The sequence below is a fragment of the Amycolatopsis sp. M39 genome (genome assembly GCF_001651785.1).
GTDB classification, from domain to species: Bacteria; Actinomycetota; Actinomycetes; order Mycobacteriales; family Pseudonocardiaceae; genus Amycolatopsis; species Amycolatopsis rubida.
On sequence record NZ_LWSF01000016.1, the window covers coordinates 55507 to 167643 of the forward strand.

Sequence of the window (112137 nt, forward strand, 5' to 3'; positions counted from 1 at the left end):
GCTCGCGCACCGCACGGCGCTGGAGGTGCGCGGGTACCACGACCGGATCAAGGGCGTGGACGCGAAAGGCCGCCGGTACCACGCGCTCGACCCGGACACGTACTACTGGGCGCATTCGACGTTCTTCGTCAGCACCATCCTGATCGCCGGCAATTTCATGGGCGGCATCGGCGAAGAGGAGAAGCGCACGCTGTTCGACGAGCACGTGCGCTGGTGGCGGATGTACGACATGACGATGCGGCCGGTGCCGGAATCGTGGGAGGACTTCCAGCGGTACTGGAAGCACATGTGCGCCGAGGTGCTGGAGGACAACAAGGCCGCCCGCGACGTCCTCGACCTCCGCGGCATCGCGAAGCCGCCGTTCCTGCCGTGGCTGCCGGATCCATGGTGGAAACCGGTCGCGAAGATCATCGCGAAACAGTTCGTGTGGCTGACCGTCGGGATGTACGACCCGGAAGTGCGCGATCTCCTCGGCTACCGCTGGACCGCGCGGGACGCCCGCCGGCACCGCCGGGTGGGCAAGCTGGTCAACGCGGCGTTTTCGCTGCTTCCGCACGACCGCCGCTACCATCCGCGGGCACGGGCGGGCTGGCGGCGCGCCCGCGGCGAACTGGCCCCGGGGACGCCGCCGGTCGAAACCCCGCGCCGCAATCTTCCCCCGCTCGCCGAGCGCGGGAAACCGGAGCACTACTCGCCGGACGTGCCGTGAGGGGAGCCCTGAGGGAATCAGAGTCCCTCAGGGCTCCCCTCACGGACTTCGAGATCAGGAGGGCTTGATGAAGCTGGGCTTTCACCTCGGGTACTGGGGGAGCGGGCCGATCCCGGGCGCGCGGGAGAGCGTGCTCGAAGCCGAACGGCTCGGGTTCGACTCGGTGTGGTCGGCCGAGGCGTACGGGTCGGACGCGTTCACGCCGCTGGCCTGGGTCGGCTCCGCGACCAGCCGGATCAAGCTCGGCACCAACATCGTGCAGATGTCCGCGCGCACGCCGACCGCGACGGCGATGAGCGCACTGACCATGGACCACCTCTCCGGCGGCCGCTTCGTGCTCGGGCTGGGCGCGTCCGGGCCGCAGGTGGTGGAGGGCTGGTACGGCCAGCCGTATCCGAAGCCGCTGGCGCGCACGCGCGAGTACGTCGAGATCGTGCGCAAGGTGCTGGCCCGCGAGGAACCGGTGACCATCGACGGGCAGTTCTTCCAGCTGCCGCTCAAGGGCGGGACCGGCCTGGGCAAACCGTTGAAGCCGACGGTGCATCCGCTGCGCGCCGACCTGCCGATCTACCTCGCCGCCGAAGGCCCGAAGAACGTCGCGCTGGCCGCGGAAATCTGCGACGGCTGGCTGCCGCTGTTCTTCTCGCCCAAGTCCGACGGCTTCTACCGCGCAGCGCTGGAGGAGGGCTTCGCCCGCCCGGGCGCGCGCGGCAGCCTGGCCGATTTCGAGGTGGCCGCGTCGGTGCCGGTGATCGTGCACGACGACGTCGAGGAGGCGGCGAGCTTCATCAAGCCGGCGCTGGCGCTCTACATCGGCGGGATGGGCGCGAAGAGCGTGAACTTCCACCACGACGTGTTCGCCCGGCTCGGCTACGCGGACGTGGCGGACAAGGTGCAGGAGCTGTACCTGGCGGGACGGAAGGAAGAAGCGGTCAAGGCGATCCCGACTTCGCTGGTCGAGGACACTTCGCTGATCGGGCCCGCGGAGAAGATCCGGGAAGAGCTGGGTGCGTGGGAAGCGACAGTGGTGACGACACTGCTGCTGCGCGGGGACGCGGGGTCGTTGGCGAAGGCGGCGAAAGCGCTGTCCTGCTGAGGGAAGCTCGTGAGTGCGCATCCCGGTCAGAACCGCGACGGGCACTCACGAGCGGGTAGTCGGCCCGGTACGGCCAGTGCATCACGACGGTGGCACGATTCCTCCCGACCACTACCCGGAACCGGCGAAGATCCATTAGGCATGCGTTCGTCGTTCCGCCTTCGAGGAGGACCTTTGGCGTCGCTGTCCCGCCGCACGAGATTCCGCTACTCGCTCGGCTCCTTCGTCACCGGCGGGTTCGGCACCGTGCCGGGGCTGCTCCTGCTCCCGTACCTGACCGACACGATGGCGGTGCCCGCCGCGGCGGCCGGGATCATCGTGTTCGTGCCCAAGGCGTGGGACGTGGTCTTCAACCCGGTCGCCGGGCGGCTGTCGGACGCCGACCTCGCGCGCACCGGCAGCAGGCGGCGGTTCCTGCTGCGCGGCGGGATCGGCGTCGCGATCCTGTTCTTCGCCTTGTTCGCGCATCCCGGCTTCGGCGCGCCGCTGTGGGACGCGACGTACGTCGTGGTCATGTTCTTCCTGTGCGCCACCGCGTACGCGTTCTTCCAGGTGCCGTTCAACGCGCTCCCGGCCGAGCTGACCGATTCCGCCGAGGAACGCACGAAACTCACCAGCGTCCGGATCGGCGTGCTGGCGGTCGCGGTGCTGGTGTCCGGCGGCGGCGCCCCGGCGATCACCGACCTGCTGCCCGGCGTGCCGGGCTACCGGGTGATGGGCCTGGTGATGGCGGTGATCATCCTGGCCGCCACGCTCGGCGTCTACTTCGGCCTGAAGGGCGCGCCGGTCGGCTCGCTGCGGCCCAACACGGTGCGGCTCAAGGAATTGGCGCGCACCATCGCGCGGTGGCGTTCGTTCCGGTGGCTGCTGGGCGTCTACTTCATCCAGGCGCTCGGCATCGGCACCGTGCTGGCCGCGATCCCGTACTTCGCCCAGCACGTGCTCGGCGACCCGAGCTACCGCACCTACCTGTTCGTCGGGTTCGTCGGGCCCGCGCTCGTCACCATGCCGCTGTGGCCGCGGCTGGGCGCGAGCTGGGGCAAGCTCGCCGGGTTCCGGATCGCCACCACGTCGTTCTTCGTCGGCCTCGTCGCGATGTACTTCGCCGACCGGCTCCCGTTCGCCGCGACGCTGGTGTTCGTCGCGCTCGCCGGCGTCGGCTACGCGGGGATTTCGGTGTTCCCGCTGGCGATCCTGCCGGACCTGATCAGCGCCGAGGAGGAGCGGACCGGCGAGACCAGGGCGGGCGTCACGGCCGGTGTGTGGACCGCGTCCGAGACGCTCGGGCTCGCGCTCGGGCCGGGGCTGTTCGGGCTCGTGCTGCAGGGCGGGAGCTATGTGTCGAGCACCGGCACGAGCGCCGTCCCGCAGCCGCATTCGGCGATCACCGCCATCGTGATCGGCACGTCGGTCCTGCCCGCGGTGCTGATCGCGCTCGGCATCCCGCTGCTGCGCGGTTCGGTCCTGGAGAAGCAGGCGTGAACGACATCCTGGCGCGGCTGCGCGAACTCCGCTCCGGCGACCTGCCGACGCACGGCGGGCGCACGCTGGCCTACGTGTACGACAGCGGACTGTCCGAAGTGGACGAAATCGCCGCCGCCGCGCACGCGCTGGCCAGCTCCGCCAACGGCCTCGACCCGACCGCGTTCCCCAGCCTGCTGCGGATGGAGAACGACCTGGTCGCCCGCGCGGCCGGACTGCTCGGCGGCACGCCGGAGACGGTCGGCACGGTGACGTCCGGCGGCACCGAATCGTGTCTGCTGGCGGTCCTCGCCGCTCGTGACGCGCGGCCGGACCTCGCTGCGCCGTCGATCGTGCTCCCGGAAACCGCGCACGCCGCGTTCCACAAGGCCGCGCATCTGTTCGGCGTGCGGAAGATCGTGGTGCCGGTCGATCCGGACACCTTCCACGCGGACCCGGCGGCGATGACCGCGGCGATCGACGACTCCACCGTGCTCGTTGTGGCAAGCGCGCCGTCGTACGCGCACGGCGTCGTCGATCCGATCACGGAGATCGCCGCCGCCGCGTCGGCACGCGGGGTGCGCATGCACGTCGACGCGTGCATCGGCGGCTGGGTGCTGCCGTACTTCGCGAAGCTCGGCGCGGACTTGCCGCCGTTCGGCTTCAGCGTTCCCGGCGTCACCAGCATTTCGGTGGACCTGCACAAGTACGCCTACTGCGCCAAGGGCGTCTCGGTGCTGCTGCACGCCTCGGCGGAACTCCGGCGGACGCATTACTTCGCAAGCGCGGCCTGGCCCGGCTACACGATGCTCAACCCGACGCTGCAGAGCACCCGCTCCGGCGGTCCGCTCGCCGCCGCGTGGGCCGTCGTGCACCACCTCGGCGAGGACGGATACCTGACGCTGGCCTCGCGCGCGCGGGCGGCCGTGGAACGGATTCGCGTTGGCGTGGCTTCGATTCCGGGCCTGCGCGTGCTGGGCGATCCGGTGTCGACGCTGATCGCGTTCACCGGCTCGGACGGCTTCGACCTGTTCACCGTCGCCGACGAGATGAAGGGGCGCGGCTGGTATGTCCAGCCGCAGTTCGCGCACGGGACTTCTCCGCTGAATCTGCACCTCACCGTCACCGCCGCGAACCACGGCAGCGAGCCGGAATTCCTCGCCGATCTGGCGGCTTCGGTCGAGGCGGCGCGGGCGGAAGGCCCGGTGCGGGTCGATCCGGACGTCGTCGCTGCCCTCGACCCGGAAACGCTGACGTCCGAGCAGTTCGGCGGCTTGCTCGCCGCGGCGGGCCTGACCGGCGGCGACGGGCTGCCGGAGCGGATGGCGCCGATCAACGCGCTGCTGGCCGCCGCGCCGGAACCGTTGCGGGAGCGGCTGCTGGTGGAGTTTCTCGGCGCGTTGTACACACCGAGCGGTCCGTGAGGGGAACCCTGAAGGAATCAGATTTCCCCTCACGGACTTGTGGGTGCCCGAGCGCGACCGAAGACCGGGCAACCGCCGTGTTCCGCTCGCGCGGTCTTGCCGGGTACGCGGCCTGTGCGGTGCTGATGGCCAGCACCGGCTGGGTGCACTTCTACGCCACCACCTGGTACTCGACGCACCGGTCGGTGCGCTACCTCGGCAGCTTCGCGAGAGGCGTAGGCCCGTCCGAAGGCATCTCGCGGATCAACAACGACCCGGCCCAGCCCGGGTCGTTCGTCCGCGTCTGGTCCGGGATTCCGGACTGTGCCTCGGGATCCGCCCGCTTCGCCGGTTCCCCGGAGAAGTACCGTCCCGGCCGTCCGGTCGGCTTTGACGACTACCTCGACGGCGCGGGCTGTGCTGTCCGGCTGGTGGCGGGTCGGGCAGCGAGGTCTCACCGGGTGCGATCGAGTCGGTGTCGGCCATGGTGAACCCGTGGACGGTGTCCGGGTAGATCTCGGACGGGTAGCTGACTCCGGCGGCATCGAGGGCTTGGTTGAGTTCGCCGAGTGTTTCCGGCGTCAGGTCGGACGCGGCATGCCCGAAGTGTGCCTGCGCGGTGAGCCGCGAGAAACTCCCGGGTCCGGCCGCGCCCACCAGCGCGTGGAATCCGGCGACCGCCGCCACCTGATCCGGACGCGCCGCGGCGGTGCGGACCGCGAGAAGGCCGCCGATGCACTAGCCGGTCACCCCGACCGGTCCGGAGCTCACTTCGGGCCGGGCGGTGAGGAATTCGAGATAGGCGCTGGCATCACGCAGGACCAGCTCGGGGGTGTGCGCTTCGATCAACGGCAGCACCTGAGCGAAGACCCCGGCCCGCTCGTCTTCGCCGATGAATTCCGGAAGGTCGAGCACCGGGGCCGGGCCGTGCCGATAGAAACAGTGGGGCACGAGGACGTAGTAACCGTGCTGCGCGAGTTCGCTGGCCAGGCCCTGGAGCACCGGCCGGAGGCCGAAGCCGTCGGCGGTGGGGATCGGCAGAGTTGTGCCGGGCATGAATTCTCCTGTCGTCGTCGAGGTTGCTCTGGTCACGACGAAAGGAGGCGGGGCCCGCGCGGCGGTCAGAAGAGCACCGGGTAGCCGATCCGTGAGTGGCGAAATGCCGTCCCGGTAGTCATCGCTGCCCAATCTAGCCCATCGGGCGGGGGTTGGCCGACCCCGCGGCTTGACATCAAGTCCGCTTGATGTCGAACACTGGCGGTGATCGACACGAGCGCTGGAGGCGGGAATGAGCAAGGCGATGGGGTTCCGCGAGCTGGGCGGGCCGGAGGTGCTGCGGCTGGAGGAGGTCGCGGAACCGCGTCCCGGGCCGGGGGAGGTCCGGATCCGGACGAAGGCCGCGGGGGTGCAGGCGTTCGACGTCGCGGTGCTCGCCGGGCTCATCCCGGTGCCGGAACCGGGCGCGTTCACCGTGCCGGGCAACGAGTTCGCCGGGGTCGTCGACGAAGTCGGGGAAGGCGCCGAAGGGTTCGCGGCGGGCGACGAGGTGCTCGGCTTCGGCCGGCTGGGGGCGTATCAGGAACTGGTCGTCGCCGGAGCGGACCAGGTGGTGGCGAAGCCGCCGGAGATGCCGTGGGAGGTCGCGGGCGCGTTCACCGCGGCGGCGCAGACCGCGGAGATCGCGATCGAGCGGATCAACGTCGGCCCCGGCGACACGGTGCTGGTGCACGGCGCGGCTGGTTCCGTCGGAGCGATGGCGGTGCAGCTGTCCCGGTCGCGCGGCGCGAAGGTGCTCGGCGTCGCGCGTCCGGCGTGGCACGAGCAGGTGCGGGCACTCGGGGCGATTCCTCTTGCCTACAGCGAGGATTTCGTCGAACGGGTGGCTCCCCACGGCGTCACGGCGGCGATCGACGGGGTCGGCGGCGCCGCGCTGGAGTACACCTTGGACCTGATCGAGGACCGGTCCCGGATTCTCACCCTGGTCGAGCACGACCGCGCCGGCGAGCTGGGCATCCTGCTCACGGTGAACGACCGCTCCGCGGCCCGCCTCGGGCGGTTGGCGGGCCGTTACGCGAAAGGCGAGCTGACGCATCGCATCATGGCGACGTTCCCGCTCGCCGAAGCCGCCGAAGCGATGCGGACCTATCAGGCGGGGAACATCCACGGCAAGATCGTGCTCACGATGGATTGACCGGGTCCTGGTGGAAGTACCGCTTCCCCCGCGACGCGGACGCGGCCGCGGCGACCAGCGCCATCGCCGCGGCCGCGACGAACACGGTGACCAGTCCGTCGTGGAACGGACCGGAAATCAGCGTGGGGAAGAACTCCTTGCCGGTCAGCGCGGCGGAATCGGCGGAGGAGAGCCGGCCGAGCACCCCGGGGCCGACCAGGTGCGCCACCGGGTTGCTGCCCAGGAACGCGGCGAAGAGGGTGCTCACCGGCGGCAGCTGGGCGATGTTCGCGGCGACGTCCGCCGGGACGCCGTGCGCCCGCAGCCCGCCGGTGAGCGTCGCGGGCAGCGATCCGGCCAGCCCGGCGATCATCAGCGAGAAGAACACGCCGATGGACAGCGACGTCCCGGAATTCTGGAATGTCGAGCGCATGCCGGACGCGACGCCGCGCTGGTTGTCCGGCACGCTGCTCATGATCGCCGAGGTGTTCGGCGCGGAGAACATGCCCTGGCCGATGCCGCTCAGCACGAGCAGCAGCGCGAACGCCGGATAGCTGAAGTCCACCGGCAGCGCGAGCAAGCCGAGGAAGGATCCGGCGACCAGCACCAGCCCGCCGGTGGAGAACAGCCGCGCGCCGAACCGGTCGGAGAGGTATCCCGACACCGGGCCGGCGATCAGGAATCCGGCGGTGAGCGGCAGCAGGTAGATCCCGGCCCACAGCGGGGTCTGCTCGTAGTCGTAGCCGTGCAGTGGCAGCCAGATCCCCTGCAGCCAGATGATCAGCATGAACTGCATCCCGCCGCGCGCGATCGCGGTAAGCAGCGCGGCGAGGTTCCCGGCGGTGAACGCGCGGATGCGGAACAGCGACAGCTGGAACATCGGCGACGGCGCCCTGGTCTCGATCACGCAGAACCCCGCCAGCAGCGCGATCCCGGCACCGAGCCCGCCGAGCACCCACGGGTTGCCCCAGCCGGTCGCCGCGCCGCCGTAGGGCTGGATGCCGTAGGTGATCGAGGCGAGGATGACCGCGGTGCCGAGCGCGAAGGTGACATTGCCGCCCCAGTCGATCCGCGCGCGCTGCGGCTTGCTGATCTCGCGCAGGCTGCGGATCGACCAGACGGTGCCGAAAACGCCGAACGGCACGCTCACCCAGAACACCGCGCGCCAGTCGAGTTCGGCCAGCAGCCCGCCCGCGACGAGGCCGAGGAACTGCCCGGCCAGCGCGGTGATCTGGTTGACGCCCAAGGCCATTCCGCGCTGTTCGCGCGGGAAGGCGTCGGTGAGGATCGCCGCGGAGTTCGCGGTGAGCATCGCGCCGCCGACGGCCTGCACCACCCGCCAGCCGATCAGCCACAGCGCGCCGCCGCCCGCGTGGAACGGGTCGAACGACAGCGCCACCGAGGCGACGCTGAAGATCACGAACCCGACGTTGTACATCCGGACGCGGCCGAACATGTCGCCGAGCCGCCCGAGCGTCACCACCAGGACCGCGGACACCAGCAGGTAGCCGAGGATCATCCACAGCAGGTAGCCGATGTTGGCCGGGGCCAGCGGGTCGAGTCCGATGCCGCGGAAGATCGCCGGCAGCGAGATGATCACGATCGACCCGTCCAGCGCCGACATCAGCACGCCGAGCGTCGTGTTGGAGAGCGCGACCCATTTGTAGCGCCCGCCGCGGTGTGCCTGGGTGTCGATCGTCCGGTCCGCCACAATCGACAGCCTAGACTGATAAACCTAGCCTGTTCAACTCGTGCGAAACGGGTATCCGGGACGAATGTTCGGGATCCTGGTAGCGGCGGGCTCCTGGTTGCCGATTCCTGATTCCGCTTGGATGGAACGGAACGAAGGAGGATTCGGTGAAGGCTGCTGTGCTCAAGGAATTCGGGCGCCCGCTGTCGGTCGAGGACGTCGCGGAGCCGGTGCCGGGCACCGGGGAAGTGGTCGTGGACGTCGTCGCGGCGCCGGTGCTGCACTACACCGCCGAGGTGGTCAGCGGCGCCCGGCGGTACGCGCTGGAACTGCCCGCGATCCTGGGCGCCGGCGCGGTCGGCCGGGTGCGGTCGGCCGGGCCGGACGCGACGAAACTCCGGCCGGGCGATTGGGTCCGCTGCGACCCGGCCGTCCGCTCCCGCGACGACGCGGTGACGCCGGACGTCGTCCTACAAGGCCTGACCGCTCGCGGCGACGGAGGATTGGCGCTGCAGCGCCATTTCCGCAACGGCGGGTTCGCCGAGCGGACCATGGTCCCGACGGAGAACGCGGCCCCGCTGGGCGAGATCGGCGAGGCCGGCGCGGGCCGGTGGGCCGCGCTCGGGATCTGCCTGGTGCCCTACGGCGGCCTGCTCGACGGCGGATTGCAGCCGGGGGAGACGGTGCTGGTGAGCGGCGCGACCGGCACGTACGGCGGTGCGGCGGTGGCCGTGGCGATCGCGATGGGCGCGGGCCGGGTGATCGCGCCGGGCCGGAACCGGGCCGCGCTGGCCGATCTGGAGCAGCGCTTCGGCCATCGCGTGCGGACGGTCGTGTTGTGCGGCAACGAAGACGAGGACCGCGAGGCGATGCTCTCGGTGGCCGGCCCAGTGGACCTGGTGCTGGATCTGCTGCCGCCGTCCGCCCCGGCCGCCGCGGTGCGCGCGGCGGCGATGACGGTCCGGGAGTTCGGCCGCGTGGTGCTGATGGGCGGGGTCGGCGGCGAACTCGCGCTGCCGTACCCGTGGCTGATGCTCAACAGCGTGACGGTGCGGGGCCGGTGGATGTACCCGCGCGACGCGGTGCCGAAGCTGATCGCGCTGGCCCGGTGCGGACTGCTGGACCTGGCCCAGTTCGAGGTGGACGAGTTCGCGCTGTCCGCGGTCGGCGAGGCAGTGGAGCACGCGGCGGCGAAGAGCGGGCGGTTCCGGCTCACGGTGCTGCGGCCGTGAGCCGGAACCGTCCTTAGTGGACGTGCACCGGCTCCCACTCGGGGAACGGGTCGTCGGTGGCTCCGCTCTCGGCGAGGCAGGTCTCCAGTGCGTCGAGCAGAGCGGCGTGCTCGAGCCCGACGCCGATGAACACCAGTTCCTGCCGGGGTTCGTCCGCGACGCCCTGCGGTTCGAACCGTGCGACGCTGCCCGCCTGCGACCACAACCCCAGCGTGCCCGGCCGGCTGCTGAGGCTGAAGAACCCCTTCGACCGCAGCACCGTGCCGAACTCGCCGGAGTCCAGCCGCGAGGTCACGAAGTCCCACAACCGCACCGGGTCGAACGCGCGCGGGGAGCGGAACACCACGCTGGAAATGCCGTACTCCTCGGTCTCCGGCACGTGGTCGCCGTTCAGTTCCGCCACCCAGCCCGGCGCTTCCCGCGCGCGTTCGGCGTCATAGCGGCCGGTGCCGAAGACCCGCTCCAGCGGCACCCGGCCGAACTCGGCGGACACGACGTCGGCAGCCGGGTTGAGGCGGCGCAGCGAGGCGAGCAACCGGTCCTTCTCCGACGGTGTGACCAGGTCGACCTTGTTCAGCAGCAGCACATCGGCGAACTCGACCTGGTCCATCAGCAGGTCGCTGACCGTCCGCTCGTCGCCCTCGTACTGGTCCAGCCGACGCTCGGCCAGGCTGTCCCCGCGGGCCAGTTCGCGGGCGAAGTTCGCCGCGTCCACCACGGTGACCATCGTGTCCAGCCGCGCCGACGACAGCACCGGGGAGCCGTCGTCGGCGGGGAAGGAGAACGTCGCCGCGACCGGCATCGGCTCGGAGATCCCGCTCGACTCGATGAGCAGATGGCCGAACCGCCCGTCCTCGCACAGCCGGGCGACCTCGTCGAGCAGATCCTCGCGCAGGGTGCAGCAAATGCACCCGTTGGTCATCTCGACCAGCCGCTCCTCGGTCCGCGACACGCTGTCCCGCACGAGCGCGGCGTCGATGTTGACCTCGCTCATGTCGTTCACGATCACCGCGACGCGCAGGCCCTCGCGGTTGGCCAGGATCCGGTTGAGCAGCGTGGTTTTCCCGGCACCGAGGAATCCGGAAAGGACAGTGACCGGGACGCTCACCGCCCGAGCCGCTGGAAGTGCTGGATCAGCTTGCGCGGCACCAGTTTCCGCTCGCCGTCCACGACGATCGGCACCAGGTCCGGCGCCGCCGCCTTCCACTGCGAGCGCCGGGACCGGGTGTTGCTGCGGGACATCTTCCGCTTCGGGACGGCCATCAGCGCGCACCCCCGCCGCGGCGCTGCCCGTAACGGCGGTGGAACTTCTCGACCTGGCCCGCCGAGTCGAGGATCCGCTGGGTGCCGGTCCAGAACGGATGCGACCACGCGCTGATGTCCACCGCCACGAGCGGGTAGGTGTTCCCGTCGGACCATTCGATGGTCCGGTCGGAGGTGGCGGTGGAGCGGGTCAGGAACGCGTCGCCGGTCGACGAGTCCTTGAAGACCACCGGGTGGTAGTCGGGGTGGATGCCGGGTTTCACAGGGTTTCGTCCTTCTGGTTGGCGGCGTTCGCGTGCCGGTCGGGTTCTTCGGTTTCTTCGCAGGGGTCCTCGTGCCAGTCCCCGAAGGGGTCGGGGTATCCGCGCCAGGCGGCTTCGCCTTCGGCGAGTTCGGCGTCGGTGAGCAGGGCGGCTTGCAACGCGCTCTCGATCTCCGCGGGAGCGGCCTGATCGGTGACGATCACCAGCTCCTGCGCGCGGTCGCCGTGCACCGGGTCCCAGCGCAGCGAGGCGAGCGTGCGGCGTTCGGGGGAGACCTCGGCCCAGTCCGGTCCCTCCGGCGAGGCGAGCCACGGCCCGGCGTGCCCGATGCCGAGCCCGCCGCCCGCCGATTCGATCCAGAACGCGACGTCGGGCTGGCTGGCGACCCAGGCCCGGCCGCGGGTGCGGACCACGCCGTCGAGCAGCAGGTCGATCGCCTCGTGCAGCCGCTCCGGATGGAACGGGCGCTGCGCGGTGAACCGCAGCAGTTCGATGCCGCAGTCCGGGTGCAGCGGCGGCGCGCCGCGCAGCAACGCGCCGTGCAGGTCGGTGACCTCGCCGCGGCGGGCGTCGGCCGGGATCGCGGCGAACAGTCCGGCGGCGTCGGTGCGGGCGAGCTCGACCCGGGGAACGGACGGCGCGACCCGGTCCAGCACCGCGGAGGATCTGGCCGCGCACCAGGCGTCCGGTGCGGCTCCGGCGAGCACGAGCACGTCCGCCGATTCCGCCTGGGACAGTGCGACCTGCGCGAGCGTCCGCTCGTCCTCGGGGCTGCCCTGGAGGCCGCGCTCGGCGAGCAGGTCGTCGCCGGTGACGTCGGCGAGCCAGGTCGCGCAGTCCAGCACGGTGAACACCGCTTCGAGCTCGACGTCGTCGCTCACCGGGCGGTCGCCGACCAGGACGTTGCGGATCGCCCAGCTCACCGGCTCCGGCTCCATCGCTTCGTCCAGCCGCACCACGATGCGGTCGACCTGCGGCATCCGGGCCAGCCGGCGCAGCAGCGGCAGCAGATCCTCGCGCAGCGTGCAGTTGACGCAGCCGTGCGCGAGTTCGAGCGGGGTCAGCTCGTCGCGGCCGCGCAGGAGGATCCGGCGGCGGACGACGCCGGAGCCGATGTCGCGCAGGTCGTGGTGGACGACGGCGGTGCCGGGGCTCGCGCGGAGCAGAAGCGCGGCGAGAGCGCCGGTGCGGGCGATCCCGCTGCAGAGCACGAGCGGGACACGCGGACGTGGGGGCACTGGATCTCCAGACGACGGGGCGGGGTACGGTGACGAGCGTAGTTGAACATGAATGTCACTATCAACTTGGGAGGGTCCGTGTCAGCCGTGTGCCAGGTCACCGGCCGCAAGCCGGGCTACGGCAAGCAGGTCTCGCATTCGCATCGCCGCACTTCGCGGCGGTGGGAGCCGAACCTGCAGACGCGCCGCTACTACGTGCCGAGCCTCGGCCGCACCGTGCGGCTCAAGGTGTCGGCGAAGGGCATGAAGACGATCGGCAAACGCGGCATCGATGCCGTCGTCGCCGACCTCGTCGCGAAGGGAGCGAAGTTCTGAATGGCGAAAAGCACCGACATCCGGCCGGTCATCAAACTGCGGTCGACCGCGGGCACCGGCTACACGTATGTCACCAAGAAGAACCGCCGCAACAACCCGGACCGGATGGTGTTGCGCAAATACGACCCGGTGGCGCGCAAGCACGTCGAATTCAAGGAAGAACGCTAATGGCGAAAAAGTCGAAAATCGCGAAGAACGAGCAGCGGAAGGTGATCGCCGCGCGGTACGTGGAACGCCGGCGCGCGCTGAAGGCGCTGATCGCGTCGCCGTCCGCCTCTGCCGACGAGAAGGCCGACGCGGTCGTTGCGCTGCAACGGATGCCGCGCGACGCGAGCCGCACGCGGATCCGCAACCGCGACGCCGCCGACGGGCGTCCGCGCGGATACCTGCGGAAATTCGGGCTGTCCCGGGTGCGCATGCGGCAGATGGCGCACAACGGGGAACTGCCCGGCGTGTCGAAGTCGAGCTGGTGAGCACCGTGCGCAAACCAGACCGGACGCCGCGCCGCCGCCCGAACCCCTTCCACGCAGCCGGAATCACCCGGGTGGACTGGAAAGACGTCGATCTGCTGCGGAAATTCATTTCCGACCGGGGCAAGATCCGGGCCCGCCGGGTCACCGGACTGACGCCGCAGCAGCAGAAACAGGTGGCGACCGCGATCAAGAACGCGCGGGAGATGGCGCTGCTGCCGTACCCGACGGCGGCGCGGAGCTGAAAAACCGGATGCGGGCAGCGGGCCGGGCGCGCGACCATCACGGCACGAAACGGGCGTCGCACGAGGATGTCCCGACACCGGAAAGGTCCGCGTTGTGCACGCCCAGCTCACGGTCACCCCCGCCCAGCTGCCCGACATCCTGCTCACGACCGCCGTCGTCCGGCCGGTCTTCCTCTGGGGCGCGCCCGGAATCGGGAAGTCTTCGCTGGTCCGGGAATTCGCGGCGGCGCTCGGCCTCGAATGCGTCTCGCTGCTCGGCACGCAGCTCGCGCCCGAGGACCTGATCGGCGTCCCGCAGATCGTCGACGGCCGCAGCCGGTTCTGCCCGCCCGAGCAGATCGCGCGCGACGAGCCGTACTGCCTGTTCCTGGACGAGCTGAACGCCGCGTCGCCGGACGTGCAGAAGGCGTTCTATTCGCTGATCCTCGACCGGCGGATCGGCTCCTACGAGCTGCCGCCCGGTTCGGTGGTGATCGGCGCCGGCAACCGCGCCACCGACCAGGCGCTCGCCCGGCCGATGGCCTCGGCGCTGGTGAACCGGCTGGTCCACCTTCACCTGCGCGCGTCGGCGGGCGACTGGCTCGCCTGGGCGGCGGGCAACGGCATCCATCCGGCAGTGGTCGAATACCTGACCCAGCGCCCGGACCACCTGTGGAGCCAGCCGCCGAAGACCGAGGAGCCCTTCTCCACGCCGAGGTCCTGGCACATGCTGTCCGACCTGCTGCATTCGGCAGGCGATGCGCTCGACGACGAGACCGCCGGGCTGCTCGCGTACGCCACGCTCACCCGGCAGCACGCAGGCGCGTTTCGGTCCTATCTCAAGGTCGCGCGGCACGCCTACGACCTGGAAGCCATCCTCAAGGGCGACGCGCGCTGGCCCGCCGAGGCGGGCGAGCGCGACCTGCTCTACTTCCTCGCCGAGACCTTCCGCGTCCGGCTCTCCCGCGACCTGCCCGCGGACAAGCGGCACGCGTCGGCGGCGGTGCGGCAGTTCGCGTTCCGGGCGAAGAGCCTGCTGGTCGAACTGGCGGAGATCTCGCTGGAGATGGCGCAGCTGGTGATCGCGGACGACGAGGCGGGCAACCCGCGCCTGCCGGCGTGGTTCCTGGTCGAAGCCGCGCGCGACCTGCCTCGGCTGGTGGCGGCCCGGGCATGAGCACCGTCCGCTCCGACGCTCGCCTCCGCGAACGCCGGAACAAGGCGATCGACGCGGGCTGGGCGCTGGTCCGCGCGAACACCGTCCTGAAGCGGCTCGCGGAGGGCGCGAGCCTGGACCGCGTCAGCCTGACCGGCGCCGCGGCTTGGGCAGTCGTCGCCGACCGCGGCCTGATCACCGCGAACCGCTCCCGCGACGCCGAACCGGCCGAGTGGGCATGGGTGTTCGCGCATCTGCTGCTGCACCTCGGCCTCGGCCATCTGGACGAGGGACAGCTCGCCGAGGCGGACGCGATCACTGCCGACCGCGACGTCGACGCGAGCTACGGCGCGGCATGTTGCGTCGCGGTGCACCGGTTCGCGGAGGCAGTGCGGGTCGGGACGCCGCTCACGCTGCTGCCCGAACTTCCCGGCACGGACGAGCTTTCCCTTGCCCGCGCTTGGCGCGACACCGGTGTTCCGGAGGTCTTCCGTTCGCTCGGCACCGGCGGCGACCGGCCGTGTCTCGCGCTCACGGAGCCGCCGAGCCGCTGGCACGCCCAGTACTACGGGAAGTCCGCGCCGTGGACCGAGCGGTTCGCGCACGGCCTGATCGCTTCGGCCACCGAGGCGATGGAGCAGGCCGCCGGCGCGCGCGGCCAGACCCGGCACCGGCGGAGGCTGGGGGAGTGGGACCGCGCGCTGGGCTGGTTCGCGTCGTCGTTCCCGCTGCTGGGCGCGGTGGCCGCCGGGTTCACGCTGATCGCCGATCCGGAGGTGGTCCGCGCCTGGGACATCTCGGTCGCGGCGGTCGACGCCGAACACGGCGAGATCTACGTCAACCCGCATGCCGCGCTGACCGCCGAGGAATGGCGGTTCGTGTTCGCCCACGAGATGCTGCACGCCGCGCTCCGGCACGACCGCCGTGCGCTCGGCCGCGATCCGTATCTGTGGAACGTCGCGTGCGACTACGTGGTCAACGGCTGGCTGGTCGCCCTCGGCGTCGGCGAATTGCCCGGCGACGGGCTGCACGATCCGCAGCTGGCCGGGCTGTCCGCGGAATCGGTGTACGACACGCTGACCACCGATCTGCGCCGCGCCCGCAAACTGCGCACGCTGGGTGGCCGTGAGGCGGGCGACGTCCTCGGCGACTGGCTGTCCGAGCCGGACGCCGCCGCCCGCCGTTCCTCGCGCCGGGCCGAACCCAAGCCGCTGCCGTGGCGCGACGGCGACCGGACCGGCGGCGTCGACCTGGACGAGTTCTATCGCCGCGCGCTCAGCCAGGGGCTCGTTTATCACCAGGCGCAGGGCCGCGGCCTGCTGCCGCTCGGGCTGGAACAGGAGATCCGCGCGCTGGACCACCCGCCGCTGCCGTGGGACGCGCAGCTGGCGCAGTGGTTCGACGAGCACGTCCGGGCCGAGCGGCCGGTGCGCAGCTACGCGCGGGCGTCGCGCCGTCAGCCGGCGACGCCGGACATCCCGCGTCCGGGCCTGGTCCGTCCGGAGCGGATCGACCGCCGCGCGACCTTCGGCGTCGTGCTGGACACCTCCGGGTCGATGAACGCGGAACTGCTGGGCAAGGCGCTCGGCGCGATCGCGTCGTACGCGCGGGCCCGCGACGTCCCGGCCGCCCGGGTGGTGTTCTGCGACGCGGCCGCCTACGACGCCGGATACCTCGCCGTGGAAGACATCGCGGGCCGGGTAAAGGTCCGCGGCCGCGGCGGCACCCGGCTGCAGCCCGGGGTCGAGCTGCTGCGCCGCGCCCCGGATTTCCCGGCGGACGGGCCGGTGCTGATCATCACTGACGCGCAGTGCGATCACGTGCGGCCGTCGCGGGAGCACGCTTTTCTGGTTCCGCGTGGCGCTCGGCTGCCGTTCGTGCCGCGCGGTCCGGTTTTCCGGGTCGAGTGAGGACCGGATTGACGCGCGAAGCCGCACCCGGTGCTAGTGGAGTTTCCAAGTCACCGCATGCGTTTTGCAGCCGGTGGGGTCCGCGCTTCCGACGAGGTAGCCGCTGTCGGCGATCCACTCCGCCTTGCTGTGACTGCCGCCGGGAAGGATCCCGAACCGCGCGATGTCCTCGTTCTCGTACCAGACAGTCGCGCGTTTCTGCGAAGCCCCCACCGCGTTGCCGTTCGAGCCGACCCCCGCGATGTCCCCGTCGACGAGGCAGATGGTGCCGTCCGGGTCCCAAAGCACCGAATCACAGATACCCGCTGCCGGTCGCGTAGCCGGTGGGGCCGGCCTGATTGAGCCAGCTCGGATGCGGGCTCGGCCAGTCCAGCCGGTGCAGCACGCCGTTCCGGTCCCAGGTCGTCGGTGCGGAGGAGCCGTGCTCGCCGCCGGTCAGGTGCCCGCCGATCGTCCCGTCCCGGTCCATGACGTTGTTCGCGCTGGCCCACGCGGTCGGTGATCGGCCCGCCGTTGACCCACCGCGCCGAGTGGGCCTTCGCCGGGTTCGTGTCCAGGCCGGAGATGCCGGCGCCGTCGGCGAGATGCCGGTCGCGATGCACCACGTGTCGCCGGGGAGCGTGCCGAGGTGGGCGACCTGGCCGTCCGGGTCCCAGCGGAAGGGGTGCTCCAGGTTGTCCGGCGTCAGCCATTCGCCGACGACGACGCCGGTGTCGCGCGCCGGGACGGCGACGGTCGGCGTCAGCATGTAACCCGCGGCGACGCCGTGGCTGTTGACGGCGCGCGTCTGCCCCTGTGTCGCGCCCGGCGTGGGCGGGCTAGCACGAGCAGAGCCTCGGCCACCGCACCCGCGCGTCTTCGTCTGGCCGCACGATTCCTTGTCATCATGACTCCCCACGTGATCCGGTATGCGCCCAGCAGTCGCTTCCGGACGCGGCGGCGGATTTGGGTGCGGACAGCCGACGCATTTTCCCGTGTCGTTAGCCCCAGCGGCCTCAGCCGCACTCCGGCGTGGCATGACCCGCGCTCGCCGCGACGAGAAGACGGTGCGCCGCCCGTATCTCCGCCTTCCTCCCCTCCGCCGCCCTCGACGGAGGCGCTGCGCGCCGCTGTTAGATTCGGCGCATGGACGACCCGCACTACCTTTCCGGCCTCGACCTGACCGGCCGCCGCGTCGTGGTGTTCGGCGGCGGTTCCGTCGCCCAGCGCCGGCTTCCGCGGCTGATCAGCGCGGGCGCCCGCGTCGAGCTGGTGTCGCCNGTGTCGCCGCACACGACGCCGTCGGTGCAGGGGATGGCGGACGCGGGCGAGCTGGTGTGGCACCAGCGCCGCTACGCCGAGGGCGACCTGCGCGCGGCTTGGTATGCGCTGGCCTGCACGAACGACCCGGCGACCAACGCCGAGATCTGCGCGGAGGCGGAGCGGGAACGCGTCTTCTGCGTCCGCGCCGACGAGGGCGAGTCCGGTTCGGCGGTGACCCCCGCGACCGGACGGCACGGCGGCCTCCTGTTCGGCGTCCTGTCCGGCGGCGAGCCGCTCCGCTCGGCCGCGGTCCGCGATGCGATGCTGGACGGCCTGCACGCGGGCACGATCGAGGACGGCCGCCGGCCGCATCCGGAAGGCACGCTGCCCGGCGTCGCGCTGGTCGGCGGCGGGCCCGGCGACCCGGACCTGATCACCGTCCGCGCCCGGCGGCTGCTCTCGCGCGCCGACGTCGTGGTCGTCGACCGGCTCGGCCCGCGCGACCTGCTGGACGAATTGGCGCCGGAGGTCGAGGTCGTCGACGCGGCGAAGATCCCGTACGGCCGCGCGGCGAGCCAGGACGTGATCAACCGGACGCTTGTCGAAAAGGCCAAGGAGGGCAAGTTCGTCGTCCGGCTCAAGGGCGGCGACCCGTACCTGTTCGGCCGCGGATTCGAAGAGGTCCAGGCGTGTGCCGAGGCCGGCGTGCCGGTGACCATGGTCCCGGGCATCACCTCGGCGTTCGCGGTGCCCGCGGCGGCCGACGTCCCGGTGACGCACCGCGGGGTCGCGCACGAGGTGGTCGTCGTGTCCGGGCACGTCGCGCCGGGGGACGAGCGGTCGCTGGTGGACTGGTCGCTGCTGGCCCGGATGCGCGGGACGATCGTGCTGATGATGGGCGTCGAGCGGCTGCCGAAGTTCGCCGCCGCCCTGCTCGAAGGCGGCCGCCCCGGCGACACGCCGGTCGCCGTGGTCGAGGACGGGACGATGCGGACCCAGCGGGTGCTGCGGTCGACGCTCGCCTCGGTGGCCGAGGAAGCGGCGGCCGCGGGAGTCCGCCCGCCCGCGGTGATCGTGTTCGGCCCGGTGGCCGGACTGGACCGGAATCAGGCCGGATAACGCAGACAGCGGGCCGTCCGCGGGCGAAGATGTCCGGTATGACCCTGCCTGCCCTGCCTGAAGAGTCCTTCCGGCGCGTGCTCTGCGTCGTCGCGCACCCGGACGACATGGAGTACGGCACGTCCGCCGCCGTCGCGCGCTGGACCGCGCGCGGCATCGAGGTCGCCTACCTCCTGCTCACCCGCGGCGAGGCGGGCATGCCGAACCCGCCCGAGGAGACGGCCCGCCTGCGCGTCGCCGAACAGCGCAACGCCTGCGCGGCCGTCGGCGTCGAGCGCCTCGCCGTCCTCGAACATCCGGACGGCGTGCTCGTCTACGGCCTCGACCTGCGCCGGGACATCGCCCGCGAGATCCGCCGGTGCAAGCCCGACGTCGTGCTCGGCTGCGGATTCGACGTCGAAACGCCCTACGGCTTCGACCAGGCCGACCACCGTGCCGCCGGACTCGCGACCCTCGACGCGATCCGCGACGCGGGCAACCGGTGGGTCTTCCCGGAGCAGATCGACGACGAGGGCCTCGCCCCGCATTCGGCGCGCTGGTACCTCGTCCCCGGACTCCCCGGTTCCGGGGCGACCCACGGCGTCGACGTCACCGGAGAACCGCTGCAGCGCGGTGTCGCGTCCCTGGAGGCGCACGCGGCGTACCTGGCCGCGCTCCCGGACCACCCCGCGCCCGCGGACTTCATCCCGCAGTTCACGGCGATGAGCGGCAAGGCCATGGGCGTGGAGCACGCCGTCCTGTTCCGCGCGCACGACCTCCAGGCACCGCCGGAGTCCCCCGGCCTCGACGAGGATTGACCCGTGCCGGGGGTTCGTGAGGGGAACCCTGACGGAATCAGAGTTCCCCTCACGAACCTCGCTGAGCCGCTCAGGACCGAACTCGCCGATGGCGTGCACGGCAGGGGGCACGCCGCTGCGGACGACCTTCGCGCCCCGCCCGACGTGCCGTGAAGGACCTCGGGAGCCGGGCTCAGGCGGGGTAGCGGCGAAAGGCGAAGTCCCGGATCGCCGCGCTCAACCGCTTCGGGTCGAACCGCAGCTCGACCGGGCTCCGGGCCTGGACGAACTCGGCGTCCGGCAGGTCCTCGGCCAGACTGCCCGCGTCGCCGAAGGGGTGGATCGGGTCGCCCTCGTGCCCGATCACCAGCGTCGGCGTGGTGATCGTGCCCCGGATCGACTTCGGCGGCGCGACGCGGCCGAACAGCACGCCGTGCAGCAACGCGGCCATCGGCGCCGGTTCCTGGCTCAGCGTGTCCGTGATGACGTCCACCCATTGGTTCCCGTGCGGCACCAGGTGCGCGGCCCACGCCACCCCGCGCACTGTCGCGGGCAGGAAGCGCGCGGCGAACAACAGGGGTGCGAAGGTCAGCAGCCCGGCGATGATCGCGTTGTCCAGCACCGGCATTTCGACCACCAGCCCGCGCACCCGCGACGGCGCGGCGACGGCCACCTCCAGCGCCACGTTCGCGCCCAGCGAGGTGCCGCCGACCACCGCGTCCTCGATCTCCAGGTGGTCGAGCAGCGCGACGGCCTGTTCGCCGAACGCGGGCATCGAATAGCGCCACGACTGTGTCGGCCGGTCCGAATCGCCGTGGCCGAGCAGGTCGAGGGTCACCACGCGGAACCCCGCGCGGGCGAGCCGCCTGGCCAGCGGCGCGTGCATCCTGCGGGTGAACATGATCCCGTGCATCAGCACCACGACGCGGTCGCCGCTGCCGTATTCGGTGTAGCACAGGCGCTGGCCCTCGTGCCGGAACGAGCCGGACAGCTCGATCGGCCTTGCCTTGCGGGCCGCCGCGGGTTCCGCCGGCGGCGCGTCGGCGACGGGCACGGGTGCCGGATCCATACGGGCGCCTCCCTCTCCACCTCGGGTCTCCAGGAAAGCATCCCGCAGCCGGGTTGGCACAGTGTCAACTCCGATGGGCTGGGCTGGCGGGGATGCGTCAAGATGACCGTATGACCGAACCAGCAGCCGCCCTGCCCGAACTCGCCTCGCTCCGCGTCGACCTCGACGGACCGGTCGCCGAGGTCACCCTGCTCGGCCCGGGCAAGGGCAACGCGATGGGCCCGGACTTCTGGCGCGAGCTGCCGCTGGTGTTCGCCGCCCTCGACGCCGACCCGCGCGTGCGCGCCGTGGTCCTCGCCGGAAGCGGCAAGCACTTCTCCTACGGCCTCGACCTGCCCGCGATGATGGGCAGCTGGGCCCCGCTGCTGGCGGGCGACGCGCTGGCCGGGCCGCGCACCGAGTTCCACCGCGAGGTCCAGCGGCTGCAGCAGGCGGTCAGCTCGATCGCCGAATGCCGCAAGCCGGTGGTCGCCGCCGTGTCCGGCTGGTGCATCGGCGGCGGCGTGGACGTCATCACCGCCGCCGACATCCGCCTCGCCAGCGAGGACGCCAAGTTCAGCGTCCGCGAGGTGAAGGTCGCGATCGTCGCCGACATCGGCAGCCTCCAGCGGCTCGCGCCGATCGTCGGCGAGGGCCATGTCCGCGAGCTGGCCCTGACCGGCAAGGACGTCGACGCCGCGCGGGCGGAGAAGATCGGCCTGGTCAACGACGTGTACCCGGACCAGGAGACGCTGCTGGCCAAGGCCCGCGAGCTGGCCGCGGAGATCGCCGCGAACCCGCCGCTGGTCGTCCAGGGCACCAAGCAGGTGCTGTCGGCGAACACCGAACGCCAGGTCGCCGAGGGCCTGCGCTACGTCGCCGCGTGGAACTCCGCGTTCCTGCCGAGCAAGGACCTCCAGGAAGCCGTCCAGGCCTTCCTGGAGCGACGAGCGCCGGAGTTCACGGGCGAGTAGAACAGGCACGGGAAAGCGAGCACGAGGAGTACGACGTGAGCAACGGCGCTGAGGTCACCGGCTACCAGGCATTCCGCGCGGCGCGGGACTATCTGCAGGCCCACCGCGAGGACTACGACACTGCCTATCGCGAGTTCGCGTGGCCGCGGCTGGACGAGTTCAACTGGGCGCTGGACTGGTTCGACGCCGTCGCGGCGGACCCGGCGAACGCGCAGCGGTACGCGCTGTGGATCGTGGAAGAGGACGGCACCGAGAACCGCTGGACGTTCCCGGAGATGTCCGCCCGGTCCAACCAGGTCGCGAACTGGCTGCGCGGCCTCGGCGTCTCGCGCGGCGACCGGGTGATCGTCATGCTCGGCAACCAGGGCGAGCTGTGGGAGACCATCCTCGCGGCGATCAAGCTCGGCGCGGTCGTGATCCCGGCGTCCACGTTGCTCGGCCCGGTCGATCTCGTGGACCGGGTGGAGCGCGGCAACGCGAAACACGTGATCGTGCGCGACGTCGACGCGGAGAAGTTCGCCGACGTCGCGGGCGACTACACGCGCATCGCGGTCGGCGAGCCGGTTTCCGGATGGCACGCCTTCGAAACCGCGTACGCGTCCTCCGCCGAATTCACCCCGGACGGGGTCACCCGCGCCGAGGATCCGCTGCTGCTGTACTTCACCTCGGGCACCACCGCGAAGCCGAAACTCGTGCAGCACACGCACGTTTCGTACCCGGTCGGCCATCTGTCCACAATGTACTGGATCGGGCTGGAACCGGGCGACGTCCACCTCAACATCTCGTCGCCGGGCTGGGCCAAGCACGCGTGGAGCAATTTCTTCGCGCCGTGGAACGCCGAAGCGACCGTGTTCCTCTACAACTACGCGCGGTTCGACGCGGCCGCCCTGATGGCGCAGATGGACCGCTGCGCGGTCACCAGCTTCTGCGCGCCGCCGACGGTGTGGCGGATGCTGATCCAGGCCGACCTCAGCGCGCTGCGGACGCCGCCGAAGAAGGTCGTCGGCGCGGGGGAGCCGCTCAACCCCGAGGTGATCGAGCAGGTCGAGAAGGCGTGGGGCGTCACCATCCGGGACGGCTTCGGGCAGACCGAAACCAGCGTCCAGGTCGCGAACACGCCGGGCCAGGACGTCGTGGCCGGTTCGATGGGCCGCCCGCTGCCCGGATTCGCGGTCGCGCTGGTCGACCCGGTCACCGGCGAGCGCGCGGCCGAGGGCGAGATCTGCCTCGACCTCGCGCACCGGCCGGTCGGCCTGATGGCGGGCTACACCGACGACGACGAACGCACCTCGGCCGCGTTCGCGAACGGCTACTACCACACCGGAGACGTCGGCTCGGTCGACGAACGCGGCTACATCACCTACGTCGGCCGCACCGACGACGTCTTCAAGGCCTCGGACTACCGGATGTCGCCGTTCGAACTGGAGAGCGTNGGTGGTGCCCGCGCCGGACCCGATCCGGCTGGCCGTGCCCAAGGCCTACGTCGTGCTCGCCGCCGGACGCGAGCCGAACGCCGAGACCGCGCGGGAGATCCTGGCGTACGCGCGGGAGCACCTCGCCCCGTACAAGCGGATCCGGCGGCTGGAGTTCGGCGACCTGCCGAAGACCATCTCGGGCAAGATCCGCCGGGTCGAACTGCGCGGCCGGGAGGGCGGCGAGCGGCCGGAGGGCGAGTTCCGCGAGGACGACTTCCCGGCTCTCAAGTCTTGAGAGCCGGCGGTGGTCCCGGTCTCATTCGGCCGGGATCACCGCCGCCAGCACGGTCTGCTCGCCCTTGCTGCACGTGGTGCCGCCCTGCGCGGCGGGCGGGCCGGAAACGCACAGCCAGCCGTCGACGGTCGCGTTGACCGGGTTGTTCGAGCCCGCCGCCTGGCGGCCGTTGATCGCCTGGTGGAACTTCTTGACGAGCGCCATCGCGTCGGCGCACGGAGTGGCTTTGTTGTCGTAGACGTACAGTGTCGTCCCGCTCGCCGCGGTGACTGTGCCGCAGGTGCCCGGAGTGGCCGGCGGCGCCTGTTTCGACGGTTTCGGCGCGGCCGCGGTGCTGCGGGGTGCGGCGGGCGGGCTGCTCGCGCCCGCGGTCTGCGGAAGCGGCGGGGGAGCGTGGCTGCTCGGCGCTGCCGAGGCGATCGCGGAGGGCGCCGACGACGCGGCCGCCGGTGACGCTTGATCCCCCGAACAGGCGGTGAGCGCGGGCAAAACCACCACAGCCGCGCACAGCGGCCCGTACACGGTTTTCGACGGGAGCACCGCGATCCTTTCTCCGGGGTCGCGCCCATTCTGGCCCCTCGCGCCCCCGCTGAGCGGCACCGACACACCGGAGCGGCCTCGTTTCAGTCTACTGTGGACGGTTGTTTTCGGTTTCCGGACTGGGAAATCCGCATCGCCGGGACCCATCGTTCGGAGGAATCCGGCCCGGGGCGGTTAACGCTCGGCGGTTCCGCGCCGACGTAAAGGGCAGGCGCCCCGCGCGTTCCAGGTCCCCGAAGCCCGACGCCAGAGAGCACGAGTCACCGAGAGCATGAGCACCGAAACCGTCCCCGCAGCCGAGACCGACGCCCCGACCGACCCGCCGACCGAACCCTGCAGCGTGGTGTGGTGCGGCGGCCGCCCCTACGTCCTCGAAGCCGGAGCCGTGCGCCCGCGCTGGGTGGGCACCGACGGCCGCGGCCGTCCCGAAACGCTGAGCACCGCGCAGCTGCGGCGCCGCGGCTGGAGCCACCGCCGCGCGGCCGGCAGGCGGCGCTCTCGCTGAGACTTCCGCCGGACTGCGGCCGGAGCCGGGGAGGGGTTCCGGCCGCCGTCCGCCGGATCCGCCGTTTTTCCTGGTGCTGCACCGGTTCACCTGCTGTACCGGCTTGCCCGCCGTGGCGGTTCGTTCGTGGCGCTGGCTTGCGCGCCGTGCCGGTTCGCTCGCGGCACCGGTTCACCTTCGGCACCGGTTCACCTCGGCACCGACGGAATCGTTCCAGGCCGAGCCGGACGGACCCCGCCGCGCCGGTTCGCCGAAGTCTTCCTCGCGGCACAGCGAGCAACCCGATGGCGTCAGCCATCCCGTGCGCGGAGGTTCCCCCCACTGCCGGCGGACCTCCGCGGGAGGAAGCCGGGCGGCCCGCCGGTGTTCCGCGGCGAACTCGCCGCGCACCGCGCCGCCGAGAAAACCCCGATGTGGCGTTCAGCGCCCGCCGGACCCGCCTCCCGCGCCCGAACCCCGCCTCAGCACAACCGCGGCCCCGCCTTTCACCCCGCCACGACAACCCTCACGATCCCGTCCGCTCTAGGCTGACCAAGTGACCACGGTCCCCGACGAGCCCAAGACCGAGCCCTCCCTGTGGCGGCAGGCGCTCACCGTCCCCAACCTGCTGTCGCTGCTGCGCCTGGCGGGCGTCCCGGTGTTCCTGTGGCTGCTGCTCGGCCCGAAGGAGGACGGCTGGGCGCTCGCCCTGCTGATCTTCTCCGCGCTCACCGACTGGCTCGACGGCAAGCTCGCCCGCTGGCTCGACCAGATGTCGCGGCTCGGGCAGCTGCTCGACCCCGCCGCGGACCGGCTCTACATCCTCGCCACGCTCGTCGCGTTCCTGATCCGCGACATCATCCCGTGGTGGGTCGTCGTGCCGCTGGTGCTGCGCGAGCTGGTGCTCGGGGTGTGCGTGATGCTGCTGCGCCGCGGCGGGTTCGCGCCGCCCGAGGTGACCTACATCGGCAAGGGCGCGACCTTCGTCCTCATGTACGCCTTCCCGTTCCTGCTGCTCACGCAGGGCGGCTCGGACGTCGCCGCGGTCGCGCGGCCGATCGCCTACGCGTTCATGGTGTGGGGCGGCGTCCTCTACCTCTGGTCCGGCGTGCTCTACGTCGTGCAGGCGGCTCGCGCGCTGCGCACCCGGTGAGGGAAGATTGCCGGCAGGAAAGCCGGCACCAGGAAGGGGAGCGGCGTTGACCACTCCGGAAGAACTGCGCTACACCGAGGAGCACGAGTGGGTCGCGGCCCGCGAGGGTTCGCTCGTGCGGGTGGGCATCACCGAATACGCCCAGGACCAGCTCGGCGACGTCGTGTTCGTCGACCTGCCCGAGGTCGGCAAGCAGGTCGGGGCGGGCGACGCGTTCGGCGAGGTCGAGTCCACGAAGAGCGTCTCGGAGCTGTTCGCGCCGGTCGACGGCGAGATCGTCGCGGTCAACTCCGCGGTCGCCGATTCGCCGGAGCTCGTCAACTCCGACCCCTACGGCGAGGGCTGGCTCGTGGAGATCCGGCTCGACGACCCGGCCGGTCTCGAGGCGCTGCTCGAGGCCGAGGCGTACCAGGCGCTCATCAAGGGCTGAGCCGTTCGGCCGGGCGCCGGAGCCGCAAGGGGAGCCCGAGGGTTCCGGGCCGGTCGGGCACGGTACGTTGACAGCTGCACGTTCTTGGTCGACGACAACACTTCATGCGTAGAGGAGAGCTCAGGTGAGCACGAACGACGGGCCCGGCGTTCCCCCGGAGCAGTCTCCGGAGCGGACCTCTGTCTTCCGGGCCGATTTCCTGGCCGACATGGAAGGCCAGCAGGAGTCCGCGCCGGCCGCCGAGGCACCGGTGCAGGGCGTCGACGCCCTGCCGCCGGGTTCCGCCCTCCTGGTCGTGAAGCGCGGGCCCAACGCGGGCTCCCGCTTCCTGCTCGACCGCGACACCACCAGCGCGGGACGGCACCCCGACAGCGACATCTTCCTCGACGACGTCACGGTTTCCCGCCGCCACGCGGAATTCCGGCGCGAGGGCGGGGAGTTCGTCGTGATCGACGTCGGCAGCCTGAACGGCACCTACGTCAACCGCGAGCCGGTCGACCAGGCCGTCCTCGCCGGCGGCGACGAGGTGCAGATCGGCAAGTTCCGCCTGGTCTTCCTGACCGGCCCGGGGCACGGGGGCCAGGGAGCGCAGTGACGGCGGCCGGGCAGCCCGGTCGTCAGGAGGCCCGGCGGGACGGGTTGAGCATCGGGGCGGTGCTCGCGCAGCTGCGCGGGGACTTCCCCGATGTCACGATTTCCAAGATCCGTTTCCTTGAGGCGGAAGGCCTGGTCCGCCCGGGCCGCACGCCCTCGGGGTACCGGCAGTTCTCGCCGGCGGACGTGGAACGCCTGCGGTACGTGCTGTCCGCGCAGCGCGACCACTACCTCCCGCTCAAGGTCATCAAGGAGCAGCTCGACGCGACAGGCGCGGGCGTGCAACCGCCCGCGCCGGTCCCGTCGGCTCCCCAGCTGCCGCGGCGGCTCGTGCCGCTCGGCGACGGGAGCGATCCGGCGGGACTGCCCGCGGCGGCGGACTTCGAGACCGGGCCGGACACCCGGCTCACCCAGGAAGACCTGCTGGAACAGGCGGGCATCGACGACGCGATGCTCGCCGAGCTGTGCCAGTACGGCCTGCTGCGTCCCGGCGCGGCGGGTTTTTTCGGCCCGGAGTCGGTGCTGATCGCCCGCACCGTCAAAGCGATGACCGAGTTCGGGCTCGAACCGCGGCACCTGCGCGCGTTCCGCGCCGCGGCCGACCGCGAGGTCGGCCTGCTGGAGCAGATCGTGACCCCGGCGTACCGGCATCGCGACGCGGACGCGAAGGCGCGCGCCGACGAGGTCGTGCGCGAGCTGGCCGCGCTGTCGGTCACGCTGCACACGCTGCTCGTCAAAGCCGGCATCCGCGGCGTGGCCGGCGACTGACCCGTATGCCCGAGACGCGTTTTCGGCCACTTGTCAATGACTGAACCTCAGCGCCGGGATGCCGTACCGTGAGAGACGGTTCGCGAGACCACGAACCGAGAATGTCCGCTGCGAGCGAGCACAGCGCCCGGATGACGGGTAGCGTCGGAGACAACGGTCGTCAGCCGTCGCCAGCGCTGCGGCCCGTGTGCACGAGAGGGAGGCGAAGCCCGATGAGCGAGATGCGCGTCGTCGGCGTGCGGGTCGAACTGCCCGCGAATCAGCCGATCTTGTTGCTGCGGGAGACCGAGGGCGAGCGGTACCTGCCGATCTGGATCGGCTCGGTCGAAGCCACCGCGATCGCCCTGGAACAGCAAGGCGTGCGGCCCGCGCGGCCGCTCACCCACGATCTGCTTAAAGAGGTCATCGGCGCGCTCGGCCGCGAGCTTGAGCAGGTCGTGATCACCGACCTCAAAGAAGGCACGTTCTTCGCCGAGCTGGTCTTCGACGGCGACATCCGGGTGTCGGCCCGCCCGAGCGACTCGGTCGCGCTGGCGCTGCGGATCGGGGTCCCGATCCACGCGGTCGACGCGGTGCTCGAGGAAGCCGGGCTGATCATCCCGGACGAGCAGGAGGACGAGGTCGAGAAGTTCCGCGAGTTCCTCGACTCCGTGTCCCCGGAAGACTTCCGCGGCGCCGACACCTGATCGCCGCTGCCCGGCGGTTTCCCGCCGGGCACGAGCTCACCGCGCGGTGGCGCGGGCGAACAGGTCGGCCAGCTCCCGGCCGTAGCGATCGAGGTCCACCGCCGGATCGGCGGCGTAGGCGGCCGCGACCCCGTCGATGGCCTGCGCGATGGACAGCGCCACGATCTCCGGCGAGATGTCGCCGAACGCCCCTTCTGTGCGGCCCTGTTCCAGTTGCCGCCGCAGCGCGCCGGTGCGCAGCTGCCCGACCATGACGCCGGTCATCGCCCAGCCGTCGCGGTCGTCGGCGTGCGCGGCCATCTCGACCAGCACCCGCTCGCATTGCGGGTAGTCGCGCAGGAACGCGACCGAAGTTTCGATGTACGCGCGCAGGTTCCCCGCCCGGTCCGCCGGGTCGACGCCCTCGCTGCGCCGGCGCAGGTATTCCGATTTGGTCTCGGACACCGTGCTCAGCACCGCCTGCATGAGGCCGGCCTTGGTGGTGAAGTGGTACGAGATCAGCCGCGTGCTGCTGAGCCCGGCCCGTTCCTTGATGCGCGCGAAGGTGGTGCGCGCGTACCCGTGGTCGGCGATCGTGGCGATGGTCGCGCCGATGATCTGCGCCCGGGTGGTGGCCTCGGTGACGCTGAGGCCCAGTTCGGCTTGCGTGTCGATGTTTACTTGCATGAGTAATAAGTTACTCGGCTGAGTAAAAACTGTCCATCCCGTGCGGCGAACGGGCCAAAGCCTCGACACGGGCTTGAGGTCCGCCGCGCGTCGCGTTGACCGGCTCGCGGCGCAGCCTTACCGTCAAAGGCGGTAAATCGCCATGATGTGATTCGCCGACCCGGCGCGCTCGTGGCAGTTTTCCCCGGCCGATCCCGATCCTGGGCTCGACCGGCCTGTCGAACGCCCCGCCGCGAGGCCGGGCGAGGGGAGGCTTGCGGTGGTCGAGGCTGGTCGTCCGGAGATACCTGCCGGACCTGTCGCCGACGGCGAGCAGGGCGAGCTGTTCCCCGACGCCTCGCTGCCCGACGAGCTGGTCGGCTACCGCGGTCCCGCGGCCTGCCAGATCGCCGGGATCACCTACCGCCAGCTGGACTACTGGGCGCGCACGAAGCTGATCGCGCCCAGCATCCGGACGGCGCACGGTTCGGGGTCGCAGCGGCTGTACTCGTTCAAGGACATCCTGGTCCTCAAGGTGGTGAAACGCCTGCTGGACACCGGGGTCTCGCTGCAGAACATCCGCGTCGCGGTGGACCACCTGCGCGTGCGCGGGGTGCGCGACCTGGCGAAGGTCACGCTGTTCTCCGACGGCACCACGGTGTACGAATGCACGTCGCCGGAGGAGATCGTGGATCTGCTCCAGGGCGGCCAGGGCGTCTTCGGCATCGCGGTCAGCGGGGCGATGCAGGAGATCAGCGGCACGATCCACGAGTTCCCGGCCGAGCGTGCCGACGGCGGACTGGTCGAGGCCGTCGTGCCGGACGAGTTGACCCAGCGCCGCAACGCCCGCCGCACGGGCTGATCTTCTTCCGCGCTAGACTGGGCGCGCGATCGACGAACCCGCGCGGGAGAGACCGGACCGGCATCCCCGGTCCGGCGCCGAAGGAGCAAGTCCTCCCCGGAACCTCTCAGGCACCCTGGACCGCGCGGACGAGACGCCTCTGGAAAGCGCATCGGCAGGAGACCACCAGCCGGTGCCGCCGACGGTGCAAACCCGGGTATCCACGCGGGTGAAACTCTCAGGCGCCCCGCGGGGTACGGACAGAGTGGGGAGGGCCACGCCCGCTGTGCGGCGTGGCTTCGCCGGGTGAGGTTCAGACCTCCCGGGTGGTCTGAACCTCGCGAGTGTGGTCAAGACCACATCCCCGGCGTCTCCGGTCGGTCAGCCCGGAATCTTGTCCAGGAAGCCGTGCACCTTGGCGATCCGGCCGCCGGCGATTTCCACGACGTCGAACCCGATCGCGATCGGCTCGGGGTTGCCCGGAGCCGACAGGTGCCACTGGAACCGTGCGAGATCGTGGTGCGCGTCCGGCTCCGCGGGCAGGCTGAAGACCAGCCCGGCGAACTGCGCCTGCGCGCCGCCGATGAACCCGTCGATCTCGTCCTGGCCGGCGACCGCGCCGAGCGGGTCGGTGTAGGCCGCGCCCGGCGCGAAGACCTCCGAGACGAGCTGGCGGCGCCGCTGCGGGTCGGTCTCGTTCCACACGTCGAGGTAACGGCGGGCGAGGTCGGCGGCGGTCGGTGCGGTGGTGGTCATGTCGGGGTTCTCCTTGTGTCGTCCCGTTTTCGGTAGCGCCAAGCCTGGCCGAGGTTTGGCGGCCGGTCGATTACGCGGGAGGTAATCGGTCCGCTGTGCTAAACCAGGGCATGGACCGCGGCCGGACGGCGATGGAGCGGCAACCCGAGAAATTCCGCGAGATCGTGACGCGCCACGACCTAGTGCCGGAAGTGCTGGCGCGGGCGGCGGAGCTGGCTCTTCCCAGTTGGTACCTGACCGCGGGCCGCTGGTGCCAGACCGTGCGGAACGTGGTGACCGGACGCCCGCCCGCCGAGGGCAGCAAGGACTACGACCTGTTCTCCTTCGATGACTCGGATCTCAGCTGGGACGCGGAGAACGCGGTCATCGAGGAGGGCGCCCGGAGGTTCGCGGATCTCCCCGCGTCGGTGGAAATCCGCAACGATGCGCGGGTGCACCTCTGGTACGAGGATCGCTTCGGCGTGCTGTGCGCGCCGTACTCGTCCACCGAGGCGGCCATCGACTCACGACGCCTTGCCTGGGGATCCGGCTGGCCGGCGGAGGGGAGTGGCAGGTCTACGCGCCGCACGGGTTCGCGGACATGTTCTCCCTCGTCGTCCGGCCCCGTCCCGGCCACGCGCCGCAGAGCAGTTACGAGGCGAAAGCCCGGCGCTGACAAGAACAACGGCCGGAGTTGACCGTCCTGCCCTGGCCCAGCTGACGGGTGTCTCGGCGGAAGCTTCCGGGGCGGGCATGCGCGGCGACCGTGGCTGTGGCGCAACGGTTTGGCGCGGCCGCTTCGCCGAGAAAGGCCGGTGCTGGCCGAACCTCTCGGGCGCGAACCGTGCGGAGTCACGTTCTGGCGCCGAAAAACTCCCGGCAGAAAGTGCGGAACGTTTCGGCCCGCCGGGTCAACCGGGCGCCTTCCGCGCGAGCCAGCACCACCGGCGTCGTCGGGACTCGCTCGCGCAGCGGCCGCACGGCGAACGGCGTGCCCTCGACGGAAAGCTCCAACGACGGCCGCTGAACGGAGAGCGTGTAGCCCAGCCCCCGGGCGACCAACGCGCGCGCCAGTTCGAAGCTCGTCGTGCGGTGCGCGACCGGCATCGGCAGGCCGACAGCGGCGAAGACGTCCCGGAAGTAGCGCTCCGACGGCGGTACGTCCAGCAGGACGAACGGCTCATCGGCCAAGGCGCGCAACGAAACCGTCTTGCGGCGGGCGAGGGGGTGCGCCAAGGGGAGGAGGACGCTCGGCGGCTGGTCGTACAGCTGGTCCGCCGCGATCCCGGGCACCAGGTCTTGCCGGTACAGCACAGCCAGGTCGCAGCGGCCCTCCAGCACGAGGTGCTGCAGGTCGGGCAGCGTGCCTTCGACGAAGGAGACGTCGACTTCCGGGTGCTGGGTGCGGAAGGTCGCCAACGCGGCCGGTACGTGGAGCGGCGCGAGGGGTGTGTAACAGCCGAAGTTCAGGCGTCCGGCCAGGTCTTGGCCGTAGTCGCGGGCAGTGGCGCCGAGTTCGGCGACCGAGGTGAGCACCGCGCGGGCCTCGCCGGCGACCTGGCGGCCGGCGTCGGTCAGCGCGGTCGCGCGGCCGGGGCCGCGGAGGACGAGCTGCACGCCCAAAGTCCGTTCCAGCGAAGCGATCGCCAGCGACACCGCCGACTGCGACACGTGGCAGCTGTCCGCGGCCGCGGTGAGGCCGCCGGTGTCGGCGACCGCGACCAGATACTCGAGCTGGCGCAACGAGGGAGACATCAGTGCAGCTTATGTCGTTCACGAGAAATGTGAACTGGACCGATGACCGCCGGCGCGGCAGGGTCGGGGCATGAGCAGGCACCAGCACCCGTTCGTCCCCTACGCGCCGCCGCGGCTGTCCCCGGAGGAGGGCCTCGCCCGCGGGCAGGAGCTGTACCGGCTGCTCGACCGGCGCCGGTCGGTCCGCTGGTTCTCGCCGGACCCGGTGCCGCTCGAAGCGATCGAGACCGCGGTGCGGATCGCGAACACCGCGCCGAGCGGGGCGCACCACCAGCCGTGGACGTTCGTCGCGACCGGCGACCCGGACCTCAAGCGGGCGGTGCGCGAGGCGGCCGAGGCCGAGGAGCGGAAGTTCTACCGCGAACGCGACGCGCCGGACTGGCACGCGGCGCTCGCCCGGCTCGAAACCGACGAGCACAAGGAGTTCCTCGAAATCGCGCCGTGGCTGGTGGTCGCGTTCGCGCAGAAGAGCACGCCGCTGCCGGACGGTTCGCTGCGGAAGAACTACTACGTCAACGAGAGCGTCGGCATCGCGTGCGGCATGTTCATCACCGCGCTGCACACGATGGGCCTGGCGACGCTCACCCACACGCCGAACCCGATGGGCTTCCTCAGCGAGGTCTTCGAGCGCCCGGTCACCGAACGGCCCTACATCCTGTTCCCGGTCGGCTATCCCGCTCCGGACTGCGAGGCGCCGGACCTCGACCGCAAACCGCTCGCCGAGGCGCTGGTGGTGCACGCGCCGTTACCCCGGGGATAATGGTCTCCCGGCCGGCGACGCCGTAGCGTCGGACGCGTGACGACCACGGTGAAGGCCCCGATCGGCGAACTGCTCCGGGAATGGCGCGACCGCCGCCGCCTCAGTCAGCTCGCCCTCGCGATCTCGGCGGACATCTCGACGCGCCACCTGAGCTTCGTCGAGACCGGCCGGTCCAGGCCGAGCCGGGACATGGTGCTGCGGCTGGGCGAGCACCTCGACCTCCCGCTGCGCGAACGCAACCGCCTGCTGCTCGCCGCGGGCTACGCGCCCGCCTACGGCGAGTCCGACATCGGAGCGCCGGAAATGACCGTGATCCGCGAGGCGGTCCGGCGGTTGCTCGCCGGGCACGACCCGTACCCGGCGGCGGTGGTCGACCGCGGCTGGAACCTCGTCGACGCCAACCTCAGCCTCGGCGTGCTCACCGAGGGCATCGCGCCCTCGCTGCTGGCCGGCCCGGTGAACGTGCTGCGCGCGACGCTGCACCCGGACGGCATGGCGCCGCGGGTGCTGAACCTGGGGGAGTGGCGCGCGCATCTGCTGGGCCGGCTGCGCCGCCAGGTCGAGCAGACCGCCGACGCCGGGCTCGCCGAACTGCTGGAGGAGCTGCGCGGGTATCCGTGCGACGACGAGGTCCCCGAGCTGGAGATCCCCGGCCCAGGTGACATTTTCGTGCCGTTGCGTTACCGGCACGAGGATCTGGAGCTGACCTTCTTCAGCACGGTCGCGACCTTCGGGACGCCGCTGGACGTGACGGTCGCCGAGCTGGTGATCGAGTCGTTCTATCCGGCCGATCCGGCGACGGCGGCGTTCCTGCGCGAGCGCGTGACCGGCTGAGCGCCGCTACGATCGGGGCCATGCGGGCGTTCGTGGTGACCGGACCGGGGGAGGCCGGGCCTGCCGAGGTGCCGGAGCCGGCCGCCGGGGTCGGCGAGGTCGTCGTCGACGTGGAGCGCGCCGGGGTGTGCGGCACCGACGTCGAGTTCTTCACCGGCGAGATGCAGTACCTCGCCGACGGGCACGCCCGCTACCCGATGCGGCTCGGCCACGAATGGTGCGGGACGGTGTCCGAGGTCGGCCGGGGCGTGCATCCGGCGTGGGTCGGCCGCCGCGTCACCGGGGACACGATGCTCGGGTGCGGGGACTGCCGGCGGTGCCGGGGCGGGTGCCAGCACGTCTGCGCGGACCGGCAGGAGGTCGGCATCCGCGGCGGCCGGGCCGGAGCGCTCGCCGAACGCCTCGCCGTGCCGGTGCGCTCGCTGCACGAACTGCCCGACACCGTGGATCCCGTCGCCGGCGCGCTGGTCGAACCGGGCGGCAACGCCTGCCGGGCGGCGCGGGCGGCCGCGGGCGAACGGGTGCTGGTTCTCGGCCCGGGGACGATCGGATTGCTCACCGCGCTGTTCCTCAAGGCCGCGGGCAGCGAGGTCCATCTGGTGGGCGCGACGCCGTGGTCGGCGGAATTCGCGCGCGGCTTGGGTTTTTCCGCCGGGACGAACGTTCCGGAACCGCCCTTCGACGCGGTGGTCGACGCGACCGGCGATCCCTCGGCTCCCGCCCTCGCGGCCGAGGTGGTCGAACCGGCGGGACGGATCGTCTGCATCGGACTGTCCGGGCGGCCGAGCCTGCTGGACACGCGGATGCTGGCGGTGAAGGACGTCACCGCGATCGGCGTGCTGAGCGGCTCGCCGGGCTTGGCGCGGGCGATCGACGCGTACGCGTCCGGCGAGGTGGACCCGCGGCCGTTGGTGGCAGGGACGGTCGGGCTGGGCGGGGTCGCGGCGGTGCTCGGCGGGGAGCGGCCGCCGGGAGGGCCGAAGATCCACGTCGACCCGCGACGGTGACCAGGTTGCTCGGCGCGCGCGAAAACGAGAGGGTCGGGACATGAGCGCCGACCTGACTTTCCGCCAGCCGCACGAAAACGACCACGCGCGCGTCCTTGCCGCGCTGGGACCGTGGTGGGGCGGGTTGAAGGGCGAAGCCGGCGCGAAGGAGCGGGCGTTGCTCGTGCCACGCCTGTACTTCCAGCACTTCACCACAACGAGCCGCCTGGCGGAGCGTCCGGACGGGACGCTGGCAGCCTTTCTGATCGGCTTCGTCTCGCAGACCGACCCCGACACCGCCTACATCCACTTCGTCGGTGTCGACCCGGAGCTGCACGGCCAGGGAATCGGCCGTTCGCTGTACGAGTGGTTTTTCGGGCAGGTGCGGGGATCGGGGGTGCGCAGGGTGAAGTGCATCACGAGCCCGCAGAACACCGCTTCGCGCGCGTACCACGCCCGGCTCGGGTTCGAGGTGTCCGACGTGCTTCCCGACTATGACGGGCCGGGCTTGGACCGGGTCGCGTTCAGCCGCGGCATCGCCGCCTGACTCCCGGCAGAACGCGGATCCGGCTTGAGCCAGGGGAGGTCTGGCGGTCGCTGGTCCTGCTCGGATGTGTGCCCGGACTTGTCGCGCTCGAATCCGCCCGGGGGATGGGACATCGGGTCCCGCGCCGCGGCGACCTGGACGGTGATCGGGCGGTACAGCGTGAAAACAACGCTCACCCGCGGCCGCCGGACCGTCACGACCCGGCGGATCTTGGTCGGAAGGGGCCTGGGGGCGGCCGGTCCGGCGCAGTGTTCGCCTTGCAGATCTCGTGAAGCCTTCCCTCACCGGTGACCGGGAGAAACGCGAACTCGCCTCGCACCGCGCCAGCGGGGCACCGATCGCCCGCTGGCGCGGTGCGTGGGCGAAGAAGCATCGAGTCGGCCGATGAGGCGCAGTAGCGCAGAACAGACCGCCGGCCGCGGTTTACCCGGCCAGTCGGTTGAGCGCGTCCGCGAGCTGCCGTTCGGTGTCGTTGCCCAGCTTCTCGAACACCACTTTGCCCAGCGGGGCGGCTAGTTTGGCCAAGCCGTTGAACTGCAGCTCGTTGGTGTAGGTGACGCGCGATCCGGTGCCGCTCGCCGCGACCTCGATCGTTTCGGTGGAGGTCGCGGTGTCGTTGCGCCCGACCAGCACGACGCGATCGGCGTCGAAGCGTTCGAGCGTGTACGTCAGCTCCGTGGTGATTCCCGCGATCTTCGAGGTGTTGTGCCACGACGAGCCGACGCGGACCGGCCCGTCGTCGTCGCGGACGCAGCGTTCCGTTCCGGGATCCCACTCTTCGGCGTTGCCGAAGTCGGCCAGATAGGCGAGAACCGCGTCCGGGCCCGGGTTCACGGCGAAGGTGCGCGAGACCGTGGTCACGGGGGCGCTCAGCGGGCTTCGATGACGGTCTGGAACTGTTCGGCGGCCCGCTCGACCTTCTTCTGCGGATCGGCCAGCAGCGACGCGACCGCCTCGCCGAGTTTGCCCGCCGGGGGCTCGTATTCGAGGGAGATCTCCACGCCGGTGCGGCCGTGGCCCTTGTCGTCGAACCGGACGACCCCGGAGTTGCGCACGTCCGGATCGGCGTCGTCCACCGTGGTCCAGGCGATCTTGCGCGGCGGGGCGTCCTCGACGATCCGGGCCTGCCATTCCACTGTGGACCCCGCCGGCCCGTCGACCTTCCACCGGGTGCGCGTTCCGTCGCCGTCCAGGGCTTCGACCGACTGGACGTCGGAGAACAGTTCCGGCAGCCGGGTCAGCGGACGCCACCAGTCGTAGCACGCCTGCGCGGGAGCGTTGACCTCGACGTAATGCGCTGCAGCAGCCATGGGTGCCTTTCCTCGGAGTTCAGCGAAATCTTGCCGAACCCTGCGGCTACCCGGCCGGTCGGCGGCGCAAACCGCGCGCGGCTACGAGATTCCCTTGCGGGGAACCGGAACGAGATTGGCGCCGGCGCGGACGTCGAGGGTCCGGTCGAGGCCGAGCAGCCGGAGGGGACGCAACACGGCGCGTTGGTGTGCCAGCACCGCGAAAGGCACCTCCGCGAAGTGCGCCTCGTGTTCGGCGGCCAGCAGAACGGACAGTCCCCGGCAACTGCAGAACGTCACCGCTCTCAAATCGGCGACCACTCCACCGGGTGAGTGCGCGATCGCCGCGACAGTGTGCTCGAAAAACGTTTCAGCGACTGAAGAATCGAGGTCTCCGGACACCGCGACGACCGTGATGTCGTCGGCGGTGCTGACGGTGATGTCCGCGAGAGGCGCCGCGCAGGCGGGCAGCCTGGCAGGGCGAACGGGGTGCGTCATCGGGGCCTCCTGCGGACCGGCGGAGGCGGACCGGCGCTGGACTGCCTCGCTGTGCTGGGCGGGCGGCTCCTGGCTGAACCGATGCTGCCACGGTAACTCCGCCGCGGAATTCCGACAACCAGGCGCCGCGCGAACGGGGAGATCCCGTTGCGCCGGGCCCGCTCGCGGCCCGTTCGGGAGTGCCGGGCGGATGCCTCCCCGCGCGCACCCGCGCCGCTCCGGCGGCGAGCGTTGCCGGTCCGGGCGGAGGAGGGCGGAGAAATCGACGCCGGCCAGGCGTTTGCCCAGGTTCGCCGAGTCCCGCGGCGTGGTCCGCGGGATGTTCTCGCCCTCGATGTTCATAGCCGGCGCATCGAGTTCCCGGGACTGGCTCAGCGGCGAGTACGACGTGATCCTGTCACCCGACCAGGTGCGCCGGGCCCACGAGCGGCCCGATTCGGTACGCGGGCGAAGAAAGGCGGTGCTCGGCCTCGCCTGAGCGGTGACGGAAGAATTCGTTGTGCGGGCCGAGCTGGGCGCGGACGCCGATCGGGTGCCGCTGGCCGAGGCAGGCCGCGATCCGGGCCGGATCATCCCGGGCGCGTTCGCCGGCGGGCATCCGGACCGGCACGGGCGGGGTGGTCGGGGAGCCGGTCGCTGGCGGAGTACCCGGCGTGCGCGCAGCACGAGGCGTTGGGCAATCTGGCGTCCGGGGGCCGCTGGACGACCGTCCTGTGCCCGTGCGCCGCCGAGGCGCTGGGAGCGACCGAGCTGGCCGACGCGGTGTTCGGCGGCGGCAACCGCGAACTGCCGCCACCGCCCGGCTCCCGGTCCTTCGCCGCCGAACCCGACCTCGTGGACCTCCGCGTGGTGACCGCCGAGGCCCGGGTCGAGGGCGCGGTGTCGGAGCTGGCGGTCGAGAGCGCGGAGCACGGCAGCGGATCCGCGGTCCGGCGTCCGGGACGAGGGCGGCTGGCGGATCCGCCGGCCGGTCGCGCCCCGGCTTCCCGGCCCAGGGCCGCGGTCGCGGACTGCTGCTGGTGAACCGTCTCGCGGACCTGGTGCGGATGTGTGCGGACCCGGCCGGGGCGGCGGTGGCGGCCCGGTTCGCCGCCGGGTGAAGGCGTCCGGCACGCGCGGCTTAGGCTGACGGGCGAGGACAAGCCATCCGTCTGGCAGGAGAGTGCGAGCGTGACCGCGGCAGCTGGCGACATCGAGAAGGCGGCCGGGGTGCTGCGCGCCGGGGGCTTGGTGGCCTTCCCGACCGAGACGGTCTACGGCCTGGGCGCCGACGCCTCGGATCCGGCCGCGGTTTCCCGCATCTACCAGGCGAAGGGCCGCCCGCCCACGCACCCGCTGATCGTGCACCTCGCCGGTGCCGGGCACCTGGACGGCTGGGTCGGGAAGGTGCCCGGGCCCGCGCGGCTGCTGGCCGAGCGGTTCTGGCCGGGCCCGCTCACCTTGGTGCTGCGGCGCGGCCCGCGGGTGTCGTCGGCGGCGACCGGCGGACTGGAGACGGTGGGGGTGCGCGTGCCGGACCATCCGGTGGCGCTGGCGCTGCTGTCGGCGTTCGGCGGCGGCGCGGCGGCTCCGTCGGCCAACCGGTTCGGCTCGGTCAGCCCGACCACCGCCGAGCACGTCCGCGCGGAGCTGGGCGATGCCGTCGATTTCGTGCTGGACGGCGGTCCCTGCCAGGTCGGTGTCGAGTCCACCATCGTCGACGCCACCAGCGACACGCTCAGCGTGCTGCGGCCCGGCGGCGTGCCCCGGGAGGACCTGGAGGCCGTGCTCGGGAGTTCTCTCCAGGTGCCGTCGGTGAGCCCGATCCGGGTTCCGGGCCACCATCCGTCGCACTACGCGCCGCGGGCTCGGGTCGTTCTCGTCGAGCCCGGCCGGGTGGTCGCCGAAGCGCGCCGCGCGCGGGACCTCGGGCACCAGGTGGGTGTCTTCCTGCCGCCGTCCCAGGACGTCGCGGCGCCGGAGGCGCACGCTGTGGTGGCGGTTCCGGCTTCGACGGCCGAGTACGCGCGCGGTCTTTACGGCTTTCTGCGCGAGCTGGACCGGGCGGGATGCGACTTGATCGTCGCGTCGCTTCCGGAGGAGAAGGGGCTGGGTCTCGCGATCGCGAACCGCCTTCGCCGCGCCGCGGGGCCGCGCAGGTAGTCCACAGTAGACAGTTCGGCCACGTCTCGCACCGCCGGTTCCGGCGTGCCCTGCTCCGGCGGAAGGTCGTGCCGGGTAGGCTTTTTTCTCGGTGCGTTAAGCAGGCAGCGTCCACAACCCGCTGGCTGAGGCGCGCCCTGCGCCCGGTCCGGCCCGCTCCTAGGAGTGCGTGTGGCGACCGCCGAGTGCCGAGCATCCCGTCCAGCGCGCAGACGCGCAGCCGAGCCCCACCCGGGCGTCTTCGCGCGAAGCGTGGTCGTGCGGCTGCCGTGACGGACCTGAAGATCACCCCTCGGCAGTTCGGCGATGCTGTGGTGCTGACCTTGCCGGACCGGCTCGCGACGACGCACTCGGCCGAAATCGTCGAGGCCCTGCACGCGGCGGGCCGCGCTGTCGCACCGGGCACGCGCATAGTGGTCGACCTCCGGGGCGTCAGCCCGGTGAGCGCGCCGCTCGCCCGTGCACTGGTCTCGTTCGCCCGCGAGCGCGACTGCGTGCTGGTGCCGGACCAGGCCACGACGGCGGTGCTGGACAGCGCGGATCCTGGCGCGGCCGTCCGGCGGGCCGCGTCGCCCGCGGAGGCGCTGGCCGGATCCGGGGGCGTCCGGCAGTCGTTCGCGGCGAGCGGCGCGGTGCGGTCGCTCGCCTTCGACAGCGACGATCTGACCCGGACCGAGGCGTTCCTGAGCAGCGCGTACGCGCCGATGCGGATCGGCAGCGAAGCCGACCACGCGGGCACGCACATCAGCAGGCACGAGGTCGACGGGCTGAGCGCCGACCAGCTCGCCCTGTCCTTCGAAATGAGCTACGCCGTCGAACCGCTGGGCACGATCTGCCTGTGCGACGTCGAATCGGGCACGATCGAGGACCACCGCGTGGAGGGCTGGCCGGAAGCGGAGACGTTCGGCCCCGGGGACCTGGTGTCGTTTTCGCCCCCGGACCGGCCCTACACCGGGCGGATCGCGCGCGCCGAGTACAGCATCACCATGTTCGATCCGGTCCTGCTGAGCCAGGCCGCGGGCGTCGACCGGCCGGTGCGGCTGCTCGACCACCGGCCGGTCGACGCCAGCGCCGCCCAGCACCTGCGCTCCGCCGTCGCCCATCTGCGCGACGACGTCCTCGGCGTGCCCGGGGTCGGGGAGAATCCGCTGGCCGTGGCGACGGTGGCGCGCTACCTCGCCGTGGCCGTGCTGAACGCGTTCCCGCACACGGCCTCCGCCGAGCGCCGCGGGGACGGGCTCGACGCCCATTCGCAGACGCTCCGCCGCGCGATCTCCTTCATCGAAGCCCATCTCCACCGGCCCATCGGCGTCGCGGAGATCGCCGCCGCGGCCCGGGTCTCGGCTCGTGCGGTGCAGCTGGCCTTCCGCAGGCACCTCGGCACGACCCCGATGGCCTACCTGCGCCGGGCACGGCTCGACCGCGCCCGAGCGGAACTGCGCGCCGCCGTTCCGGAGCAGGACACCGTCGCGCGGATCGCCGCCCGATGGGGCTACGCGCCCAGTGTGTTCGCCGCCCACTACCGGGCCGCGTACGGCGAGTCGCCTTCGGCGACGCTGCACCGGGGCACCGCCGAGCACATTCGTTTCCCTGGCAGCCGGAGCTTCGTTCGGACGGCGATCGAGCCGAAAAGCGAACCCGGTGACGAGGAACGGACCCTGGTGACCGCCGGGCTGCCCGGAGCGCCGGATCGCGCGCAGCCGGACGCCGCGGACCGCTTCGAACAGCTGAGCGGGATGCTGCTGTCCGCGAACTCGGTGGCGGACGTGCTGCGGCAGGTCGTGGAAGCGACTGCGGCGGCGGTGGCCGGAGCGGACTGGGCCAGCGTCACCGTGCTGGGTTCCGACGGCCGCTTCTCCACTGCCGCTCGGACCGGGAAGACCGCCGCCGAGCTGGACCGGATCCAGTACCGCGACGGGGAAGGCCCGTGCGTGGAGGCGGCCCGCGCGGACAGCCCGAGCTATGTCGCGAGCGCGGATCTAGCCGCCGAGACCCGATGGCCCCGGTTCACCGCCGCCGCCCGCGCACTCGGCTGCCGCGCGGCGTTTTCCACCGAACTCCCGGCAGTTCCCGGCTCCGACCGGGTGGCGGGCTCGCTCACCGTCTACTCCCGCCGCCCGGACAGCCTGGCCGAGACCGACCGCCGCATCGCGCTGCTGCTGGCGACGCACGCGTCGCTGGCATTGGCGAACACCCACCTGCGGAAGACCGCCGAACTGCGTCGCGCCGAGTTTCGGCGAGCCGTCGACACCCGGGATGTCATCGGGCAGGCCAAGGGCATCCTGATGAACCGGGAAGGCTTCACCGCGGACGAAGCGTTCGACCTGCTGCGGCGGACTTCCCAGGACCTGAACGTGAAGCTGGTCGAGGTGGCGCGCACCCTGACGGATCGGCACGGCGAGCTTGAGCAGGGGTGACCGCGGCGGTCAGGAATCTCGCCGCCGGTGCGCGGTTTCGGCGGCGGGCGCGGTGAAGTGGTCGAGGAGGCGGGTGCGGCGGAGCAGCCGGTCGAGTCCGGTGGACCGGTCGTCCAGGCTCAGGCCGAGCGGACCGGCCTGCTGACCATGAGCGGGCCGGACAATCCGGACGAGTCGCGGAAGGCCGGCTCGCCGCAGTCGAGGCGGACAGCTCGGCAATCCGGGTGCGCCGCCAGCATTTCCCGGGCAGTGCGGACGAGCAGGTGCTGGCTGTCGTGATCGAACTCGCCGCGCACGGTCAGCCAGGTTGTCCGAGGATGCGGTGCGGTCCACGTGCGGGCGAGCGGGTGCGGCGGCGTCACGGGCGGCCTCCTGCGCCCGCGCGGGCGCGAGAGAGGTCCCGCAGTTGCTCGCCGGCGAGGATGTCCGCGGTCCAGCGGAGAAAACCCGTGAACAGCTCGGGATCGTCGACGTAGACGGACGTCTTGAGGTACTCGACCGGGGCGGTTCCGCCGGCCTCGGGTCTTGACCGGCGGAACCTCGGTCCCGGTCTCCTGCGCGCCGGAGGCCGACCCTGGTCTCCGGCTACCCGTTCGCCGGGAATTCACGCGTCCCGGCGCGAACGCGGCGGAAACCGGCGAGGGTCAGAGGTCGAGTTCCCGGTGCCGTTCGGCCACCGTGCGGGCGAGTTCGACCAGCTTGACGTTGAGGTCCTGGGACGTGCGGCGCAGGATGTCGAACGCCGCGTCGGCGGTGACCCCGCGGCGGTTCATCAGGATGCCTTTGGCCTGGCCGATGAGGTCGCGGCTGTCGACGGCGCGCTTGAGGTGGGCTTCCTTGAGCGCGGCCGCGGTGTGCGCGGCGGATCCGGAGAGGGCGAGCGAGGCGTGCGAGGCCAGGATGAGCGCGCTGTCGACGGCGTCGTCGTCGAAGGCCCCGGCCTGGCGGCTGTAGAGGTTGATCGCGCCGGGCGGCCGGTCGGACTTCGCGTCCGGCAGCAGCGTCGTGGCCAGCAGGGAGCCGAACCCGAGCCGTCCGGCGAGCACGCCGAATTCGGGGAAAGCGTCGGACTCCGGAAGGTTGTTGGTCAAGGCGTGCCCGGGCCGTTCGTGCCGGGCGGCTTCCAGGCACGGGCCTTCGCCGGTCCGGTACTGGATCCGGTCCAGCTCCTCGGCGGCCTCGTGGGTGCGGACCGGGGTGTGAAACCCGCCGTCGGCCGACCGCAGGGTGATGCTGGCCAGATCGGCTTGCGGCACGATCCGCAGCGCGGCGGACACCACGCGCTCCATCGCTTCGTGCAGGGAGCCCGCGTCGAGCAGGAAAACCGCGAGCGCGCCGAACTGCCGGGAGAGCGGCCCTTCGAGGGCCACGCCGCTGCGGGCCCAGCCGTCGACGGCCGGTTCCGCGCAGAACGCGACCCGGTCGGCCTCCCAGCCCTGATCGGTCTGCGTATCGGCGTCCGTCACCCCGGCCTCCTCGTTCGCTGCCCCGCCACCGGGTCGCACCGCCGGTGACCTTACCGGGCCGTGAAACCGGACCGGCAGCTGGCGACGAGGGAGGGCGTGCCCGGCGGCCGAAGCCGCGGAGGGAGGGCGGACAAGGGCCGGCGGCCGGAACCGAAGTCCCGGCCGCCGATCCGATCGCTGGTCAGTCTTTCACGCCTTTGACGGCGTCCTTGACCTTTTCTCCCGCTTGCTTGAGCGCGCCCTTCGCCTGTTCGGCCTTCCCCTCGGCCTGCCACTGCTCGTTCCCGGTGGCATTGCCGAGCGCTTCTTTGGCCTTGCCCTTGAGCTCCTCGGCCTTGTGTCCGGCGGTGTCGCTCATCGTCGATGCCCTCTCTTCGTGTCCGGGGATTCCGGGGCTACCCGCTGAGGCCAGTGCGCAAACCAGCGGCCCGCGGTCAGCGGGGCGCCTTCGCCGCGGCGATGTACTGATTGGCTTCCGGGAGAAAGGAAAGGATCACGCCGAGCAGAGCCAAGGCGGTGCTGACGTAGCCGATGACCGTGCTCTGGCCGGCCAGCAGGGAGACCACCTGCAGCGCGGTGAGCACAGTGAGCACGATCCTCGCCCAGTTGCGGCCCGCGCGGAGTTTGAACGCGAACAGCAGGCGCAGCAACGCGATCACGACCGCGATCACGACCGCGATGACGATGCCGATCGTGACCGCCTGGTCGATCTGGGCGTCGGTGAGGCGCGCGGCGTTCTGCTCATTCGCTCTTCGCATCGCGTCGGCCAGCGCGTCCCGCGCGAAGAACAGGAACACAGCTCCGACAAGGCCGGCCACCGTCGCGGCGACGAATGCCCAGAACGCGCCGGTGAGCACCGCGGGGCGAGGCGGGGCTTCGGCGGGAGTTCCGGCGGAAGGGGACGGGTAAGCAGGCATGTCAGTCATGGGAAAAAGGTGGCACAGCGCACGAAACCCCGCACGGCAAGAGCGAAACCAGTCCCGGAAAACCTTGCGGCGAGCGACTTCGCGCACAGTTTCCGGGCGTGCGGTTTGGCGCCTGCGGCCCATGGGTACCCAGCTCGCGGGGAACTGCTGATAAATTGCCGCGGGAATTCGCGGCCAGTATTGAAGAATTGACAACGGACCGTGCGGGTACTTTCTTCGTGCAGCGCAATACCGGCCGAGGAGGAGGTCGAGCGATGAGTGTGGAGGAATTGCGGTCCAGTCGCTTGCCCGCGCGCGCCGTGTCGCCGGGAGGCGCGGTCCCGCGGCTGGACCTGGCAGTGGCGCAGGATTCCACGACGTTGCGCCGGATCCGGGACCAGGCAGCGGCGTTCGTGCGCGGCCATCGGCCGCGCACCGGCGCGGACGCGGTGGCCGACGTGCGCCTGGCGCTCGACGAAATGGTCTGCAACGCGATGCGGCACGCCCGCCCGCCGTGCACGCTGGCCCTGTCCTTGCGCGGTGACCGGCTCCTGATCGAGGTGTCCGATTCGCTCCCGGCCTTCGCGCGCTACCGGGAAGGGTACGAGGGCGGAGGACGCGGGATGGCCCTGATCAACGCGATCGCCGTGCGCTGGGGCCAATCATCCCGGGCAGGCGGGAAGACCGTCTGGGCCGAACTGGCCCTTTAGCCGCGCGATCCGAAGGTGCGTGTGGGGAACCCTCAGGCAATCAGATTCCCTGAGGGTTCCCCACACGCACGGGGGTCAGGAGCGAGCGAGGTACTCCGCCGCCGCCCGCAGGCTGACGTAGGAGCCGCTGAACGTGTCGATCCTCGGCGCGGCACCGGATTCCGGCCCGGGCACCCCGGTCTCGACCCGGATGTAGTCCACAGTGGACAGACCGGCCAGGAACTCCCGGACCGCCGGATGCCGGTGCGCTTCCCGGGTCACCACCACGACGCTCTCCGCCGACGCGGCCTCGGCCAGCACCGTCGAGACATCGTCCGGGGAGACCGAAAGCGTCCGGATGCCCGGAACCAGTTCGGCCAGATGCGCGCCCAGTCCCCACGGCATCGGCCCGGCGGCGATGCCCGGTTCGGTCTGCACGTCCACCACGAGCGACGGGCCCGTCAACCGCGGCGTGCCGGTGATCCGCAGGGCGGCCCGCGCGGCGGACAGCCCGAGCGAGTAGTCCACCGGCCGGACCGTGGCGGGGGCGGGGGAGGCGCCCAGCGAAGCGGTCCGGGCAGCGGCGGCGGCGAGCCGCTCCAGGGAAAGCCGTCCCTCGGTCACCGCCGCGACGATCGCCTCCGCGGTCCGGTCCAACGTCTCGGCGTCGAACGCGGCGCCGCCGAGGCACAGCGCGTCCGCGCCGCCCAGGAGGGCCCGGACCGAAGCCTCGCCGAGCCCGTCGTGCCGTCCGTACGCCCCGGAAACGGCGCCCATCTCCAACGCGTCGGTGATGACCGCTCCGGTGAACCCCAGTTCGCCGCGCAGCACGTCGGCGAGCGCGGTCCGGTTGAACGTCGCCGGTTCCTCGCCCCATTCCCGCACGACGAGGTGCCCGGACATGACCGTCCGGACGCCCGCCTCGATCGCCGCGGCGAACGGGACGAGTTCGGTCTTCCGAAGCTCGTCGGCGGTCCGCGGCAGCACGGGCAGCGAGAGGTGCGAATCCTCGGTCGCCGCGCCGTGTCCGGGGAAGTGTTTCGCACAAGCGGCGACCCCGTACTTCTGCATGCCGGTCACGAACGCCGCGACGTGCGGCGAGGCCGCCGCCGGGTCCGAGCCGAACGCCCGCACGCCGATGCCCGGATCTTCCGCCGCGAGCGTGAGATCCGCGCACGGCGCGAGGTTGACCGTGACCCCGCACGCCGCCAGCCGCTCGCCGAGAGCGGCCGCGACGGACGCGGTCAGCTCCGGATCCCCGGCCGCGCCCAGTGCGAGCGGGCCGGGCACGAACGAGCCCTTGCCGACGTCGAGGCGGGTGACGTCGCCGCCCTCCTCGTCGATTCCGACGACCACGCCGTCCCGCTCGGACCGCAGCGCCGAGGCGAGCGCGGCGACCTGTTCGTCGTCGGCCACGTTGCGGCCGAACAGGATCACGCCGCCGAGCCCCTCGGCGATGCGGCGGCGCACCCAGTCCGGCGCGGTCGTGCCCTCGAACCCGGGCAGCAGCACGGCTTCGGCCAGCCTGCGGGGGTCAGCCACCGTCATCCCTTCACCGCGCCCGCGGTCATGCCGGACACGAGTTTCCGTTGCACGATCAGGAAGAAGATCACCGCGGGGATCGCGTAGATCACCGACGCGGCCATGACGCCGCCCCAGTCGATCGAGAACGCCGTCTTGAACGACGACAGCCACACCGGCAGCGTCTGCTTCGACTGGTCCCGCATGAACACCAGCGCGAACAGGAACTCGTTCCACGCGGTGATGAAGCTGAACACCGACGTGGTCACCAGGCCCGGCCCGAGCAGCGGCAGCGTGACCCGGCGGAACGCGCCGACCCTGCTGCAGCCGTCGATCATCGCGGCCTCTTCGAGGTCGTACGGGATGCCGTTGACGAACCCGTAGAGCATCCACACGGTGAACGGCAGCGACGTCGCGAAGTACACCAGCAGCAGCGACGGCAGCGTGTTCAGCAGCCCGATGTCGCGCATCAGCAGGTACATCGGGATGAACAGCGCCGAGAGCGGGGCCAGCTGCGCCACCAGGATCAGCAGCAGGAACCCCTTGCGGCCGCGGAAGCGGAAGCGCGCGAGCGGGATCGCCGCGAGCACGCCCACCACCAGGGCGGCCAGCACCGCGCCGAGCGTCACGATCAGGCTGTTGGTCAGGTACGTGACGAACCCGGGCTTGGTCAGCGCCGACGCGAAGTTCGACAGCGTCGCCGAGGTCGGGATCAGGTCGTACTTCGGCGACAGCACGTCGCCCGGCGTCTTCAGCGACGTGGTGAACATCCAGTACGTCGGGAAGAGGAACAGCAGCGCCACGAAGAGGCCGGCGATCGACACCAGCACCCGGGCCGGCAGGGACTTCCTCATGCGATCTCCCCGTCCTTGGTCCGGACCAGCAGCTGCACGTACCGGCCGGTGACCAGCAGGAGCAGCACCAGCATGATGGTGGCGATGGCCGCGGCGGAGCCGAAGTGGCTGCCCGCGATGCCCTTGAGGTACTGCAGGATCGCCAGCGTCGTGCTCGCGCCGTCCGGGCCGCCCTGGCGGATGGCCCACACCTGGGCGAACATGTTGAAGTCCCACAGCATCGACAGGAACGTCACCATCGTCAGGATCGGCCGGATCGCGGGCCAGCTGACCGCGCGGAAGGTCTGCCACGGCCCGGCCCCGTCGATGCCCGCCGCCTCGTACTGCTCGCGCGGCACGCCGATGAGGCCCGCGTAGAGCGTGAACGCGACGAACGGCACGGCCTGCCACAGCACCAGCAGCCCGATCACCACGAGGGTGCTCGGGCCGCTGGAGAACCACGAGTACCCGATGAACGAATGGAAGCCCAGCCGGTCCAGCGTCTTGTTGAGGATGCCGTACTGCTGGTCGAAGATCCACTGGAACACCGTGGTGGTGGCGATGACCGGCACCGCCCACGCGAGGACCAGCGAAACCTGCACGAAGATCCGCAGCACCGGGTTGAGGTGGCGCATCAGCACCGCGATCAGCAGCGCCACGAGCAGGGTTGCGGCGACGAGCGCGCCGGTGAAGAGGATCGTGCGGATCGCGACTGCCCAGAACTCGGGATCGGACAGCACGTCGGTGTAGTTCTTGAAGCCGATCCACACCATCTTGCCGGTCACCAGCTCGCGCAGGTCGAGCTGGCGGAGGCTGATGCCGAGCATCTGAACGGTGGGCCAGCCGAGCAGCACCAGCACGGCGGCGAGCGCGGGCAGGATCAGCAGGTACGGCATGAGCCGTTCGCCGAACCAGCCGCTGCCCCGCTTCCGCGCCGCCCCGACGTGCGCCGATGCCGGCGGGGTCGCCCCCGCCGGCATCGGCTTGTCCTTCGTCGCGGTCATCCGCCGATGATCTTGTCGAGGGCGGTGTTCGCGTCGGCCGCGGCCTGGTCCAGGGTCTTCTTCCCGGTCAGGTAGGCGGTCAGCATGTCCTTCAGCGGGTTCTGGCCGGATTCGACCTCGCCCCACTTCGGACTGGCCGGCATCGCGTGGCCGTTCTTCGACGCCTTGGCCATCACCGCGCCCACCGGGTCCTTGTCCAGGGCGCTGACGTCGGTGGAGGTGCCCGGCACGTAGCCGCCGGCGGCGAGCTGCGTCATGTACTTGGTGCTGGTCAGCAGCTTCAGGTAGTCCTTGGCGAGGTCCTGGTGCTTGCTGTTGAGCGGGACGACCAGGTTCGAGCCGCCGAGGAACACCGGGGCGGTCTGGCCCGCGGTCTTCGACGGGATCGGGAACGCACCGGTCTTGGCGGTGATGCCCGGGTCGGTCTTGGCCGCGGTCGCCACCTCGTTCGGGGTGCCGATGAACATGGCGACCTTGCCCGCGCCGTAGATGCCCGCCTGCTGCGGCGTGGCCTCGTCGTTGTCCTTGGGCGCGGTGGTGCCGGAGGCGTCCACGAGCTTCTTGTAGAACTCGAGGCCCGCCTTGGCTTCCGGCGTGTTCAGCGACGACTTGAAGGACTTGCCCTCGGCCTTGGCGATGTCGCCGCCGTTGTCCCAGATGAACGACGACAGCGCGTACCAGTTCTGGCCCGGCATGTAGAGCGGCTGGAACTGCGGGTCGCCGCCGAACTTCGTCTTCAGCTTCGCGATGTCCGCGAGCCATTCGTCGTTCGAGGCGGGCGGCTGGGTGATGCCCGCCTGCTCGAACATGTCCTTGCGGTACATGACGACGCGGTTGGCGGCGTAGAACGGCACGCCGACGGTTTTGCCGTCGTACTGGCCGGACGCCTTGAGCCCGGCGAGCCACTGCCCGCCGTTGAGGTTGCCGACGTCGCCGGAGAGGTCGGCCAGCACGCCTTGGGCGGCGAACGCCGGCGTCTGGGTGTTGCCGACCTCGATGACGTCCGGCGGGGTGTCGCTCGCCAGCGCGGTGGTCAGCTTCTGCTGGATGCCGTTCCACTGCTGGATCTGGTAGTCGACCTTGACGCCGGGGTGGGCGGCCTCGAATTCCTTGTTGAGGGCGGCGGTCAGGCTGTCCGGCGCGGAGCCGGTCATGAGCCAGACGGTCAGCTTGCCGTCCTGCGCGCCCCCAGCGCTCGAGGCGTTCTCACTCCCGCCTGAGCCGGCGCAGCCGGCTGTGGCGAGCGTGATGGCGGCGGCTCCCGCCGCCAGCTTGAGCCAGCGCTTCACGTGTCTCGTCCTTTCGGTGCCCGGTCGTCGGCGACCGGGGCTGAATGACAAATGGTGTAGACCAATGTTCAGCAGGGTGGTCCGGACCACAGCCGGTGTCAAGCCGGTTGCCAAGATGTTGCGAAGACGGCCGCCTGGTTGACGCTGCGTGTCCGGGCCATTACCGGCGCTGGCGCGAAAAGTGCTGGTAGAAGGCGATTTCCGCAGTGCGGGCAACGGTTTCCGGTGCGGCGGAGTTGTTCGTGAACGGCTCGCCGGGCCGGGCGTGCCGCGTGCCGCGGGCGTGTCCCGGACAGGTCCGGGCGAACGACCTTCGGCCCTTGCGCGCGGAGGGAACTTCGGATTCGAGACAACTGCGGTCCGGTCCGGACGGTGCTGCGCTCCGGTCCCGGCGCGCGTGCTCGCCCGCTGCGACGGGTGGCGGGCCGGCCGCCGACAGTGACCCGGGATGGGTGAGTTTCCTCCCGGCGGGGACCGGGCGTACCCCCGGTGACCTCGGAAAACCTCTTGTGTACCACGCGTCACATCACTCCCAGTGGTTTACAGGCGTCCCGCGTGTCACACACACTGGGCTCGCCCAGGTGATCCGGTGCCGCTCTTGGGGAAGAGAGGCGGACGGCCGGAGCGCTCCCCGGGCGGGAAAAGAAGAGGGAGTAGAGGATGACGGGCTCCGGGCGGATAGCGGCTCGGGCGGGTGCGATCGTCGCGGCGGCGGCGGTGGCTGCCGCCGGAGCGCTGGGGCTGCTGCACGCGCCCCAGGCGGCGGCAGCGCCTGCCGAGGTGCCGGGCATGGACGTGTCCGGACACCAGGGCGATGTGGACTGGAAGGCGGCCTGGAACGCCGGCGCGCGTTTCGCGTACGTCAAGGCGACCGAGGGCACCGGGTATCGCAACCCGTACTTCGCGCAGCAGTACAACGGCTCTTACGACGTCGGGATGATCCGCGGCGCGTACCACTTCGCGCGTCCGGACGTGTCCGACGGCGCGACGCAGGCGGACTATTTCGTGGCGCACGGCGGCGGCTGGTCCGCGGACGGCCGCACCATGCCGCCGATGCTGGACATCGAATACAACCCGTACGGCTCGACCTGCTTCGGCCTGTCGAAACCGGCGATGGTGTCGTGGGTGAAGTCGTTCTCCGAACGGCTGCACGCGAAAACGTCGCGCTGGCCGATGCTCTACACCACGACCGACTGGTGGAAGACCTGCACCGGGAACTCGGCGGCGTTCGGCGACACGCATCCGCTGTTCATCGCCCGCTACGCGCAGAGCGCGGGCCCGCTGCCCTCGGGCTGGCGCTACTACACCGTCTGGCAGTACTCCGACTCCGGCAACAAGCCCGGCGACCAGGACTCGTTCAACGGCTCGATGGAGCAGTTGATCAAGCTCGCCGGCGGCGAAGCCCCGAAGAGCGAGGCCCCGGCTCCGCCGAAGCCGGCCACCTCGACGAAGCCGCCGACGTCGACGAAGCCGACCACGAGCGCGCCGCCGACCTCCTCGGCGACCAAGACCCCGACCAGTTCGGCGACCGCTTCGCCGAGCACCACGACGAAGACGAGCCCGACGACGTCCAGCAGCCCGACGTCCTCGGCGACGAAGCCGCCCGCGTCCGCTTCGTCCACTGCGGCGAAGAAGGACATCAGCGGTCTCGTCTGGGCGGGTGGCAAGCAGGCGAATCCGCCGGGATCGCTGTCGGACGCCAAGCACGCCGACTCGCTCACCGCCCGCGTCCACGAGATCGCGAAGGTGACGCCGAAGGAACCGGCCGTGCAGAAGGCCACGACCAGCCACCCGACGCAGACCGCCGCGCCGGAAACCAGCCAGCCCCAGCGGCAGGCACTGGCGAAGACCGGCGTGAGCACCCCCCGGCTCGCCGTGTTCGGTGCGGCGCTGCTGGTGTTCGGGGCGATCCTGATGACGCTGTCCCGGATGGCGGCCCGGCGCTGATTCCGGCCGGGTCCGCACTCCGCGCACGGAGCGCGGGCCCGGCCGTTAGGCTTCCCGGCGTGACCACCACTCGACCCGAATTGCGCGGTTTCCCCGGCGCGGTGCTCGTCATCCGCTTCCTGACCGAACTGGCGCTGCTCGCCGGTCTCGCGGTCGCCGGCGCGCGGCTGGGCGGGAACGTGCTCCTCGACATCCTGTCCGCGGTGCTGTGGCCGGCGCTGGCGGCGGCGATCTGGTGGCTCGTGATCGCGCCGAAGGCGAAGCGGCGCAGTCCGGAGCCGACCCGGTTCTTCCTGGAGGCCGCGCTGTTCGCGGTCGCGGCGCTCGGGCTGATCGCGTCCGGTCTGCTGGTCGCNGTCGCGGGGATCGTGCTCGGCGTAGCCGGGATCGCGGTCGCGGCGGCCGTGCGGGTGTGGGCGAAGGACGGCTGAGCGGTTTTCCCGAGCTGGGACCGGTCCCGGCCGTCGTTGAGTACGGTGCGGGCATGGAATTTCCCGCCGTTGCCCGGACGGTGCTCGCGCCGGTCGCGTTGCTCGCCGCACTGACCGCGTGCTCGGGCAGCCCCGCTCCGGCTCCCGCGGCGTCGTCTTCCTCCGCCGCGCCGGTCGAGGAACGGGTGCCTGATCGCCAGCCGCACACGCTCGTGCTGAACGCGACCGGTTCCGGTTCCCTGAAACAGATCACCTACACCTTGGACGGCGCCACCCAGGAAACCGGGCCGGTGAAGATGCCGTGGCGGCAGTCGCTCACCGTGCCGGCGGACGGGAAACCGCACCAGTGGACGCTGGAGATCACCTATTCCGGCGCGAGCGGCGAAGTGGACATGTATTCCGTCGTGGACGGCAAGGAGTCCGTGCACACCGCGAGCGGCGGGCACGGGAACGTCACCGGGTCGGCCTCGATCGGCGGCTCCCTGGAGGGCTGAGCGCTCAGGACGGGCCGGAGTCGTGGTTCCACCAGTCGGCCATCGCGAACGGCTCGGTGCCGCGATGCGCGACCGCGAGGATCCCCGACTGGTCGTCTGTCCACTTGAGGTAGCGCTCGCCGCTGGGCGCGAGGGTCGCGCAGGCGAGGCGTCCGGTGTGGCCGTCGCGCGAGTAGGGGCGGTCGGCGGCGAAATCGGGCGGCTGGTCGGTGCACGCCTTTTCGGTGGTCTGGGTGCTGTTGAAGACCTGGTTCATCGTGGCGGCGTCGGGCAGCTGGTAGTAGACGACCAGTCCGGCTCCGCTGGCCGGTCCGCACGCGACAGCGGCATCGGCCCGCACCGCGCCGAGGTCTCGCCAGCGCTGGTCTGCGGACGGGCGCACGCAGTTGATCCGCGAAGCGGGCGGGATCCGTCGCAGCAGCGTGTTTTCCGCCGGGGCCGGGAACGCGGGGGAGGACTCGCGGTTGACCTGCGAGACGATCCGGCTGAGCGGCGCGAGATGCCATTGCGTCCACCAGCCGCCCGCGCCTTCCTGGCTGGCGCCGGTGACGTGGCCGAGGACGTGGAACGAATCGAGGCTCCAGTCGATCGCGACGGTGCCTTCCCGGCCGGGACGGCAGAGCACCTGGCCGAGATCGACGCTCAGCCAGTCGAAGCGGGTGGTGCTCGGCGACGCGCCCGGACAAGGTTTCCCGCTCGGCGCCTTCGCGGCGGTGACGAGACCGTCGAAGCTGGAACGCAGCGTCCGGGTGTCGGCGAAACGGTAGTAGGACACGTCGCGTGCGCCGGTCCCGCGTGGTGTGCAGGCGATTCCGGCGATGGCTCCGGGATAGGTGCCGAGATCCGCGGGTGCCGCGCGGTGGCACTGGTTTCCGGCGGCGATCTCGGTGAGGGCGGTCTCGTCCGGGGTCGGGAAGGCCGGCGTCCCGGTCCAGCCGACCCACGCGGCGCGCAAAGCAGCATCCTCGTCCGCCGAGGCAGTGGCTGTGGTGACCGCGCGAGCGGCATCGTCCTTCCAGACCACTGTGGACCGTCCGCCTCCGGCATGGCAGAACACGCGGCCGAGAGCGGGACCGGTTGCCGGGTAACGGTGTTCGGCCCCCGAGGCGACGGCGCAGTCTCCTTGGCCGGTTGACTCGCCGCCGCGCGACAGCAAGGCGGAGTAGGCGTCGGCGGCCTGCTTCGGGTCGGCGTACAGCGCCGTCGTCGCGGCGCGGCCGGCCGGGTCGTGACAGGTGATGGTCGCGGTCGCGCCGGAGACGGGCGTGTCCGCGGTCGCACAGTCGGCCCGCAAGGCGGCCGGCATCCGGGCGAGAGCGGCGTCGTCGACTCCGGACAGGCCGCCGGTGGTCAGCGAGGCGACGAGCAGACCGGCCGCAGCGACCGCCGGGACTCCCGCGCGCAGCATCCGCCGTCGCCGCCGATCCCGGCGTTCGGCGGCCGCCAAATCCTCGACCAGCGCGGTGCAGGCCGGATGCCGCGCGGCCGGGTCGATGCTGAGCGACCGGCGGAGGGCGCGCCGGACGGCGCGGCCGAGTTCGGCGTGGTGGCCCGGCGGCGCACCGGCCAGGCATTCGCCGAGCACGCAGGCGAGCGAATACACGTCGGCCGCGGGTCCGGCCGGCTTGCCCTGGCGTTGTTCGGGCGCGGCGTAGCCGGCGGTGCCGAGGAACGCGCCGGTCGCGGTGAGCTGCGTGAGGTCGAGCTGGCGGGCGATGCCGAAGTCGCACAGGTACGCGCGGCCGTCGGCGTCGAGCAGGATGTTGCCGGGTTTGACGTCGCGGTGCACGAGCCGCCGTTCGTGCGCCGCGTCGAGGGCGGCGGCGATCTCGCGTCCGATCCCGAGAGTCTCCTTGACCGGCAGCGGACCCCGATCGGCGAGCATCCGCGCGAGGTTCGTGCCGCGCACGTACTCCATCGCGAGGTAGCCCAGGCGGCCGTCTTCGGTGAACCCGGCGTCCAGCGCCGGGACGATGTTCGGATGCCCGAGGTCGCGCGCGATCCGGGTTTCGCGCTCGAACCGGGTGCGGAACCCGGGCACCGCCATGAACTCCGGGCCGACGACCTTGAGCGCCACCGCTCGCCCGTCCGCGGTGTCGAGCGCCTCGAAGACCTCGCTCATCCTGGTGCGCGCGAGCTGGCGGACGAGCCGGTACCGGGGCAGCCTGCCGGTGATGTCCGGCCGGTCGAGCGTCGGTGCTTCGGTCTCGTCCACGCGCCCCTCCCCGGATGGTGNGGATGGTGCCGGAAAGCCTACCGAGGGTCGCCGCCGGCCCTGCTTGCGCGCGCCGCGCCGGTGGATGAGACTCCCGCTATGCCGAGCCCGTTCAGCGCCGAAACGGCGGAAGCGATCCAGCACGCCCGCCAGCATTCCGTCGGGGATCTCCTGCGGCGCACCGCGTTGCGCCTGCCGGACAAGCTCGCGATCGTCTCCGGCGAGCGACGCGCGACCTACCGCGAGTTCGACGCGGCGGTCAACCGCTGCGCGCGCCGGCTCGCCGAGCGCGGCCTCGCGAAGGGCGACCGGCTCGCGCTGCTCAGCCGCAACTGCTGGGAGTACGCGGTGCTCGTGTTCGCCACGGCGAAGCTGGGCGTGGTGCTGGTGCCGGTGAACTTCATGCTCGGCGCGGAGGAGGTCGCGTTCATTCTCGGCCACGCCGGAGTGTCGGGGCTGATCGCCGAGGACGCGTTGCTCGGCACCGCGGCGGAGGCGGTGAAGCGCTCCGGCCGCACCGACGCCCTGCGCGCCCGGATCGGCGGCAGCGGCGGCGAATGGGAGAGCGTCGCGGACTGGATCGACCGGCCCGGCGACGAAACCGCGCCTGCGGTGCTGGTGGCGGACGACGACCCGTTGCGGCTGATGTACACCTCCGGCACCGAATCGCGGCCGAAGGGCGTGCTGTTGTCGAGCCGTTCGCTGATCTCGCAGTATGTGTCGTGCGCGATCGACGGCAGCATGACCGGCGACGACATCGAGGTGCATTCGCTGCCGCTCTACCACTGCGCGCAGCTGGACTGTTTCCTGTCGGTCGACGTCTACCTGGGCGCGACGAGCGTGATCCTGCCCGGTCCGGACCCGGCGGCGCTGCTGGCCGCGGTGGAACGGGAACGCGCGACGAAGCTGTTCGCGCCGCCGACGGTGTGGATCTCGCTGCTGCGCCACCCGGCGTTCGACACGACGGACCTGTCGAGCCTGCGGAAGGGCTACTACGGCGCGTCGCCGATGCCCGCCGAAGTGCTGCGCGAACTCGCGCGCCGCTTGCCGGACGTGCAGCTGTGGAACTTTTACGGCCAGACCGAAATGGCCCCGCTGGCCACGATCCTGCGTCCGCACGAACAACTCGCGAAAGCGGGGTCGGCGGGCCGGGCGTCGGTCAACGTCGAAACCCGGATCGTCGACGAGGACGGCCGAGCACTGCCGCCCGGCGAGGTCGGCGAGATCGTGCACCGCAGTCCGCACGCGACGCTCGGCTACTACGAGGACGAGGAGAAAACCGCCGCCGCCTTCGCGGGCGGCTGGTTCCACTCCGGCGACCTCGGCGTGCTGGACGAAGAGGGTTATCTGTCCGTGGTGGACCGGAAGAAGGACATGATCAAGACCGGCGGCGAGAACGTCGCGAGCCGCGAGGTCGAGGAAGCCCTGTACCTGCTCGACGGAATCGCCGAGGTGGCGGTGTTCGGAGTCGCGCACCCGCACTGGATCGAAGCGGTCACCGCGGCGGTCGTGCCGCGCGAGGGCGTCACGCTCACCGAGGACGAGGTGCTCGCGCACGCCCGGCAGCACCTGGCCGGATACAAGTGCCCGAAGTACGTGGTGTTCGTGGACGCGCTGCCGAAGAACCCGAGCGGGAAAATCGTGAAGCGCGCGCTGCGGGAGGGGCACGCCGACCTGGCGCGGGAGTGACGTGCTCCGAGGAAGCGAAAATGAGCTGTGCGATCCGTCTTCTCCAGCCGCCTCGGCTGGTCTGGCCCACCACCGAAGTCGGCACGTGCTATCTCGTCGGCGAACAGGCTGGCTGCTTGCTCGAAGGCCGCCCGGCCGAGTGGCTGGACTCGGCGAGCGACGACTTCGCCGGCTTCGTCGCCGCGCGGCGCGCGGTGGGGAGTGCCGTCCACGGTCTTCTGGTACGTCTCCGGCGAGTACTCCCCGGGCGCGCTGGTCGTCCGGCCCGAACTCACCGCCGAACTCGCCGAAGCGGGTGCCTCCGTGGCGGCACGCGGACGCTGGCGGCCGGGCTCGCGGAATGCCGGAGCCTCGACCGCGTCCTGCTGACCTGGGCCGCGGACAACGAACCCTCGCGGCGGGTGATCCTCTCCAACGGCGGCGCGCCGGACGGCCGCGGGCGCGGCGAGAACCGATTTCGGTTCGACCTCGCCGCCGACGGCGTCAGTCGCCGAGGTAACGGCGCGTGACTGCGCTGTTGTACCGGGTCAGCAGGCCGGCGAAGGCTTGTACCTCGTCAGGCGACCAGTCGTTCAGCAGTTCCGCGACGGAGGATCGCCGCCGGGTACGGGTGCGGTGCATGAGTTCGCGGCCGTGCCCGGTCGGGGTGATGACGCAGCGTCTGCGGTCGTCGCCGGCCGGGCTGCGCTCGGCCAGTTCCTTCCGGAGCAGGGCCGAGACCTGCCGTCCGGCGGTGGACGGGTCGAGGCCCAGCGCGCCGGCCAGGGTGCCGATGTCGGCCGGGCCGAGGTCGTCGAGCGTGCGCAGGATCAGGTACTCGGCCTGGTCCAGTTCGGCGTAGACGTCGGTGCGGCGGCGCAGCATCTCGAAATTCCGCACCAGCACCGCGGTGGCGCGTTCCAGCACGTCGAGCGGTTCGCTGGGCTGTTCCATGCCCGGGTCCTCCGATGAGCCGAAGAGGCGTCGCGGAAATATCGGTATCATACCGGTGATCGCGCAGGAGGACGGGAAGGCGGGGTGGATGCTGCCCAGGGGAACGGAGATCCGGGACCGGGTGGCCGCCTCGGATCCGGGGCTGAGCCGGTTGCGCTCGGCGCTCGGGGCGACCGTGTCGATGGGCACCGCGCTGGGCGTGGAGTACCTGCTGGCGCATTTCACCGGCGCGGACCCGAAGGGCGCGCTGGTCGGGATGCTGCTCGGCGCGGTGGTCGCGATGATGGGGTCGATGGCCCTCGGCGACTCGCCGGCCTGGACGAAGGTGAAGACCGCGGTGTTCTTCCCGGTCGCCTTCGGAGCCGGCATGGTGCCGGGAGCGGCGGTCGGCGCGCATCCGGACCTGATGCTCGTCGTCTTCGTCGTGGTGATGTTCCTCGCGGTTTTCGTCCGCCGTTTCGGGCCGGTTTTCTTTTTCTACGGCTTCATGGCCTGGATGGGCTACTTCTTCGCGTCCTTCCTGCACGCGACCGTCGAGACGCTGCCCGCGCTGCTGCTCGCCGTCGTGGTGGCATCGGTGTGGGTGCTGCTGCTGTCGCTGACGGTGTTGCGCACCAGCCCGGAACGCACGCTCGGCCAAGTGGTGCGCGCGTTCGACGCACGAGGCCGAGCGCTCGCCCGGTCCTGCGCGGATCTGCTGAGCAGCCCGGATCCGCATCAGGACGTGCGGCTCCGGCGGCGAGTTCAGCGGCGGCAGGCGCGGATCGCCGAAGCGGCGCTGATGATCGAGGCGTGGTCGGCACAGCCCGGCGCGGTGCCGGAAGGCTTCTCGGCGGCCGCGCTCCGGCGCGCGATGGTCGACGCGCACCATCTGCTCGACCAGCTGGCGACCTCCGCGTGCGCGCTCGTCGACAGCGGTTCCGGGCTGGCCGTGCTGGCCGCGGAGGTGTCCGACCGGCTGGCCCGGCACGACGACCGGGGTGCGTCGCAGGTCGCCTACCGGCTGGCCGCGCTGGCCGAGGGTGCGGGCGGCACGGCAGGCGGGTGGTGGCCCGCGCGGCACTTCGCGGCGGCCGCGCTCGAACTGGCCCCGGTGCTCGAACGGGCCCGGCGGCCCGGCGCGGCCGGGGCCGAACCCGTCGACGATTTCGAACCGGCGGTGGGCCTGGTCTTCGGCGCGCTGCCGGGTTCGGCGGCCGCCGCGGGCGAGGTCCCGGCCCGGCACGCCCGGTGGAACCCGTTGTCCCGCCTCGACTTCGTGAGCAGGCAGGCGGTGCAGGGCGCGCTCGCCGGCGCGCTGGCGATCCTGGCCGGCAAGCAGTTGTCCGACGCCCGCTACTACTGGGCGGTGCTGGCCGCGTTCGTCATGTTCACCGGCACCGCCACCCGCACCGAAACCTTCCTCAAGGGCTTCAACCGGGTGGTCGGCACGTTCGTCGGCCTCGCCGCGTCGATCGGCCTGGCGGCGCTGACCGCGGGCAGCACCGCGGCCGTGCTGGCGACCATCTGCGCGAGCATGTTCCTCGGCTTCTACCTGATCCGGTTGTCGTACGCGTACATGATCTTCTTCGTGACGATCATGGTCGGCCAGCTCTACAGCGTGCTGCACGAGTTCTCGCCCGGTCTGCTTCTGCTGCGGCTGGAGGAAACCGCGATCGGCGCGGCGGTCGGCCTGCTGGTCGCGCTGCTCGTCACCCCGCTGTCCACTCGGGACACTGTGCGCACGGTGCGGAACAACCTCCTCGGCGCGCTGCACGAGGTGCTGACCGCCGCCGCGGCCCGGCTTGAGCGGCACCCCGGCCCGCCCGCGGACTTCGACGCGCTCGCCCGCGACCTCGACCACCGGCTGTACCAGCTCGCGCTGGTCGCGCGACCGCTCACCCGCCCGGTCCTCGGCGGCACGACCTCGCCCCGGTTGCGGCACCGGTTGTCGCTTTACGCCGCGCTGACCACGCACGGCAGGGCGCTCGCGGTCGCGATGCGGATGCCTGGTTCGTGCACCCGGCATCCCGAAGGCCCGGTGGCGGCGTGCACCGCCCTCGCCGAGGCGGTCGAGGAATTGACCGCGGCTCCGCCCGGCACGGGCCGGCCAGCCGCGGAGGGCCCGCTGGCGCGCGCCGACGTGGCCTTGTTCGCGTATACCCCCGCTGCCGCCGGAGAACGGGCGAAAGACCCGGCTCTGCGGGCGCTGAGCCACCTTTACCACGTCTTGTGCGATCTGGCCGCGACCGGATCGGCCGGTCCGCGGCGGCTGCCGGCGCTGCCCAACCCGACGGTGCCGCGGCTGTACCGGCAGGTCCGGGCGGGGATCCCGGGGGAGACTCCGAGCGGGTGAGGCACAGCGTGCCGAGCGGTCTCTCCCCCTCGGGCAGCGCGCTCAGGCGAGTGTCGCTCCGCAGGCGGCGAGCGCCGGCGGCAACGGCTGGAAGAAGCTGACCTGGTCGTTCCCGCCGGAGAGCACTCCCTACCCGACCCCGGCGCAGAACAACGGGCCGCCGCTGTCGCCGGCCCCGACCGGGATATCCGTAGCGATGGTCCCGACGACCTGCTTGCCGTCGCCGAAGTTCACGGTCTGGTTGAGGCCCAAGACCTTTCCGCACGTCTTCTTCGTGGTCATGCCGCTCTTGCACACCAGCTGTCCCACTCGCGGGGCGCCCGCGCGCAGGATCCGCTGAGTGCTGCCGTCGTACAGATCGACCCGGCTGTGCCCGGATCCTCGACGCGGCCGTAATCGGTCACCGGGAAGCGGCTGTCGACGTTGCGGCCGACGGCTTTCCAGTCGAGCCCGTGTTCGGTGCAGTGCCCCGCGGTGCGGAGGTACCGGACCTGCTTGACGAGAACCGCGAATCCCGCAGAGCAGTAGTACGGCTCGCGTCCGGGTCCCGGCGAGACGGTGTACATCGCGTCGCCGCCGTTCACCGCCGCGCCGGCCGCCGAGGCGGGAGGGCTGACCGGCAGGGCGGCCGCGGCCGCGGAAATCAGCACTCCGGCCAGCTTGCGCGAGCTGCGAGACATCGGCAGGTCCTTCCGTCCACATGAGACTGGTTCCGTGCGGCCAGTCCAGAGCCGGCCGGGCCGCGGCACAGTCCGGGTCAGCCGACCGTCCCGGGACTGCGTCCGAACGGGTGACGACAACGCCGGCCGGGCAGCTGTCCGCACGGCAGACTGAGCTGGGCCGCCGGATCGCGGGTGACCTGGGTGAACAAGCCGAATGCCCGAGGAGTCGCGACCTCGGCGGCGTCTCACGATCCGGGACGGGCGCCGCCGTCGTGGTGAATTTCCTTCGGGTTCTTTACTGTCACGTCATCAAGTAACGCTGATCTGCATAGGGAACCGTTGTCCGACATCCTGTCGCCGGGCGGCGCCGGTGTCCCGGCGGCCGCTCCGGCCTCCCGGAACCTCTGGCGCGCGCTGCGGCACGACCGCTGGGCGCAAGCCAGCGCGGTCGTCATCGTGCTGGTGATCATCACCGCTCTCGCGGCTCCTCTGCTCGCCCTGATCGAAGGCCAGGATCCCTACGCCTACCACACCGAACTGCTCAATCCGGCCGACGGCACCGGCGCGGGATTCCTCGGCGGCATCAGCGGCAGCCACTGGTTCGGCGTCGAACCGCTCACCGGCCGGGACCTCTTCGCGGTCGTCGCGTACGGCGCGCGCACGTCGTTCCTGATCGGGCTCGCCGCGACCGCGGTGTCGATGCTGCTGGGCGTGCTGCTCGGGGCGAGCGCCGGGTACCTCGGCGGCTGGTGGGACACCGTGGTGAGCCGGGTGACCGACGTGCTGCTCGGGTTCCCGCAGCTGATCTTCATGATCGCGCTCGGCGCGGTCGCCCCGCAGTCGATCCCGCGCCCGCTGCTGCTGATCGCGGTGATCGGACTGTTCGGCTGGCCGCGCGTGGCCAGGGTGGTCCGCGCGCAGACGCTGAGCCTGCGCAATCGCGACTTCGTCAAGGCGGCCCGGGCGCTCGGCGCGGGCGGCGTGCACGTGTTCCGGCGCGAGCTGCTGCCGAACCTGTGGGCGCCGATCATCGTGCTGGCGACGGTGAGCATCCCGGCCAACATCGGGCTGGAAGCCGCGCTGTCGTTCCTCGGCGTCGGCATCCCGCCGCCCACGCCGAGCTGGGGCCGTTCCATCAGCGACGCGATCAACTGGGTGCAGACCGATCCGATGTTCCTCATTTTCCCCGGCGCCGCGCTGTTCCTCGCGACGCTCGCGTTCAACATGCTCGGCGACGGGCTGCGCGACGCGCTCGACCCGAAGACGGCGGTGCGCCGGTGAACCGCACCCTGCGTTTCGTGGGCATCCGCCTGCTGGGCATGCTCGGTGTGCTGCTCGTGGTCAGCTTCGGCACCTTCGCGGTGTTCTACCTGCTGCCCACCGACCCGGCGTACATGTCCTGCGGCAAGCCGTGCACGCCGGAGAACCTGGCGCTGGCACGGGAGTTCATGGGCTTCGACAAGCCGTGGATCCAGCAGTACTTCGACTTCCTCGGCGGCATCTTCACCGGCCGCACGTTCGGTACCGGCGTGACGGCGATCGTCTGCTCCGCGCCCTGCTTCGGCTACTCGTTCCAGCAGAGCGAACCGGTGCTGACGCTGATCGGGGACCGGCTGCCGATCACCGTCTCGCTGGCCGTCGGCGCGTCGGTGATCTGGCTGATCGCCGGGGTCGCGACCGGGGTGTTCTCCGCGCTGCGCCGCGGCAAGTTCGCCGACCGCGCCGCGATGACGGTGACGCTCGCCGGAGTGTCCGCGCCCGCGTATCTGGTGGGACTGCTGGGAATCCTGCTGTTCGGCTTCACCCTCGACGTCGTTCCGGTGAGCGGTTACGTGGCGTTCGCGCAAAGCCCGCTCGACTGGGCGTGGCACCTCGTGCTCCCGTGGCTGGTGCTGGCGTTCATCAACGCCGCGGTCTACGCCCGGCTCTCGCGCGGGCAGATGCTCGAAATCCTGGGCGAGGACTTCATCCGCACCGCGCGGGCGGTCGGCCTGCCGGAGCGGACAGTCATCGGGAAATACGCGCTGCGCAACGTGTTGCTGCCGGTGGTGACGGTGTTCGCGGTCGATCTCGGCGCGCTGCTCGGCGGCGCGGTGATCACCGAGCGGGTGTTCGCGCTGCCCGGTCTCGGCGGGCTGCTCGTCGACGCCGTGCACCAGGTGGACCTGCCGGTGCTGATGGGCGTCAGCCTGTTCGCCGCCTTCTTCGTCGTCCTCGCGAACTTCGCGGTGGACGTGCTCTACGGGGTCCTCGACCCCCGCGCTCGGCTCGGTTCTTGAGAAAGGGAACGGAAAAACCATGGATCGCAGGGACTTCCTGAAGGCGCTCGGCATCACCGCCACGGTCACCGGGGCAGGGGCGTTCCTCGCCGCGTGCAACGCGAACGAGCAGTCCGGCGGCGGGGGAGCGGTCGCGGTTTCGCCGGGCGGGACGCTGTACATCCTCAGCGACACCACGACCCAGCACCTCGACCCGGCGAAGAGCCAGAACCTGGCGATCACCACGATCAGCCTGATCCACCGCCGGCTCACCGCGTGGAAGACCGCCGCGGACGGCCCGGCGACCGTGGTCCCGGACCTCGCCACCGACACCGGCCGGGCCAGCGCGGACGGCAAGACCTGGACCTACACGCTCAAGGACGGCCTGAAGATGGCCGACGGCACGCCGATCACCAGCGCCGAGATCAAATACGGCATCGAGCGGTCGTTCGACCCGGCGTTCTCCGGCGGACTGGGTTACCACAAGAACCTGCTCGCCGGCGGACCCGGCTACCAGGGCCCGTTCAAGGGCGGCGAACTGGCGTCGATCGAGACACCGGACCCGAAGACGATCGTGTTCCGGCTGGCCCGTCCGTACGGCGACTGGCCGTGGATCGCGAGCATGCCGGCGTTCGCCCCGGTGCCGAAGGGCAAGGGCGCCGACGGGACCTACGACACGAAGCCGGTCGCGTCCGGCCCGTACCAGGTCGAGTCGTACCAGAAGGGCGTGCAGGTCAAGTTCGTCCGCAACCCGAACTGGGACGCCAAGACCGACCTCGCGCGCACCGGCCTGCCGGACGCGGTCGTGATCCAGATGGGCCAGGACACCGGCGTCGTCGCGAAGCGGCTGCTGGCCAGCCAGGGCAACGACGCGTTCGCGTTCGGCTCGTCGTTCGTGAACCCGGCGCAGCTGGCGCAGATCCGCACGAACCCGGCGGCGAAGAACCAGCTCGTCACGTCGAAGTCCGGCGCGCTGGCCTATCTCGCACTGAACACCAAGCGCGGGCCGCTGGCGAATCCCCAGGTGCGCCAGGCGTTCCAGTACGCGGTGGACAAGACCGCCTACCAGGTCGCCGCCGCGGGCAGCGCGGATCTGGCGGGCCCGATCGCGACAACGCTGATCACCGAGGGCATCGCCGGGCGCGAGGTGTACGACCTCTACCCGGCCCCGCCGAACGGCGACGTCGCGAAGGCGAAGCAGCTGCTCGCCGAAGCGGGTTTCCCGAACGGCATCGACAACCTGGACTTCCCGGTGTCGACGGCGAACAACGAGGCGGACAAGGCGCAGGCGATCCAGGCCGCGCTGCAGCGGGCGGGGATCCGCACGAAGCTGCGCCCGCTCGACGACGAGGCGTGGACGACGCTGGTCACCGGCAACGACGGCGACTACGACCTCACGCTCGGTTCGTGGCAGCCGGACTTCCCGAGCGCCAACGCCAACATCGAGCCGCTGTTCGGCACGTCGGAGATCGGCAACGGCGGGTACAACGAGGCGCGCTACTCGGTGCCCGAGGTGGACGCGCTGATCACCGAGGCGCAGGGCACGGTCGACCCGGCCGCGGCCGGGAAGCTGTGGGCCAAGGCGGACCAGCGGATCATGCGGGACTCGCCGGTGGTCCCGCTGATCTACACGCGCAACTCGTTCCTGCACGGCGCGAAGGTCGGCAATTTCGCGATCGGCGCGTTCCCCGCGTACCCGAACTACCTCCAGATGGGCCTGGCGAAGTAATCCCGTGTCCGAGCAGCTGCTTTCCCTGCACGACGTCTCGATCCGGTTCGGTTCCGCCGAAGCGGTCCGGGAGGTGACGTTCGACGTGCGCCCCGGCGAGGTCGTCGCCCTCGTCGGGGAATCCGGGTCCGGCAAGTCGGTCACCGCGCTGTCGCTGCTCGGCCTGCTGCCGGACACCGCGACGGTGACCGGCTCCGCGGTGCTCGACGGCCGCGATCTGTACACAGTGGACGGTCCGGCGCTGCGCGCGGTGCGCGGCGGCGAGATCGGCATGGTGTTCCAGGAGCCGATGAGCGCGCTGAACCCGGTGTTCCGGATCGGCACGCAGCTCGTGGACGCGGTCCGGGCGCATCGCACGGTGTCCCGGGCCGCGGCGCGGGAACGAGCCCGGGAACTGCTGGAGCTCGTGGAACTGGACGCGCGGCGCGTGCTGCGCGCCTACCCGCACGAGCTGTCCGGCGGGCAGCTGCAGCGGGTGGTCATCGCGATCGCGCTGATCCACGACCCGAAGCTGCTGGTCGCGGACGAGCCGACCACCGCGCTGGACGTCACCGTGCAAGCCGGGATCCTGCAGCTGCTGCGGTCGCTGCGGGACCGGCTCGGCACGGCGATCCTGCTGGTGACCCACGACATGGGCGTGGTCGCGGACGTCGCGGATCGCGTGGTGGTGCTGCGGGAGGGCCAGGTGGTCGAGCAGAACACGGCGGCCGGGTTGTTCGCTTCGCCGCGGGCCGGCTACACGCGGGAGCTGCTGGATTCGGTGCTGTCACTGGGTTCCGCTCCGGCCGGTGCGGTCCGGCCGACGTCGGCTCCGCTGGTTTCGGTGACGGATCTGGAGGTGACCTACCGGGTCGGCGGCGGGGCTCCGCCAGTGCGCGCGGTCGACTGCGTGTCCCTGACCGTCGGGACGGACGAGGTGCTCGGTCTCGTCGGCGAATCCGGTTCGGGCAAGAGCACGATCTCGTCCGTGCTGNCTGACCGGCTTGGTCGCTCCCTCGGCGGGCACCGTGCGGATCGACGGCGTGGACGTCGCGCGGGCATCGGCCCGGCAGCGGCGGGAAATCCGGCGGCAGATCGGGATCGTGTTCCAGAACCCGGCCTCGGCCCTCAACCCGCGCGCGACGATCGGCGCGAGCATCGCCGAGCCCTTGGTGGTGCACGGCGAACGCGGCGAGCACCGGGAGCGGGTCGCGGAACTGCTCGCCGCCGTCCGCTTGGATCCCCGCTGGAGCGGCCGGTACCCGCACGAACTGTCCGGCGGGCAGCGGCAGCGGGTCGGGATCGCGCGGGCGCTGGCGCTGCGGCCGCGGCTGCTGATCGCGGACGAGCCGACGAGCGCGCTGGACGTCTCGGTGCAGGCCTCGGTGCTGGACCTGCTGGCGGACTTGCAGCGGGAACTGGCCTTCGCCTGCCTGTTCATCAGCCACGACCTGGCGGTGGTGGAACGGGTCGCGGACCGGGTCGCGGTGCTGCATCACGGCCGGGTGGTCGAGGAGGGCCCGGTGGCGTCGGTGCTGGGGTCGCCGCGGGAGGACTACANGGACTACACGCGGCGGCTGGTCGCCGCGGCTCCGGTGGCGGACCCGGAACGGCAGCGGGAACGCCGGGAGGCTTGGCGCGCGCTGTCCGGCTGAGCGATGAGTTTCCGCCCTTCCGGGGGTCGGTACTTGGCAGGCTCGCGCGGCCGAGCCGACATGCTGAGGCGTCGTCCGCGCGGGGTATTCAGGATCCGAGCAGGCATTCTTCGACCCGGTGCCCCAGCGTGGTCCAGGGCTGGCTGGCTAGCCAAGGCTGCCGGTAGCGCTCTGCCTCGGCGCGCAACCACTGTCCGTACAGATAGTTCATCCGCACCACTCCGCGTTGTTCGCGCGGGCTCAGCGCGAGGAAGCGCCGGTTGCCCGGCCTGGTCGCCAAGGTCGTCAGCAGCACGCGTTCTTCTGATTCGATCAGGTAGACGACGCGGCAGTCGAGGTGCGGGTATCGATGCATGAGGTCCGGCTGTACGCCTTCCCCTTCGACGATGACATGATCGCGGTGCTTGCCGAGCCGGTCGAGCTGGGCNCCCCTCCGACAATGACATGATCGGGGTGCTTGCGGAGCCGGTCGAGCTGGGCGGCCAGGGCAAATTGCACTCGAGCGGTCGAGGCCAGCAACGTGCCCAGGAGTTCGGCGTCGGAATGAAGCCAGCTGTGCGCCGGATGTGTTGTGACGTCGTGGGTGCGCAGGTCGTCGACGTGGATCACGTCGGCGATGTCGTGTCTGGCTGCGAGGTACTCGACGACGGTGGTCTTGCCGACGCTGGAGCTGCCACCGATCGCGTATACGGTCATGGGACCGATTGTCTTCGCTGGCGGCCAGCCGTTCGTGCGGGTGTGTCAGGCGATCCGGAGGGACTGACATGGGAAAGCTGCTGTACTCCGCCGCGATGTCGCTGGACGGGTTCATCGCCGGACCCGGCGGGGACATGGGATGGCTCGCGCCCTACACCGGAGACACCTCGGCGGACGACCTGGCCGCCGAGGTCGGCGCGCTGCTGGTCGGCCGCCGGACGTTCTCCGGCGATGACCCGTACCGCGGCACCGAGGGCGAAGGCAAGGCTTTCGGCGGCGGTTGGGACGGGCCGCAGGTAGTGCTGACCCGCCAGCCCGCTCCGCCAGCGGTGCCCGGGGTGACGTTTCGCTCCTCGCTGGAGGAAGGCGTCGAAGCGGCCCGGGCGGCGGCGGGGGAGAAGACGGTGAACGTGCTGGGCGCTTCGGTCGGCCGGGCTTGCGTGGAGGCCGGCCTGCTGGACGAGGTCGAGGTGATCGTGATGCCGGTGCTGCTCGGCGGCGGGGTGCGGCTGTTCGAGCGGCCCGGCCCGCCGGTGCGGCTGGAGTTGCTGGAGCAGCGGGGAACGAGCCTGCGCTACCGCGTGCTGCGCTAGCGATCCTCGAACCGGGCGATCGCCTCCAGCACCGCCGTCCCCATCGACGGGCTCCCGGTGTGCCCCGCGTCGTCGATCACGACCAGTTCGGCGTCCGGCCAGGCCCGGGCGAGCTGCCACGCCTTCCGCAGCGGCGCGCTCAGGTCGGCGCGTCCGTGGATCAGCACCGCCGGAATGCCGTGCAGCAGGCGGATGTCGCGCAGCAGCTGATCGTCCTCAAGCCAGGCGTGGTGGCTGTAGTAGTGCGCGCAGAGGCGGGCGAGCGTGATCAGCTCGTCGTCGGTGCCCGCGCTGAACTGGCCGGTTCGCCCGCCGGTCCATTCGTGCGAGATCACCGCGTCTTCCCAGGCGCACCAATCGCGGGCGGCGCGGAGCCGCACCGCGCGGTCCGGGCTGGCGAGCAGCCGCGAGTACCCGGCGAGGAGGTCTCCGTCCGGGTCGGGCGCGCCCGCCCGGAACGCTTCCCATTGCGCGGGCAGCAGCCGCCGGAGGCCGCGGTAGAGCCAGTCGACCTCGTCCGGCGACGAGGTGAAGGCGGCGACCAGCACGATGCCGCTGACCCGTTCCGGATGCCGCTGCGCGTAGGCCAGCGCGAGCGTCGCGCCCCAGGAACCGCCGTAGAGCAGCCAGTTTTCGACGCCGAGATGGACGCGCAGCTTCTCCATGTCGGCGATCAGCTGCCCGGTGGTCTGGTGCTCCAGGCTCACCGCCGGGTCCGCGACGCCCGGCCTGCTCCGTCCGCAGCCGCGCTGGTCGAACACCACGACGCGGAACTTCTCCGGGTCGAATCCGCTCCGGCCGAAGCTGCCGCCGCCTCCGCCGGGGCCGCCGTGCACGCACAGCACCGGCTTGCCGGAGCCGCTGGCGTCCCAGTAGATCTGCTGTCCGTCGCCGGCGTCGAGCAGGCCGGTCGCGTCGGGTTCGACCGAAAACGGCCGCATCGCGGGCCTCCTCCCCGGGCCGGAAACCCGTCGAGCGTACTGGATCACGCCCGGGACGGGTTTACAGCGCGGACCGGGGGTCCCTAGGATCTGGCGCGCCGGAAGCGCCGCGGACGCGCGGCCCCGGCGGGGTGGAGGTCTGGATGGGGAACCCGGAGTCCGGCAGCGACCTCGAGTCGGTCGCGAATCTCGTGCGGCTGTCCGAGACGGCGCCGATGCCCCGGATCGACGGCAGCGAACCCCCGCCGCTGGTGCGCCGCCGGGCCGACGAACCGACCTCGGCGTTCGGCGGGGTCCTCGACGTTTCGACCGGCTCCCCGGCCGAACAGCTCGCCAAACGCGGCCCGGTGCCGGTCGCCGATCCGCCCGCGCCGGCCGCCGAGACCGCGCCGCCCAGCCGGCGAAAGCCGCGCTACGGCCTCTTCGCCGGTGCCGCGGTCGTGGTGTGCGCGGGGCTGGGCTCGTGGGCGTTGTGGCCGTCGGCGTCCGGCGGGACAGGTCCGCAGCCGGTGCAACCGCCGCCCGCTCCTGTCCGCACCACCTCGTCCGCGCCGCCCGCGGTGAGCACGCTCAGCGCGTCCCCGGCCCCGGCGAGCGACCAGGTCCGGGACACAGTCATCCGGGCCAGCAGCCGTCCCGCGACGACCGCGCCGCCGCCGCGCGTCCAGCCGACGCAGAACCCGCAGCAGGACGGCCGGAACCAGCCCCACGACCCGATGGAGGACGCGTTCCGCTCGGCGGTCAGCTCGTACCTGGAGCAATGGGGCGGCGACGACAATGACAACGGCGACCGGCCGCGCCGCTGGCACGGCTGAGCGGCCGCGGTACTACCCTGAGCGGGCCACAGCCGCCCGACTGCTCCGCGAGGTGTCCATGACCGGCTCGTCGTCCCCGCTGTCGCCCAGCCAGGTGCCAGTGGGGGTGGACCCGGCCCGCCCGAGCATCGCGCGGATCTACGACGGGTTCCTCGGCGGGAGCCACCACTACGAGGTGGACCGCGCGGTGATGGAGAAGATCAGCACGGCCGTCCCCGAGGCAGTGCACATCGCCCGCGGCAACCGCGGTTTCCACAACCGCGCGCTGCGCATGCTGGCGGGCCAGACCGACATCCGCCAGTTCCTCGACTGCGGTTCCGGCCTGCCGACTGCCGAGAACACCCACCAGATCGTGCAGCGCTACCACCGCGACGCGCACGTGGTCTACGTCGACAACGACCCGGTGGTGCTCGCGCACGGCCGCGCGCTGCTGGAGGACAACGACTTCACGCACATGGTCGAGGCCGACATCTTCGAACCGCGGGCCGTGCTGCGACACGAAACGGTGCGCGAGTGCATCGACTTCTCGGAGCCGGTCGCGCTCCTGCACATCGGCACGATGCACCACTACGAGGGCGAGGGCGCGGTCGAGGTGATGCGCGAGTACATCGACGCCCTCGCGCCCGGTTCCTATGTCGCCATGGCGCATTTCTACGACCCCGAGGTGCCGGAGCTGACCGCGGTCGCGAAGCGGATCGGGGAGATCCTGGTGGCCGGGCCGTTGGGCGCCGGGCGGTTCCGGACGCGCGCGGAGATCGAGGCGATGCTGCCCGGCCTGGAACTGCTGCCGCCGAGCCGGACGGACGGTCCCGGCTTGTCGGTCGCGGACGAGTGGTGGCAGGACGGTCCGAGGCTGAAGCCGCTGAGCGACGCGGCTCGATGCGTGGCGGGCGTGGTGGGGCGGAAGGTCTGAGGGCTAGGTCGCGGCCGGTTGCGGGACTTCCGTGACCGGCGCGGGTTGCCGGCGGGCGACGAGGTACCCGGCGATCCCGAACCCGATCAGCACCGCCAACGTCCCGGCGGTGAACAGCTCGAAGGTCAGCCGCGACACTCCCCAGGTCGCCTCGAAGTCGTACGGCACGCCGAGCGCCCGGTCCAGCACTCCGGGCACCACCGTCTGCCAGGCGCCCAGCAGGATCCACGCGTAGATCAGCACCGAGCTGACCCACAGCCCGGCTCGTCCGCCCGGCACCCGGAACGGGCGCTCGGCCGACGGGTATTTCCGCCGCAGCACCAGGATCGTCGGGAAGATCAGCAGATACGACAGCAGCAACGTGCTCACCGCGATGTTCAGCACCACCGCGAACACCGCCGAAGCCGAACTGCTCTGCACGATCGTCGCCACCACCGTGAACGCGGTCGCGACCACGCCGGAGAGCAGATTGACCCGCAACGGAGTGTTCAGCTTCGGATGAAAAGCCCCGAACCAGCGCGGGAAGGCGCCGCCGACAGCAGCCATCGCCTGGATGCGGTCCGAGGCGATCATCCACGAGCAGCCCTGGTTCAGCAGAACGAAAACGAACACGACGGCGGCGAGCGTCAGCATCGCGTCCGAAGCGCCGCCGTAGACGGAGAACACCTGGCGCACGGCGTCGAGGAACCCGCCGAGCCCGTTGATCTTGTCCGGCGGCATCACCAGCACGATGCCGAAAACCGGCACCAGATAGCACAACGCCGACACCAAACCGGAAACGCCGACCGTGACCGGGACATCACGCCGCGGGTTGTGCATCTCCTCCGCGGCGCCGTTGGGCGCCTCGAAGCCGACGAGGGCGAACATCAGAACCGGGACGACCGCGAGGAATCCGCCGATGGTCGGCGAGAAGGCCAGCGAGCCGTGCACGCCGTTGCGCGCGGCGTAGATCGCCGCGGTCACGGCGAAAAGCACCACCAGCCCGACCTTCAGCAGCGCCCCGGCGGCGATGAACCACTTGCCGTACCGCAGGCTCACCACCGCGCCGAGGATCGCCAGCCAGATGAAAACGAGCTTGAACGCGTAGTCCGCGAACCCGCCCGGCGAGGCCGGAACGAGGTACTGCTGCCAGGTCGCGGCCGCGAGGAAAGTGATCGATCCGCCCAGCCACACCGGGTTGGTGATCCAGTACAGCAGTGTGCCGAGCGCGGCGGGCAGTTTCCCGAACGCGAGCCGCAGCCAGACGAAGGGCCCGCCCTCCGCCGGGAACGCGCTGCCCAGTTCGGCCATGACCAGCCCGTACGGGAACAGGAACAGCACGAGGAGCACGGCGGTCCAGGCGACCGCCTCCGCCCCCGAGGTCGCGATCTGGCCGATGGTGTCCACCGAGATGATGGCCGCGATCGCGAGGAAGATCGAGTCGATCCGGCGCAGGTTCCGGCGCAGGTTTCCTGATTCGCTGTTGACGAAGGTGGGTTCGGACACGCTTCACCGCCTTTGGTGAATCGAGGGGGGTCAGGCTTCGGTGTTCTCCAGGTCTTCCTTGTGCAGCAACGGAGTTCCGGCGGTCTCGCGCAGCGAGAACGCGGCGATCAGACCGACGGCCGCCGCGACCATCAGATACGGGCCGGGCACGAGCGTGCTGCCGGTCGCGGAAATCAGGACAGTCATCAGGTACGGCACGGTGCCGGCGAACAGCGCGGCGGTGATGTTGTACGCGATGGACAGTCCGCTTTGCCGGGTGCGGGTCGGGAAGATCTCCGCGGACCACACCGCGTAAGTGCCGAGGATCGCCGCCAGGATGGCGCCGAGCGCGAGGCCGCCGATCCAGGTGCCGACCAGCCCGGTGCGCATCACCAGGTACGCCGGGACGGCGAGAACGAACAGCGAGACGCCCGCGGCGATCAGGACCGGCCGCCTGCCGACGCGGTCGGAAAGACGGCCGAAGAAGGGCACGAGGACCAGCCCGACGAGCGAGATCACGGTGGACAGTGCCGCCGCGCTGCCGGCCGAATGGCCGAGGTAGTCGGTTTCGTAGGTGACCAGGTACGTGAGCACGGCGTAGAACGGCACGTGCATCATGGTCATCAGCCCGGCCGCTTGCAGCAGCTGCTTCTTGTTGTGGCGGAACAGTTCCCGGACCGGGCTGCGGGGAACGTTGTCGGTCGCTTCGAGGGCGCGGTACTCGGGCGTGTCCTCGATCTTGCTGCGGATGACGAACCCGATGATGCCCAGCGGCGCGGCGATCAGGAACGGGACGCGCCAGCCCCACGAGGCCAGCTGCGCGTTCGTCAGGCCGATCGACAAGAGCAGGAACACGAACGAACCGGCGAGGAAGCCCAGCAGCGAACCGACTTCCAGCCAGCTGACGCCGAACCCGCGGCGCCGCCGCGGCGCGTACTCGGCGAGGAAGCTCGCCGCGCTGCCGAATTCGCCGCCCGCCGCGAGCCCCTGGAGCAAACGCAGCAGCACCAGCAGGATCGGGGCCGCGATGCCGATCGTGGAGTAGCCCGGCAGCAGGCCGATCACGAGCGTGGCCCCGGACATCACGAAGATGACCACCGACAGCGTGCGCTTGCGGCCGATCTTGTCGCCCAGCGGGCCGAAGATCAGCGCGCCGACCGGCCGGATCCCGAACGACACCGCGAAGACGCCGAACACCGCGAGCAGACCCGCGGTCGAGTTCCCCGCCGGGAAGAACACCGACGCGATGGTGCCGGCGAGGTAGGCGTAGGCGGCCCAGTCGAACCAGTGCACGAAGACGCCGACGGCACCGGCGGCGACGCTGCGGCGCAGCGTCGCGGGATCGGCGCTTTGTTCGGCGAGGTCGGGCGCCGGAGAGGCGTCGGGTGCGGTCATGAGTGGCCTCCTTGGACCGGTTCTCCGGGAGGACGCTAAGAGCGGCCCACGGCATCTAACAAGAAGTAATAAGCAAAGCAATGCATCTGTTCGGCTTATGCAGAGGCGCTGAGCTGTGCCGATACGACGGTCTGACGGCCGCGAAACACAGCGTTCACGTGCGGGCCGGCCCGCCGGTGAGGGCCTGCGGGGTGAGCAGCACGCCGATCTGGTCGTCGGTCAGCAGCTGCCGTTCCCGCACCAGTTCCAGTGCGGGGCGGCCGGTTTGGTGCGCTTCCAGGGCGAGCGCGCTCGCGGTCTCGTAGCCGAGCGCCGGACTCAGCGCCGTGACCAGGCCGGTCGAGGCGGCGACGATGCCAGCGAGGTGCTCTCGGCGCGCGGTGATGCCGCGTACGCACTGTTCGGCGAGCACCCGGGCGCCGGCGGTGAGATGGTCGAGACCGGCGGTCAACGCTCGCGCGATGATCGGTTCGAAGGCGTTGAGCTGCAGCTGCCCGCCCTCGGCGGCGAGGGTGATCGTGACGTCGTGGCCGATGATCTCGAAGGCGATCTGGTTGACCGCCTCCGGGACGACCGGGTTGAGCTTGCCCGGCATGATCGAGGACCCGGCCTGCCGGGCGGGCAGCTCGATCTCCCCGAACCCGGCCTGCGGCCCGGACGAGAGCAGCCGGAGATCGTTGCAGATCTTCGACAATTTGACCGCCACGCGTTTCAGCACGCCGGACAGCTGGACGAACACGCCGACGTCCTGGGTCGCCTCGATCAGGTCGGGCGCGGAGACGAGCGTGGTGATGCCGGTGAGTTCGCGCAAGTGCGCGACTGCCCGCTCGCGGTAGCCGGGACGCGCGTTGAGGCCGGTGCCGATCGCCGTGCCGCCGAGGTTCAGCTCGTGCAGCAGCAACCGGGCTTCGGCGAGCCGCTGTTCGTCCTCGCCGAGCGTGGCGGCGAACGCGCCGAATTCCTGGCCGAGCGTCATCGGGACGGCGTCCTGCAGCTGGGTGCGGCCCATCTTGAGGATGTCGGCGAACTCGATCGCCTTGTCCGCGAACGCTTCCCGCAGTCCGGCGAGCGCGGCCAGCAGTTCGGCGAGATGCCGGTCGAGGGCGAGTTTGACCGCGGTGGGGTAGACGTCGTTGGTGCTCTGGCCGAGGTTGACGTGGTCGAGCGGATGCAGTTCGGCGTACGCGCCGCGGGCGTGGCCGAGCACCTCCAGGGCGCGGTTGGCGATGACCTCGTTGGCGTTCATGTTCGTCGAGGTCCCGGCCCCGCCCTGGATGAGGTCGACGACGAACTGGTCGCGCAACCGGCCGTTGCGAAGCTCCGCGCACGCCTGCCCGATCGCCGTGGCTCGCTCCGGGGAGAGGGCGCCGACCTCCGCGTTGGCGCGCGCGGCCGCCTCCTTGACGGTGGCCAGCGCGGCGACGAGGTGCGGCCGGTCGGCGAGGGTTTCGCCGGTGAGGGGGAAGTTGACCAGCGCACGGGCGGTGTGCGCGCCGTAGTAGACGTCGCCGGGCACGCTGATTTCGCCGAGCATGTCGTGCTCGGAGCGGGTGCTGGACATCGGTGTCCTTCCCGGGGCAGGAGGTTCAGAGGGTTCGGGCGGTGTGGTCCATGCCGGTCCACGCCAGCGCAATCGCACCATCGAGCAGGGCTCGTTCGGCGGTGCCGCCGACGCAGTGCGCGGCGAATTCGCGCTGGTGGTTGATCGCGGGCAGCGACCCGACGCCGATGTAGGGGTGAATCGCGGGCACGACCTGCGAGACGTTGCCCATGTCGGTGGAGGCGCGGTTCATCCGCGACGCCGTGCCGTCCGGCGCGAACTCACGGCCGAGTTCGAGGGCGTTGGCGCGATAGGCGGCCAAAGCCGGTTCGTCGGCGCGGAATTCGGCGTAGGGCTTGCTCTCCGGTTCGACGCCCAGCTCGCAGCCAGTGGCCAGCGCCCCGGCCTCGAACGCCCGCATGACGCGCGGCTCCAATTCGGACAGTTCCGCCAGCGTCTCGGCCCGCACATACCACCGGCCGGACGCGTGCTCGGGGATCGCGTTGGGGGCGTCGCCGGCGTGCGTCACGATCCCGTGCACGCGCGCCGAGGCCGGAAGTTGCTGCCGCAGAAGGCCGATCGCGACCTGGGCGACGGTGAACGCGTCGGCCGCGTTCACCCCGGCTTCGGGATAAGCCGCGGCGTGCGCGGACTTGCCGGTATAGGAGATCTTCGAGTGACTGACGGCGAACGGCCGCGCTTCGGCGACGTCCACCGGCGCCGGGTGCACCATCATCGCGAGGTCCACCCCCGCGAAAGCGCCGCGTTCCAGCAACTCGATCTTCCCGCCGCCGCCCTCCTCGGCTGGAGTGCCGTAGACCTCGACGGTGATCCCGAGATCGTCGGCGACCTCGGCGAGCCCCAGCGCGGCGCCGACGGAACTGGCCGCGATGAGGTTGTGCCCGCAGGCGTGGCCGAGGCCGGGCAGAGCGTCGTACTCGGCGCACAGCGCGATCCGCCTCGGCCCGGAGCCGAAGCTCGCGTGGAACGCGGTGTCGAGACCGAGGTACTTCGACGTGACCGCGAACCCGGTCCGGTCGAGCAGCTCCGGCACCGCGGCGGCCGCGCGATGCTCTTCCCACGCCGTTTCCGGGTCGGCGTGCAGCCGCTCGGACAGCTGGATCAGCCCCTCGGCGTGCCGTTCGACCGCGGCGCGGGCGGCCGCTTTGCTCGCGGGCATCACTCGTCTCCCGGCACGCCGTAGGACGGTGCGGCCGCGGGATTCAGGCCGCGGGTGACGTAGTCGTCGCGCTGGGGCAGCCAGACGTCGAGGAGTCCGGCGAGCTGCTCGATCGGCTCGTCCGCCCAGTCCACGCGCAGATCCGTGACCGGCCAGTCCGCCGCGGACACCACGACGAGCCCGGCCGAGCGCACCGGGCCTTCCTCGCCGCCCGCTGCGAGCCCGGCCCGCATCGCCGCGACGAGGCGTTGTTCCAGCTCGCCGGTCGCGTCGGCGAACGCGTCCGCCATGGACCGCGGAATGTGGTCGCCGGCCAGCATGTTGCCCGCCACGACCACGCCGTCGCCCGTCGCCGACGCGTGCGTGCCGAGGGTTTTCGAGCCGCTGTAAGCGAAACCGGGCCCGGCCGGCCCGAGCACGGTCAGCTGCCGGTACTCGATGTGCTCCGCCGCCGACGTGACCTCGGCCAGCGCCTTCTCCGGATCCCCGTGTTCGGCGAGCCGGTCCAGCACCCGTCCGCCGAGCCGCGGGTCGGTGATGTTCTGCGAAGCCGCCGCGCCGAGGCCGGGACGCAGGTGCGCGACGCGGGCGACGACCGCCGGACTGGACGAACTGGCCGCGACGCCGAACCGGACGGTTCCGCCGGACGTGGCGCGGGCGACGATCGAAAAGGTCACTTCTCCTCCTCCGGGATCACCGCGACGGCGTCGATCTCGCACAGCCATTCCGGCCGGGCGAGCGCGGACACGACCACGCCGGTCGAGATCGGGTGCACGCCCTTGGTCCAGCGCCCGACGGTGCGGTAAACGGCCTCGCGGTAGCGCGGGTCGACCAGGTAGATCGTGAGCTTGACGAGGTGTTCCATCCGGCTGCCCGCTTCTTCGAGCAGCATCGTGATGTTCGCCATCGCCTGCTCGGCCTGCGCGGCGACGTCGCCGATCCCGACCGATTCGCTCGTGTCGAGGTCCTGCCCGATCTGGCCGCGGACGTAGACCGTGCCGTTGGCGACGACGGCCTGGCACAGGTCGTTGTCGAGGTTCTGCTCCGGGTAGGTGTCCCGCGTGTTGAACGGGCGGATGCGACGGTGGACAGTCACTGCGTGGCCTTCCGTGCGGCGGTCGTCGGACGCCTCAGCCTGACCGCGCGTCCGATGTTCTGTCCAGTAGATCTTTCCGGACCAATGCATCTGTTCTGGTGATGCACTCTGCATCGGGAAATCAGATCTTGAGCGCCGGAAACATCTGTTGGACACGGGCAGTGCGGGCCGTGAGGATCCGGGGAGACGGCGCTGAACCGCGCCGAAGCCGGAGCGGAGGTCTGGGATGTCGAGCGAACAGGTGGAGGCCCTCGTCGTGGGCGGGGGACAGGCCGGCCTGGCGATGAGCGAGCACCTGAGCGAGTGCGGCGTGCCGCACCTCGTCCTGGAACGGAACCGGATCGCCGAACGCTGGCGCTCGCAGCGGTGGGACTCGCTCGTCGCGAACGGCCCGGCGTGGCACGACCGGTTCCCCGGCCTGGAATTCCCCGACGTCGCTCCCGGCGAATTCGCGTCGAAGGACCAGGTCGCGAATTATTTCGAGGCCTACGCCGGGAAAATCGCCGCGCCGGTCCGCACCGGGGTCGAGGTCACGTCCGTCCGGCGGCACGAGGGCAGGCCCGGATTCCGCGTCGAAACCTCGGACGGCGACCTCGACGCCCGGTTCGTCATCGCCGCGACGGGCCCGTTCCAGCGTCCGGTGATCCCGCCGATCGTGCCCGCCGGCGCCGGTCCGGTGCAGTTGCACTCCAGCGGCTACCGGAACCCCGGGCAGCTTCCCGAAGGGGCGGTGCTGGTGGTCGGCGCGGGTTCGTCGGGCGTGCAGATCGCGGAGGAACTGCGCCGGGCCGGACGCGAGGTGTACCTGTCCGTCGGCCCGCACGACCGGCCGCCGCGCAGCTATCGCGACCGCGACTTTTGCTGGTGGCTCGGCGTTCTGGGCAAGTGGGACGCCGAGACGCCGCCCGCCGGAGCGGAACACGTGACCATCGCGGTGAGCGGCGCGCGCGGCGGGCACACCGTGGACTTCCGCGCGCTGGCCGGACTCGGCATCACGCTCGTCGGCATGACCGGCGCGTACGCCGGCGGCAAGCTCAGCTTCGCGACCGACCTGGCGAAGAACATCACGGCGGGCGACGAGAATTACCTTGCCCTGCTTGACGAAGCCGACGCCTATGTGGCTCGCAACGGGCTCGACCTGCCCGAGGAACCGTCCGCCCGCGAACTGGGACCGGACCCGGCGTGTGTCACCGATCCGGTGCTGGAACTGGATCTGGCTGCCTCCGGAGTGACCTCGATCGTCTGGGCCACCGGCTTCGCCGTCGACTACAGCTGGCTGCAGGTCGACGCGTTCGACGAGAACGGACGCCCCAAGCACCGGCGCGGGGTGTCGGTCGAGCCGGGCGTGTACTTCATCGGCCTGCCGTGGCTGGCGCGGCGCGGGTCGAGCTTCATCTGGGGCGTGTGGCACGACGCGAAGTTCGTGGCCGACCATGTCGCGATCCAGCGCGGGTATCAGAGCCAGTCCGAGACCCCGGACAGCCAGCGTTCCGGCGCCCGGGAATGAATCCGGTGCCCGACGCTCACCGTCACCGTTTTCGCATCCGGTAACGCCTGTTCCCGCAAGGCGTACCGGGATTGGCCGAGGTGGCTCCGCGGCTCGCCCGCGAGGATCAGCGTCGGGGCGCGGATCGACGCGAGGCCGGTCCGCCACTCGGGCTGAGGAGTGCGGAGGCGCGCGCAAGGCGGTCCGGCGTCGTGACGGCGGCCGGTCGCCGGCGTCACGCGGCGGCCACCATGGACGCGCCGAGCGGATGCCCGGCGAGCGTGCACCGCCCGAGCCCGTCCAGCGAGCGCAGGACCTCGTCCCGGAACGCCGTCGGCGGATAGGCCCGGAGTGTGCAGCCGGAACCCGGGTTCGGTCAGTCCGGGCGCAGCGGATCCCGGGCCGCTGGCGGCGTGCGGGCAGACCAGGTCGTTCACGGGCAGGTCACGACCTGCCCGGCCCAGGAGAGCCCGCCGCCGAAGGCGAAGAGCAGCACCGGCTCGCCCGGCGGCAGCTCGCCGCGAGAGACCATTTTGGACAGTGCGAGCGGGACGGACGCCGCCGACGTGTTGCCCGAATCGACCACGTCCCGGCCGATCGCCACGTCCGCGCGCAGGTCGAGCCGGTCGGTCAGCGCCTCGACGATGCGCAGGTTGGCCTGGTGGGTGACAACTCCGGCGAGGTCGGTGGTCGCGATGCCCGCGCGAGCGCAGGCTTCCGCCGCGACAGCCGGGAGTTCCTGGACGGCCCAGCGGAACACCGACTGGCCGTCCTGGGCGAACGCGGGCCGCCATTCGTCCACGAGCCGGACCAGATGCCTGCGCGTCGGGTCGGAGCCCCACACGACCGGGCCGACTGCCGCCGTGCCGGCCGCGCTGAGGACGGCCGCGCCCGCGCCGTCGCCGAGCAGGACACAGGTGCCGCGGTCGGTCCAGTCGGTGACGTCCGACATCTTCTCCGCGCCGACGACCAGTGCGTGCCGGGCGGCTCCGGCCTGGACGGCGTGGTCGGCGGTGGCCAGCGCGGTGCAGAAGCCGGCGCAGCCGTTGTTGAGGTCGAAACAGACCGCGGCCGGGATGCCGAGGCGGCCCGCGACCTGGGCGGCGATGGACGGGCAGCGGTCGATCGCGCTGCAGGTGGCGACCACGATCATGCCGATCGCGCCGGGTTCGAGACCGGCCCCGGCCAGCGCCTTCGCCGCGGCTTCGGTCGCCAGGTCGGCGACCGAGCCGTCCGCGAGGTGCCGGGCGGCGATGCCGGTGCGGCGGCGGATCCACTCGTCGGTCGTGTCGACCATGTCTTCGAGGTCGGCGTTGGTCAGCACGCGGGCGGGCTGGTGGTGGCCGAGCGCGGTGATGCGGGAACCGGGCATCTCTCCTCCTGGGGTCAGCCGCACTATAGCGACCGATCGTTCGTAATCTATAGTGGCTTCATGAGTCCCCGGAAGTCCGTGGCCGAATCGCGCCTCACCCGCCGTCGCATCCTCGACCTCGGCCTGGCGATCGCCTCGGCCGAGGGCCTGGAGCGGCTGACCATCGGGCGGCTCGCCGCCGAGCTGGAGATGAGCAAGGCGGGCGTGCTCGGGCATTTCGGCACCAAGGAGAGCCTGCAACTGGCCGTGATCGAAGCCGCCGCCGAGATGTTCGTCCGCGAGGTGCCCGAACGCGCCCGCGGCGTGCCGCGCGGCCTGCCCTATCTCCGGGCGGCCGGGGAGGCCTGGATCTCCTACCTGGAACGCGACCTGCTGCCCGGCGGCTGCTTCTTCACCGCGGCGGCGGCCGAGTTCGACGGCCGGGAAGGACCGGTGCGCGACGCGGTCGCCAGGACGAGCGCGTTCTGGCAGCGGGAGCTGCGCGTCAACATCTGGCGTGCGGTGAGCCTCGGGGAACTGCCGCCGGACACGGACATCGACCAGCTGCTCTACGAGATCGTCGCGATCATGCTGGCGCTCAACCACTTCCGGCAACTGCACGGCGACCGGCAGGCTTCGGCCCGCGCGCGCCGTGCGCTCGAAGGACTGTTCTGACGCCGGCTTTCTCTCACGAGGAGTACTGCGCGCGGCACAGCTCCCGAAACTCCTGCGCCCGCCGGGTAAGCCGAACCCCGCGCATCGTCGCGAGCACAATCTCCAGTGACGGGACATCGTCGGTCAGCGTCAGCGGCACCACGCTCGCCCCCGCATATGTCGTGTCGTCCGGCGGACGCTGGTTGAGCAACGCGAACCCGTGCCCGGAAGCGACCAGCGCCCGCACTGTCTCGTACCCGCTCGTCCGGTGCCGAACCCGCGGCGCCACCCCGGCATCGCTCAGGATCGACTGCAGGTACTCCCGGCTGTGCGGCAGGTCGAGCAGCACCATCGGCTCGTCCGCCAGCTCGTGCAACGACACCTTGCGGCTCTTCCGCCGGGCGAGCCGGTGGTCCTCGGAGACGAGGGCGTACGGAGCGGCGGTGCCGACCACCTCGCGGTCGATGTCGTCGTCGAGGTCGTAGCCGTACAGCATCGCCAGCTCGGTCTCGCCCGCTCGCAACGCGCCCTTGAGCGCCTTGTGCTCGCCCTCGCGCAGGGACACGTGCACGCGGGGATGCCGGGCTTCGAACTCGGCCAGCAGGCTCGGCAGGCGGAACGGCGCGAGCGTGGCGAAACAGCCGACGGTGAGCGTGCCGACCAGGTCGGTGCCGGATTGCCGCGCGGTTTCGACCAGCTCCGCGCCGTGTGCCAGGAAATCCAGCACCCGCTTGTAGAACTCCTCGCCGGCGGTGGTCAGGCTGAGCCCGCGGGCGTGGTGGCGCAGCAGGAACTGCACGCCCATTTCCTTCTCCAGCTGCGCGATCGCCGTCGAAACGGCCGACTGCGAAACCATCAGTTCCTTCGACGCGGCCGTCATGCTCAGGTGCCGCGCCGCCGCCTCGAAGTAGCGCAGCTGCACGAGGGTGAAGGAAGGCTCGCTCATGCCGACATCCTGCCTCAGCGGCAGCAACCGGGATGCTGCGGTTTCGGCGCGGGCGTGTCCAGCGCGGGGTTGGCGTCGAAGAATCCGCTGGGCTTGAGGGTGAACCCGGTGTGGTCGACGGGCATGATCGGCCAGTCCTCGGTGCGCGGATAGTGGGTGAGCCCGAAGGTGTGCCACACGACGAGGTCGGCGCCGTCGAGGTCGCGGTCGGCCCGGATCCAGGTGTCGATGCCGGTTTTCCCGTCGTTCTGGTTGACGTACTCGCCCGCCGGGAAGCGCTCGTCTTCGGCGTACGCGGTGACCCAGAGGTGCTTGCGGGTGAAGGCGGCGCGGCGGGCGATCGAGGACGCGTCGTCGGCCAGCAACGGCGGCAGGCCTTCCGGATGCAGCGTGTAGCCGACCGGTTTGCCGAGGGCGTTGCGGGACTCGGGATTGCTGATCCGCCAGGTGCGGCCGAGGTTGCCGTCGGCGAGCCGGGCGGCCTCGGATTCCTTGGCCAGCCTGGTGCTCTTCCGGGTGAAGGCGTTGCCGTGCGGATTGTCCGGGCCGATCGGGACGCGCCGCACGTCGATCTCGTCAACGACGTTCGAGAGGCCGTCGACCATCATGTCCAGCCGCGCGGAGAACAGGTGCTGGTGGAACGGCGCGCCGACGCCGGGGGCGATTTCGGTGGCCCACGGGTAGTCGTCCTCGGCGGGGAAGGCCGAGGCGAACACGATGCCGGTGGCCTTGCACTCGAGTTCGATCGTGCCGTCGAGGTAGAGGTACCAGTAGAAGCCGTAGTCGTAGTTGCCGACCGTCACGAAGAACGAGATGACCAGCCGGCGCTGCCGGCGGGTGGAAACACTGCCGTTGTAGTGGTCAGTGTGCTTCCACAGCACCCCAGCGTCTTCCTCGTGCATGCAGATCGCGTTCGTGATGGTGTGCGGCCGTCCGTCGTCGTCGTGCAGGACGGCGTCGAAGTAGCGGATCTCGCCGAGGCAGTCGCAGCCCAGCGTCAGCGAGTTGGCTTCCTTGCCCAGCGAGTACTCGCCGGCGTCGAAGTAGTTCTGCCAGAACCGGACCGGGCTCGGGTCGCCATAGGGCACGACCATCTCGGCGACCGAGGCGCGGTAGACGACCGGACGCAGCCGATCGCCGTCCTGGAAGCCGATTTGGTGCAGGGTAAGGCCTTCGACCGGGTTGAAGCCGATCCGGAACTGCCACTTCTCCCACGTGACGACATCGCCCTCGACGGTGAAGCTCGGCCCCTCGGGCTGGGTGATCACGATGGGCTTCTGCGTGTCGCGGGCCGGCCCGTCGAGGTGGTAGTCGTAGGCGGTGCGCGGGATGTCGGCCGGGCCGTCGTCGATGAGGTCGTGCACGCGGCCGGCGATCAGGTCGACGTAGGCCACGACGCCGTCGATCGGGTGCGCCCAGAGGTTGTCGTCCTCGTTCAGCTGGAGGAACGCCAGGCAGCGCACGAGCCGCAGCCCGGTTTCGCCGGGGATGTCGAAGCAGCCGGCGCTGAGCGCGGAGATCCGGACCGAACGGGGTTCGTCGACGCCGCGGCGGCGCATCGCCGCGTTCCACGCCTCGTCTTTCCAGAGAATCTCCTCGACCAGGTCGAACTCCTCGTGCAGGATCGGCGGCTGCCCCTCGGCCGCGACGTCCACCGCCCGGTCGGCCACGACCTCGCCGCCGGTCAGCGACACGACCGCTTCGCGCACCGCCCCGGTCCGCCGGTCGAGCAGCAGCGAACGGACGCGGCGGTCCACCGGATCGCCCGGCTGCCAGGCCAGCACGGCCGCCTTCGCCGGTTCCAGCAGCGAGACGAGCGCGAACCGGGTGCTCTCGGTCGCGATCCCGGCTTCGGCCAGCAGCGCGCGGTTGCGGGCGACCTCGTCTTCGGTCAGGCGCGAGAGGGGGTGGGCCATGCGCGTCTCCTCATTCTTTGCGGTCTAGCGCAAAGAATGCGCGTTGCCGGTCCGGGAGGCAAGGCCCTTACGGGGTGGGTTCTCCGGAACCGGTACTGGGTTTTTCGATGCACGTCATCAATAATCCTGGATGTGGCACGACCCAAGGATCAGGCGAAGCGACGCGACGAGCTGGTGGCGGCGGCCGCCCGCGCGATCCGGACGCGGGGGCTGGCCGGTCTCCGCGTGCGCGACGTCGCCGAGGAGGCCGGGCTGTCCGCAGGCTCGGTCAGCTACTACTACCCGGATCTCGACGATCTGCTGTTCGAACTGCACCGCGACGCGGTCGACCGGTTCTACTGGGCGCGAGCGCGCGCCGCGGAGGCCGAGGACGATCCGGTCCGGCGGCTGGCGCGGCTGGTCGACGCGGGGCTTCCGGCCGGTGAAAACGATCCGTTGAGCCGGGTGCTGTACGAAATGCACGTCCATGCGGCGCGCAACCCGGCGCACGCGGTGTTGATGACGGCGCTCTGGGACCGCGAGGTGTCGCTGTACTCGGCCGCGCTCGCGCACGGTCAGGACACCGGAGAGTTCCGGCTGCGGTCGCCCGCGGCGGACATCGCGGCGAACGCGGTGGCCCTGGAAGACGCCTACGGCCTGCATCTCGCCGGGCGCAACACCAGCCTGTCCGCGGCCAGGACGCGCGAGCTGCTGCTCGGGTACCTGGCGGCGGAAACCGGACGCGACCTCGGTCAGGCGTAGGCCGTCCAGACCGTCTTGAGGCCGGTGTACTTGTCGAACGAATGCAGGGAAAGGTCGCGGCCGAATCCGGACTGCTTGAAGCCGCCGAACGGGGTCGCGGTGCTGAGCGCGTCGACTGTGTTCACCGAGATCGTCCCGGCGTGGATGCCGTCGGAGACGCGGTGCGCGCGGGCGAGGTCGCGGGTCCAGACGGATGCGGCGAGGCCGTACGGGGTGTCGTTGGCGAGCCGGATCGCTTCGGCTTCGGTCCCGAACGGGAGGGTGGCGAGCACTGGCCCGAACAACTCCTCGGTGACCAGCGGATCGTCGGCGGCCAGGCCGGTGACGACGGTCGGGTCCAGGAACGCGCCCCGGCGGGTGCCGCCGGCGACGACGGTCCCGCTGCCGGCCTCGACGGCGGCCAGCACCCGCGCCGCGGCGTTCTCGTCGATCATCGGACCCAGTTTCGTGGCCGGGTCCAGCGGATCTCCGGGCACCCACTCAGCGACCTTCTCCCGCAGCCGGGCGAGGAAGTCGTCGGCCGCCGAGGCCTGGACGAGCAGGCGGGTGGTGGCCGAGCAGACCTGGCCGGAGTTCGCGCAGAACCCGAAGGCGACCAGGTCCGCGGCGGCGTCGAGATCCGCGTCGGCGAACACCGCGACCGGGCTCTTGCCGCCGCATTCGAGCCAGACCTGCTTGAGGTTCGACTCGCCGGCATAGCGCAGGAACAGCCCGCCGACCGGCGTCGACCCGGTGAAGGCGAGGACGTCGACGTCCGGATGCCGTCCCAGCGCCTGTCCCGCGGTTTCGCCGAAGCCCGGCACGACGTTGAGCACCCCGTCCGGAATTCCCGCCGCCGCGGCCAATTCTCCTAATCGAAGCGCGGACAGCGGCGATTGTTCGGCGGGTTTGAGGACGACGCTGTTGCCCGCGGCCAGCGCGGGGGCGAGTTTCCACCCGGCGATGTCGAGCGGGAAGTTCCACGGCACGACCGCGCCCACCACCCCGAGCGGCACGCGCCGGATCGCGGCGAAATTGCCCGGAGGGGCGGGCGCGACCTCGTCGTAGCGTTTGTCGAGCGCTTCGGCGTACCAGGCGAAGCACTCGGCGGTCGCGGGCACGTCCTGGCCGAACGTGTCCGAGATCGGACGGCCGACGTCCAGGGTGTCGCAGAGCGCCAGTTCCCGCCCGTGCGCACTGATCAGGTCAGCCAGCCGCAGCAGGCGTTTCTTGCGCTCGGCCGGGGCGAGCCGGGACCAGCGGCCGTCCTCGAACGCGCGCCGGGCGGCGGCGACCGCGGTGTCGATCTCAGCTTGGCCGCATTCGGCCACGTGCGCGACCGGGTGCCCGGTGGCGGGGTTGACGTCGGCAGAAGTCTTGCCGGACTTGGCTTCGAGCCAGTCACCGTCCACAAAGGCCGCGGTTCGGGGCCGCAGCCGCGCGGCCTCGCGCACCCAGTCGCCGTGGTTCATTCCCGGAACCGCCTTTCGTCGCTTCCGTTCACTATCGCCAGCTGCCGCGGTGCGGGAAAGCGGAGCTTTTCGCTGCCCTGCATCGGGCTGGTCGATGCAGGCTCACCGGGCGAGGTCCCACAGCGACGCCCACTGCCCGGCAGTGAGGTCGCGGGGGAGTGCCTGCGGCGACAGCCGTTGCCGAGCAAGCCAAGTCCGAGCCGCGCGGACGCTGAGGCGGCCGGTGCGGGGCAGGATCCCGCCCAGCCCGCGGCCGCGTCCGGTGAAGACCGTGCGGACGAACTCCTGGTACTCCGCCTGATCCCCGACGAGCGGCGCCGGGCGGCGGGTGATCACGAGGATCCCGCCGTCCACAGCCGGGCGAGGACGGAACGCGTGCGCCGGAACCCGGGCGGGGACGGCGAACTCGAACCACGGCCACCAGGCGGCGGTCATCTGGGAGGCGCCGCCGATTCCGGCCCGGCGGCGGGCGGCTTCCCACTGCACCAGCAGCACGGCGAGTTCCCAGTGCGGCTGCCGGAACAACCGGCGCAGGGCCGCGGTGGTGAGGTGGAAGGGAAGGTTGCCGACGACGGTGTGCGGAACGTCGGGCAGCCGGTGCCGGAGCAGATCGCCCTGGACGACCTCGACGTGGCCGCCGGTCCGCCGGGCAAGGCGGCGGGCGCGGCGGGGGTCGAGTTCGACCGCGGTCAGCGGGCGGCCGGTGCGGCTGAGCGGAACGGTCAGTGCGCCGTCGCCCGCGGCCAGTTCCACGAGGGGACCGGTCGTGCGGCCGGCGGCAGTGCAGACAGCGGCGATGACGGCGGGGTCGGCCAGGAAGTTCTGGCCGAGTTCGTGCCGTCCGCCGAAGGACTGGGCAGACATCAGGGGTGCGTACTCCGCGCATGAGGAAGCGACCCGGGTGCCAGAACCGGCAGCCCGGACGGACAACGGGAGAGCGCGACGGAGCGTTGCGCGTCCGGCGCTCAGGCGTTGCGCAGGCGAGTCAATGCGTACGCGGCGAAGAAGGCACCCATGGGCGGGGAGCCTAGCCGACCGGTCCCACGGGTCGCATCCGGTTTTCGCGCAGAGAACTCCCCGCGGGCCGCACGACGCTTCCGGATTCGGCGGCAGCCATTTTTCCCTGGTGGAAGAACAATTTCCGCCCATTCCGCCGGGACCCGGAGAACGGTCCTCCTGCGAAGGAGGTACCCGCTGATCCCGGGCCGCAAACTGACACGAAACGGGGTCGCTCGGCTGAGGGGTACGACGCTTGCGCGGGGCTGTGACCAGCCGGAGAGTGGGCCCCGGAGGAGAAATTCCGATTCGGGAAATGGAGTGGACCCATGGCACGCGCAATCCAGCCGCAGGACCTCGTCGACAGCACCGTGATGGACAATTCCGGCAGCAAGATCGGCAAGGTGGGCACGGTTTATCTCGCCGACGACACCAGGCGGCCGGAGTGGGTGACGGTGAAGACCGGGCTGTTCGGCCAGAAGGAGAGCTTCGTGCCGCTGTCGGGTGCCGGCATGGAGAGCGACGGCCTGCACGTCCAGGTCGCGAAGGACCAGGTGTCCGACGCCCCGCGCATCGACGCCGAAGGCCATCTCTCCGAAAAGGAAAGCGTCGAGCTGTACAAGTACTACGGCTTGCCTGCTCCGCGCGGCGGGAACGGCGAGAACATGCGGGACCGCGGACGCGACGCGGCGGCAGGCGGTGCGGCGGGCGGCGTCGCGGGCACCACGCGGCCGGCCGGCCGGGACACCTCCGGGGCCAAGGGGCGGCCGAGCGCTGAGCACGCTGCCGAGGGCGGACGGCACGACGCGTCCGGCACTGGTGACGTGGTGCGCTCCGAGGAGCACCTGCGGGTCGGCACCGAAGAGGTCGAAACCGGCCATGTCCGGTTGCGCAAGTACGTGGTGACCGAGGAGGAGCAGGTGACCGTGCCGGTCACGCACGAGGAAGTGCGCGTCGAGCGCGAGCCGATCACCGACGCCAAGGCGGCGGGCAAGGCCGAGATCGGCGAGGCGGAGCAGGACGTCGTGCTGCACGCCGAGAAGCCGGTGGTGCAGAAGGAAACCGTGCCGGTGGAGCGGGTGCGCCTCGGCACCGAGCAGGTCACCGAGGAGCAGACCGTCCAGGGGAAGGTCCGCAAGGAGCGGATCGACATCGACGACGACACCCGCCGGGACAAGAAGTCCTGACCCGGGCCCCTGGTCCTCGGTCCGTGAGGGGGCCCTGAGGGAATCTGATTCCCTCAGGGCCCCCTCACGGACCTTCGGCTACCGGCGCGTGCGGCTGGCCTTCATGAACTCGCGGTTGAGGTTCGCGATGCTCGTCAGCGGAATCCCCTTGGGACACGACGCGACGCATTCGCCGGTGTTCGTGCACCCGCCGAAGTCGGCCGCGTCCATGGTTTCCACCATGTCGAGCACCCGCTGAGCGCGTTCCGGCCGGCCCTGCGGCAGCGAGTTCAGGTGCGCCACCTTCGCCGAGGTGAACAGCATCGCCGACCCGTTCGGGCAGGCCGCCACGCAGGCGCCACAGCCGATGCAGGTCGCGTTGTCGAAGGCGAGGTCGGCGTCCGGCTTGGGCACCGGCGTCGCGTGCGCTTCGGGCGCGCTGCCGGTCGGGGCGGTGACGTATCCGCCCGCCTCGATGATCCGGTCGAACGCCGACCGGTCGACCACCAGGTCCTTGATCACCGGGAAGCCCTTGGCGCGCCACGGTTCCACGTCCAGCACGTCGCCGTCGCGGAACGCGCGCAGGTGCAGCTGGCAGGTCGTGGTGCGTTCCGGGCCGTGCGCCCGCCCGTTGATCACGACGCCGCACGAGCCGCAGATGCCCTCCCGGCAGTCGTGGTCGAACGCGATCGGCTCGGCGCCGTCCTCGATGAGGTGCTGGTTGAGGACGTCGAGAAGCTCCAGGAACGACATGTCCGGACTGGCGTCCTCGACCGGGTAGTCGACCAGCCCGCCGTCGTCGTCCGGGCCGGACTGGCGCCAGACCCGCAGGGTGAGTTTCACGTGTAGCTCCGCTGGGTGGGATGGACGTGCTCGAAGTTCAGGATTTCCCGGTGCAGCACCGGCTTCTCGCCGTACTCCCAGGCCGAGACGAAGGAGAACCGCTCGTCGTCGCGCTGTGCCTCGCCGTCTTCGGTCTGGTGTTCCTCGCGGAAATGGCCGCCGCACGATTCCTCGCGCACGAGTGCGTCGAGCAGCAGCAATTCGGCGAGTTCCAGGAAATCGGCGACGCGACCGGCCTTCTCCAGTTCCTGGTTCAGTTCGGCGCCCGTGCCCGGGACGCGGACGTCTCGCCAGAATTCGGCGCGCAGCTGCGGAATGCGGTCGAGTGCTTTCCGCAGGCCCTCGGCGGATCGGGACATCCCGCAGTGGTCCCACATCAGGTGGCCCAGTTCGCGGTGGAAAGAGTCGACGCTGCGGGCGCCGCGCACGGACAACAGCCGTTCCAGCCGGTCGCGTACCGCGGTTTCGGCTTGCGCGACCGCCGGATCGGCCAGGTCGAGCGCGGGGAAGCCGCCGCGGGCGATGTAGTCGTTGAGCGTGGCCGGGAGCACGAAGTAGCCGTCGGCGAGGCCCTGCATCAGCGCGGACGCGCCGAGCCGGTTCGCGCCGTGGTCGGAGAAGTTGGCCTCGCCGATCACGAAGAGGCCGGGGACCGTGCTCTGCAGGTCGTAGTCGACCCACAGCCCGCCCATCGTGTAATGGATCGCCGGGTAGATCCGCATCGGGACCTCGTACGGGTTCTCCGCGGTGATCCGCTCGTACATGTCGAACAGGTTGCCGTACTTGGCTTCCACCGCCGGACGGCCCAGCCGCGCGATCGCGTCCGCGAAGTCGAGATACACGCCGAGCCCGCCGGGACCGACGCCGAACCCGGCGTCGCAGACGTTCTTCGCGGCGCGCGAAGCGATGTCGCGCGGCACGAGGTTGCCGAAGCTCGGGTACATCCGCTCCAGGTAGTAGTCCCGTTCGGACTCCGGGATCTCCTTCGGCGGACGCGGGTCGCGCGGCTGCTTCGGGACCCAGATCCGGCCGTCGTTGCGCAGCGACTCGCTCATCAGCGTCAGCTTCGACTGGTGTTCGCCCGAGCGCGGGATGCAGGTCGGGTGGATCTGCGTGAAGCACGGGTTCGCGAAGTGCGCGCCGCGCTTGTGCGCTCGCCAGATCGCGGTGGCGTTGGAGCCTTTCGCGTTGGTGGACAAGTAGAAGACGTTGCCGTAGCCGCCGGTCGCGAGCACGACCGCGTCCGCGAGATGCGTGGTCACCTCGCCGGTCACCAGATCGCGTGCGACGATTCCGCGTGCCTTGCCGTCGGACACGATCAGGTCCAGCATCTCCGTCCGCGGGTGCATCTCCACGCCGCCGGCGTCGATCTGCCGGGCCAGCGCCTGGTACGCGCCGAGCAGCAGCTGCTGTCCGGTCTGGCCGCGGGCGTAGAACGTGCGCTGCACCTGGACGCCGCCGAACGAGCGGGTGTCGAGCAGTCCGCCGTACTCCCGGGCGAACGGCACGCCCTGCGCCACCGCCTGGTCGATGATCTGCGCGGAGACCTGCGCCAGCCGGTACACATTGGACTCCCGGGACCGGAAGTCGCCGCCCTTCACCGTGTCGTAGAAGAGCCGGTAGACCGAATCGCCGTCGTTGCGGTAGTTCTTCGCCGCGTTGATGCCGCCCTGCGCGGCGACCGAGTGCGCGCGCCGCGGCGAGTCCTGGAAGCAGAACTGGACCACGTGGTAGCCCTGTTCGGCGAGGGTCGCTCCGGCCGACGCCCCGGCGAGGCCGGTGCCCACCACGATGATCCGGTGCCGCCGCCGGTTGGCCGGGTTGACCAGCTTCGCGCCGAAACGGCGGCTGTCCCAGCGGTCCTCGATCGGACCGGCCGGCGCCCGCGTGTCGGCGATCGGCTCGCCGAGCGTGTAGTCGCTCATGTCAGGCCACCCATCCCGCCATCACGGCGATCGGCACGATCAGGAAGCCGCCGGTGATCACGACGGCGAGCACGGACCCCGCGGTTTTGAGCGCCCGGTCGCGGGTCTTGCTGGTGATGCCCAGCGTCTGCGCCGCGCTCCAGAACCCGTGGTTGATGTGCAGGCCGAGCATCAGCAGCGCGACGATGTAGATCAGGTTGACCCACCAGACCTGGAAGTCCGCGACGATGTTGTGGTACGGCTGGCCGTCGCGGAAGTCCTGGTTGGCCACGCCGACGGTGAGGTCCAGGATGTGCCACACGATGTAGAGCGCGAGCGTCGCGCCGCCCCAGCGCATGGTGTGCGTCGCGAAACTGGCCTTGCGCCGCTGGCCGTGCGCGTACTTGACCGGGCGCGCTCGCCGGTCTCGTTGGGACAGTTGCACCGCCGCGACCACGTGCAGCACCAACGCGATCAGCAGCACGACGCGCTGGATCGAGAGGTACCAGGCGTTCTGCAGCACCGGTTCCCCGATGGTCCGCAGCCAGGCGGCGTAGTCGTCGAAATGCCGCGGCCCCAGGAAAACCTTGAGATTCCCGGCCATGTGCACGAACAGGAACGCGACGAACATCAGCCCGGTGACGGCCATGACGACCTTCTTGCCGATGGTCGAACGCCAGAACGTCACGAGCGCCGGGCGACGGCGGGGCGGAGCGGGTGCGAGTGCCACGGAACCGACGGTAAGTCGGCGCTGACGAGAGGGCAAACACATGATTTCTCTCAAAAGGATAGGCACAGTCTATGCTGGTGGTCATGCAGTTCCAGCAGCTGGCGTATTTCCTGGCCGTGGCGCAGACGCGGCATTTCACCCGGGCCGCGGAGCAGATGCGGGTGGCGCAGCCCTCACTGTCGCAGCAGATCCGCGCGCTGGAACGGGATGTCGGCGCGGGGCTGTTCCACCGGATCCGCGGGAACGTCACGCTCACCGAGGCGGGGGAGACGCTGCTGCCGATCGCGCGCCGGATCATCGCCGAGACGGAGACCGCGTACCGGGCCATCCGGGAGCTGGACGAACTGGGCCGCGGCCGGGTGCGGCTGGGCGCGACGCCGAGCCTGTGCACCGGCCTGCTGCCCGCGATGCTCGCCGCGTTCCGCCGCGACTATCCCGGGATCGAGCTGGTGCTGCACGAAAGCGGGTCCCGGGACCTGCAGACCGCGCTGTCGGAAGGCGGCCTGGACCTGGCGATGATCGTGGACAGCCGCGTCCACGACGATTCCCGGCTGGAGAGCCGCGCGCTGTTCGTCGAGGACCTGGTGGTGATCTCGCCGAAGGACGCGCCCGCCCCGGTGCGCGGCCGGATGCCGATCGCCGCGCTGCGGCACCGGCCGCTGGTGATGTTCCGGCAGGGGTACGACCTGCGCGAGGCGACCGTGGCCGCTTGCCGCGCGGCGGGCTTCGACCCGCTGTTCGCGATCGAAGGCGGCGAGATGGACGCGGTGCTGGAGCTGGTCCAGGCCGGGCTCGGCCTGGCGGTCGTGCCGAGCACCGTGGTCGGGGACCGGTTCCGCCGCACGCAATTCACCGAGCCCGGCCTGAGCCGCGTGGTGCGGCTGGCGTACCGGCGTGACGTCGAGCAGCCGCGCGCGGTGCGGGCGTTGCAGGAGGCGGTGGTGCAGTACCTGGGCGGCGGGGTGGCCCGGCTGCCGCCCGGCACGCGTCCGCTCGTCGGCGGGTGAGCAGCGGTCCGCTGTCGTCGGGACCAGGTCCACGAGATGGACACGCGATCGTGCGACGACGCCGGTCAGCTCGGCCAGATGGTGCTCGACGAGTTCCCTGGCGTCGTTGTCGCGGTCGTGGTGCGGCTGGCTACCGGCGTGTGTTAGACCGCGTCGGCGGGCGAGGGAGGGCCATCCCGCCGATGAGGACTAGGCCGTCCTCGGCAGGCACGTCGTCGCGGAGCGTGGCGTCCTCCGCGCCCGCGGAGAGGAGTTCGCTGACGCCGCCGACATCCCGTGCTTCGCGCTGACATAGGCGGGGATGCGCGAGGAGGCTCGATGCCTGCTCGCAGACCACCGCGAGCTGATGCCGGCAGGCGGCGTCGATCAGGGCTTCACGGGTCGGGAAGTGCCGGTAGAGCGTGCCGACGCCGACTCCGGCCCGTTTGGCGATCGCTGCCGGTGCCGCGTCGAGCCCTCCGCGGCGACCTCCAGGAGCGGGGCGCGGTTCTCGCCTGGGGCGGCGCGCCGCCGTACGAGACCACCCTCCAACCGGACCCGGCCCGCCGCTGCGCCTCGCCTTGGGCGCGGAGACGTGCGCATTGGTCCGCAATGCACTCGCTGGACGGCTGGAACTCCTTGATTCGCAACGGGAACTGGCCGCGTCGGTCGCCTTCTGACTACATTCCCGCCGACTGCTTCTCCGGCTCGATCAGGCCGACAACGCGCACCTGCTCGCGCTGGTACGGCTGTCCGATGTACTTCTTGGCCACCTCGTCGACGATCTCCCAGGCCTGCTCGCCCTCGATCCATTCGGCCACCCGGCCGCGGATGATGATCGGCTCGAACGGATTGTCCGGCGGGGTAAGGGAAATCGCCACGCGCGGGTCGCGGCGGAGGTTGCGGGCCTTGCGGCTGTCCGGGCCGGTGAGGAAGACGATCCGCTCGCCGCGCGTGCCGATCCACACCGGGACGACGTGCGGCGACCCGTCCGGGAGCACGGTCGCGAGGTGGGCGATCGGGGTGCCGTCGAGGACGCGGCGGACTTCGGGGTTCAGCATCGGGGGTTCCTCTCAGCGGATGATTTCGTAGTGAAGGTGGGTGACGCCGGGAGCCGGGACCGTCTCGGCCAGTCGCAGCCGCACGTGTTCCGGCAGTTCGCCGAAGAAACTCCGCCCGCCGCCCAGCAGGATCGGGACCTGGTGAAGCACGAGTTCGTCGACCAGCCCGGCCTTGATCGCCTCGGTGACCAGAACGCCGCCCATGAGCGCGACGTCCTTGTCGCCCGCCGCCGCCCGCGCGCCTTTGACGGCCTCTTCGACGCTGGTCGCCTGGGTCTGCGCCTCGCTCAGCTCCGGCACCGGCTGGTGGCTGACCACGAACAACGGCGCCGTCGGATGCGGACCACTACCACCGAAGTGGCTTGAGTGGTCGTACGTCGCGTGCCCGACCACGGTCGCCCCGACGCGCGCCGCGAGCGAGTCGAAAACCCGGGCGCTGGGCTCGGAAAGCCTGAACCCGTCGAAGACCTTGCTGGGCGTGTCGCCGGTGAAGTACCAGTCGAACAGCGCCCCGGCGTCGCCGAGCCCGCTCCCGACCTCGTCGGCCCCTTCTTGGCGACGGCCGCTGATGTACCCGTCCACCGAGACCGACAGGGCACTGAACACTCTGGTCATGACGCTCCTCGGTAGTCGCTCAGAGAGCCTGGGGGAAGTCGAAAAGGCGGTGCGGGTCGCAGTTCTTCTTGAGCGCGGCGAGCCTGGGGTGATTGCCCGCGTGATACGCGAGGCGCGGATCCTGGAGCGCGAGATCGGGAAAGTTCGGATAAACCCGGCCGGACCCCTCCGCGTGCGCCGTGCTCCACGCCTCGTCCACCCACGGATCGCCCGGGTCGCCGGCCTCCTCCAGCAGGAACCGCTCGCCCCGATGGGCGAACGCGGTGTCCTCCTCCGCGACCCGGTTGTACGCCCCGCCCATCGCGGTGAACGCCAGCCGCCGGTTTCCGGTGAGCCGCTGGAGAAGTTCGCCCGTGGTGCGCTCCGTCATCGTGCGCGCGAAGAACTCCGACCGGGCGCGGCGGGGTTTGTCGTCCGGGTCAAGCGCGCTGAATGTCGGCTTCACCATGCTGTAGGGAACATCCAGCCGGATGTCTATTGCATACCGAACACCGGCCCGTGCGGTGAACTCCCTGAGCAGGCTCTCGGTCTCCGCCGGCGGCAGCGTGGAGGCCCCGAAGAGGGTCGCGCGTCCTGCTTGGACGGTGAGGTTCACCGACATTCCGTCAGGGGCGCCGGGTGCCCAGTCCTGCCATGCCTGGACGACGTCGCCCGCTGTCCAGCTCCCTTCGATCCGGCAGACCGACGGCTCCGGCACCGTCGCGAACCGCACCTCCGTGACGATCCCGAACTGCCCGCCGCCCGCCCCGCGCAACGCCCAGAACAGGTCGGACTCCCGGTGTTCGTCGCACTCCACGACGCTCCGGTCGGCAAGCACCACCTGCGCGCCGACGAGCCGATCGCAGGTCAGCCCGTACTGGCGGCCGAGCAGCCCGATGCCGCCGCCGAGCGTCAGCCCCGCGATGCCGACCGTGTCGCCGCAACCAGCGGGAATCGTCCGGCCGTGCTCGTGCAAGGTCGCGTACATCGTTGCCAAATTCGCTCCGGCCCCGATCGCCGCGACACCATGGTCGTCGACCGCGATCCGGTCCATCCCGGACAGATCCGCCACGATCCCGTCCGCCGGGCGCCTGTCCACGAAGCAATGCCCGCCACCGCGCGGCATGAGGCGCCGGCCGGTCGCCGCCGCGTGGGCGATGACTTGGACGACATCCGAGACCGAATGACACCGAACGATCAGGCTCGATCGGGCGCAGGCCCGGTAACCCGGCGAACCGGGGGAGATGACGTCGAGCGCGGTCAGGTCGATCACGGAGCTGACGCTACGGAGATCCGGCAGGTCGTTCTTGAACAAATCGCGCACCGGGGACGAGTGTCGCGCGAGAAGCGGAACGCTCAGGCCCGCGAGGCGGCCAGCCGTGCCTCACCAAGGACATGCTTGAAGGACGCTCAAGCCGACGCGGAACGGTGCGGGTCGTGCCCGCGAAGGCGACCGACCACGGTGCGGCGGCTTGCCGTTCTTGAGCACGGCGCGCGCGGAACGGTCGTGCCCGCGACCGCCACCGATCAGGATGGACCAGTGCGGTGCGGAACGGCGTGCGAGAAGCGGAACGATGGTGCCCCGCGGCCGCCGTTCTCGACCAGGCCTCCCGGGAAGGCGCTCAAACCCGGATCAGCGACCGTCTCCGAGCAGCCAGGAACGGCGCGTACGAAGCCGAATGGTCGTGCCCGCAAGCGCACCGATCGAGGTCGCCCCCGAGCAGTTGCCTCGGCGTAACCCCGGTCAGCCGAAGACATTCCCGGCTCAGATGGGCCTGGTCCGCGTAACCGGCGTCGACCGCGAGACTCGCCATCCCGTCCGCACCCCGCCGTCCGGTCGCGATCGCTCCGGATTGGGCCAGCGCGAGAAACCCCTGGAACCGCAACGTCCGCTGCAGCACCTTCGGGCTCATCCCCACCGCCCGCAGGCACCGCCGCCGCAACTGACTGGCCGAAAGCGCGAGATGCGCGGCGACCGCGTCCACCCCGGCGGGGTCCCACGGCATCAGCACCCGCACCGCCTCTCCGACCAGCGGATCCAGCCCGCCGACCCGGCGAAACTCCTGCTCGAGGCGCGCCTGCAGCGCGACCAGGCCCAGCTCGGGCGTCGCGGCGAGGGCAACGGTCTCCACCAGTCGATCCACGGTCCGGCCCCCCAGCTCGGCCAACCCGACGTGCTGATCGGCCAGCTCGTCGAGCCCCGCGGGCAGGGGAGGCGCGGCACCGGGCCGGAACCGCACTCCGACGATCGTCGTACGCGCCGGGATGACCTCGATCCGCGGCCCGGTCAACGGCCCGAGCAACTGCGGACGCCCGCCGACGGGGAAGTGGATCTCGACTCCGCCGGTCGGCAGATGCCGTTGCACGTACGGTGCGTCGCCCGTGCGCTGGATCCACACCGTGCGCACGACCCCCGCCAGACCCGCCACCGGCGGACGCTCCACATACGCGGTCATCCCCGTACCGAAGCGTTCCGCCGGTCGCGCGTCAAGCACGGACAGGCACCACCTTGCCCGCCAACGCTTTCCCGGTTGGACTGCCCGTACGGGAAGGCCGCCCGGTGGCCGTTCGCCAGGCCGCAAGTCCCTGGCCCGGGAGACCATCTCCGGCAGCCGCCGAGCCCGGGGCTCGTCGCTGTCTGAACTGGGAACAGCGCGCCGCCGGAGGGTGCCCGGTCATGCCGACGTCGCTCGTCATCTTGCTTGTCCTGGGCGCAGTCTGTCCGGGGGAGCGCTAGGGCCTGTCCTCAAAGCCAGATGAGCAGCGTGGCCAGATCGATCATGCCCCGGTAGGAGATGGCGGTTTTGTCGAACCGAGTGGCGATGGCACGGAACTGCTTGAGGCGGTTAAAGCAGCGTTCGACGATGTTGCGGCGTTTATAGGCGGCGCGGTCGAAGACCGGTGGGCGACCACCGGCCCGGCCGCGGCGCAGCCGGTTCGCCTGCTGATCCCGGCGTTCGGGAATCGTCGCCGGGATATGCCGTCGGCGCAGATAGGAGCGGATGGCGCGGCTGGAGTAGCCCTTGTCCGCCAAGACCCGGCTCGGTCTGCTCGGCGGACGCCCGCGGCCCGCTCGGCGGAACTCGACTCCCGCCATGACCTGGGTGAACATCGTGCAGTCGTTGACGTTGCCGCCGGTCAGCACCACCGACAACGGCCGCCCGTGACCATCGCAGGCCAGGTGGATCTTGGTGGTGGGTCCGCCGCGGGACCGGCCGATGGCATGATCACCTGGCTCGCTGTGCCCGCCGTCCGAGGGTGCTTCCCCCTGTGTGGGACCCGGTCGTGCGGCGGGCGCCGGCAGCGTGCTGATGGGCGCGGACGATGCTGGAGTCGACCGAGACCTCGCGGTCGAGTTCGTCGATCGCCTCGGCGATCACCCGGACCTGTGTCACCAGCGCGGACAGGGTGCCGGTGCGGGACCAGCGCCAGAACCGGTTGTAGACCGTCTTCCACGGCCCATAGCGTTCCGGCAGGTCACGCCATGCCACCCCGGTCTTGGCCTTGAACAACATCCCATTGATCACCCGCCGGTCATCCACCCGCGGGCGCCCCTTCGCCCCCGAAACGGGCAGCAACGGCTCGATCGCCAGCCACTGCTCATCAGTCAGTTCATGCCTGCGCACCACAACTCAAGATCAAAGCAGGTCACGTCACCTACTTCGAGGACAGGCCCTAGCGCTGGGCACACTCGCGCTCCTCGACGCCGCCCTAGCCGGTTTCCAGGCCGCGACCGGCCGCAACGCCCGGATCCGCAAGAGTCCCTGCTACCTGAGGGCCTCCCGCCGGGGCCTGGTGAGCGGCGCCGCGGACCTCGGCTTTCCGGCGTTGCTGAGCGCGCCGGCTTTGGCGTCCTCGGCGGATCCCGGCGCCCGCTACGCCGAACTGGCCGTCGCGGGCGCCAGGTGCTGACCCCGTTCGCGGTGGTCGTGGTGGTTTCGCTGCCGCCGATGCGGGGGGAGCACGTTCGTGATCCTGATCGGGCTCGGACCGTTCACGCTGGCGAGGCCGGCGGTCGTGAGCCGCCGCGGTCATCGTGCTGGCTGTGGAGTCGATGGTCCATCGCCGCTGGTACCGGGATCCGGGGTAACGCCTGACGTCCAGCACGTCGGTGGAAGGGCGAAGCCACCGTGAATCGATTTCGGCGATGTCGCCTTGACCTGTCCCACGACCCGGTGAACACGGCTGGCGTGATCGAGTTTTCCGGCGAATAGTTCAGCGACAGCGGGAAATGCGCCGCTCCGGAGAGCGAAGGCCTTGCGGCCCGGGAGGAAGTGCCCTCCGGCGGTGGGCCTCTTGCGCTCCGCGAGGCGGAATCGGGATCCTGGGCCCACCGGGCGCCGGGGAGGAGCCGGGCGATGGACGAGGCGGAGCTGACGCATCGCGAATGCGTCCGGCTGCTCCGGTCACCCGAACGGGGCCGTCACGGGATTGTCGCGATCGACGGGCTGCAGCCGGTCGATCGCGTCTGCCTTCTTCTCGACACGGGCGACGTGCTGATCCCGACCGGGCCGGACAGCGGGCTGGTGCGCGTGGCCGCCTTGCGCCCGGTTTCGCTGGAGTTCACCGATCGGGGCAAAGACGGGCAGCTGCGGTGGACCGTCCGCGGAATCGGCCTCGCCCGGCCGATGACCGGGCTCGACGTTCCGCATCCGGTGCCGCGCAGCACGGTGCTCGCCGCGGTGCCCGACGCGTTCCGCAACGGGGTCCGGGTCGTCGTGGCCCGCTACCGCGGCAACCGGTCCGGGGACGGGTTCGCGATCCCCGCGCCGCGCGTCGGCTGAGGAGGGCGCGCGGCCCGCTGTCGCTGGTAACCGTTTGGCGACGCCGCCGCGGAACCCCGTCCGGCTGGTCGCGACCGGATAGGATGCGTTTGCCTGAAATCAGTTGTTCATGCGTTTCGCTCGATGCGAGCGACGTGCGGCTGGGTGATCAGGAGGGGGACTGCGAGGCGAAGCCGGGGCCGTGCACCGGCGGCCGGGTCGCCGAGCGGAGGCGTCATTCAGCCGGAAGGAACCATGAGTACCGCTGTCAGCACCGCGAGAACCAATGTCAAGACCTTGACGTTCGTCACGATCTGGATCCTCGTTGCCGGGGCCGTGCTGCTGAGCACGGGATTCGTCATGCTCATCGCCGCGCCGCCCAGCAGCGGCGCCAATATCGGCGCCGGAGGAGCCCTCCTCTTCGGCCTGGCTGCGACCGCGGCGGGTCTGCCGCTCGGCGTGGCGACAGCGGTGGCCGCGCTGCGGGTCCGGAGGCGCGAGGGGCGCCCCGACGCTCGTCTGCCGACCTGGGAGAAGCGTCTCCGGCGCTTGACTGCGGCCGCGGCCGGCCTGGTCACGGTCGGGGCGCTCGTGCTGAGCTGGGCAGCTCTCGTCTTCGCCGGCGGACGCGACCGCAGCACCGATCCTCACCCGATTTTCGTGACCGGCCTGTGCATTGCCGGTTGCGGTTTGCTCGCCGGGACCCCGCACGCGTTGTACTGGCTGTCGTGCCGGCGGACCCGCTTCCCCTTCTCGCGTCGCGCATAGGGCTCACGCGGGCCGCATCGTCCGCATGGTGCGCTCGATCTCCCAAAAGGCGCGCACCGCTAGGATCTTCCCCGCCTCGTCGACCCGGTAGACGAACACCCCTTCGGCCTCCAGCACCTGCCCGCCGTTCTCGCTGCGGACGTGGCCGGTGAAGGCGACCTCGTCCCCGCAGGCGAACGAGTCGTCGAAGAGGAACTCGATCGAGTCGTTGGGCGCGATCGCCCGGTCCCAGAACGCCGAAATGGCGTCGCGGCCGCGATGTCCGTTGCCTTCCGGGTCGAAATGCGAAGGGCCGACCGGATCCTCCACGAGGGCGTCCGCGGCGAACAGCGCCAGCCAGGCTTGCTTGTCCCGCCTCCGCACGGCGGCGTGCAAGGCCTGGCTGGCGGTGCGCGCGGGATGGTCGGTGGTCATCGAACCTCCTGGTGTCGATCGTCGCTAGCCTGGGAACCATGGTGTTCGACTCCACGCGGCTGGATCTCCAGCCCTACGCCGGGTTCGCCATGGAGCGTTACGTCCGGCGCACGTATTGCAGCTGGGCGGACGCCGGCTGGGAGTCCCTGCTCGTGCAGCGGTTCGAGCACGTCGCCGTCGCCGAGGAAATGGCGTTGCCCGCCGCGGCGGATCTGCATTTGGTGTTGCCGGTCGGGAGAAACGCGGCGATGGAGACGTGCCGGGGCGGCCGATGGGGGCGCACTCCGTGGAGGCCAGGGCGCGTCGAGCTGATGCTTCCGGATCAGCCCGCTGTACGGCGTTACCGGGCAACGGGCGTGTTGGACAGCGTGCAGGTCCACATTCCGCGGGACACCGTCGACGCGACGGCCGCGCAGCTGGGCGGCGCCGCGGTGGACTTCGACGCGATGGCCGCGTCGTTGACGGCGGGGGATCCGCTGGTCGAGGAGATCATCCGGGCCGTCGGCGGCGCGGGCGGGGACGGCGATCTGTATGCCGAGTCCGCGGCGGCGTTCCTGACGATGCAGCTGCTCACCCGGCACACGCAACGATCCGCTGAGGCGGTGCCGAGGCGGGAGAACGCGAGGGTCCGGACGGTCGTCGCGGCGATGCGCGAGCGGCTCGCCGAGCCGGTCGCCCTGGCCGACCTCGCCGGGGAGGTTCACCTGAGCGTCTACCACCTGGTCCGGGTGTTCAAGGAAGCGACCGGGGAGACGCCGTACCGGTATCTGACCCGGTTGCGGATCGACGAGGCGAAACGGCTGCTGCGCGGCACCGAGCTGACCATCGCCCAGATCGCGGTGCGCTGCGGGTTCGCCACTCCGGCCGCGCTGTCGACGGCCTTCCTGCGGCACACCGGGACGCGGCCTTCGGCGTACCGCGATTCCTGACGGCCCCGGCATCAGGGCTTGCGCTGCTGCCGGAACGCTTCCCGGATCTCGGACACCAGCAGGTCGGGCTGCTCCAGCCCGGGGAAGTGGCCGCCGCGGTCGAGTTCGTGCCAGGAGCGCAGGTCGAGGTAGCGGCGTTCGGCCCAGCGGCGGACGGCCGGCCAGGGGTCGGCCGGGAAGATCGAGCAGGCGGTCGGCACGGTCACCGGCTGCGCGTTCTCCGCTTCCGCGCCGCGGGCCACCCAGCGCATCGCCTCCCAGTACCAGCGCGAAGAGGACGCGCCGGTGCCGGTCAGCCAGTACAGGGCGATGGTGTCGATCTGCTGCGAAATGCTTACCCCGCCGCCGGATTCGGGCCGGGTATCGGAGTAGGCGGCGAATTTCTCGCCCAGCCACGCGGCCAGCCCGGCGGGCGAGTCGAGCAGCGAATAGCCCAGGGTCTGCGGCCGGGTGCTCATTTGCATCCCGAAGCCGTAGCCGTCGGCGAGGTGCAGGTTTCGCCGGTCCAGGACGCGTTGTTCGGCGGGGCTGGGCGCGAGCAGGTCGTCGGGCACGGGCGAGGCGATCGGCATCGTCAGGTGCAGGCCCGCGACGCGCTCGGGCACGAGGCGCGCGAGTTCGGTGCTCACGAACGCGCCCCAATCCCCGCCGTGCGCGCCGAATCGCGGATAGCCGAGCACGGTCATCAACTGCGCCCACGCCCGTGCGGTACGGCCGGGATGCCATCCCCGCTCCCGCGGCCGGTCGCTGAACCCGAATCCCGGCAGCGCGGGAATCACCAGGTGGAAGGCGTCGCGCGCGGAACCGCCGTGCGCGACCGGATCGCTCAGCGGGCCGATGACGTCCTCGAACTCGAGAACCGAACCGGGCCAGCCGTGCGTCAGCACCAGCGGGAGCGCGTGCGGCTCGGGGGAACGCACGTGCCAGAAGGCGATCCCCAAGCCGTCGAGAACGATCCGGTAGTGGGGGATGGCGTTCCACCGCTCCTGCCGCGCGGGCCAGTCGTGCTCGCGCCAAGCCGTCAGCAGGGTCGACAGCCGCGCCAGCTGGATTCCCTGGGACGCGTCCGGCACGGTCTCGTGCTCGGGCAGCCGGACCTGGTCCAGCCTGGTCCGCAGATCGGCGAGGTCCGCGTCGTCGACGCGAACGGCGAAGCGTTCGGGGACGGGCGTCTCGCCCGCAGAAAAGTCAGCCACGCACCGAACCGTAGGACCGGGCGGGGCCCGCCTCAACGTTCGAGATTGCTGTGTGCGAGTCAGTAATTGCTGTGCGGCAGCTGCACGTGTCGGCGGCCCACCCGGTGCGCAAGTATCTTTTCGCTTTTTCCCTTTAACCGGGGTGCCAGAAGGTGTAACGAGCTGCTTTTCCAGCTCGACTACGCACCGCTCAGCCGAACGTTCTCCTGATGGCTCGGCCCGGTCGCGCTCGTGGCCCCCCGGGACAATTTCATTCTGCTGGACGGCGGTTACCGGATCACCCAAGGGCAGGTGCCCGGGAGCGGACGCTTTTGACGCGCTATTGACCTTCGCGGCTAAGCAAATCGGAAAGGTTTCCGCGACCGGCGGAAGAGACGTCGTAACGCAGTCATCTGAGATGGTCGTTCATGCCGTCGACCCAGTCGATGTGGCGCTGCGCGGTCGAACGCGTAAGCACGAGCCCGGCGGAGAGCGGGATCTGGTTGGGCAGCTGCGCATGAACGTCACCCAGCCCGGCGTGGCGACCGGCACGATGGTGTCGCCGACGAGCGGCGCGCCCTTCTCCGTCGCGATGTGCGCGACGGCGGTGCCGGGAAATGCCGCCCGCTTCGACCAGGGTGATCCCGGGCAGGACCCCTTCGGCGCCGTGCCATTCGCGGATCACCGGGTCTTCTCGCTGCACCCATTGCCGGTCCGCGGAATGCACCAGCACCGGGGACGTTCCCGAGACGGCGGCTCAGGGCCGCCTGCGAGCCCTGCAGGTGCGGGTGGCTGGCCACGATCGCCGCTGCTCCGCCGAGTTCGGCGATCTTGTCGAGCTGCGGCCGGCCGAGAGCGTTGGGCGGATCCGGCAGCAGGGTGCCCGCTTCGGTCCGGACCAGGCAGGTCCGCTGGCCGATGCCGGACTCCGGTTCGCGATGCGGGCGGTGGATTCCCGGTTCCGGTTCTTCGCGGACCAGTTCGTGCGGGAGGGCCGCCAGTTCGTCCATCGTGGTCCGCCCCTGCCCGGAGGCGCGGACGTATTGTCGTTCGTCCGCGCGGATCCGGCAGATCCCGGCGGGCGGCTTTTCGGTGTCCGGGTGTTCGACCCCGCACGTTCGGCACAGCCAAACGGTCGTGCGGCCACTCTGGTATCTCTCCTCGACTTGAGGTCAAGGGCTGACCGCCGTCGTCACGGCGCGGCCTGCCGCCACTGTTCGGCGGCCTCGATCATGTCCTGCCGGATGTGCTGAAGCCAGTGACTGGTCGCGAGCAGCCGGGCGCCGACCACGGTGTCCCCGCCGAACAGTTCGGCGCCTTGGCGGGTGAAGCCCGCCCACTGGGCGATGCCTTCCATACTGGCCAGCCATGCCTGCTGCCACACGTCGTCCTCGATCAGGTAATGCTCGCGGCGGCCGTTCCGCTCGCGGCGCAGCATGCCCCGTTCTTCGAGCCAGCCCACCGCCTTGGAGACCGATGCCGGGCTGACGCGCAGCCGGGCGGCGAGTTCGGCCGCCGTCCGGCTGCCCGACTCGGCGGTGAACAGGCAGATCAGAACCCGTGCCATCATCGACGGCATCCCGGTCTGGGCGGCCATCCGCGCGAACCGCGTCTCGAAGTCGCTTCGGGTCTGCGGATCGGCCGCGGCCCGGGGAGGGGGGACCGGCGGCGCGGCGGGGGCCCGGCGCCGCGCCCGCAGCCGGGCGGCCTGCTCGGCTCGGTCGGCCCGGTAGCCGTGTGCCCCGCCGTTGCGGGCGACCTCGCGGATCACCGTCGACTTCGACCTGCCCAGCCTGCGGCCGATCTCGGCGTAGCTCAGTCCGTCCGCCACCCCGGCCGCGACGCGCAGTCGTTCCGGGTAGCTCAACCTGCCGGATGGCATCAGATCGTCTCCGCCTTGCTTGTCCCAGAGCCCGTCCGGTGCATTCATCTTCAGGCCAATGCATCGATAGCAGGGCTTCTGCCTGCGTATATGCAGATTCTGTGTTTGCGGCTCACTAAAACATCGTCCTACTGTTTCCCGCAAGAGGTTCACGGGAAGGGAGCTGGCGATGACCAGCACGCTGCCGGCCGAGCGTCCGGCCGGCCTGCCGTTCGACCCGCCGCGCGGGCTGGCCGAACTGCGCGAGAAGAGTCCGCTCAGCCGGTTGGACTACCCGGACGGCCACGCCGGATGGCTGGTGACCGGGCACGCCCTGGCCCGCGAGGTACTGGCCGACCGCCGGTTCAGCGCGCGAGCCGAAGTGCGGCACCTGCCGATCTCCGGTGCTCCCGCCGGCGATCAGCCTGCGCCGCCGGGCATGTTCGCCAGCATGGACGCACCCGAGCACACCCGCTACCGGCGGCTGCTCGCCGGCCAGTTCACCGTCCGCCGGATGCGCCGGCTGACCGAGCGGATCCAGGCCGTCGCGGACGGATGCCTGGACGCCATGGCCGAGCGCGGCAGCCCGGCGGATGTGGTCCCGGCCCTGGCGCGGCCGCTGCCGGCGCAGACGATCTGCGAACTGCTCGGGGTTCCCTACGCCGAGCGGGACCGGTTCCAGCAGCAGGCGCTCACCCTGTTCCGGCTGGACAGCACTCCCGAGCACACCCGCGCGGCCTACGCCGCGGTCCACGGCGTCATCGGCGAACTGGTGGCAGCCAAGCGAAAAGCCCCCGCCGACGACCTGCTCAGCGACCTGACCGGCAGCGATCTCACCGACACCGAACTGGTCAACATCGGCTTCACCTTGCTGGGCGCGGGCCTGGACACCACCACGAACATGCTCGCACTGGGCGTCTTCGCCCTGCTCGAACATCCCGGCCAGCTCGCGCTGCTGCGCGCCGATCCTGAGCTGGCCGGCAACGCGGTCGAAGAACTGCTGCGCTACCTGAGCATCATCCCGTTCACCGTGCGCACCGCGCTGGAAGACGTCGAACTCGCCGGCGAACAGGTGCGCGCGGGCGAGTCGGTCACCATCTCGCTGCCCGCCGCCAACCACGACCCCGCGCACTTTCCCGCACCGGACGACCTCGACCTGCGCCGCAAGCCGAGCGGGCACGTCGCCTTCGGCCACGGCATCCACCAGTGCCTCGGGCAGCAACTCGCCCGCGTCCAGCTGCGGGTCGCCCTGCCCGCTCTGCTGACCCGGTTCCCGTCGCTGCGCCTTGCCGTGCCTGTTTCGGAGATCGCGATGCGCACCGACATGCTCATCTACGGCGTGCACCAGCTGCCCGTCGCGTGGGAGCCCTGACCTGTGGCGAAAGGGTGCTCGGTCCTGCCCGGGATGCGCGCACAAGGGGCGGGCCGCATCGTCATCGTCTCCGGTCCCGGCCCGCTCGACTGATCCGGTTCGCCCGGCCTGCCCCGCCTCGCCCGGGCTGCGAGCCCGGCCGGATCTGCGACGATGGTGACGATCGTGTCGACGACGGGAGCGCTGATGGACGAGTCGAGCCGCCGGGATCCGTGGCGTCCGGGCCAGGACTGCCAGGCGGTGGCCACGGCCCGCTCGCTGGGCCAGGACGTGGACAAGATCCACGGGGACGCCTGGGGCGTCGTGGGCACCTTGGGCGACAGCGTCTGCTACCTCGGCGTCACGGACAAAGTCGAGGCGATCCACGAAGCACTGGCGCGCCGGATCCGCGAGCGCGACCTGCCCGTCCGGCTGCTGGCCCCGAACTACTCGGGCGGGATCTCGGACGGCCAGCGCAACGGCACGCCGCAGATGCGGTACTCGCTGATCGGCCGCGAGACGGCGAACGACGGGCTGTCGCTGCATTTCGAGGGCAGCGAGATCCGGGGAGCCGTCGCCGTGGTGGCCTGCGACAAGCCTCCGGTCGGGGCCACGGCGGCGATCCTGGAGCGCGACGTGCCCGCGGTGGTGGTGTCCGACGGGTCCATCCGGCCGGGCACGGACCCCGAGACCGGGGAAAGGATCGACCTGGTCAGCTGCTTCCAGGTCGCCGGGGACCCGGACGCGGCCAAACGCGAGCGGTGGGCGCGCAACGCGTGTCCCGGGCACGGCAGCTGCGGCGGGATCTTCACCTACAACACGATGCAGTCCTTCATCGCCGTGCTGGGGCTGGAGCCGCTGCACATGGTGTCGCCCGCGTCCGAGGATCCGCGCCGGACCGGGGAATTCCCCGGACAGATCGTGGACTGCCTGGAAATCATGACGCAGCGGGGGATCACGCCGCGGCGGCTGGCCGCCCCGGTCGCGTTCCGCAACGCCGCCGTCGTGGCGATCGCGCTGGGCGGCTCGACGAACGTGGTCCTGCACGCGCCGGAGATCGCCCGCGCGGCCGGCCTCGACTTCTGGTCCGAGGTCATGACGCAGCAGGAGTTCAACCGGCTCTCCCGGACCGTCCCGGTGCTCGTCGACGCCCGGCCGTTCGGGCAGTACAGCATGGTGGACATCGACGAGGCCGGCGGCCTCCAGGCGGTGGTGGCGGAACTGCTCCGGCACGACCTGCTCGACGGCTCCGCCCTGACCTGCACCGGCGAGACGCTCGCCGAGCAGGTCGAACGGCTCGCCCCGCCCGCCCCGGACCGGCGGGTGGTCTTCCCTGTCACCGAGCCGTTCAAGCCCACGGGCGGCCTGCGGCTGCTGTCGGGCAACCTCGCCCCCGACGGCGGTGCGGTGATCAAGCTGGCCGGGGTCGAGACCGGTGTCGTCGACGGACGGTTCGAGGGACGGGCGCGGGTTTTCGACAGCGAGCAGGCTCTGCTGCGGGCGCTCGTCGAGACGCCGGACGAGTTCGCGGACCGGGACATGGTCGTCATCCGCTACGAAGGGCCCAGGGGCGCTCCGGGCATGCCCGAAATGCTCGACCCGACCTCCCGCATCACCGCGCTGTGCCGGCGGAAAGGCATCTCCGTCGCGCTGATGACCGACGCGCGGTTCTCCGGAGGATCGGTCGGCCTGGTCATCGGGCACGTCGGCCCGGAGGCCGCGCTCGGCGGGCCCATCGCCCTCGTCGAAGACGGCGACACGATCACCGTCGACCTGAACACCGACACCCTCGAGTGCGCCGAACTGGCCGACCCCGGCGTCCGGCAGGCTCGCCTGGCGAAGTGGCACCAGGCCGCCGAGGCGAACGGCGGCGTCCACCCGCTGGTCCGCCCGGTGACGTCCCGCCTGCTCCGCCGCATGCGCGCACTCGCCGCCTCCGCGATCGACGGGGCGGGGATGGCGGAGGTCGTTTCCTGATCCGGCCGAATACGAGGGGGCGGCGGGGGAGCAGCCCCGCGGTGTGAAAGCGAAGGCCTCCTCGCCCAGGGCGGCGAGGAGGCGTTCATCCCTCCACTATGGACTCAAAAGCGCGCGGGACGTCACCGGCATTTCACGACGCCGTCGGAGATCGCCACTCCGCCGACCGTGCCGTCGGCCGCGGGAGTGAACTCGAAGCGCCAGCCCGGCTTCTCCGCGACGGGCGGCTCGAACCGCCCGGCCGCGCCGAGCTTCAGACCGCGCGCGTCGTACGCCTTGTGCAGGTCGGCCAGCGGCGATCCGACGCCGATGCCCTCCGCGGTCCTGGCGTCGGGCGGCGCGCCCAGCTCGTGCAAGCCGTTCTTGCCGAACGACGCGCCGCCTGCCGCGGCGAACGCCTTGTCGCGCTCCTCCCGCTTGCCCGCCAGGCCGGCACTCGCCAGCGCGGAGTCGGCCGCCAGCTGGGCCTGGCCCAGCGCAGGACCGCCCTGCCAGCTCAGGACCGTGCAGCCCTCCAGCGCGGACACCGGCGCGCTGGCGAGCTTCCCGGTGGCGAGAGCCGCTTCCTCGGCCATCCTCGCGGCGATGCCGCGATACCCGGCCGCACCGAACACCTCGGCGCGCGCGGCGGTCTCCGACGAACACGCCGCCAGTCCGGCGACAGCGGCGATCGCCACGGCCGCCCGGCCGATGGACAGGACAAAACCCTGGTGCGTCTGATTCCCCTCGTACCGGACCCAATCTCACGGGCCGTCGTTCCCGGCGCACCGAGACGTCCGGCAACCTACCGGACCCGGAGGACGTTTCCCCATTGATTACCGGGACGGCGGAACCGAGCGATCTCACGATGACCCCCCATGCGCAACAATGGATCTCGGCATGGTGAAAAACGCCCAGCCGATCGCATGAACGCGGCGCTTTTCGTGTCGTGACAGTTTCTTTCCCGGCCGCTTGCAGTCTCCTTCCGCTCGCCGGCAACCGAGACCCGATCATGATCGCTTTCGCTTCCTGGCACGACGGCCCGGCCTCCACCGGCTGGTGCGGCTGCCCGGCGGCCGCGAGGTCGTGTTCGCCCGTCCCCGGCGATCGTCCGCGCCGGGAGGGAATGACGCGAGTGCGCCGCACTCCCCCTCGTTTTCGCGATTTCCGTTCGCGGCCGCCGGTCCTGGACCTCAGGTAGCCGCGCTGGGAGCCGCCCCGTCCCGCTTGCCCGGGCGGCCCGCGGCGCTCGGCTGCCCCCTGCGGCCGATATCCTTCGAGGCCGAGATCAGCCCCGCTGCGAGCAGAACGATGACGACCCCACCCAGGATGACGAATGCTTCCCGCATGATTCCCCCCGTTGGCCCGCTGTTCTCCCTCATGGTCCGATGCCGCCGCTCTAGGCCGGTCCGGGGCCGGCGGCGGGAAACTTGCGGATTGCTGAGGCTCGGCAGAGCGGAATCGAGGGTCCGCGGGAATATTCCTCGCATTCCGGAACACCGAACCGCTGCGGCGGAGTGCTTCACGACCCCGTGCTTCGAGCGGCCGGAGCGGAGATAGATCCGTACCCCTACGGTCCGGTTCCCGGATTGCGACCGCGCGGCCGGGCACCGGAAGGTGACTTTCCAGTCCTAGGAAAGGAAACCGCTGTGAAGAGACCCCACCGGACACTGGGCTTGCTGGCCGCCGGGCTGGCCGTCCTCTCCGCACCGCTGCTCGACGGCACGGCCCAAGCGGCACAACCGGCACAACCGGCACAACCGGCACACCCGGCACACCCGGCTCCGAACGCCGCCGCGGTGGCCCCGACCGGAGACGCGCACATCCCGCCCGCCATGCGGCCGCAGTTCTACCACGGGCAGGACAGTTCGGTCGCGGAGTTCCCGTTCATCATCGCCGGGCTGCGCGAGGGCGGCCCGCGTCCGCAGGGCCAGACCTGCACCGGCTCGGTCGTCGCGCCGCGCAAGATCCTCATCGCGGCGCACTGCAAGGCCTCCGAGGGCAAGAAGACGTTCCTGTACGGCCTCGACGACCTGAACGCGGGCGGCGGCACCCGGCTCGGCGTCGTCAGTTACGAGACCCACCCCAAATACGTGAACTTCGACCAGGGCTACGACGTCGCGATCGTGACCACGGACGCGGACATCCCGGTGCCGAACGGCCAGTACGCCAAGGTGGCCACCTCCGCGGACACCGAGCTCAACCAGCCCGGCAAGAACGGCGTCGGCGTCGGTTACGGCAAGAAGGACTTCAACGACGACTCGCGGGACGTCACCGTCGACAAAGCGACGCTGCCGATCCGCGAGGGCTCGAACTGCCAGGGCGTCGGGGCCGGTTTCCAGGACGCCACGATGATCTGCGCCGGCTACTCCAACGGCGACCCGACGATCCTGCCCGGCGACAGCGGCGGCCCGCTGATCGTGGACGGCAAGGTGGTCGGCGTCGCTTCGTGGAGCCGCAGCGACTTCAAGTGGTACAGCGTCTACGGCAGGCTCAACAACGACATGGGCGACTGGGTCGCCGAGCAGATCGGGAACGTCGGCAACGACAGCTTCTCCCTCGGCGTCAGCCCGGGTTCGGTCCAGGTCGACCCGGGCAAGTACATCTCGGCCACGGTCACCAGCCAGGCAGGCGAGAACGGCGCCGAAAAGGTCGATCTCACCGCGTCCGGGCTCCCCAGCGGCGCGAAAGCGACCTTCCAGCCCGCCGGCATCACTTCGGGCGGCACCGCCAAGCTGACCATCGAAACCGCGGCCAGCACCCCCGAAGGCTCTTACCCGGTCACGATTTCCGGCAAGGGCGCCACGGACACCGCCACCGCGAAGCTCACGCTCACCGTCGGCAGGGGCGCCCCGGCCGGTGACGTCAAGGTCGCCGTGACGCCCGGAAGCGGCTCGGCCGGAGCGGGTTCGTTCAGCAGCGTGACCGTGTCGGCGACCGGCGGGACGGGCTCGCTCAAGCTGTCCGCCTCCGGTTCCGGGCTGCCGATCGCCCCGTTCTTCAACCCGCAGGCCGTTTCCTCCGGCGGCAGCTCGACGATGCAGGTGGTCGCGCCCTTCCAGGCGGGCACCTACCCGATCACCGTCACCGCCACCGACGGAAACGGCAAGAGCGGCAGCGCCACCTACACCCTCACCGTCCGGTGACCGCACGGTGCGCCGCGGCCAGCCGGACCGCGGCGCACCGTCTCCCCGGGTCAGAAGGTGATCGAGAATCCCTCGATCGAACCGGTGTCGAACCGGTTGACGTCCTTGACGCTCAGCTTCCACGTTCCGTTCGCCGCTTCCGCGGAGGCGTCCACGGTGTAGGTGGTGTGCACGCCGGCCGCCTCGCCGATCCCGCCGGACTTGCGCAGCGAGTACACCTTTCCGCTCGGGCCGACGAGGTCTGCCGCGAGGTCCGCGGTGTAGGTGTGGGCGATGTCCACCTTCACCGGGAGGGTCGCCGAGGCCTTGCCGTCGCAGCTGTCCTGGGTCACCGAACTGGTCACCGCGGCGCCGGCGTCCGGAATGGCCACCGGCGTGGTGTTCGACTTGACGCCGCACTTCGGGGCGGGCCCGGTGCCGCCGATGAAGGAGACATTCAGCAGTTTGTTCGGCGAACCGCTGCCCGCGTTCTTGATCACGCCGCCGACCGCGCCGGACACCAGGGCGTCTTGCGTCTGCTGCGCGGTGGCGCCCGGGTTGGCGGCGAGGTAGAGCGCTGCCGCGCCGGTGACGTGCGGCGTGGCCATCGACGTCCCGCTCATGTTCGCGGTGCTGCCGCTGGACAGCCCGAGGGACGTGATGTTGTTGCCGGGCGCGAAAATGTCGGTGCAGGAACCGTAGTTCGAGAACGACGCCCGGTTGTCGTTCTCGTCGGAGGCGTTCACCGTGATCGCCTCCGGCACGCGGGCCGGGCTGGTGCCGCACGCGTCGGTCGAGGAGTTCCCGGCGGCGACGGAGTAGACCACGCCGGAAGCGATGGACTTCTTGATCGCGTCGTCGCCGACCCCGACCTGGTCCATGGTCAGGCTCATGTTCGCCACGGCGGGCTTGGCCGCGTTCGCGGTGACCCACTCGATCGCGTCCACCGCCGCGGAGTCCGGGCCGTTGCCGGAACAGTCGTTGCCGAGCACCTTGAGCGCGACGATCTTCGCCTTCTTCGCCACGCCGTAGGTCTTGCTGCCGATCGTGCCCGCGGTGTGCGAACCGTGCCCGTTGCAGTCGATGCCGTCGCCGCCGACGAAGTCCTTGCCGACGCTCGCGCGGCCCTCGTACTCCGGGTTGTCCGGCTTGATCCCGGTGTCGAGGTCGTAGGCGGTGACGCCTTCGCCGGTGTTGGGGTAGGCGTACGCGTGGTCGAGCGGCAGGTTTTTCTGGTCGATCCGGTCGAGGCCCCAGGTCGGGTTCTGCTGGCTGCCGGCGATCCTGGCGGTGCCGTCCTCGTAGACGGTGCGCACGGCCGGATCGGCGGCGAGCCGGCGCGCCTGCCGGTCGGTCATCCCGCGCACGGAGAACCCGCGGAGCGCGACCGAGTAAGTCGAGCGGACTTCGCCGCCGTAACGCTGCGTGAGCGAAGCCGCCGAGGATTGCCCGCCGTAAGCGTCCTTGAGCGCCACGATGTATTGGTCGCCATAGTGGTGTTTCGCCGCTACCACGGTGCCTTCGGCCGCCTGTGCCACGCCCGCCGTGCCCAGCGCCGCCGCGCCGAACACGGCGAGCGCCAAAGCCGTCGTTGCCTTTCCGCGCATCTGGAACTCACCCCGAAACTTCTCGATTTCCTGTGACGGAGAGCCACAGAGCCACCACTCTTCGGCTGCCCGCCCGGTCCGAACAAGCGAGGCTGCGGTCCGTAGGACTACGTAACTATTGGCCCGCGGCCGCCGGTCCTACGAAAGTCCGGTAACCGGCCGTGCGGGTTCCGTGCGCACGCGGCGCGACCTAAACTCCGTTCACACGAGAAGGATGGTTTGGGTGCTGTGCCGCTTTTTCCGGGATCGGGAGGCCATGGTGCGCGACGACGCCGCGGCGGGCGCCACCGTGCTCGTCGGCCGGGCCGAGGAACTGCGCTCGCTGGTCGCGGCCAGCACCCGGCCGCCGTCGGTCGTGCTGGTCGAGGGCGAGGCGGGCGTCGGAAAGACCCGGCTGGTCACGGAATTGCTCCGGCACCGCGAGCTGACCGGGCGCCGGGTCCTCGCCGGGGGCGGGCAGGCGATGCGCGAGCCGTTCCCGCACGGCGCGGTGCTCGAAGCGCTGCGCGACGCCGACCGGTACCTGCCCGACGCGCGACCGCTCAACGGCGTCACCGGTGCGCTCCGCCCGTACCTGCCCGAACTCGGCGCGCACCTTCCCCCGGCCCCGGCCTCGCTGGGCGATCGCCGAGCCGACCAGCACCGGCTCTTCCGCGCGGTCCGCGAAGTCCTCGACGCGCTCGGACCGGTGCTGCTGGTGGTCGAAGACCTGCACTGGTGCGACGACGGGTCGCGCCGGCTGCTGCGGTTTCTCCTGGCCGAGCCGCCGAGGGACACGAGCCTGCTTCTGACCTGCCGCAGAGCGGAGGCCCCGGGCGGCGTCCCGCTCGGCAGCGCCTTCCGGCCCGCGGCCGGCGTGACGAATCTGGTGCTGGAACTGCGTCCCCTCGACGCCGAACAGACTCGGCTGCTCGCCGGCGAACTGCTCGGCGGCAGCGTGTCCGCCGAGTTCGCCGCGTTGGTGCACGAGCGCACCGCCGGCATTCCGTTCGTCATCGAGGAAACCGTGCGCACGCTGGACGCGCAGTCCGCCGCGCACGCCGACCGCATGACCGCGCGCCGTGTCCTCGACAGCGTCGCTGTGCCCGCGCGGCTCCGCGAAGCCGCGCTCGAACAGCTTTCC

General features: G+C 71.1%; 110 protein-coding genes, 6 pseudogenes and 1 riboswitch (2 of these 117 cut by a window edge). Of the genes and pseudogenes, 59 read left to right on the forward strand and 57 right to left on the reverse strand.

Annotated elements, in window-relative coordinates; translation table 11 throughout:
• From A4R44_RS28145 to A4R44_RS50865, 5 genes are all read left to right on the forward strand, one after another.
• Positions 1-709, forward strand: the 3' portion of a protein-coding gene (locus A4R44_RS28145) for an oxygenase MpaB family protein (RefSeq protein WP_067587221.1). The gene continues 221 nt to the left of window position 1, outside the view; the window shows 709 of its 930 coding nt (coding positions 222-930); its start codon lies beyond the left edge, outside the window; its stop codon occupies positions 707-709.
• Between the two features lie 67 nt (positions 710-776).
• The gene (locus A4R44_RS28150) at positions 777-1805 is read left to right on the forward strand and encodes an LLM class F420-dependent oxidoreductase (RefSeq protein WP_067587223.1); all 1029 of its coding nucleotides are present in this window, start codon (positions 777-779) and stop codon (positions 1803-1805) included.
• Positions 1806-1979: 174 nt separating this feature from the next.
• Positions 1980-3287: an MFS transporter gene (locus tag A4R44_RS28155; protein ID WP_067587225.1), complete on the forward strand. Its 1308-nt coding sequence runs from the start codon at positions 1980-1982 to the stop codon at positions 3285-3287.
• Complete coding sequence (locus tag A4R44_RS28160; protein ID WP_067587228.1) at positions 3284-4690, forward strand: aminotransferase class V-fold PLP-dependent enzyme; 1407 nt, start codon at positions 3284-3286, stop codon at positions 4688-4690. The genes A4R44_RS28155 and A4R44_RS28160 overlap by 4 nt, the downstream gene beginning before the upstream one ends.
• Positions 4691-4767: 77 nt before the next feature.
• Complete coding sequence (locus tag A4R44_RS50865; protein WP_232791833.1) at positions 4768-5160, forward strand: hypothetical protein; 393 nt, start codon at positions 4768-4770, stop codon at positions 5158-5160.
• A gap of 37 nt (positions 5161-5197) precedes the next feature.
• Here A4R44_RS50865 and A4R44_RS28165 read toward each other — a convergent pair.
• A pseudogene (locus tag A4R44_RS28165) lies at positions 5198-5725 on the reverse strand (dienelactone hydrolase family protein); the annotation flags it as partial.
• Between the two features lie 232 nt (positions 5726-5957).
• On the opposite strand from A4R44_RS28165, the gene A4R44_RS28170 reads away from it, so the two are divergent.
• Complete coding sequence (locus A4R44_RS28170; protein ID WP_067587231.1) at positions 5958-6860, forward strand: NADP-dependent oxidoreductase; 903 nt, start codon at positions 5958-5960, stop codon at positions 6858-6860.
• On the opposite strand, the gene A4R44_RS28175 is transcribed toward A4R44_RS28170, so the two are convergent.
• The gene (locus A4R44_RS28175; protein WP_198545465.1) at positions 6847-8550 is read right to left on the reverse strand and encodes an MFS transporter; all 1704 of its coding nucleotides are present in this window, start codon (positions 8548-8550) and stop codon (positions 6847-6849) included. The two genes, A4R44_RS28170 and A4R44_RS28175, sit on opposite strands and share 14 nt — an antisense overlap.
• A gap of 146 nt (positions 8551-8696) precedes the next feature.
• Between A4R44_RS28175 and A4R44_RS28180 the strand changes: the two genes are divergently transcribed.
• The gene (locus A4R44_RS28180; RefSeq protein WP_067587234.1) at positions 8697-9761 is read left to right on the forward strand and encodes a zinc-binding dehydrogenase; all 1065 of its coding nucleotides are present in this window, start codon (positions 8697-8699) and stop codon (positions 9759-9761) included.
• Between the two features lie 13 nt (positions 9762-9774).
• Here the strand turns inward: A4R44_RS28180 and A4R44_RS28185 are convergent, their stop codons facing one another.
• From A4R44_RS28185 to mrf, 4 genes are read right to left on the reverse strand one after another with little or no spacing between them, the layout of a single operon-like run.
• A complete protein-coding gene (locus A4R44_RS28185) occupies positions 9775-10869 on the reverse strand; it encodes a GTP-binding protein (RefSeq protein ID WP_067587237.1) in 1095 nt (364 codons plus the stop codon).
• Positions 10866-11024 (reverse strand): 50S ribosomal protein L32, encoded by a 159-nt coding sequence (gene rpmF / locus A4R44_RS28190; RefSeq protein ID WP_067587240.1) that lies wholly within the window; start codon positions 11022-11024, stop codon positions 10866-10868. Before rpmF ends, A4R44_RS28185 begins: the two co-directional genes overlap by 4 nt.
• A complete protein-coding gene (locus A4R44_RS28195; protein ID WP_067587243.1) occupies positions 11024-11287 on the reverse strand; it encodes a type B 50S ribosomal protein L31 in 264 nt (87 codons plus the stop codon). The genes rpmF and A4R44_RS28195 overlap by 1 nt, the downstream gene beginning before the upstream one ends.
• Complete coding sequence (gene mrf, locus A4R44_RS28200; RefSeq protein ID WP_067587246.1) at positions 11284-12525, reverse strand: ribosome hibernation factor-recruiting GTPase MRF; 1242 nt, start codon at positions 12523-12525, stop codon at positions 11284-11286. Before mrf ends, A4R44_RS28195 begins: the two co-directional genes overlap by 4 nt.
• A gap of 78 nt (positions 12526-12603) precedes the next feature.
• Between mrf and rpmB the strand changes: the two genes are divergently transcribed.
• The 6 genes from rpmB (at position 12604) to A4R44_RS51855 (ending at position 16600) form a co-directional block, all read left to right on the forward strand.
• The gene (rpmB, locus tag A4R44_RS28205; protein ID WP_067587249.1) at positions 12604-12840 is read left to right on the forward strand and encodes a 50S ribosomal protein L28; all 237 of its coding nucleotides are present in this window, start codon (positions 12604-12606) and stop codon (positions 12838-12840) included.
• Positions 12841-13008, forward strand: a complete 168-nt coding sequence (rpmG, locus tag A4R44_RS28210; RefSeq protein ID WP_009078884.1) for a 50S ribosomal protein L33 — start codon at positions 12841-12843, stop codon at positions 13006-13008.
• Positions 13008-13313, forward strand: coding sequence for a 30S ribosomal protein S14 (gene rpsN / locus A4R44_RS28215; protein WP_067587252.1), 306 nt, complete (start codon positions 13008-13010; stop codon positions 13311-13313). The genes rpmG and rpsN overlap by 1 nt, the downstream gene beginning before the upstream one ends.
• 5 nt (positions 13314-13318) lie before the next feature.
• Positions 13319-13555, forward strand: a complete 237-nt coding sequence (gene rpsR, locus A4R44_RS28220) for a 30S ribosomal protein S18 (protein WP_369805952.1) — start codon at positions 13319-13321, stop codon at positions 13553-13555.
• A 94-nt stretch (positions 13556-13649) separates the two neighbouring features.
• Positions 13650-14711 carry an AAA family ATPase gene (locus A4R44_RS28225; RefSeq protein WP_067587258.1) on the forward strand — a complete coding sequence of 354 codons (1062 nt, stop codon included), beginning with the start codon at positions 13650-13652 and terminating at the stop codon, positions 14709-14711.
• On the forward strand, positions 14708-16600 hold the full coding sequence (locus tag A4R44_RS51855; protein ID WP_067587261.1) for a VWA-like domain-containing protein: 1893 nt from the start codon (positions 14708-14710) through the stop codon (positions 16598-16600). The genes A4R44_RS28225 and A4R44_RS51855 overlap by 4 nt, the downstream gene beginning before the upstream one ends.
• A gap of 33 nt (positions 16601-16633) precedes the next feature.
• Here the strand turns inward: A4R44_RS51855 and A4R44_RS28235 are convergent, their stop codons facing one another.
• Together A4R44_RS28235 and A4R44_RS28240 are read right to left on the reverse strand one after the other, a co-directional pair.
• Positions 16634-16888, reverse strand: a complete 255-nt coding sequence (locus A4R44_RS28235) for a hypothetical protein (protein WP_067587264.1) — start codon at positions 16886-16888, stop codon at positions 16634-16636.
• A gap of 4 nt (positions 16889-16892) precedes the next feature.
• Entirely contained in the window at positions 16893-17348 is a 456-nt protein-coding gene (locus tag A4R44_RS28240; RefSeq protein ID WP_067587266.1) for a hypothetical protein, read from the reverse strand.
• A gap of 377 nt (positions 17349-17725) precedes the next feature.
• Between A4R44_RS28240 and cobA the strand changes: the two genes are divergently transcribed.
• Both cobA and A4R44_RS28250 read left to right on the forward strand, forming a co-directional pair.
• The gene (gene cobA / locus A4R44_RS28245) at positions 17726-18961 is read left to right on the forward strand and encodes a uroporphyrinogen-III C-methyltransferase (RefSeq protein ID WP_067587269.1); all 1236 of its coding nucleotides are present in this window, start codon (positions 17726-17728) and stop codon (positions 18959-18961) included.
• Positions 18962-18990: 29 nt separating this feature from the next.
• A complete protein-coding gene (locus tag A4R44_RS28250) occupies positions 18991-19758 on the forward strand; it encodes a PIG-L deacetylase family protein (protein WP_067587272.1) in 768 nt (255 codons plus the stop codon).
• A gap of 172 nt (positions 19759-19930) precedes the next feature.
• Here the strand turns inward: A4R44_RS28250 and A4R44_RS28255 are convergent, their stop codons facing one another.
• The gene (locus tag A4R44_RS28255) at positions 19931-20806 is read right to left on the reverse strand and encodes an alpha/beta fold hydrolase (RefSeq protein WP_067587275.1); all 876 of its coding nucleotides are present in this window, start codon (positions 20804-20806) and stop codon (positions 19931-19933) included.
• A 110-nt stretch (positions 20807-20916) separates the two neighbouring features.
• On the opposite strand from A4R44_RS28255, the gene A4R44_RS28260 reads away from it, so the two are divergent.
• Positions 20917-21759, forward strand: a complete 843-nt coding sequence (locus A4R44_RS28260) for a crotonase/enoyl-CoA hydratase family protein (protein ID WP_067587278.1) — start codon at positions 20917-20919, stop codon at positions 21757-21759.
• 35 nt (positions 21760-21794) lie between these two features.
• Positions 21795-23469, forward strand: a pseudogene (locus A4R44_RS28265) (AMP-binding protein).
• 21 nt (positions 23470-23490) lie between these two features.
• On the opposite strand, the gene A4R44_RS49330 reads toward A4R44_RS28265, so the two are convergent.
• Positions 23491-24009 (reverse strand): hypothetical protein, encoded by a 519-nt coding sequence (locus tag A4R44_RS49330; RefSeq protein ID WP_067587281.1) that lies wholly within the window; start codon positions 24007-24009, stop codon positions 23491-23493.
• 271 nt (positions 24010-24280) lie between these two features.
• On the opposite strand from A4R44_RS49330, the gene A4R44_RS28275 reads away from it, so the two are divergent.
• From A4R44_RS28275 to A4R44_RS28300, 6 genes are all read left to right on the forward strand, one after another.
• A complete protein-coding gene (locus tag A4R44_RS28275; RefSeq protein WP_067587284.1) occupies positions 24281-24514 on the forward strand; it encodes a hypothetical protein in 234 nt (77 codons plus the stop codon).
• A gap of 535 nt (positions 24515-25049) precedes the next feature.
• Positions 25050-25646, forward strand: a complete 597-nt coding sequence (locus A4R44_RS28280) for a CDP-alcohol phosphatidyltransferase family protein (RefSeq protein WP_067587287.1) — start codon at positions 25050-25052, stop codon at positions 25644-25646.
• A gap of 46 nt (positions 25647-25692) precedes the next feature.
• Positions 25693-26076 (forward strand): glycine cleavage system protein GcvH, encoded by a 384-nt coding sequence (gene gcvH, locus A4R44_RS28285; RefSeq protein WP_067587291.1) that lies wholly within the window; start codon positions 25693-25695, stop codon positions 26074-26076.
• 124 nt (positions 26077-26200) lie between these two features.
• Positions 26201-26671, forward strand: coding sequence for a glycogen accumulation regulator GarA (gene garA / locus A4R44_RS28290; RefSeq protein ID WP_009078859.1), 471 nt, complete (start codon positions 26201-26203; stop codon positions 26669-26671).
• Positions 26668-27438: a MerR family transcriptional regulator gene (locus A4R44_RS28295; protein ID WP_067587294.1), complete on the forward strand. Its 771-nt coding sequence runs from the start codon at positions 26668-26670 to the stop codon at positions 27436-27438. Before garA ends, A4R44_RS28295 begins: the two co-directional genes overlap by 4 nt.
• 212 nt (positions 27439-27650) lie before the next feature.
• Entirely contained in the window at positions 27651-28124 is a 474-nt protein-coding gene (locus tag A4R44_RS28300; protein ID WP_009078856.1) for a bifunctional nuclease family protein, read from the forward strand.
• A 36-nt stretch (positions 28125-28160) separates the two neighbouring features.
• Here the strand turns inward: A4R44_RS28300 and A4R44_RS28305 are convergent, their stop codons facing one another.
• Positions 28161-28790, reverse strand: a complete 630-nt coding sequence (locus tag A4R44_RS28305) for a TetR/AcrR family transcriptional regulator (protein ID WP_067587296.1) — start codon at positions 28788-28790, stop codon at positions 28161-28163.
• Between the two features lie 259 nt (positions 28791-29049).
• Between A4R44_RS28305 and A4R44_RS28310 the strand changes: the two genes are divergently transcribed.
• A complete protein-coding gene (locus tag A4R44_RS28310) occupies positions 29050-29631 on the forward strand; it encodes a MerR family transcriptional regulator (protein ID WP_067587299.1) in 582 nt (193 codons plus the stop codon).
• A 33-nt stretch (positions 29632-29664) separates the two neighbouring features.
• Positions 29665-29764, forward strand: a riboswitch (glycine riboswitch).
• Positions 29765-29991: 227 nt separating this feature from the next.
• On the opposite strand, the gene A4R44_RS28315 is transcribed toward A4R44_RS28310, so the two are convergent.
• Positions 29992-30366 (reverse strand): nuclear transport factor 2 family protein, encoded by a 375-nt coding sequence (locus A4R44_RS28315; RefSeq protein WP_067587302.1) that lies wholly within the window; start codon positions 30364-30366, stop codon positions 29992-29994.
• A gap of 131 nt (positions 30367-30497) precedes the next feature.
• Here A4R44_RS28315 and A4R44_RS51860 point away from each other — a divergent pair.
• A pseudogene (locus A4R44_RS51860) lies at positions 30498-30809 on the forward strand (nucleotidyltransferase family protein); the annotation flags it as partial.
• A gap of 23 nt (positions 30810-30832) precedes the next feature.
• On the forward strand, positions 30833-31021 hold the full coding sequence (locus A4R44_RS51865) for a nucleotidyltransferase family protein (protein WP_255366199.1): 189 nt from the start codon (positions 30833-30835) through the stop codon (positions 31019-31021).
• Positions 31022-31197: 176 nt separating this feature from the next.
• Here the strand turns inward: A4R44_RS51865 and A4R44_RS28325 are convergent, their stop codons facing one another.
• Complete coding sequence (locus A4R44_RS28325) at positions 31198-32100, reverse strand: LysR family transcriptional regulator (RefSeq protein WP_067587305.1); 903 nt, start codon at positions 32098-32100, stop codon at positions 31198-31200.
• A 70-nt stretch (positions 32101-32170) separates the two neighbouring features.
• Here A4R44_RS28325 and A4R44_RS28330 point away from each other — a divergent pair, with 70 nt between their 5' ends.
• Genes A4R44_RS28330 through A4R44_RS28345 form a run of 4 tightly spaced genes read left to right on the forward strand, consistent with a single transcriptional unit; the run spans position 32171 to position 35227 of the window.
• Positions 32171-32860, forward strand: a complete 690-nt coding sequence (locus A4R44_RS28330; protein WP_067587308.1) for a nitroreductase family protein — start codon at positions 32171-32173, stop codon at positions 32858-32860.
• Between the two features lie 36 nt (positions 32861-32896).
• The gene (locus A4R44_RS28335; protein WP_067587311.1) at positions 32897-33694 is read left to right on the forward strand and encodes a helix-turn-helix domain-containing protein; all 798 of its coding nucleotides are present in this window, start codon (positions 32897-32899) and stop codon (positions 33692-33694) included.
• A gap of 20 nt (positions 33695-33714) precedes the next feature.
• On the forward strand, positions 33715-34701 hold the full coding sequence (locus A4R44_RS28340) for a zinc-binding dehydrogenase (protein ID WP_067587314.1): 987 nt from the start codon (positions 33715-33717) through the stop codon (positions 34699-34701).
• Positions 34702-34741: 40 nt separating this feature from the next.
• Entirely contained in the window at positions 34742-35227 is a 486-nt protein-coding gene (locus A4R44_RS28345) for a GNAT family N-acetyltransferase (RefSeq protein ID WP_067587317.1), read from the forward strand.
• Positions 35228-35650: 423 nt separating this feature from the next.
• Here A4R44_RS28345 and A4R44_RS28350 read toward each other — a convergent pair whose 3' ends face one another.
• From A4R44_RS28350 to A4R44_RS52615, 4 genes are all read right to left on the reverse strand, one after another.
• A complete protein-coding gene (locus tag A4R44_RS28350) occupies positions 35651-36088 on the reverse strand; it encodes an SRPBCC family protein (protein ID WP_067587320.1) in 438 nt (145 codons plus the stop codon).
• 8 nt (positions 36089-36096) lie between these two features.
• Positions 36097-36537 (reverse strand): SRPBCC family protein, encoded by a 441-nt coding sequence (locus tag A4R44_RS28355; protein ID WP_067587323.1) that lies wholly within the window; start codon positions 36535-36537, stop codon positions 36097-36099.
• Between the two features lie 81 nt (positions 36538-36618).
• Positions 36619-37014, reverse strand: coding sequence for an STAS domain-containing protein (locus tag A4R44_RS28360; RefSeq protein WP_067587772.1), 396 nt, complete (start codon positions 37012-37014; stop codon positions 36619-36621).
• A 397-nt stretch (positions 37015-37411) separates the two neighbouring features.
• Positions 37412-37624: a hypothetical protein gene (locus A4R44_RS52615; protein WP_067587326.1), complete on the reverse strand. Its 213-nt coding sequence runs from the start codon at positions 37622-37624 to the stop codon at positions 37412-37414.
• Positions 37625-37686: 62 nt separating this feature from the next.
• Here A4R44_RS52615 and A4R44_RS52620 point away from each other — a divergent pair, with 62 nt between their 5' ends.
• The 3 genes from A4R44_RS52620 to A4R44_RS52625 all read left to right on the forward strand — a co-directional run bounded on the left by A4R44_RS52620 (position 37687) and on the right by A4R44_RS52625 (position 41573).
• Complete coding sequence (locus tag A4R44_RS52620; RefSeq protein ID WP_067587329.1) at positions 37687-38037, forward strand: hypothetical protein; 351 nt, start codon at positions 37687-37689, stop codon at positions 38035-38037.
• A 147-nt stretch (positions 38038-38184) separates the two neighbouring features.
• Positions 38185-39156 carry an L-threonylcarbamoyladenylate synthase gene (locus tag A4R44_RS28375; RefSeq protein ID WP_067587332.1) on the forward strand — a complete coding sequence of 324 codons (972 nt, stop codon included), beginning with the start codon at positions 38185-38187 and terminating at the stop codon, positions 39154-39156.
• 269 nt (positions 39157-39425) lie between these two features.
• On the forward strand, positions 39426-41573 hold the full coding sequence (locus tag A4R44_RS52625; RefSeq protein WP_067587335.1) for an ANTAR domain-containing protein: 2148 nt from the start codon (positions 39426-39428) through the stop codon (positions 41571-41573).
• Between the two features lie 119 nt (positions 41574-41692).
• On the opposite strand, the gene A4R44_RS28385 is transcribed toward A4R44_RS52625, so the two are convergent.
• The 4 genes from A4R44_RS28385 to A4R44_RS28400 form a co-directional block, all read right to left on the reverse strand.
• Positions 41693-41935 (reverse strand): hypothetical protein, encoded by a 243-nt coding sequence (locus A4R44_RS28385; RefSeq protein ID WP_067587338.1) that lies wholly within the window; start codon positions 41933-41935, stop codon positions 41693-41695.
• Positions 41936-42217: 282 nt separating this feature from the next.
• Positions 42218-43039, reverse strand: a complete 822-nt coding sequence (locus A4R44_RS28390; protein ID WP_067587342.1) for a GAF and ANTAR domain-containing protein — start codon at positions 43037-43039, stop codon at positions 42218-42220.
• A gap of 181 nt (positions 43040-43220) precedes the next feature.
• Entirely contained in the window at positions 43221-43397 is a 177-nt protein-coding gene (locus A4R44_RS28395) for a CsbD family protein (RefSeq protein WP_067587345.1), read from the reverse strand.
• Between the two features lie 76 nt (positions 43398-43473).
• A complete protein-coding gene (locus tag A4R44_RS28400) occupies positions 43474-43965 on the reverse strand; it encodes a hypothetical protein (RefSeq protein ID WP_067587348.1) in 492 nt (163 codons plus the stop codon).
• Between the two features lie 254 nt (positions 43966-44219).
• Between A4R44_RS28400 and A4R44_RS28405 the strand changes: the two genes are divergently transcribed.
• Positions 44220-44654 (forward strand): ATP-binding protein, encoded by a 435-nt coding sequence (locus A4R44_RS28405; protein WP_067587351.1) that lies wholly within the window; start codon positions 44220-44222, stop codon positions 44652-44654.
• Between the two features lie 75 nt (positions 44655-44729).
• Here the strand turns inward: A4R44_RS28405 and A4R44_RS28410 are convergent, their stop codons facing one another.
• Genes A4R44_RS28410 through A4R44_RS28425 form a run of 4 tightly spaced genes read right to left on the reverse strand, consistent with a single transcriptional unit; the run spans position 44730 to position 49280 of the window.
• Positions 44730-46181 carry a glycoside hydrolase family 3 protein gene (locus tag A4R44_RS28410; protein WP_067587355.1) on the reverse strand — a complete coding sequence of 484 codons (1452 nt, stop codon included), beginning with the start codon at positions 46179-46181 and terminating at the stop codon, positions 44730-44732.
• On the reverse strand, positions 46178-47008 hold the full coding sequence (locus A4R44_RS28415) for a carbohydrate ABC transporter permease (RefSeq protein ID WP_067587358.1): 831 nt from the start codon (positions 47006-47008) through the stop codon (positions 46178-46180). The genes A4R44_RS28410 and A4R44_RS28415 overlap by 4 nt, the downstream gene beginning before the upstream one ends.
• Positions 47005-47991 (reverse strand): carbohydrate ABC transporter permease, encoded by a 987-nt coding sequence (locus A4R44_RS28420; protein WP_067587361.1) that lies wholly within the window; start codon positions 47989-47991, stop codon positions 47005-47007. Before A4R44_RS28420 ends, A4R44_RS28415 begins: the two co-directional genes overlap by 4 nt.
• A complete protein-coding gene (locus A4R44_RS28425; protein WP_067587364.1) occupies positions 47988-49280 on the reverse strand; it encodes a sugar ABC transporter substrate-binding protein in 1293 nt (430 codons plus the stop codon). The genes A4R44_RS28420 and A4R44_RS28425 overlap by 4 nt, the downstream gene beginning before the upstream one ends.
• A 660-nt stretch (positions 49281-49940) precedes the next feature.
• On the opposite strand from A4R44_RS28425, the gene A4R44_RS52630 reads away from it, so the two are divergent.
• From A4R44_RS52630 to A4R44_RS28440, 3 genes are all read left to right on the forward strand, one after another.
• Complete coding sequence (locus A4R44_RS52630) at positions 49941-51227, forward strand: lysozyme (RefSeq protein WP_067587367.1); 1287 nt, start codon at positions 49941-49943, stop codon at positions 51225-51227.
• 59 nt (positions 51228-51286) lie between these two features.
• Positions 51287-51658, forward strand: a complete 372-nt coding sequence (locus A4R44_RS28435; protein WP_067587370.1) for a YrdB family protein — start codon at positions 51287-51289, stop codon at positions 51656-51658.
• A gap of 53 nt (positions 51659-51711) precedes the next feature.
• A complete protein-coding gene (locus A4R44_RS28440; protein WP_143132493.1) occupies positions 51712-52152 on the forward strand; it encodes a hypothetical protein in 441 nt (146 codons plus the stop codon).
• Positions 52153-52156: 4 nt separating this feature from the next.
• On the opposite strand, the gene A4R44_RS28445 is transcribed toward A4R44_RS28440, so the two are convergent.
• A complete protein-coding gene (locus tag A4R44_RS28445) occupies positions 52157-54367 on the reverse strand; it encodes a serine/threonine-protein kinase (protein ID WP_067587375.1) in 2211 nt (736 codons plus the stop codon).
• A 99-nt stretch (positions 54368-54466) separates the two neighbouring features.
• On the opposite strand from A4R44_RS28445, the gene A4R44_RS28450 reads away from it, so the two are divergent.
• Both A4R44_RS28450 and A4R44_RS28455 read left to right on the forward strand, forming a co-directional pair.
• The gene (locus tag A4R44_RS28450) at positions 54467-56056 is read left to right on the forward strand and encodes an acyl-CoA synthetase (protein ID WP_067587378.1); all 1590 of its coding nucleotides are present in this window, start codon (positions 54467-54469) and stop codon (positions 56054-56056) included.
• A 20-nt stretch (positions 56057-56076) separates the two neighbouring features.
• Entirely contained in the window at positions 56077-56565 is a 489-nt protein-coding gene (locus A4R44_RS28455; protein ID WP_067587381.1) for a hypothetical protein, read from the forward strand.
• Here the strand turns inward: A4R44_RS28455 and A4R44_RS28460 are convergent.
• Positions 56540-56989 carry a MarR family winged helix-turn-helix transcriptional regulator gene (locus A4R44_RS28460; RefSeq protein WP_095213654.1) on the reverse strand — a complete coding sequence of 150 codons (450 nt, stop codon included), beginning with the start codon at positions 56987-56989 and terminating at the stop codon, positions 56540-56542. The genes A4R44_RS28455 and A4R44_RS28460 overlap by 26 nt on opposite strands.
• Positions 56990-57044: 55 nt before the next feature.
• Between A4R44_RS28460 and A4R44_RS28465 the strand changes: the two genes are divergently transcribed.
• Positions 57045-59324 (forward strand): FUSC family protein, encoded by a 2280-nt coding sequence (locus A4R44_RS28465; protein ID WP_107309563.1) that lies wholly within the window; start codon positions 57045-57047, stop codon positions 59322-59324.
• A gap of 129 nt (positions 59325-59453) precedes the next feature.
• On the opposite strand, the gene A4R44_RS50885 is transcribed toward A4R44_RS28465, so the two are convergent.
• The gene (locus A4R44_RS50885; protein WP_232791813.1) at positions 59454-59606 is read right to left on the reverse strand and encodes a S1 family peptidase; all 153 of its coding nucleotides are present in this window, start codon (positions 59604-59606) and stop codon (positions 59454-59456) included.
• Positions 59603-60004, reverse strand: coding sequence for a S1 family peptidase (locus A4R44_RS50890; RefSeq protein ID WP_232791814.1), 402 nt, complete (start codon positions 60002-60004; stop codon positions 59603-59605). Before A4R44_RS50890 ends, A4R44_RS50885 begins: the two co-directional genes overlap by 4 nt.
• Positions 60005-60325: 321 nt before the next feature.
• On the opposite strand from A4R44_RS50890, the gene A4R44_RS28475 reads away from it, so the two are divergent.
• From A4R44_RS28475 to A4R44_RS28490, 4 genes and pseudogenes are all read left to right on the forward strand, one after another.
• Positions 60326-61267, forward strand: coding sequence for an ABC transporter permease (locus A4R44_RS28475; RefSeq protein WP_067587387.1), 942 nt, complete (start codon positions 60326-60328; stop codon positions 61265-61267).
• A complete protein-coding gene (locus tag A4R44_RS28480; protein WP_232791815.1) occupies positions 61264-62265 on the forward strand; it encodes an ABC transporter permease in 1002 nt (333 codons plus the stop codon). The genes A4R44_RS28475 and A4R44_RS28480 overlap by 4 nt, the downstream gene beginning before the upstream one ends.
• Before the next feature lie 19 nt (positions 62266-62284).
• Positions 62285-63973: an ABC transporter substrate-binding protein gene (locus A4R44_RS28485; RefSeq protein WP_067587390.1), complete on the forward strand. Its 1689-nt coding sequence runs from the start codon at positions 62285-62287 to the stop codon at positions 63971-63973.
• Positions 63974-63977: 4 nt separating this feature from the next.
• A pseudogene (locus A4R44_RS28490) lies at positions 63978-65607 on the forward strand (dipeptide ABC transporter ATP-binding protein).
• An 88-nt stretch (positions 65608-65695) separates the two neighbouring features.
• On the opposite strand, the gene A4R44_RS28495 reads toward A4R44_RS28490, so the two are convergent.
• Complete coding sequence (locus A4R44_RS28495) at positions 65696-65962, reverse strand: hypothetical protein (RefSeq protein ID WP_067587392.1); 267 nt, start codon at positions 65960-65962, stop codon at positions 65696-65698.
• A 409-nt stretch (positions 65963-66371) separates the two neighbouring features.
• On the opposite strand from A4R44_RS28495, the gene A4R44_RS28505 reads away from it, so the two are divergent.
• Positions 66372-66896, forward strand: a complete 525-nt coding sequence (locus A4R44_RS28505; RefSeq protein WP_067587398.1) for a dihydrofolate reductase family protein — start codon at positions 66372-66374, stop codon at positions 66894-66896.
• On the opposite strand, the gene pip is transcribed toward A4R44_RS28505, so the two are convergent.
• Positions 66893-67837, reverse strand: a complete 945-nt coding sequence (gene pip, locus A4R44_RS28510; RefSeq protein ID WP_067587401.1) for a prolyl aminopeptidase — start codon at positions 67835-67837, stop codon at positions 66893-66895. The genes A4R44_RS28505 and pip overlap by 4 nt on opposite strands.
• Positions 67838-67980: 143 nt before the next feature.
• Between pip and A4R44_RS28515 the strand changes: the two genes are divergently transcribed.
• A complete protein-coding gene (locus A4R44_RS28515) occupies positions 67981-68652 on the forward strand; it encodes a hypothetical protein (RefSeq protein ID WP_067587782.1) in 672 nt (223 codons plus the stop codon).
• 58 nt (positions 68653-68710) lie between these two features.
• Positions 68711-69565, forward strand: a complete 855-nt coding sequence (locus A4R44_RS28520; protein ID WP_067587785.1) for an SAM-dependent methyltransferase — start codon at positions 68711-68713, stop codon at positions 69563-69565.
• A gap of 3 nt (positions 69566-69568) precedes the next feature.
• On the opposite strand, the gene A4R44_RS28525 is transcribed toward A4R44_RS28520, so the two are convergent.
• The 6 genes from A4R44_RS28525 to A4R44_RS28550 all read right to left on the reverse strand — a co-directional run bounded on the left by A4R44_RS28525 (position 69569) and on the right by A4R44_RS28550 (position 76240).
• Positions 69569-71050, reverse strand: coding sequence for an APC family permease (locus A4R44_RS28525; protein WP_067587404.1), 1482 nt, complete (start codon positions 71048-71050; stop codon positions 69569-69571).
• Positions 71051-71080: 30 nt separating this feature from the next.
• Positions 71081-72424 carry an MFS transporter gene (locus tag A4R44_RS28530; RefSeq protein ID WP_095213656.1) on the reverse strand — a complete coding sequence of 448 codons (1344 nt, stop codon included), beginning with the start codon at positions 72422-72424 and terminating at the stop codon, positions 71081-71083.
• A gap of 154 nt (positions 72425-72578) precedes the next feature.
• A complete protein-coding gene (locus A4R44_RS28535) occupies positions 72579-73985 on the reverse strand; it encodes an aspartate ammonia-lyase (protein ID WP_067587407.1) in 1407 nt (468 codons plus the stop codon).
• Between the two features lie 25 nt (positions 73986-74010).
• A complete protein-coding gene (locus tag A4R44_RS28540; RefSeq protein ID WP_067587410.1) occupies positions 74011-75144 on the reverse strand; it encodes a M20 family metallopeptidase in 1134 nt (377 codons plus the stop codon).
• Complete coding sequence (locus A4R44_RS28545) at positions 75144-75821, reverse strand: DUF1028 domain-containing protein (protein WP_067587413.1); 678 nt, start codon at positions 75819-75821, stop codon at positions 75144-75146. The genes A4R44_RS28540 and A4R44_RS28545 overlap by 1 nt, the downstream gene beginning before the upstream one ends.
• Positions 75818-76240: a RidA family protein gene (locus A4R44_RS28550; protein WP_067587791.1), complete on the reverse strand. Its 423-nt coding sequence runs from the start codon at positions 76238-76240 to the stop codon at positions 75818-75820. Before A4R44_RS28550 ends, A4R44_RS28545 begins: the two co-directional genes overlap by 4 nt.
• Before the next feature lie 226 nt (positions 76241-76466).
• On the opposite strand from A4R44_RS28550, the gene A4R44_RS28555 reads away from it, so the two are divergent.
• The gene (locus A4R44_RS28555; RefSeq protein ID WP_067587416.1) at positions 76467-77747 is read left to right on the forward strand and encodes an NAD(P)/FAD-dependent oxidoreductase; all 1281 of its coding nucleotides are present in this window, start codon (positions 76467-76469) and stop codon (positions 77745-77747) included.
• A gap of 412 nt (positions 77748-78159) precedes the next feature.
• Here the strand turns inward: A4R44_RS28555 and A4R44_RS28560 are convergent, their stop codons facing one another.
• Positions 78160-79098, reverse strand: a complete 939-nt coding sequence (locus A4R44_RS28560; protein ID WP_067587419.1) for a beta-ketoacyl-ACP synthase III — start codon at positions 79096-79098, stop codon at positions 78160-78162.
• 60 nt (positions 79099-79158) lie between these two features.
• Between A4R44_RS28560 and A4R44_RS28565 the strand changes: the two genes are divergently transcribed.
• On the forward strand, positions 79159-79752 hold the full coding sequence (locus A4R44_RS28565) for a TetR/AcrR family transcriptional regulator (protein ID WP_067587422.1): 594 nt from the start codon (positions 79159-79161) through the stop codon (positions 79750-79752).
• Positions 79753-79765: 13 nt separating this feature from the next.
• On the opposite strand, the gene A4R44_RS28570 is transcribed toward A4R44_RS28565, so the two are convergent.
• Together A4R44_RS28570 and A4R44_RS28575 are read right to left on the reverse strand one after the other, a co-directional pair.
• Positions 79766-80677, reverse strand: coding sequence for a LysR substrate-binding domain-containing protein (locus tag A4R44_RS28570; RefSeq protein WP_067587424.1), 912 nt, complete (start codon positions 80675-80677; stop codon positions 79766-79768).
• 14 nt (positions 80678-80691) lie between these two features.
• Positions 80692-82599, reverse strand: a pseudogene (locus tag A4R44_RS28575) (primary-amine oxidase); the annotation flags it as partial.
• A 126-nt stretch (positions 82600-82725) separates the two neighbouring features.
• Here A4R44_RS28575 and A4R44_RS28580 point away from each other — a divergent pair.
• Entirely contained in the window at positions 82726-83334 is a 609-nt protein-coding gene (locus A4R44_RS28580) for a TetR/AcrR family transcriptional regulator (RefSeq protein WP_067587430.1), read from the forward strand.
• On the opposite strand, the gene A4R44_RS28585 is transcribed toward A4R44_RS28580, so the two are convergent.
• Positions 83325-84785 (reverse strand): aldehyde dehydrogenase, encoded by a 1461-nt coding sequence (locus A4R44_RS28585; RefSeq protein WP_067587433.1) that lies wholly within the window; start codon positions 84783-84785, stop codon positions 83325-83327. The genes A4R44_RS28580 and A4R44_RS28585 overlap by 10 nt on opposite strands.
• Before the next feature lie 102 nt (positions 84786-84887).
• Positions 84888-85649 carry a 23S ribosomal RNA methyltransferase Erm gene (erm, locus tag A4R44_RS28590; RefSeq protein WP_067587436.1) on the reverse strand — a complete coding sequence of 254 codons (762 nt, stop codon included), beginning with the start codon at positions 85647-85649 and terminating at the stop codon, positions 84888-84890.
• 461 nt (positions 85650-86110) lie between these two features.
• Between erm and A4R44_RS28595 the strand changes: the two genes are divergently transcribed.
• Positions 86111-86968 carry a PRC and DUF2382 domain-containing protein gene (locus tag A4R44_RS28595; protein WP_067587439.1) on the forward strand — a complete coding sequence of 286 codons (858 nt, stop codon included), beginning with the start codon at positions 86111-86113 and terminating at the stop codon, positions 86966-86968.
• A 78-nt stretch (positions 86969-87046) separates the two neighbouring features.
• Here the strand turns inward: A4R44_RS28595 and A4R44_RS28600 are convergent, their stop codons facing one another.
• The 3 genes from A4R44_RS28600 to A4R44_RS28610 are packed head-to-tail and all read right to left on the reverse strand — an operon-like array spanning position 87047 to position 90424.
• Positions 87047-87790 carry a succinate dehydrogenase/fumarate reductase iron-sulfur subunit gene (locus A4R44_RS28600; RefSeq protein WP_067587441.1) on the reverse strand — a complete coding sequence of 248 codons (744 nt, stop codon included), beginning with the start codon at positions 87788-87790 and terminating at the stop codon, positions 87047-87049.
• On the reverse strand, positions 87787-89715 hold the full coding sequence (locus A4R44_RS28605) for a fumarate reductase/succinate dehydrogenase flavoprotein subunit (protein WP_067587444.1): 1929 nt from the start codon (positions 89713-89715) through the stop codon (positions 87787-87789). Before A4R44_RS28605 ends, A4R44_RS28600 begins: the two co-directional genes overlap by 4 nt.
• A gap of 1 nt (position 89716) precedes the next feature.
• Positions 89717-90424, reverse strand: a complete 708-nt coding sequence (locus A4R44_RS28610) for a succinate dehydrogenase cytochrome b subunit (RefSeq protein WP_095213658.1) — start codon at positions 90422-90424, stop codon at positions 89717-89719.
• 83 nt (positions 90425-90507) lie between these two features.
• Here A4R44_RS28610 and A4R44_RS28615 point away from each other — a divergent pair, with 83 nt between their 5' ends.
• On the forward strand, positions 90508-91431 hold the full coding sequence (locus tag A4R44_RS28615) for a LysR family transcriptional regulator (RefSeq protein WP_067587794.1): 924 nt from the start codon (positions 90508-90510) through the stop codon (positions 91429-91431).
• Between the two features lie 130 nt (positions 91432-91561).
• Here the strand turns inward: A4R44_RS28615 and A4R44_RS46310 are convergent, their stop codons facing one another.
• The 6 genes and pseudogenes from A4R44_RS46310 to A4R44_RS46315 all read right to left on the reverse strand — a co-directional run bounded on the left by A4R44_RS46310 (position 91562) and on the right by A4R44_RS46315 (position 96691).
• Positions 91562-92023, reverse strand: coding sequence for a TetR/AcrR family transcriptional regulator (locus tag A4R44_RS46310; RefSeq protein WP_198545467.1), 462 nt, complete (start codon positions 92021-92023; stop codon positions 91562-91564).
• A gap of 67 nt (positions 92024-92090) precedes the next feature.
• On the reverse strand, positions 92091-92471 hold the full coding sequence (locus tag A4R44_RS28620; protein ID WP_067587450.1) for a PPOX class F420-dependent oxidoreductase: 381 nt from the start codon (positions 92469-92471) through the stop codon (positions 92091-92093).
• 12 nt (positions 92472-92483) lie between these two features.
• Positions 92484-93086: a dihydrofolate reductase family protein gene (locus A4R44_RS28625; RefSeq protein ID WP_067587453.1), complete on the reverse strand. Its 603-nt coding sequence runs from the start codon at positions 93084-93086 to the stop codon at positions 92484-92486.
• A gap of 19 nt (positions 93087-93105) precedes the next feature.
• Positions 93106-94389: an FAD-binding oxidoreductase gene (locus A4R44_RS28630; protein WP_067587456.1), complete on the reverse strand. Its 1284-nt coding sequence runs from the start codon at positions 94387-94389 to the stop codon at positions 93106-93108.
• A 298-nt stretch (positions 94390-94687) separates the two neighbouring features.
• A complete protein-coding gene (locus tag A4R44_RS28635) occupies positions 94688-95560 on the reverse strand; it encodes a DUF6597 domain-containing transcriptional factor (RefSeq protein ID WP_232791816.1) in 873 nt (290 codons plus the stop codon).
• 251 nt (positions 95561-95811) lie between these two features.
• Positions 95812-96691 (reverse strand): annotated as a pseudogene (locus A4R44_RS46315) (IS5 family transposase).
• A 732-nt stretch (positions 96692-97423) separates the two neighbouring features.
• On the opposite strand from A4R44_RS46315, the gene A4R44_RS28650 reads away from it, so the two are divergent.
• The gene (locus A4R44_RS28650; protein WP_067587465.1) at positions 97424-97849 is read left to right on the forward strand and encodes a hypothetical protein; all 426 of its coding nucleotides are present in this window, start codon (positions 97424-97426) and stop codon (positions 97847-97849) included.
• Between the two features lie 276 nt (positions 97850-98125).
• Positions 98126-98596 (forward strand): hypothetical protein, encoded by a 471-nt coding sequence (locus tag A4R44_RS28655; RefSeq protein ID WP_157905016.1) that lies wholly within the window; start codon positions 98126-98128, stop codon positions 98594-98596.
• 3 nt (positions 98597-98599) lie between these two features.
• Here A4R44_RS28655 and A4R44_RS28660 read toward each other — a convergent pair whose 3' ends face one another.
• On the reverse strand, positions 98600-99010 hold the full coding sequence (locus A4R44_RS28660) for a nuclear transport factor 2 family protein (protein WP_067587471.1): 411 nt from the start codon (positions 99008-99010) through the stop codon (positions 98600-98602).
• Between the two features lie 38 nt (positions 99011-99048).
• Here A4R44_RS28660 and A4R44_RS28665 point away from each other — a divergent pair, with 38 nt between their 5' ends.
• Positions 99049-99939, forward strand: coding sequence for a helix-turn-helix domain-containing protein (locus A4R44_RS28665; protein ID WP_067587807.1), 891 nt, complete (start codon positions 99049-99051; stop codon positions 99937-99939).
• A gap of 11 nt (positions 99940-99950) precedes the next feature.
• On the opposite strand, the gene A4R44_RS28670 is transcribed toward A4R44_RS28665, so the two are convergent.
• From A4R44_RS28670 to A4R44_RS28680, 3 genes are all read right to left on the reverse strand, one after another.
• Positions 99951-101135 (reverse strand): epoxide hydrolase family protein, encoded by a 1185-nt coding sequence (locus tag A4R44_RS28670; protein ID WP_067587474.1) that lies wholly within the window; start codon positions 101133-101135, stop codon positions 99951-99953.
• A gap of 388 nt (positions 101136-101523) precedes the next feature.
• A complete protein-coding gene (locus tag A4R44_RS50895) occupies positions 101524-101847 on the reverse strand; it encodes a hypothetical protein (RefSeq protein ID WP_232791817.1) in 324 nt (107 codons plus the stop codon).
• A gap of 459 nt (positions 101848-102306) precedes the next feature.
• Entirely contained in the window at positions 102307-102996 is a 690-nt protein-coding gene (locus A4R44_RS28680) for a GbsR/MarR family transcriptional regulator (RefSeq protein WP_067587810.1), read from the reverse strand.
• A gap of 169 nt (positions 102997-103165) precedes the next feature.
• Here A4R44_RS28680 and A4R44_RS28685 point away from each other — a divergent pair, with 169 nt between their 5' ends.
• Together A4R44_RS28685 and A4R44_RS28690 are read left to right on the forward strand one after the other, a co-directional pair.
• On the forward strand, positions 103166-104347 hold the full coding sequence (locus A4R44_RS28685; protein WP_067587477.1) for a cytochrome P450: 1182 nt from the start codon (positions 103166-103168) through the stop codon (positions 104345-104347).
• A gap of 165 nt (positions 104348-104512) precedes the next feature.
• Positions 104513-106303, forward strand: a complete 1791-nt coding sequence (locus A4R44_RS28690; protein WP_232791818.1) for a dihydroxy-acid dehydratase — start codon at positions 104513-104515, stop codon at positions 106301-106303.
• A 122-nt stretch (positions 106304-106425) separates the two neighbouring features.
• Here A4R44_RS28690 and A4R44_RS28695 read toward each other — a convergent pair whose 3' ends face one another.
• The gene (locus A4R44_RS28695; RefSeq protein WP_232791819.1) at positions 106426-106980 is read right to left on the reverse strand and encodes a hypothetical protein; all 555 of its coding nucleotides are present in this window, start codon (positions 106978-106980) and stop codon (positions 106426-106428) included.
• 951 nt (positions 106981-107931) lie between these two features.
• On the opposite strand from A4R44_RS28695, the gene A4R44_RS28700 reads away from it, so the two are divergent.
• Positions 107932-109428 (forward strand): trypsin-like serine protease, encoded by a 1497-nt coding sequence (locus A4R44_RS28700; protein ID WP_232791820.1) that lies wholly within the window; start codon positions 107932-107934, stop codon positions 109426-109428.
• A 50-nt stretch (positions 109429-109478) separates the two neighbouring features.
• On the opposite strand, the gene A4R44_RS28705 is transcribed toward A4R44_RS28700, so the two are convergent.
• Positions 109479-111014 (reverse strand): S8 family serine peptidase, encoded by a 1536-nt coding sequence (locus A4R44_RS28705; RefSeq protein WP_067587480.1) that lies wholly within the window; start codon positions 111012-111014, stop codon positions 109479-109481.
• A gap of 223 nt (positions 111015-111237) precedes the next feature.
• Between A4R44_RS28705 and A4R44_RS28710 the strand changes: the two genes are divergently transcribed.
• On the forward strand, positions 111238-112137 hold the 5' portion of the coding sequence (locus tag A4R44_RS28710; protein ID WP_232791821.1) for an AAA family ATPase. The gene runs 1998 nt beyond the window's last position; 900 of the gene's 2898 nt are visible here — the first part of the coding sequence; the start codon lies at positions 111238-111240; its stop codon lies off the right edge, out of view.

What these genes read in the sequence shown, in the direction of transcription:
- A4R44_RS28325 (WP_067587305.1), bottom strand. Translation starts at nt 32,100, where the DNA reads ATGTCTCCCTCGTTGCGCCAGCTCGAGTATCTGGTCGCGGTCGCCGAC.
- A4R44_RS28150 (WP_067587223.1), top strand. Translation starts at nt 777, where the DNA reads ATGAAGCTGGGCTTTCACCTCGGGTACTGGGGGAGCGGGCCGATCCCG.
- A4R44_RS28405 (WP_067587351.1), top strand. Translation starts at nt 44,220, where the DNA reads ATGAGTGTGGAGGAATTGCGGTCCAGTCGCTTGCCCGCGCGCGCCGTG.
- A4R44_RS28455 (WP_067587381.1), top strand. Translation starts at nt 56,077, where the DNA reads ATGAGCTGTGCGATCCGTCTTCTCCAGCCGCCTCGGCTGGTCTGGCCC.
- A4R44_RS28495 (WP_067587392.1), bottom strand. Translation starts at nt 65,962, where the DNA reads ATGCATCGATACCCGCACCTCGACTGCCGCGTCGTCTACCTGATCGAA.
- A4R44_RS28625 (WP_067587453.1), bottom strand. Translation starts at nt 93,086, where the DNA reads ATGACCAGAGTGTTCAGTGCCCTGTCGGTCTCGGTGGACGGGTACATC.
- A4R44_RS28620 (WP_067587450.1), bottom strand. Translation starts at nt 92,471, where the DNA reads ATGCTGAACCCCGAAGTCCGCCGCGTCCTCGACGGCACCCCGATCGCC.
- pip (WP_067587401.1), bottom strand. Translation starts at nt 67,837, where the DNA reads ATGCGGCCGTTTTCGGTCGAACCCGACGCGACCGGCCTGCTCGACGCC.
- A4R44_RS28485 (WP_067587390.1), top strand. Translation starts at nt 62,285, where the DNA reads ATGGATCGCAGGGACTTCCTGAAGGCGCTCGGCATCACCGCCACGGTC.
- A4R44_RS28250 (WP_067587272.1), top strand. Translation starts at nt 18,991, where the DNA reads ATGTCCGGTATGACCCTGCCTGCCCTGCCTGAAGAGTCCTTCCGGCGC.
- A4R44_RS28570 (WP_067587424.1), bottom strand. Translation starts at nt 80,677, where the DNA reads ATGAGCGAGCCTTCCTTCACCCTCGTGCAGCTGCGCTACTTCGAGGCG.
- A4R44_RS28665 (WP_067587807.1), top strand. Translation starts at nt 99,049, where the DNA reads ATGGTGTTCGACTCCACGCGGCTGGATCTCCAGCCCTACGCCGGGTTC.
- A4R44_RS28360 (WP_067587772.1), bottom strand. Translation starts at nt 37,014, where the DNA reads ATGACGCACCCCGTTCGCCCTGCCAGGCTGCCCGCCTGCGCGGCGCCT.
- A4R44_RS28305 (WP_067587296.1), bottom strand. Translation starts at nt 28,790, where the DNA reads ATGCAAGTAAACATCGACACGCAAGCCGAACTGGGCCTCAGCGTCACC.
- A4R44_RS28605 (WP_067587444.1), bottom strand. Translation starts at nt 89,715, where the DNA reads ATGAGCGACTACACGCTCGGCGAGCCGATCGCCGACACGCGGGCGCCG.
- A4R44_RS52630 (WP_067587367.1), top strand. Translation starts at nt 49,941, where the DNA reads ATGACGGGCTCCGGGCGGATAGCGGCTCGGGCGGGTGCGATCGTCGCG.
- A4R44_RS28415 (WP_067587358.1), bottom strand. Translation starts at nt 47,008, where the DNA reads ATGAGGAAGTCCCTGCCGGCCCGGGTGCTGGTGTCGATCGCCGGCCTC.
- erm (WP_067587436.1), bottom strand. Translation starts at nt 85,649, where the DNA reads ATGTCTGCCCAGTCCTTCGGCGGACGGCACGAACTCGGCCAGAACTTC.
- A4R44_RS28395 (WP_067587345.1), bottom strand. Translation starts at nt 43,397, where the DNA reads ATGAGCGACACCGCCGGACACAAGGCCGAGGAGCTCAAGGGCAAGGCC.
- A4R44_RS28555 (WP_067587416.1), top strand. Translation starts at nt 76,467, where the DNA reads ATGTCGAGCGAACAGGTGGAGGCCCTCGTCGTGGGCGGGGGACAGGCC.
- A4R44_RS28315 (WP_067587302.1), bottom strand. Translation starts at nt 30,366, where the DNA reads ATGACCACCACCGCACCGACCGCCGCCGACCTCGCCCGCCGTTACCTC.
- A4R44_RS28340 (WP_067587314.1), top strand. Translation starts at nt 33,715, where the DNA reads ATGCGGGCGTTCGTGGTGACCGGACCGGGGGAGGCCGGGCCTGCCGAG.
- A4R44_RS28705 (WP_067587480.1), bottom strand. Translation starts at nt 111,014, where the DNA reads ATGCGCGGAAAGGCAACGACGGCTTTGGCGCTCGCCGTGTTCGGCGCG.
- A4R44_RS28650 (WP_067587465.1), top strand. Translation starts at nt 97,424, where the DNA reads ATGGACGAGGCGGAGCTGACGCATCGCGAATGCGTCCGGCTGCTCCGG.
- A4R44_RS51855 (WP_067587261.1), top strand. Translation starts at nt 14,708, where the DNA reads ATGAGCACCGTCCGCTCCGACGCTCGCCTCCGCGAACGCCGGAACAAG.
- A4R44_RS28535 (WP_067587407.1), bottom strand. Translation starts at nt 73,985, where the DNA reads ATGTCCAGCACCCGCTCCGAGCACGACATGCTCGGCGAAATCAGCGTG.
- A4R44_RS28540 (WP_067587410.1), bottom strand. Translation starts at nt 75,144, where the DNA reads ATGCCCGCGAGCAAAGCGGCCGCCCGCGCCGCGGTCGAACGGCACGCC.
- A4R44_RS28660 (WP_067587471.1), bottom strand. Translation starts at nt 99,010, where the DNA reads ATGACCACCGACCATCCCGCGCGCACCGCCAGCCAGGCCTTGCACGCC.
- A4R44_RS28585 (WP_067587433.1), bottom strand. Translation starts at nt 84,785, where the DNA reads ATGAACCACGGCGACTGGGTGCGCGAGGCCGCGCGGCTGCGGCCCCGA.
- A4R44_RS50885 (WP_232791813.1), bottom strand. Translation starts at nt 59,606, where the DNA reads ATGACCACGAAGAAGACGTGCGGAAAGGTCTTGGGCCTCAACCAGACC.
- A4R44_RS50890 (WP_232791814.1), bottom strand. Translation starts at nt 60,004, where the DNA reads ATGTCTCGCAGCTCGCGCAAGCTGGCCGGAGTGCTGATTTCCGCGGCC.
- A4R44_RS28300 (WP_009078856.1), top strand. Translation starts at nt 27,651, where the DNA reads ATGAGCGAGATGCGCGTCGTCGGCGTGCGGGTCGAACTGCCCGCGAAT.
- A4R44_RS28505 (WP_067587398.1), top strand. Translation starts at nt 66,372, where the DNA reads ATGGGAAAGCTGCTGTACTCCGCCGCGATGTCGCTGGACGGGTTCATC.
- A4R44_RS28460 (WP_095213654.1), bottom strand. Translation starts at nt 56,989, where the DNA reads ATGGAACAGCCCAGCGAACCGCTCGACGTGCTGGAACGCGCCACCGCG.
- A4R44_RS28255 (WP_067587275.1), bottom strand. Translation starts at nt 20,806, where the DNA reads ATGGATCCGGCACCCGTGCCCGTCGCCGACGCGCCGCCGGCGGAACCC.
- rpsN (WP_067587252.1), top strand. Translation starts at nt 13,008, where the DNA reads ATGGCGAAAAAGTCGAAAATCGCGAAGAACGAGCAGCGGAAGGTGATC.
- A4R44_RS28450 (WP_067587378.1), top strand. Translation starts at nt 54,467, where the DNA reads ATGCCGAGCCCGTTCAGCGCCGAAACGGCGGAAGCGATCCAGCACGCC.
- A4R44_RS28410 (WP_067587355.1), bottom strand. Translation starts at nt 46,181, where the DNA reads ATGACGGTGGCTGACCCCCGCAGGCTGGCCGAAGCCGTGCTGCTGCCC.
- A4R44_RS28520 (WP_067587785.1), top strand. Translation starts at nt 68,711, where the DNA reads ATGACCGGCTCGTCGTCCCCGCTGTCGCCCAGCCAGGTGCCAGTGGGG.
- rpmG (WP_009078884.1), top strand. Translation starts at nt 12,841, where the DNA reads ATGGCGAAAAGCACCGACATCCGGCCGGTCATCAAACTGCGGTCGACC.
- A4R44_RS28345 (WP_067587317.1), top strand. Translation starts at nt 34,742, where the DNA reads ATGAGCGCCGACCTGACTTTCCGCCAGCCGCACGAAAACGACCACGCG.
- A4R44_RS28240 (WP_067587266.1), bottom strand. Translation starts at nt 17,348, where the DNA reads ATGCTGACGCCGACCGTCGCCGTCCCGGCGCGCGACACCGGCGTCGTC.
- A4R44_RS28420 (WP_067587361.1), bottom strand. Translation starts at nt 47,991, where the DNA reads ATGACCGCGACGAAGGACAAGCCGATGCCGGCGGGGGCGACCCCGCCG.
- rpmF (WP_067587240.1), bottom strand. Translation starts at nt 11,024, where the DNA reads ATGGCCGTCCCGAAGCGGAAGATGTCCCGCAGCAACACCCGGTCCCGG.
- A4R44_RS28595 (WP_067587439.1), top strand. Translation starts at nt 86,111, where the DNA reads ATGGCACGCGCAATCCAGCCGCAGGACCTCGTCGACAGCACCGTGATG.
- A4R44_RS28615 (WP_067587794.1), top strand. Translation starts at nt 90,508, where the DNA reads ATGCAGTTCCAGCAGCTGGCGTATTTCCTGGCCGTGGCGCAGACGCGG.
- A4R44_RS28680 (WP_067587810.1), bottom strand. Translation starts at nt 102,996, where the DNA reads ATGCCATCCGGCAGGTTGAGCTACCCGGAACGACTGCGCGTCGCGGCC.
- A4R44_RS28330 (WP_067587308.1), top strand. Translation starts at nt 32,171, where the DNA reads ATGAGCAGGCACCAGCACCCGTTCGTCCCCTACGCGCCGCCGCGGCTG.
- A4R44_RS28260 (WP_067587278.1), top strand. Translation starts at nt 20,917, where the DNA reads ATGACCGAACCAGCAGCCGCCCTGCCCGAACTCGCCTCGCTCCGCGTC.
- A4R44_RS28515 (WP_067587782.1), top strand. Translation starts at nt 67,981, where the DNA reads ATGGGGAACCCGGAGTCCGGCAGCGACCTCGAGTCGGTCGCGAATCTC.
- A4R44_RS28560 (WP_067587419.1), bottom strand. Translation starts at nt 79,098, where the DNA reads ATGCCCGGTTCCCGCATCACCGCGCTCGGCCACCACCAGCCCGCCCGC.
- A4R44_RS28275 (WP_067587284.1), top strand. Translation starts at nt 24,281, where the DNA reads ATGAGCACCGAAACCGTCCCCGCAGCCGAGACCGACGCCCCGACCGAC.
- A4R44_RS28685 (WP_067587477.1), top strand. Translation starts at nt 103,166, where the DNA reads ATGACCAGCACGCTGCCGGCCGAGCGTCCGGCCGGCCTGCCGTTCGAC.
- A4R44_RS28355 (WP_067587323.1), bottom strand. Translation starts at nt 36,537, where the DNA reads ATGGCTGCTGCAGCGCATTACGTCGAGGTCAACGCTCCCGCGCAGGCG.
- A4R44_RS28170 (WP_067587231.1), top strand. Translation starts at nt 5,958, where the DNA reads ATGAGCAAGGCGATGGGGTTCCGCGAGCTGGGCGGGCCGGAGGTGCTG.
- A4R44_RS28565 (WP_067587422.1), top strand. Translation starts at nt 79,159, where the DNA reads ATGAGTCCCCGGAAGTCCGTGGCCGAATCGCGCCTCACCCGCCGTCGC.
- A4R44_RS28400 (WP_067587348.1), bottom strand. Translation starts at nt 43,965, where the DNA reads ATGACTGACATGCCTGCTTACCCGTCCCCTTCCGCCGGAACTCCCGCC.
- A4R44_RS28440 (WP_143132493.1), top strand. Translation starts at nt 51,712, where the DNA reads ATGGAATTTCCCGCCGTTGCCCGGACGGTGCTCGCGCCGGTCGCGTTG.
- A4R44_RS28530 (WP_095213656.1), bottom strand. Translation starts at nt 72,424, where the DNA reads ATGACCGCACCCGACGCCTCTCCGGCGCCCGACCTCGCCGAACAAAGC.